The organism is Streptomyces canus, assembly GCF_030815415.1.
Taxonomy (GTDB): Bacteria; Actinomycetota; Actinomycetes; order Streptomycetales; family Streptomycetaceae; genus Streptomyces; species Streptomyces canus_F.
The window spans coordinates 9053918-9165900 of the sequence record NZ_JAUSWW010000001.1; the positions used below are offsets into that span (position 1 = coordinate 9053918).

The 111983-nt window shown below is 71.1% G+C and carries 106 protein-coding genes and 7 pseudogenes (2 of these 113 running past the window's edge); 57 read left to right on the forward strand and 56 right to left on the reverse strand.

The window, feature by feature from the left end:
- Both QF037_RS41905 and QF037_RS41910 read right to left on the reverse strand, forming a co-directional pair.
- A protein-coding gene (locus QF037_RS41905) for an N-acetylmuramoyl-L-alanine amidase (protein ID WP_307034562.1) crosses the window boundary here: on the reverse strand, positions 1–1203 show its 5' portion. 753 nt of this gene lie to the left of the window's left edge; only the first 1203 of its 1956 coding nucleotides appear in the window; its start codon is at positions 1201–1203; its stop codon lies off the left edge, out of view.
- A gap of 274 nt (positions 1204–1477) precedes the next feature.
- Positions 1478–2617 (reverse strand): aminoglycoside phosphotransferase family protein, encoded by a 1140-nt coding sequence (locus tag QF037_RS41910; RefSeq protein WP_307034564.1) that lies wholly within the window; start codon positions 2615–2617, stop codon positions 1478–1480.
- A 253-nt stretch (positions 2618–2870) separates the two neighbouring features.
- On the opposite strand from QF037_RS41910, the gene QF037_RS41915 reads away from it, so the two are divergent.
- Entirely contained in the window at positions 2871–4361 is a 1491-nt protein-coding gene (locus QF037_RS41915) for a DNA-binding protein NsdB (RefSeq protein WP_307034566.1), read from the forward strand.
- 42 nt (positions 4362–4403) lie between these two features.
- Here QF037_RS41915 and QF037_RS41920 read toward each other — a convergent pair whose 3' ends face one another.
- On the reverse strand, positions 4404–5831 hold the full coding sequence (locus QF037_RS41920; RefSeq protein WP_307034568.1) for a PP2C family protein-serine/threonine phosphatase: 1428 nt from the start codon (positions 5829–5831) through the stop codon (positions 4404–4406).
- Positions 5832–6310: 479 nt separating this feature from the next.
- On the opposite strand from QF037_RS41920, the gene QF037_RS41925 reads away from it, so the two are divergent.
- Positions 6311–6724: an SsgA family sporulation/cell division regulator gene (locus tag QF037_RS41925; protein WP_307034569.1), complete on the forward strand. Its 414-nt coding sequence runs from the start codon at positions 6311–6313 to the stop codon at positions 6722–6724.
- 14 nt (positions 6725–6738) lie between these two features.
- Here the strand turns inward: QF037_RS41925 and QF037_RS41930 are convergent, their stop codons facing one another.
- The gene (locus QF037_RS41930; RefSeq protein WP_307034571.1) at positions 6739–7836 is read right to left on the reverse strand and encodes a baeRF3 domain-containing protein; all 1098 of its coding nucleotides are present in this window, start codon (positions 7834–7836) and stop codon (positions 6739–6741) included.
- Between the two features lie 147 nt (positions 7837–7983).
- Between QF037_RS41930 and QF037_RS51135 the strand changes: the two are divergent.
- Positions 7984–8069 (forward strand): annotated as a pseudogene (locus tag QF037_RS51135) (arginine deiminase family protein); the annotation flags it as partial.
- A 1-nt stretch (position 8070) separates the two neighbouring features.
- On the opposite strand, the gene QF037_RS41935 reads toward QF037_RS51135, so the two are convergent.
- Complete coding sequence (locus QF037_RS41935) at positions 8071–8484, reverse strand: PaaI family thioesterase (RefSeq protein WP_307034574.1); 414 nt, start codon at positions 8482–8484, stop codon at positions 8071–8073.
- Between the two features lie 79 nt (positions 8485–8563).
- On the opposite strand from QF037_RS41935, the gene QF037_RS41940 reads away from it, so the two are divergent.
- On the forward strand, positions 8564–8989 hold the full coding sequence (locus tag QF037_RS41940; protein ID WP_307034576.1) for a MarR family winged helix-turn-helix transcriptional regulator: 426 nt from the start codon (positions 8564–8566) through the stop codon (positions 8987–8989).
- Between the two features lie 37 nt (positions 8990–9026).
- Here QF037_RS41940 and QF037_RS41945 read toward each other — a convergent pair whose 3' ends face one another.
- On the reverse strand, positions 9027–10583 hold the full coding sequence (locus QF037_RS41945; protein WP_307034578.1) for an alpha/beta hydrolase: 1557 nt from the start codon (positions 10581–10583) through the stop codon (positions 9027–9029).
- Between the two features lie 274 nt (positions 10584–10857).
- Here QF037_RS41945 and QF037_RS41950 point away from each other — a divergent pair, with 274 nt between their 5' ends.
- A complete protein-coding gene (locus tag QF037_RS41950) occupies positions 10858–11508 on the forward strand; it encodes a chaplin (protein ID WP_307034580.1) in 651 nt (216 codons plus the stop codon).
- A gap of 181 nt (positions 11509–11689) precedes the next feature.
- Here the strand turns inward: QF037_RS41950 and QF037_RS41955 are convergent.
- Positions 11690–11908 (reverse strand): annotated as a pseudogene (locus tag QF037_RS41955) (nucleoside deaminase); the annotation flags it as partial.
- Positions 11909–11962: 54 nt separating this feature from the next.
- Between QF037_RS41955 and QF037_RS41960 the strand changes: the two are divergent.
- Complete coding sequence (locus QF037_RS41960; protein WP_307034582.1) at positions 11963–13240, forward strand: IS701 family transposase; 1278 nt, start codon at positions 11963–11965, stop codon at positions 13238–13240.
- 86 nt (positions 13241–13326) lie between these two features.
- Here QF037_RS41960 and QF037_RS41965 read toward each other — a convergent pair.
- A pseudogene (locus QF037_RS41965) lies at positions 13327–13590 on the reverse strand (nucleoside deaminase); the annotation flags it as partial.
- A gap of 144 nt (positions 13591–13734) precedes the next feature.
- Here QF037_RS41965 and QF037_RS41970 point away from each other — a divergent pair.
- A complete protein-coding gene (locus tag QF037_RS41970; protein WP_307034584.1) occupies positions 13735–14511 on the forward strand; it encodes a GNAT family N-acetyltransferase in 777 nt (258 codons plus the stop codon).
- Between the two features lie 213 nt (positions 14512–14724).
- Here the strand turns inward: QF037_RS41970 and QF037_RS41975 are convergent, their stop codons facing one another.
- The 3 genes and pseudogenes from QF037_RS41975 to QF037_RS41985 all read right to left on the reverse strand — a co-directional run bounded on the left by QF037_RS41975 (position 14725) and on the right by QF037_RS41985 (position 16508).
- Positions 14725–15597, reverse strand: coding sequence for a GNAT family N-acetyltransferase (locus QF037_RS41975; protein WP_307034586.1), 873 nt, complete (start codon positions 15595–15597; stop codon positions 14725–14727).
- Between the two features lie 161 nt (positions 15598–15758).
- Positions 15759–16028, reverse strand: coding sequence for a GlsB/YeaQ/YmgE family stress response membrane protein (locus QF037_RS41980; protein ID WP_307034588.1), 270 nt, complete (start codon positions 16026–16028; stop codon positions 15759–15761).
- A gap of 95 nt (positions 16029–16123) precedes the next feature.
- Positions 16124–16508 (reverse strand): annotated as a pseudogene (locus QF037_RS41985) (hypothetical protein).
- 86 nt (positions 16509–16594) lie between these two features.
- On the opposite strand from QF037_RS41985, the gene QF037_RS41990 reads away from it, so the two are divergent.
- Positions 16595–17356: an ArsR/SmtB family transcription factor gene (locus QF037_RS41990; RefSeq protein ID WP_307034590.1), complete on the forward strand. Its 762-nt coding sequence runs from the start codon at positions 16595–16597 to the stop codon at positions 17354–17356.
- A 56-nt stretch (positions 17357–17412) separates the two neighbouring features.
- Here the strand turns inward: QF037_RS41990 and QF037_RS41995 are convergent, their stop codons facing one another.
- On the reverse strand, positions 17413–17853 hold the full coding sequence (locus tag QF037_RS41995; RefSeq protein WP_307034592.1) for an SPW repeat protein: 441 nt from the start codon (positions 17851–17853) through the stop codon (positions 17413–17415).
- Positions 17854–18200: 347 nt separating this feature from the next.
- On the opposite strand from QF037_RS41995, the gene QF037_RS42000 reads away from it, so the two are divergent.
- Entirely contained in the window at positions 18201–19205 is a 1005-nt protein-coding gene (locus tag QF037_RS42000; RefSeq protein WP_307034594.1) for a MerR family transcriptional regulator, read from the forward strand.
- Between the two features lie 26 nt (positions 19206–19231).
- On the opposite strand, the gene QF037_RS42005 is transcribed toward QF037_RS42000, so the two are convergent.
- Positions 19232–20605: a cryptochrome/photolyase family protein gene (locus tag QF037_RS42005; protein WP_307034597.1), complete on the reverse strand. Its 1374-nt coding sequence runs from the start codon at positions 20603–20605 to the stop codon at positions 19232–19234.
- A gap of 49 nt (positions 20606–20654) precedes the next feature.
- Positions 20655–22184: an SDR family oxidoreductase gene (locus tag QF037_RS42010; RefSeq protein ID WP_307034599.1), complete on the reverse strand. Its 1530-nt coding sequence runs from the start codon at positions 22182–22184 to the stop codon at positions 20655–20657.
- A gap of 91 nt (positions 22185–22275) precedes the next feature.
- Between QF037_RS42010 and QF037_RS42015 the strand changes: the two genes are divergently transcribed.
- From QF037_RS42015 to QF037_RS42055, 9 genes and pseudogenes are all read left to right on the forward strand, one after another.
- On the forward strand, positions 22276–22485 hold the full coding sequence (locus QF037_RS42015; protein ID WP_373464006.1) for a hypothetical protein: 210 nt from the start codon (positions 22276–22278) through the stop codon (positions 22483–22485).
- Positions 22434–22694 (forward strand): annotated as a pseudogene (locus QF037_RS42020) (MMPL family transporter); the annotation flags it as partial. The gene QF037_RS42015 and the pseudogene QF037_RS42020, both read left to right, overlap by 52 nt.
- A gap of 101 nt (positions 22695–22795) precedes the next feature.
- The gene (locus QF037_RS42025) at positions 22796–22981 is read left to right on the forward strand and encodes a hypothetical protein (protein ID WP_307034601.1); all 186 of its coding nucleotides are present in this window, start codon (positions 22796–22798) and stop codon (positions 22979–22981) included.
- A 22-nt stretch (positions 22982–23003) separates the two neighbouring features.
- Positions 23004–23306 (forward strand): annotated as a pseudogene (locus tag QF037_RS42030) (HAD family hydrolase); the annotation flags it as partial.
- A 145-nt stretch (positions 23307–23451) separates the two neighbouring features.
- Positions 23452–24117: a hypothetical protein gene (locus tag QF037_RS42035; RefSeq protein ID WP_307034603.1), complete on the forward strand. Its 666-nt coding sequence runs from the start codon at positions 23452–23454 to the stop codon at positions 24115–24117.
- A 155-nt stretch (positions 24118–24272) separates the two neighbouring features.
- Positions 24273–24887: a sigma-70 family RNA polymerase sigma factor gene (locus tag QF037_RS42040; protein WP_373463881.1), complete on the forward strand. Its 615-nt coding sequence runs from the start codon at positions 24273–24275 to the stop codon at positions 24885–24887.
- 212 nt (positions 24888–25099) lie between these two features.
- Positions 25100–26140, forward strand: coding sequence for an ABC transporter substrate-binding protein (locus QF037_RS42045; protein ID WP_307034605.1), 1041 nt, complete (start codon positions 25100–25102; stop codon positions 26138–26140).
- Positions 26141–26196: 56 nt separating this feature from the next.
- Entirely contained in the window at positions 26197–27171 is a 975-nt protein-coding gene (locus QF037_RS42050; RefSeq protein WP_307037642.1) for a FecCD family ABC transporter permease, read from the forward strand.
- Entirely contained in the window at positions 27168–27965 is a 798-nt protein-coding gene (locus tag QF037_RS42055) for an ABC transporter ATP-binding protein (RefSeq protein ID WP_307034607.1), read from the forward strand. Before QF037_RS42050 ends, QF037_RS42055 begins: the two co-directional genes overlap by 4 nt.
- Before the next feature lie 23 nt (positions 27966–27988).
- On the opposite strand, the gene QF037_RS42060 is transcribed toward QF037_RS42055, so the two are convergent.
- Complete coding sequence (locus QF037_RS42060) at positions 27989–28897, reverse strand: LysR family transcriptional regulator (RefSeq protein WP_307034609.1); 909 nt, start codon at positions 28895–28897, stop codon at positions 27989–27991.
- A 144-nt stretch (positions 28898–29041) separates the two neighbouring features.
- Here QF037_RS42060 and QF037_RS51140 point away from each other — a divergent pair, with 144 nt between their 5' ends.
- The 6 genes from QF037_RS51140 (at position 29042) to QF037_RS42085 (ending at position 34567) form a co-directional block, all read left to right on the forward strand.
- On the forward strand, positions 29042–29119 hold the full coding sequence (locus tag QF037_RS51140; RefSeq protein ID WP_353962852.1) for a putative leader peptide: 78 nt from the start codon (positions 29042–29044) through the stop codon (positions 29117–29119).
- 122 nt (positions 29120–29241) lie between these two features.
- Positions 29242–30351, forward strand: a complete 1110-nt coding sequence (gene sfnG, locus QF037_RS42065; RefSeq protein WP_307034610.1) for a dimethylsulfone monooxygenase SfnG — start codon at positions 29242–29244, stop codon at positions 30349–30351.
- Positions 30352–30363: 12 nt separating this feature from the next.
- A complete protein-coding gene (locus QF037_RS42070; protein ID WP_307034612.1) occupies positions 30364–31581 on the forward strand; it encodes an acyl-CoA dehydrogenase family protein in 1218 nt (405 codons plus the stop codon).
- A 58-nt stretch (positions 31582–31639) separates the two neighbouring features.
- Positions 31640–32194, forward strand: a complete 555-nt coding sequence (gene ssuE / locus QF037_RS42075; RefSeq protein ID WP_307034614.1) for an NADPH-dependent FMN reductase — start codon at positions 31640–31642, stop codon at positions 32192–32194.
- A 5-nt stretch (positions 32195–32199) separates the two neighbouring features.
- Positions 32200–33384 carry an SfnB family sulfur acquisition oxidoreductase gene (locus tag QF037_RS42080; protein WP_307034617.1) on the forward strand — a complete coding sequence of 395 codons (1185 nt, stop codon included), beginning with the start codon at positions 32200–32202 and terminating at the stop codon, positions 33382–33384.
- 37 nt (positions 33385–33421) lie between these two features.
- A complete protein-coding gene (locus tag QF037_RS42085) occupies positions 33422–34567 on the forward strand; it encodes an LLM class flavin-dependent oxidoreductase (protein WP_307034619.1) in 1146 nt (381 codons plus the stop codon).
- Here the strand turns inward: QF037_RS42085 and QF037_RS42090 are convergent.
- Complete coding sequence (locus QF037_RS42090; RefSeq protein ID WP_307034621.1) at positions 34564–34914, reverse strand: nuclear transport factor 2 family protein; 351 nt, start codon at positions 34912–34914, stop codon at positions 34564–34566. The genes QF037_RS42085 and QF037_RS42090 overlap by 4 nt on opposite strands.
- Positions 34911–35969 carry an acyl-CoA dehydrogenase family protein gene (locus tag QF037_RS42095; protein WP_307034624.1) on the reverse strand — a complete coding sequence of 353 codons (1059 nt, stop codon included), beginning with the start codon at positions 35967–35969 and terminating at the stop codon, positions 34911–34913. The genes QF037_RS42090 and QF037_RS42095 overlap by 4 nt, the downstream gene beginning before the upstream one ends.
- A gap of 98 nt (positions 35970–36067) precedes the next feature.
- On the opposite strand from QF037_RS42095, the gene QF037_RS42100 reads away from it, so the two are divergent.
- Positions 36068–36424 carry a YciI family protein gene (locus QF037_RS42100; protein ID WP_307034626.1) on the forward strand — a complete coding sequence of 119 codons (357 nt, stop codon included), beginning with the start codon at positions 36068–36070 and terminating at the stop codon, positions 36422–36424.
- Positions 36424–37590 carry an RNA polymerase sigma factor gene (locus tag QF037_RS42105; protein ID WP_307034628.1) on the forward strand — a complete coding sequence of 389 codons (1167 nt, stop codon included), beginning with the start codon at positions 36424–36426 and terminating at the stop codon, positions 37588–37590. The genes QF037_RS42100 and QF037_RS42105 overlap by 1 nt, the downstream gene beginning before the upstream one ends.
- Here QF037_RS42105 and urtE read toward each other — a convergent pair.
- The 6 genes from urtE to QF037_RS42135 form a co-directional block, all read right to left on the reverse strand.
- Positions 37580–38272, reverse strand: coding sequence for an urea ABC transporter ATP-binding subunit UrtE (urtE, locus tag QF037_RS42110; RefSeq protein WP_307034631.1), 693 nt, complete (start codon positions 38270–38272; stop codon positions 37580–37582). The genes QF037_RS42105 and urtE overlap by 11 nt on opposite strands.
- Positions 38272–39033, reverse strand: coding sequence for an urea ABC transporter ATP-binding protein UrtD (gene urtD, locus QF037_RS42115; protein WP_307034633.1), 762 nt, complete (start codon positions 39031–39033; stop codon positions 38272–38274). The genes urtE and urtD overlap by 1 nt, the downstream gene beginning before the upstream one ends.
- A complete protein-coding gene (gene urtC, locus QF037_RS42120; protein ID WP_307034635.1) occupies positions 39030–40118 on the reverse strand; it encodes an urea ABC transporter permease subunit UrtC in 1089 nt (362 codons plus the stop codon). The genes urtD and urtC overlap by 4 nt, the downstream gene beginning before the upstream one ends.
- The gene (urtB, locus tag QF037_RS42125) at positions 40115–41011 is read right to left on the reverse strand and encodes an urea ABC transporter permease subunit UrtB (protein WP_266896753.1); all 897 of its coding nucleotides are present in this window, start codon (positions 41009–41011) and stop codon (positions 40115–40117) included. The genes urtC and urtB overlap by 4 nt, the downstream gene beginning before the upstream one ends.
- A 63-nt stretch (positions 41012–41074) precedes the next feature.
- The gene (gene urtA, locus QF037_RS42130; RefSeq protein ID WP_373463882.1) at positions 41075–42343 is read right to left on the reverse strand and encodes an urea ABC transporter substrate-binding protein; all 1269 of its coding nucleotides are present in this window, start codon (positions 42341–42343) and stop codon (positions 41075–41077) included.
- A gap of 206 nt (positions 42344–42549) precedes the next feature.
- Positions 42550–43662: a substrate-binding domain-containing protein gene (locus QF037_RS42135; protein WP_307034639.1), complete on the reverse strand. Its 1113-nt coding sequence runs from the start codon at positions 43660–43662 to the stop codon at positions 42550–42552.
- A gap of 78 nt (positions 43663–43740) precedes the next feature.
- Here QF037_RS42135 and QF037_RS42140 point away from each other — a divergent pair, with 78 nt between their 5' ends.
- From QF037_RS42140 to QF037_RS42160, 5 genes are all read left to right on the forward strand, one after another.
- On the forward strand, positions 43741–44178 hold the full coding sequence (locus QF037_RS42140; RefSeq protein WP_307034641.1) for a MarR family winged helix-turn-helix transcriptional regulator: 438 nt from the start codon (positions 43741–43743) through the stop codon (positions 44176–44178).
- A 65-nt stretch (positions 44179–44243) separates the two neighbouring features.
- Positions 44244–45623, forward strand: coding sequence for an aldehyde dehydrogenase family protein (locus QF037_RS42145; protein WP_307037646.1), 1380 nt, complete (start codon positions 44244–44246; stop codon positions 45621–45623).
- Between the two features lie 235 nt (positions 45624–45858).
- Entirely contained in the window at positions 45859–46380 is a 522-nt protein-coding gene (locus QF037_RS42150; protein WP_307034643.1) for a hypothetical protein, read from the forward strand.
- A 155-nt stretch (positions 46381–46535) separates the two neighbouring features.
- Positions 46536–48884: a phosphoketolase family protein gene (locus QF037_RS42155; protein ID WP_307034645.1), complete on the forward strand. Its 2349-nt coding sequence runs from the start codon at positions 46536–46538 to the stop codon at positions 48882–48884.
- 57 nt (positions 48885–48941) lie between these two features.
- The gene (locus QF037_RS42160; protein WP_307034647.1) at positions 48942–49835 is read left to right on the forward strand and encodes an aldo/keto reductase; all 894 of its coding nucleotides are present in this window, start codon (positions 48942–48944) and stop codon (positions 49833–49835) included.
- A gap of 17 nt (positions 49836–49852) precedes the next feature.
- Here QF037_RS42160 and QF037_RS42165 read toward each other — a convergent pair whose 3' ends face one another.
- Positions 49853–50344 (reverse strand): pyridoxamine 5'-phosphate oxidase family protein, encoded by a 492-nt coding sequence (locus QF037_RS42165; protein WP_307034649.1) that lies wholly within the window; start codon positions 50342–50344, stop codon positions 49853–49855.
- Between the two features lie 174 nt (positions 50345–50518).
- Between QF037_RS42165 and QF037_RS42170 the strand changes: the two genes are divergently transcribed.
- Together QF037_RS42170 and QF037_RS42175 are read left to right on the forward strand one after the other, a co-directional pair.
- Entirely contained in the window at positions 50519–50914 is a 396-nt protein-coding gene (locus tag QF037_RS42170) for a VOC family protein (protein ID WP_307034651.1), read from the forward strand.
- A 66-nt stretch (positions 50915–50980) separates the two neighbouring features.
- Positions 50981–52054: an adenosine deaminase gene (locus QF037_RS42175; RefSeq protein ID WP_307034652.1), complete on the forward strand. Its 1074-nt coding sequence runs from the start codon at positions 50981–50983 to the stop codon at positions 52052–52054.
- Here QF037_RS42175 and QF037_RS42180 read toward each other — a convergent pair.
- From QF037_RS42180 to QF037_RS42190, 3 genes are all read right to left on the reverse strand, one after another.
- Positions 52042–52551 carry a mycothiol transferase gene (locus QF037_RS42180; RefSeq protein WP_307034654.1) on the reverse strand — a complete coding sequence of 170 codons (510 nt, stop codon included), beginning with the start codon at positions 52549–52551 and terminating at the stop codon, positions 52042–52044. The genes QF037_RS42175 and QF037_RS42180 overlap by 13 nt on opposite strands.
- 27 nt (positions 52552–52578) lie before the next feature.
- Positions 52579–54078, reverse strand: a complete 1500-nt coding sequence (locus tag QF037_RS42185; protein WP_307034656.1) for a carotenoid oxygenase family protein — start codon at positions 54076–54078, stop codon at positions 52579–52581.
- 68 nt (positions 54079–54146) lie between these two features.
- On the reverse strand, positions 54147–55064 hold the full coding sequence (locus QF037_RS42190) for a LysR family transcriptional regulator (protein WP_307034658.1): 918 nt from the start codon (positions 55062–55064) through the stop codon (positions 54147–54149).
- A gap of 123 nt (positions 55065–55187) precedes the next feature.
- Here QF037_RS42190 and mgrA point away from each other — a divergent pair, with 123 nt between their 5' ends.
- The gene (mgrA, locus tag QF037_RS42195; RefSeq protein ID WP_307034660.1) at positions 55188–56183 is read left to right on the forward strand and encodes an L-glyceraldehyde 3-phosphate reductase; all 996 of its coding nucleotides are present in this window, start codon (positions 55188–55190) and stop codon (positions 56181–56183) included.
- On the opposite strand, the gene QF037_RS42200 is transcribed toward mgrA, so the two are convergent.
- Together QF037_RS42200 and QF037_RS42205 are read right to left on the reverse strand one after the other, a co-directional pair.
- Entirely contained in the window at positions 56173–56460 is a 288-nt protein-coding gene (locus QF037_RS42200) for a DUF1905 domain-containing protein (protein ID WP_307034662.1), read from the reverse strand. The genes mgrA and QF037_RS42200 overlap by 11 nt on opposite strands.
- A gap of 78 nt (positions 56461–56538) precedes the next feature.
- On the reverse strand, positions 56539–56922 hold the full coding sequence (locus QF037_RS42205; RefSeq protein WP_307034664.1) for a nuclear transport factor 2 family protein: 384 nt from the start codon (positions 56920–56922) through the stop codon (positions 56539–56541).
- Between the two features lie 348 nt (positions 56923–57270).
- Here QF037_RS42205 and QF037_RS42210 point away from each other — a divergent pair, with 348 nt between their 5' ends.
- The 4 genes from QF037_RS42210 to QF037_RS42225 are packed head-to-tail and all read left to right on the forward strand — an operon-like array spanning position 57271 to position 61602.
- Positions 57271–57681, forward strand: coding sequence for a hypothetical protein (locus QF037_RS42210; protein WP_307034666.1), 411 nt, complete (start codon positions 57271–57273; stop codon positions 57679–57681).
- A gap of 53 nt (positions 57682–57734) precedes the next feature.
- Positions 57735–60074, forward strand: a complete 2340-nt coding sequence (locus tag QF037_RS42215; RefSeq protein ID WP_307034668.1) for an ABC transporter ATP-binding protein/permease — start codon at positions 57735–57737, stop codon at positions 60072–60074.
- Between the two features lie 9 nt (positions 60075–60083).
- The gene (locus QF037_RS42220) at positions 60084–60623 is read left to right on the forward strand and encodes a hypothetical protein (protein WP_307034670.1); all 540 of its coding nucleotides are present in this window, start codon (positions 60084–60086) and stop codon (positions 60621–60623) included.
- Entirely contained in the window at positions 60613–61602 is a 990-nt protein-coding gene (locus tag QF037_RS42225; RefSeq protein ID WP_307034672.1) for a serine/threonine-protein kinase, read from the forward strand. Before QF037_RS42220 ends, QF037_RS42225 begins: the two co-directional genes overlap by 11 nt.
- Here QF037_RS42225 and QF037_RS42230 read toward each other — a convergent pair.
- On the reverse strand, positions 61589–62002 hold the full coding sequence (locus QF037_RS42230; protein WP_307034674.1) for a nuclear transport factor 2 family protein: 414 nt from the start codon (positions 62000–62002) through the stop codon (positions 61589–61591). The two genes, QF037_RS42225 and QF037_RS42230, sit on opposite strands and share 14 nt — an antisense overlap.
- Positions 61999–63303, reverse strand: a complete 1305-nt coding sequence (locus QF037_RS42235; RefSeq protein WP_307034676.1) for a streptophobe family protein — start codon at positions 63301–63303, stop codon at positions 61999–62001. Before QF037_RS42235 ends, QF037_RS42230 begins: the two co-directional genes overlap by 4 nt.
- A 161-nt stretch (positions 63304–63464) precedes the next feature.
- On the opposite strand from QF037_RS42235, the gene QF037_RS42240 reads away from it, so the two are divergent.
- Positions 63465–64526: a DUF6777 domain-containing protein gene (locus tag QF037_RS42240; protein WP_373463883.1), complete on the forward strand. Its 1062-nt coding sequence runs from the start codon at positions 63465–63467 to the stop codon at positions 64524–64526.
- A gap of 168 nt (positions 64527–64694) precedes the next feature.
- Positions 64695–65150, forward strand: coding sequence for an ATP-binding protein (locus QF037_RS42245; protein ID WP_307034678.1), 456 nt, complete (start codon positions 64695–64697; stop codon positions 65148–65150).
- A 49-nt stretch (positions 65151–65199) separates the two neighbouring features.
- On the opposite strand, the gene QF037_RS42250 is transcribed toward QF037_RS42245, so the two are convergent.
- Positions 65200–66087, reverse strand: a complete 888-nt coding sequence (locus QF037_RS42250) for an RNA polymerase sigma factor SigF (RefSeq protein WP_307034680.1) — start codon at positions 66085–66087, stop codon at positions 65200–65202.
- Between the two features lie 342 nt (positions 66088–66429).
- Here QF037_RS42250 and QF037_RS42255 point away from each other — a divergent pair, with 342 nt between their 5' ends.
- Entirely contained in the window at positions 66430–66819 is a 390-nt protein-coding gene (locus tag QF037_RS42255; protein WP_266896806.1) for a helix-turn-helix domain-containing protein, read from the forward strand.
- 15 nt (positions 66820–66834) lie between these two features.
- On the opposite strand, the gene QF037_RS42260 is transcribed toward QF037_RS42255, so the two are convergent.
- The 3 genes from QF037_RS42260 to QF037_RS42270 all read right to left on the reverse strand — a co-directional run bounded on the left by QF037_RS42260 (position 66835) and on the right by QF037_RS42270 (position 69406).
- On the reverse strand, positions 66835–67437 hold the full coding sequence (locus QF037_RS42260) for a ClpP family protease (protein WP_307034683.1): 603 nt from the start codon (positions 67435–67437) through the stop codon (positions 66835–66837).
- A gap of 1 nt (position 67438) precedes the next feature.
- Entirely contained in the window at positions 67439–68077 is a 639-nt protein-coding gene (locus QF037_RS42265) for a ClpP family protease (protein ID WP_307034685.1), read from the reverse strand.
- A gap of 123 nt (positions 68078–68200) precedes the next feature.
- Positions 68201–69406: an epoxide hydrolase family protein gene (locus QF037_RS42270; protein WP_307034687.1), complete on the reverse strand. Its 1206-nt coding sequence runs from the start codon at positions 69404–69406 to the stop codon at positions 68201–68203.
- A 370-nt stretch (positions 69407–69776) separates the two neighbouring features.
- On the opposite strand from QF037_RS42270, the gene QF037_RS42275 reads away from it, so the two are divergent.
- A complete protein-coding gene (locus QF037_RS42275; protein ID WP_307034689.1) occupies positions 69777–70259 on the forward strand; it encodes a VOC family protein in 483 nt (160 codons plus the stop codon).
- 3 nt (positions 70260–70262) lie between these two features.
- Here the strand turns inward: QF037_RS42275 and QF037_RS42280 are convergent, their stop codons facing one another.
- Both QF037_RS42280 and QF037_RS42285 read right to left on the reverse strand, forming a co-directional pair.
- Positions 70263–71168, reverse strand: coding sequence for an SGNH/GDSL hydrolase family protein (locus tag QF037_RS42280; RefSeq protein WP_307034690.1), 906 nt, complete (start codon positions 71166–71168; stop codon positions 70263–70265).
- An 80-nt stretch (positions 71169–71248) separates the two neighbouring features.
- A complete protein-coding gene (locus tag QF037_RS42285; protein WP_307034692.1) occupies positions 71249–72448 on the reverse strand; it encodes a hybrid sensor histidine kinase/response regulator in 1200 nt (399 codons plus the stop codon).
- 162 nt (positions 72449–72610) lie between these two features.
- Here QF037_RS42285 and QF037_RS42290 point away from each other — a divergent pair, with 162 nt between their 5' ends.
- Genes QF037_RS42290 through QF037_RS42300 form a run of 3 tightly spaced genes read left to right on the forward strand, consistent with a single transcriptional unit; the run spans position 72611 to position 74654 of the window.
- Positions 72611–73066 (forward strand): STAS domain-containing protein, encoded by a 456-nt coding sequence (locus QF037_RS42290; RefSeq protein WP_307034693.1) that lies wholly within the window; start codon positions 72611–72613, stop codon positions 73064–73066.
- 48 nt (positions 73067–73114) lie between these two features.
- The gene (locus tag QF037_RS42295) at positions 73115–73909 is read left to right on the forward strand and encodes a VOC family protein (protein ID WP_307034695.1); all 795 of its coding nucleotides are present in this window, start codon (positions 73115–73117) and stop codon (positions 73907–73909) included.
- 34 nt (positions 73910–73943) lie between these two features.
- Entirely contained in the window at positions 73944–74654 is a 711-nt protein-coding gene (locus tag QF037_RS42300) for a ribonuclease H family protein (protein ID WP_307034696.1), read from the forward strand.
- Here the strand turns inward: QF037_RS42300 and melC2 are convergent, their stop codons facing one another.
- Both melC2 and melC1 read right to left on the reverse strand, forming a co-directional pair.
- Positions 74655–75479, reverse strand: a complete 825-nt coding sequence (melC2, locus tag QF037_RS42305) for a tyrosinase MelC2 (RefSeq protein ID WP_307034699.1) — start codon at positions 75477–75479, stop codon at positions 74655–74657.
- Positions 75480–75510: 31 nt separating this feature from the next.
- A complete protein-coding gene (melC1, locus tag QF037_RS42310) occupies positions 75511–75858 on the reverse strand; it encodes an apotyrosinase chaperone MelC1 (protein ID WP_307034700.1) in 348 nt (115 codons plus the stop codon).
- Between the two features lie 313 nt (positions 75859–76171).
- Here melC1 and QF037_RS42315 point away from each other — a divergent pair, with 313 nt between their 5' ends.
- From QF037_RS42315 to QF037_RS42325, 3 genes are all read left to right on the forward strand, one after another.
- On the forward strand, positions 76172–77383 hold the full coding sequence (locus tag QF037_RS42315) for an FAD-dependent monooxygenase (protein WP_307037649.1): 1212 nt from the start codon (positions 76172–76174) through the stop codon (positions 77381–77383).
- A gap of 81 nt (positions 77384–77464) precedes the next feature.
- Entirely contained in the window at positions 77465–78919 is a 1455-nt protein-coding gene (locus QF037_RS42320; RefSeq protein ID WP_307034702.1) for an MFS transporter, read from the forward strand.
- Complete coding sequence (locus tag QF037_RS42325) at positions 78916–79500, forward strand: TetR/AcrR family transcriptional regulator (protein ID WP_307034704.1); 585 nt, start codon at positions 78916–78918, stop codon at positions 79498–79500. The genes QF037_RS42320 and QF037_RS42325 overlap by 4 nt, the downstream gene beginning before the upstream one ends.
- Here QF037_RS42325 and QF037_RS42330 read toward each other — a convergent pair.
- Positions 79497–81176: a cholesterol oxidase substrate-binding domain-containing protein gene (locus QF037_RS42330; RefSeq protein WP_307034706.1), complete on the reverse strand. Its 1680-nt coding sequence runs from the start codon at positions 81174–81176 to the stop codon at positions 79497–79499. The genes QF037_RS42325 and QF037_RS42330 overlap by 4 nt on opposite strands.
- 138 nt (positions 81177–81314) lie before the next feature.
- Here QF037_RS42330 and QF037_RS42335 point away from each other — a divergent pair, with 138 nt between their 5' ends.
- On the forward strand, positions 81315–82298 hold the full coding sequence (locus QF037_RS42335; protein WP_307034708.1) for an aldo/keto reductase: 984 nt from the start codon (positions 81315–81317) through the stop codon (positions 82296–82298).
- A gap of 59 nt (positions 82299–82357) precedes the next feature.
- Positions 82358–82846, forward strand: a complete 489-nt coding sequence (locus QF037_RS42340; protein ID WP_307034710.1) for a DUF6328 family protein — start codon at positions 82358–82360, stop codon at positions 82844–82846.
- A 25-nt stretch (positions 82847–82871) separates the two neighbouring features.
- Here QF037_RS42340 and QF037_RS42345 read toward each other — a convergent pair whose 3' ends face one another.
- The 3 genes from QF037_RS42345 to QF037_RS42355 all read right to left on the reverse strand — a co-directional run bounded on the left by QF037_RS42345 (position 82872) and on the right by QF037_RS42355 (position 85466).
- Positions 82872–83297 carry an SsgA family sporulation/cell division regulator gene (locus QF037_RS42345; RefSeq protein WP_307034712.1) on the reverse strand — a complete coding sequence of 142 codons (426 nt, stop codon included), beginning with the start codon at positions 83295–83297 and terminating at the stop codon, positions 82872–82874.
- Between the two features lie 65 nt (positions 83298–83362).
- The gene (locus QF037_RS42350; RefSeq protein WP_307034714.1) at positions 83363–84394 is read right to left on the reverse strand and encodes a hypothetical protein; all 1032 of its coding nucleotides are present in this window, start codon (positions 84392–84394) and stop codon (positions 83363–83365) included.
- 97 nt (positions 84395–84491) lie between these two features.
- Entirely contained in the window at positions 84492–85466 is a 975-nt protein-coding gene (locus QF037_RS42355) for an LLM class F420-dependent oxidoreductase (RefSeq protein WP_307034716.1), read from the reverse strand.
- An 84-nt stretch (positions 85467–85550) separates the two neighbouring features.
- Here QF037_RS42355 and QF037_RS42360 point away from each other — a divergent pair, with 84 nt between their 5' ends.
- On the forward strand, positions 85551–86963 hold the full coding sequence (locus QF037_RS42360) for a serine hydrolase domain-containing protein (RefSeq protein WP_307034718.1): 1413 nt from the start codon (positions 85551–85553) through the stop codon (positions 86961–86963).
- Here QF037_RS42360 and QF037_RS42365 read toward each other — a convergent pair.
- The 5 genes from QF037_RS42365 to QF037_RS42385 all read right to left on the reverse strand — a co-directional run bounded on the left by QF037_RS42365 (position 86955) and on the right by QF037_RS42385 (position 93161).
- Positions 86955–88556 (reverse strand): serine/threonine protein kinase, encoded by a 1602-nt coding sequence (locus QF037_RS42365; protein ID WP_307037652.1) that lies wholly within the window; start codon positions 88554–88556, stop codon positions 86955–86957. The two genes, QF037_RS42360 and QF037_RS42365, sit on opposite strands and share 9 nt — an antisense overlap.
- A gap of 125 nt (positions 88557–88681) precedes the next feature.
- Entirely contained in the window at positions 88682–89641 is a 960-nt protein-coding gene (locus tag QF037_RS42370) for a threonine/serine dehydratase (RefSeq protein WP_307034719.1), read from the reverse strand.
- A 97-nt stretch (positions 89642–89738) separates the two neighbouring features.
- On the reverse strand, positions 89739–90416 hold the full coding sequence (locus tag QF037_RS42375; protein ID WP_307034721.1) for an AIM24 family protein: 678 nt from the start codon (positions 90414–90416) through the stop codon (positions 89739–89741).
- A 57-nt stretch (positions 90417–90473) separates the two neighbouring features.
- Positions 90474–91853 carry a CAP domain-containing protein gene (locus QF037_RS42380; protein WP_307034723.1) on the reverse strand — a complete coding sequence of 460 codons (1380 nt, stop codon included), beginning with the start codon at positions 91851–91853 and terminating at the stop codon, positions 90474–90476.
- An 81-nt stretch (positions 91854–91934) separates the two neighbouring features.
- Positions 91935–93161, reverse strand: coding sequence for a serine hydrolase domain-containing protein (locus QF037_RS42385; protein ID WP_307034725.1), 1227 nt, complete (start codon positions 93159–93161; stop codon positions 91935–91937).
- A gap of 302 nt (positions 93162–93463) precedes the next feature.
- Here QF037_RS42385 and QF037_RS42390 point away from each other — a divergent pair, with 302 nt between their 5' ends.
- Positions 93464–95221, forward strand: coding sequence for a M4 family metallopeptidase (locus QF037_RS42390; protein WP_307034727.1), 1758 nt, complete (start codon positions 93464–93466; stop codon positions 95219–95221).
- A gap of 15 nt (positions 95222–95236) precedes the next feature.
- On the opposite strand, the gene QF037_RS42395 is transcribed toward QF037_RS42390, so the two are convergent.
- Complete coding sequence (locus QF037_RS42395; protein WP_307034728.1) at positions 95237–95977, reverse strand: hypothetical protein; 741 nt, start codon at positions 95975–95977, stop codon at positions 95237–95239.
- A 95-nt stretch (positions 95978–96072) separates the two neighbouring features.
- Between QF037_RS42395 and QF037_RS42400 the strand changes: the two genes are divergently transcribed.
- The 4 genes from QF037_RS42400 to QF037_RS42415 are packed head-to-tail and all read left to right on the forward strand — an operon-like array spanning position 96073 to position 102624.
- Positions 96073–97239 (forward strand): ROK family transcriptional regulator, encoded by a 1167-nt coding sequence (locus tag QF037_RS42400; RefSeq protein ID WP_307034730.1) that lies wholly within the window; start codon positions 96073–96075, stop codon positions 97237–97239.
- Positions 97240–97265: 26 nt separating this feature from the next.
- Positions 97266–99062 carry an alpha-galactosidase D gene (locus QF037_RS42405; RefSeq protein ID WP_307034731.1) on the forward strand — a complete coding sequence of 599 codons (1797 nt, stop codon included), beginning with the start codon at positions 97266–97268 and terminating at the stop codon, positions 99060–99062.
- A gap of 20 nt (positions 99063–99082) precedes the next feature.
- Entirely contained in the window at positions 99083–101428 is a 2346-nt protein-coding gene (locus QF037_RS42410; protein ID WP_307034732.1) for a glycosyl hydrolase family 95 catalytic domain-containing protein, read from the forward strand.
- The gene (locus QF037_RS42415; RefSeq protein ID WP_307034734.1) at positions 101425–102624 is read left to right on the forward strand and encodes an SGNH/GDSL hydrolase family protein; all 1200 of its coding nucleotides are present in this window, start codon (positions 101425–101427) and stop codon (positions 102622–102624) included. The genes QF037_RS42410 and QF037_RS42415 overlap by 4 nt, the downstream gene beginning before the upstream one ends.
- Here the strand turns inward: QF037_RS42415 and QF037_RS42420 are convergent, their stop codons facing one another.
- The 5 genes and pseudogenes from QF037_RS42420 to QF037_RS42440 form a co-directional block, all read right to left on the reverse strand.
- Positions 102625–105543, reverse strand: a complete 2919-nt coding sequence (locus QF037_RS42420; RefSeq protein WP_307034736.1) for a helix-turn-helix transcriptional regulator — start codon at positions 105541–105543, stop codon at positions 102625–102627. It lies immediately after the preceding gene.
- 41 nt (positions 105544–105584) lie between these two features.
- Positions 105585–105938: a UBP-type zinc finger domain-containing protein gene (locus tag QF037_RS42425; protein WP_307034738.1), complete on the reverse strand. Its 354-nt coding sequence runs from the start codon at positions 105936–105938 to the stop codon at positions 105585–105587.
- Positions 105935–107393, reverse strand: a pseudogene (locus QF037_RS42430) (ATP-binding protein). Before QF037_RS42430 ends, QF037_RS42425 begins: the two are co-directional and overlap by 4 nt.
- Positions 107390–109066 carry an FAD-dependent oxidoreductase gene (locus tag QF037_RS42435; protein WP_307034740.1) on the reverse strand — a complete coding sequence of 559 codons (1677 nt, stop codon included), beginning with the start codon at positions 109064–109066 and terminating at the stop codon, positions 107390–107392. The pseudogene QF037_RS42430 and the gene QF037_RS42435 overlap by 4 nt, the downstream one beginning before the upstream one ends.
- 66 nt (positions 109067–109132) lie before the next feature.
- Positions 109133–109492: a VOC family protein gene (locus tag QF037_RS42440; protein WP_307034742.1), complete on the reverse strand. Its 360-nt coding sequence runs from the start codon at positions 109490–109492 to the stop codon at positions 109133–109135.
- Positions 109493–109553: 61 nt separating this feature from the next.
- Between QF037_RS42440 and QF037_RS42445 the strand changes: the two genes are divergently transcribed.
- Positions 109554–110426, forward strand: a complete 873-nt coding sequence (locus QF037_RS42445) for a universal stress protein (protein ID WP_307034744.1) — start codon at positions 109554–109556, stop codon at positions 110424–110426.
- A gap of 1 nt (position 110427) precedes the next feature.
- On the opposite strand, the gene QF037_RS42450 is transcribed toward QF037_RS42445, so the two are convergent.
- Together QF037_RS42450 and QF037_RS42455 are read right to left on the reverse strand one after the other, a co-directional pair.
- Positions 110428–111663 (reverse strand): DUF4032 domain-containing protein, encoded by a 1236-nt coding sequence (locus QF037_RS42450; protein WP_307034746.1) that lies wholly within the window; start codon positions 111661–111663, stop codon positions 110428–110430.
- Between the two features lie 41 nt (positions 111664–111704).
- Positions 111705–111983 carry the 3' end of an MBL fold metallo-hydrolase gene (locus QF037_RS42455; RefSeq protein ID WP_307034749.1) on the reverse strand. 468 nt of this gene lie beyond the right edge of the window, so only the last 279 of its 747 coding nucleotides appear in the window; the start codon falls outside the window, past its right edge; it ends in the stop codon at positions 111705–111707.

Here is a 111983-nt window from a genome sequence, read left to right on the forward strand (position 1 = left end):
GTCGTGGCCGAGGATGTGCTGCCGGTCCAGCGGGATGTCGTACTTCTTGGCGAGGTACTTCACCAGCCGCGCCGAGGAGCGGTACATCGCCTCCGTGTACCAGGCGTCCGGATTGGCCAGGAAGCCCTCGTGCTCCAGACCGATCGACTTGGCGTTGACGTACCAGTTGCCCGCGTGCCAGGCCACGTCCTTGGCCTTCACATGCTGGGCGATATGCCCGTCGGTGGAGCGCAGTGTGTACTGCCAGGAGACGTAGGTGGGGTCCTGGACGAGGTTGAGGACGCCTTCCCAGGCGCCTTCGGTGTCGTGGATGACGATGTACTTGATGCTCTGTGACGTCGGCCGGTCGCCCAGGTCGTGGTTGCCGTAGTCGTTGTCGCCGAACTCCTCGTACGGTGCCGGGATCCACTCGCAGGACACCGACTTCGGGCACTCCGTGGCCCCGCTGCCGAGCGTCCGGAGACCGGCCCGCTTCAGGGCGGAGGGGTCCGGGGTGACGTCCGGCTGGGCCGCCAGGGCGACCAGCTGGCCGGCGTCCGTGGCGCGTTCCTCGCCGGCGCGGATCACGTCGTACACGTCGTCGGCGTATGCCGTCGCCGTCGCGGTGTCGTCGGCGCCCGAGAAGCGGGACACCGCCGCGTACCAGTCCGCGGGGTCATCGCTGAGCGGTTCGCCCAGGTCCTTCTGCGCGTGGGCCAGGAGTGCGGCGCCGCCGGCGATGTTCGCCGCGGGATCGGTCCGCAGTTCCTCGGCGCTGAGTCCGGTCAGTTCCGCCGCCTTCGGCAACGTCGTGAGCCGGGCCGGGAACTCCGTCGGCGCCGGCACCTCCGTCTCGGGCAGCAGGGCCGCCCGGGCGCTGTCGCCGCGCGCGTCCTCCGTGCCCTCGCTGTGGTGCGGGGCCTCGGCGAGCGCGGTCCGGGCGTCGGTCAGGTGCATCGGGCCGTAGCCGCCGGTCACACTCGGCGCCCCGGCGTGCGCGTCCCAGCGGGACTGAAGGTAGGAGACGCCGAGGAGGACGCTCTGCGGGACCTCGTACCGGGCGGCCGCCGAGGCGAACGCCAGCTGAAGGCTGTTCGCCGAGCTCTGTGCGCCGGAGGGGGTCGCGCCGAGCAGGGGCAGCAGCAGTGCCGCGGTGGCGACCGCGCCGACAGCGGCTCGCGTATGTCTGTGCCCGGAGGCGCTGGTCGGGTCGGATCCTCGCATTGCAGCCTCCTGGGACGGTCGGTCGCGATGAGCCGTGCGGGGCCGGGCGTGCGTCAGTGGTACCGGCTGGCCGACGATCCGTCAATCATGCCCAGGGAAAGACGAATTCCCTTGTCAAGCGGGGGTCCCGGGAGTTTCGTGGCGGCACCTTTCGGGCCTGCGGGGCGTCAGTGGCTTACACCAATGGGCCGTTTGCGGGCAGCCGTGCGAGGGCGGACATACGAAGGTCCGCGGTGCGCCGCTGTCTCGGGCGCACCGCGGACCTTCGTCCCCGTCAGCGAGTGCCGACCGCCGCGCGTACGGCCCGTCGGGCCAGCTGGCAGTCGTCGTGCAGCCGCCTCAGCAGTAGGCGCTGCTCCTCGCCGGACGGCGCAGCACCCGGGTGGGCCACTCCCGGTGCCGCCGGGGTCGTGTCGTGCATCGAACGCTGCACGGCCGTTTCATAGGTACGGATCTCACGGGTCAGCACGAGCATCAGGTTCACCAGGAACGCGTCGCGCGAGGCCGGGCCCGCCGACTGCGCGATCTGGCTGATCTGACGACGGGCCACCGGCGCGTCCCCGAGCACCGACCACAGCGTCGCCAGGTCGTACCCCGGCAGATACCAGCCCGCGTGCTCCCAGTCCACCAGCACTGGACCGGCCGGTGACAGAAGGATGTTCGAGAGCAGTGCGTCGCCGTGGCAGAACTGTCCCATGCCGTGCCGGCCCGCGGTCGTCGCGATGCCGTGCAGCAGCTTCTGCAGGTCACCCATGTCCCGGTCGGTGAGCAGCCCCAGCTCGTGGTAGCGGGAGATACGGGCCGCGTAGTCCAGCGGAGCGTCGAAGGTGCCCGCCGACGGCCGCCAGGCGTTCAGCCGGCAGATCGCGCCGAGCGCCGCCCGGATGTCCGCCCGCGGCGGGGACTCCGCCGGGTGCCGGTGCAGCGCCGCCACGCGTCCCGGCATCCGCTCGATCACCAGGGTGCAGTTGTCCGGGTCCGCCGCGATCAACCGGGGCACCCGCACGGGCGGGCGGTGCCGGACGAACGAGCGGTATGCCGCTATCTCGTGGCGGATCCGCTCGGCCCACGCGGGGGAGTGGTCCAGTAAGCACTTCGCAACGGCCGTGCTGCGCCCGGTCGTCCCCACCAGGAGGACGGAGCGACCGCTGCGGCGCAGCACCTGGACCGGAGCGAACTCCGGACAGATCCGGTGCACCGACGCGATCGCCGTACGCAGCTGCGCGCCCTGAGGGCCGGACAAGTCGAGTCTCCCGCTGAGCGGTTGGGTGCCGAGCCCCGGAGCGCGCCGCGTCCTGCCGGCACCGAGCACGGGGGCCGCCGGGCGAGCGGGGTCGAGGTAAGGGCCGCTGCCCGCCGGGCGGGGGTGCAGCGGCCGGGGCGGGGCGGACACGGAGGACGATGCTGCGTACATGGGCGAAACAGATCCCTTCGTGTGCCTGCAGTGCATGTCTGCGCAGTGCGCTGACCCGGCCCGACCGCCCGAGGTGCACCCTGGGGAGTGCTCCCGTCATATGGCAGCGGCCGGGTCGGGGTGGCGCGTTCCTACCTGACACCCATGGCCCAGTGGCACACCATCTGGCGCACCCTGGCGAACCCTGGCGAATAGTCGCTCGGCACCTCCCACCGGGCTACTGTCAACTCAGCCGAGAACCTGGGGGCTTGACGTGAGCGGACAACCCAACACCCGACTTTCGGACCTGTTCGGCCTGGCCGGCTGGTCCAAGGGTGAACTCGCGAGGCTGGTCAACCGGCAGGCGGCGGCCATGGGCCACCCCCAGCTGTCGACCGACACCTCACGGGTGCGGCGTTGGATCGACACGGGAGAGATCCCGCGCGATCCGGTGCCCCGTGTGTTGGCTGCCCTGTTCACCGAGCGTCTCGGCCGTGTCGTGACCATCGAGGACCTCGGTCTGGTCCGGCACGGGCGTACGGGGAAACGGCAGGACGCCGGGAGTGTGGAACATCCCGACGGTGTGCCGTGGGCGCCCGAGCGGACCGCGGCGGTCCTCACCGAATTCACGGGAATGGACCTCATGCTCAACCGACGCGGCTTGGTGGGTGCGGGCGTCGCGCTCACCGCAGGATCCGCACTCAGCAGCGCCATGCACGACTGGCTGCACTCCGATCCGTCCCTGACGGCCGACGCTCCCAGAATCGACGATCCCCTGCACGCCGACCCCGCTGGGTTCGACCGCTACGAGGCCGCCCCCATCGGATCGCAGGAGATCGAGGAACTGGAGCGTTCCGTCGAGGTGTTCCGGGCGTGGGACGCGGCTCGCGGCGGCGGGCTGCAGCGCAAGGCGGTCGTAGGCCAGCTCAACGAGGTGGGCGGCATGCTCGCCTACCGACACCCCGATCATCTGCAGCGGCGCCTGTGGGGCGTCGCCGCCAACCTCGCCGTGCTCGCGGGCTGGATGTCGCACGACGTCGGCCTGGAGCCCACGGCCCAGAAGTACTTCGTCATCGCCGCCCATGCGGCCCGTGAGGGCGGCGACCGGCCCCGCGCCGGGGAGGCGCTCTCCCGAGCGGCTCGCCAGATGGTGCACCTGGGCCGGCCCGACGACGCACTCGACCTGATGAAGCTCGCCCAGTCCGGCTCCGGAGAACAGGTGCTGCCGCGCACCAGGGCGATGCTCTACACCATCGAGGCCTGGGCACAGGCGTCCATGGGCAAGGGGCAGGCGATGCGCCGCACCCTCGGACAGGCGGAGGACCTCTTCGTCTCGGACCAGGGCGACGTGCCACCGCCGAGCTGGATGCAGACCTTCAAGGAGGAGGATCTGTACGGCATGCAGGCCCTGGCCTACCGCACGCTGGCGGAGCACGAGCCGACCGCGGCCGTACACGCCCAGCACTACGCGGAGAAGGCCCTGGCCCTGCGGGTCGACGGACGGCAGCGGTCGAAGATCTTCGACTTCCTGTCGATGGCCTCGGCCTGCTTCATCGCGGACGACCCGGAACAGGCGGACCGGTACGCCCGGCTGGCCCTGGTGTCGATGGGATCCAACTCCTCGCACCGCACCTGGGACCGGCTGCGGCAGATGTACCGGCTCACCGCCGAGTACTCCAGCTACCCGAAGATCTACGAGCTGAGGGAGGAGATCAAGCTGGCCCTGCCGAGGGTGGCCAAGGGCGGCAACAGCGCACGGGCATAGGGGGTTTGTGCGCTGGAACCCCGATTATCAGGCGGCCGATTCTCAGCCGGTCACCTTGGCGATGAGCACGCAGGCGTCGTCCTCGCGCTCGGTCCCGCCGAACTCCTCCACGACCATCCGTACACAGTCCTGTGCGGTGCGCGCCTCGTCGAAGCGCGGGGCCAGGTCGAGGAGAAGGTTCACGGCCGCCATGCTGTCGTGCCCGGGCACCAGCCCGTCGGTGTGCAGCACGAGCAGGTCGCCGGCTTCGAGTGGCTCTTCGGCCTGCTCGTAGGAGGCGCCCGAGGTCGCGCCGAGCAGGACGCCGTCCGGTGCGCTCAGCCTGCGCCCCGTCCCGTCGCGGAACAGCAGCGGGGCGGGGTGTCCGGCCTGCGCCCAGGCGAGTGTGCGGGTCTCGGGCCGGTAGCGGCAGCAGATCGCGCTGCCGAGCGCGGGCTGCACGGTGGCGTCGAGTAACTGGTTGAGCCAGGACAGCAGTTGTCCCGGCTGGGTGCCCGCCATGGCCATGCCGCGCACGGCACCCAGCAGGGTCGCCATGCCCGAGGTCACGGCGACGCCGTGGCCGGTGAGGTCGCCGACGCTGAGCAGCATGTCGCCGTCGGCGAGTTCGAGTGCGTCGTACCAGTCGCCGCCGATCATCGCGCTCGTCGAGGACGGCAGATAGCGCGCCGCCAGATCGAGGATCTCGGGGCTGCGTCGCGGGAGCCGCAGGGAGCCGCGCCACGGCGGTAGCACAGCCTCCTGCAGCTCGACCGCGAGCCGGTGCTCGGTCTGCGCGCGGTGCTGGTGGTGCTGCAGCGAGTCACGGGTCTCGCTCACCACCCGTTGGCTGCGGCGCAGTTCGCTGACGTCCCGCAGCACGGCCCACATGGACGCGGTGCTGCCGTCGGCGTCGAGCACGGGCTCGCCCATCATGTGCACGGTGCGCACGGCACCGTCCGCGCGCAGGACGCGGAACTCCCCGTCGATGGGCTTGGCGTCGACGAGGCAGTCCGTGACCATCGACGTCAGCTTCGGCCGGTCCTCGTCGAGCACCAGGGACGGCAGTTCGTCGAGGGTGAGCGGGGGAGTCTCCGGATCGCGGCCCAGGATCTGGTAGAGCTCGCCGGACCAACTGGCTTCGTCCGTCAGCAGGTTCCACTCCGCGCTGCCCACCCTGCTGAGCAGGGAGTCGCGCCGGGGAGCGGTCGGCGCGGTTCCGGTGGCGGGGGCCGGCTCGACCACCGCGGGTGCGGGTGGGCCCTCCCGCAGCTGGGCCAAGTGCTCGTCCAGGTCGTTGAGTTGGTGCAGCGCCAGGTCGTACAGCGCGCGCTGCCAGCGTCCCTGCGGGTCCGATCCGTCGTCCTGGGCGTCCCGTCGTACGGCGTGCACGTCGCCCTTGAGCCGTCGCGTCTGCGATATGAGCGCGTCGACCGAGCCGCCGCCCGGCGGCTGGGCGGCTGGGCGGTCCGCAGAGAGATGGGACGGCATGACGCGCTCCGATGCGGGGAGATACGACCAAGGCTGGCGGAGGGGCCGTTACGACTGTGGCACAGCCCGCGACGCCCTGTAAGGGATTCGGCAACACACGATACGGTGGTGCTTCTGGCATATGCCACAGTCTTCACGGAGGGGTTTCCCCGTGCGATTGGCGTACGGCACCCGATGGGGCAAGTTGTAGTCAGGGTACGTGAGTTGACGGATCCTGCGGGTCTCCGGGTCGGCATTCATTTATGTGTTCGACGGCCCTCTGTTCTATGCGGGCGGCAGGCGGGGACCGGACGGTGCCGGGGCGTCGCGCGCAGGGGTCTCGACGGCGGGTTCGGCGGGCGAGGAACCGCTCAAACCGCTTGGTGAGTGATGTAGGTCACATCAATTGATGCGGGCTTCGGCGTAATGCAAACGGCATCTGCGAGGTCGTAAAGACATCGGCAATACGGCCGACCTCCGACCCGTAGTGGAGACCGACCATGGACATCGATCTCGAGCAGTCCGCCCACGGCCGCCTGATCACCGGCGACGAGCAGGAACTGCCCGTCCCCACGACGCTCCGCTACGCCTCCGCGGACCCGCTCGCGGTGCACCTCGACTTCCCGCCCGAGGTCGCGCTCGACGGTGAGGTGGTCAGCTGGACCTTCGCCCGCTCCCTGCTGGAGGCGGGGCTGCGCGGCCCGGCGGGCGCCGGGGACGTGCACCTGTGGCCGTGCGGACGCGCCCGTACGGTCGTGGAGCTCCACTCGCCGTACGGGCTGGCCCTGCTGCAGTTCGACAGCTCGGCGCTGCGCCGCTTCCTGCTGCGGACGTACGCCGTGGTCGCGGCCGGTGAGGAGGATCTGAGTGCGGAGGTGGACCGGGGTCTGAGCGCCCTCTTCGGAAGTGTCTGAGGGCGCTCCGGTGTTCAGTACCGCAGAACCCCCGCGATCCCGCTCGCGTCGCCCAGCGTGCCGTCCGGTACGAAGCGGACCTCGGCGCCGGTCTCCAGACACTGCTCGACGATCTCGTCCACGATGTCCTCGCGGGCGTCGAGATCGCCGCTCAGGGCGGGGACCAGATGGTCGCCGCCCTCGTCGCGGACCGTCACCCGGTAGTTCTCCTCGACGGCCAGCAATCGGACGCGGCCCTCCCGGGCGCTCTGCCATACCTCGTCGACGCCGGCCGCGAACGCCCGGCGACCGCGTGCCGTCTCCAGCTCCCGGGCCACGGCGGCGGTGTTCTTGCGGGCCTCGGCCTCCTGCAGAGGTCGTACGGCCTGCCACACCGCGTCCGGGGTGCCGTGCGCGAGGCCGCCGTGCGGGACGTGGACGGCGTCCTTGGTGGCGCCTCCGACCTCGTCCAGCGCGGACAGCGCCGCGGTCTCGCCCGTGATGTAGAGCGGCCGCGGATCCTCTCGCAGGAGTCTGCCCATCGCGGTGTCGGCATCCCGCAGGAAGTGACGGGTGTCCTCGTCGCGGAAGGTGCTCGGCAGATCGCCGATCCGCTCCTGGCGCTCGGCGTCGAAGTTCTCCCGGCTCCTGGTCAGCGGGAAGCCGCCGGCGCGGTGCTCGGTGACCCGGTCCGTGCCGCCGTTCCACAGCGTGACCTGGTCGGCGGAGACCGAGAGCACCCAGAACGGCCGCTCGGAGGCCTGCGCGGAGACGAGATTGCGGGTCAGGAAGGTGTCCGAGAGGACCACGCGTTCGGGTACGGCGCGGGCCAGCGACCACACCTGGTGCTCACCCGGAGCGGCGAAGATCACCAGGCCGTCCTCGGCATGGGCCAGGTCCACCTCGGAGAGGGCCTGGTCGAGCTGTCGTTCGACATCGGCGCGCCGTTCCCGGCTGACCGCGGGATCGGCCTCCAACTGCTTCTTGGCCGCGGCCACGACATTGCGCAACCGGACCGGGTCCTGGGTGTTCTCGGGCTCCCGGCGATGTGTCGGCGTCAGCACGGACACGGCCGGATAGGGGCGCGGGCGCCGCAGCTCTGTGAGGGTCGTGGGACTGAGTGCGTGCTCCATATCAGCACGATAGGACTGATTGCCGGATAGGGCATTAGGGGCAGCCAAGTCGGGCATTCAGGGTGATTCGCTGTTAGCGTCGCCTGAGTCGCCGGATGACGCTCTCCGCATCACGCAGGGACGGCGTACTGGGTGCTGATCATGTCGACCATCGTCGGCGCCGAGTGGGGCGCGGGCGCGGCGGCGGGCACTGCATGACGTGCCCGATCGTGCGGGACCCGGTGGAGTTCTGATCTAGTTCTTCGCGTCGATCACCGCGATGTTCCCCTGGGCCACCGCGCACAGCGTCCGCTGTCCGTCGGCGTCGACCGTGCTCACGTCGCAGCGGCTCACGACACGAGTGCGGCCGGCCCGCACCACCTGGGCGTGCGCGCGCAGGATCTCGCCCGTCGCCGGGCGCAGGTAGTCGATGGTGAAGCCGGAGGTGATCAGGCCCGGCCCCACCACGGTGGCCGCGGCGAGCGTCAGCGTGTTGTCGGCCGCGTAGGAGACCACTCCGCCGTGGACGAAGCCGTACTGCTGGAACAGGTCCTGCCGGATGTCCAGTTCGAGGGTCGCCTCACCGTCCCCGAACGCCGTCACTCGGGCGCCCAGCAGTCTGCTGAAGGGCTGCTCCGCCAGGACCTTCTGTGCGAGGTCCAGATCCATGGTCAGGCCCACCTCTCACTGTCACTTCACTAGTGAAGTGAGGGTGGCGCGGTTCGATGTCCTCTGTCAAGATCGGCCCATGGTCGAGCCGGATCAGCGCCTGTACTACCTGATGCAGCGGGCGGCACACCGTCTGCGCACCACGCTGGACCGGCGCTGCCTCGCCGTCGCCGGCGTCACCACCCCACAGCTCGGTGCGCTGTTCGCCGTACAGGAAGAGCCGGGCATCACCCAGCAGGGGCTCGCCCACGCGCTCGGTCTGCGAGAGTCCGCAGTCACCGGGCTCGTCGGACGCCTCACCGCGGCGGGGCTGCTCTCGCGGCAGGCGCACCCGAGGCAACACCGGGCCGTGGTGCTGGAGTTGACGGAGGACGGCGAGGCGGCACTGGAGGCGGCCCGGCCCGAGATCGACCGCTTCAACGCCGAAGTGCGCGCCCTGCTCGGCGACGACGGCTTCGAGCGGACCGCGGCCGCCATGAACCGCCTCGCGCACTGGGAAGAGTGAGTCCCGGACACCCGATGCCCTGTCCGCGGCGGCGGTCTCACTCGTCGTCCGTCTCCGAACCACAGGAGCTGCCGCTGGGGGGCAGGGTCCCGTACAGGAGGAAGTTGTCGACCTTGCGCTGGACGCACCGGGAGGAGGCGTACCCGGTGTGGCCGTCGCCCTTGTTGTCGAGCACGACCGCCGAGCCGCCGAGCCGCTTCGCCGTCTCCACGGTCCAGCGGTACGGCGTCGCCGGGTCGCCGCGGGTGCCCACGAGGAGCATCTTCGGGGTGTCGACGTCCCGGATCTCGTCGCGGATGAAGTCGGTGCCCTTGGGGCGGCCGTAGCACGTCAGCACCTCGGTGAGACGGTAGCGGCCGAAGACGGGGGAGGCGTCCTCGTACGCGGCGCGCAGCCGGCCGAGGTCGCGGGTGATCTCGTCGGCGGTGGGCCGGTCGGGGTCGTCCGCGCAGTTGATCGCCATCAGCGCCGCCGGCAGGTTGTCCAGCGGGACCTCGTCCCCGTCGGCCAGCTCGCCGTCGCCTTTCGCGCGGCCGGGGAGCGTGATCCCGCCCGAGGCGAACGCCTCGATGCCCCGGGTGTCCCCGTCCTCGACGAGCTGGGCGAGGGCCCGCTCCAGCAAGGGCCACAGTTCCCGGCTGTAGAGGGCCTGTGCGAGGGCGCCCACGAGGTCCTGGCCGGTGAAGTCGTAGCCCCAGTCGGACGGCACCGGATCCTGGTCGAGCGAGTCGACGAGCCGGACGACCTGCTCCCGGGCCGTGCGCGGATCCTGGCCGAAGGGGCAGGCGATGTCCTCGGTGCACCAGTCGATGAAGTCCTCCAGCGCGATCTGCTGGCCCTCCGCACCCACCCTGCTCTGCTCGGTGAGCGGCTCCGTCAGTGTGTCCACACCGTCGAGCACCAACCGGCCGACCTTCTTCGGGAATTGAGCGGCGTAGACCGCGCCGAGCCGGGTTCCGTAGGAGAAGCCCAGGTAGTTGAGCTTCTTGTCGTCGAGGGCCGCGCGCATCACGTCCATGTCGCGGGAGGCGTTGACCGTGCCGATGTGCCGGAGGACCGGGCCGGAGTGCTCGGCGCAGGCGGCGGCGACCCGCTTCAACTGCCGCAGCAGCGCCCGCGGGTCGTCACCGCCCTCCGTCGCCGCGAGCGCCTCGTCGGTGCCGTCCCCGCAGCTGACCGGGGAGGACCGGCCGACGCCGCGCGGATCGAAGGACACGACGTCGTACCCCTTGGCCAGACCCATGAACTCGTTGCCGCTCGAGGCGAGTTCACTCACGCCGGCGCCACCGGGACCGCCGAAGTTCAGCAGCACCGAACCCCTCGGCTTCCCGGTCGCCCGATAGCGGGCCAGGGCCAGTTGGAGGGTTCCCGACGTGGGCTTGGCGTAGTCGAGGGGAACCGTGACCTTGCCGCACTGGAGATCCTTGGGGGCCTCCATGCCCTCGCACTTCGACCACCTGACCTTCTGGTCGTAGAACCGTGAGAGGTCGGGCCCGTCGCGGTGGGTGGTCGCCGTCGGCAGCCCCGCGCTCAGCAGGGCGAGGCCCACCGCTCCGGTCATCACACAGCGCCGCGTGGACAGCTTGGCCAGCATCGATGCCTCCATGGGCGCCCGCTGCGGACCGCGAGAACAGCGCCCTCGATCACCATAAGCGGCCCCCGGAGGCGCCGCCTCCGGACGGGCGGGCCCGTGCGGAGTGCCTTATCCTGCGCCCCTCCATGAGCATTCGACGGTTTTACGACTAGTTCGACAACCGTGTCGCTCGATGGGGTGAAAGGCCGATAAGCCATAACTCGGATGGTTTCACCTGCGTTTTATGGCATGCGGGTGAGTGCCCGCGAACCATGTTCTGGAAGGCAGGGAACCTATGAAACGGGTTACCCGAAACGGTGTGATCGCCGTCGCCGCCGTGTCCGGCGCGATGGCTGTGGTGATGCCCGCTTACGCCGACTCCGCGGCGGACGGCGAGACGGCCGGCTCGCCCGGGGTCGTCTCCGGCAACACGATCCAGCTCCCGGTGCATGTCCCGGTGAACGTCTGCGGCAACACCGTGAACGTGGTGGGGCTTCTCAACCCCGCCGCGGGCAACACCTGTGTGAACGAGGGCGGCGAGAACGGCCCGGCGCCCGCGGGCGCCGCCGCGCAGAGCAGCGGAAAGGATTCGCCGGGGGTGGTCTCCGGCAACGGTGTCCAGCTTCCGGTCCACCTCCCGGTGAACGTCAGCGGGAACGGTGTGAGCGTGGCCGGGGTCGGCAACGCGGCCGCTGGCAACGAGTCCGGCAACAGCTCCGGCGAACAGCCCGCCGAGACCCCCGTGAAGCCGGCACCCGAGCCGGAGGTCGCCCCTCCGAAGCCGCGCCCGGGTCCGAAGGCCGACGAGCCCGGGCCGGGGCAGCCCGTGTCCTCGCTCGCCCACACGGGAGCGGACCAGACCCTCCCCGCCGTCGCGGGCAGCGCCGCGCTGATGCTGGGCGGAGCCGCCCTGTACCGCCGCTTCCGCCCGCGGTCGGAGCGCTGACGGTTCCTTCACGGAGACGGAAGGCCCCACCGGGCGGTGACCGGTGGGGCCTCCGCCGACACCGGCCAAGCACACACGGGCCCTTCTCGTCAGGACGCCGGAGCTTTCCCGTCGGACACCACGCCGAGCGGGACCGTCCCGTCCGGTGCCATATGCCGGTACAAGGGCGAGATCGTAGGCGTCACCCCTGGTGGAAGCGCCGGTGGAGTGCGTGCACCTCCTCGGCGAGCGCCGGCACCGGGCCCTCCACGGCCACCCCGGGCGCCACCTCGTGCACCGGCAGGGTCCGCACCGGTGGCGAGGGAACCCCCAACTGGCTCAACCACTGGGCCAGTTGTTCCGAGGAGGCGACATACACGATGCGGCCGAGGCCCACCCAGGCGTGGGCGGCCGCGCACATAGTAGGGCTCCGTTAGGTCTTTCCGTTGGGCCTGATCAAGAGCATGTTGGGTGTGTGGACGCACATGAAGTGAACCGAGCTCGGGCGAAGTTGGCGTTATTCGTCGCTGATGTGTTTGCGTCGGTGTCGCGCAAGGATCAGCGGGCGAAGGGTGACTGCTATCTGCGGGGGCTGATGCTGGACGGGCGGCGCAAGTCGATCCAGCCGATGGCGGAGCGGCTGCCGGATGGCAACGAGCAGAACCTGCAGCAGTTCGTGAACCAGTCGACCTGGGATCCGGTGCCGGTGCGGCGCCGGATCGCGCAGCGGATGGTGCCGAGAATCGGGCCGGATGCCTGGGTGGTCGATGACGTGTCGTTTCCCAAGGACGGGAAGATGTCGGTGGCGGTCGCCCGCCAGTACTGCGGGGCGCTGGGCAAGCGGGCCAATTGTCAGGTCGCGGTGAGTGTGCACGCGGTCTCCGATGCTGCGTCCTGTCCGCTGCAGTGGCGGTTGTTCGTGCCCCAGGAGTGGGCGGACGATGCCGGACGGCGGCAGAAGACCGGGATACCGCAGGAGGTCGGGCACCGGGAGAAGTGGCGCCTGGCCCTGGACAGCATCGACGAGTTGGCCACGTGGAATCTGGTGCCGCCGGTGGTGGTGGCGGATGCCGGCTACGGGCAGAACGCCGACTTCCGCGACGGCCTGGAGGGCCGGGGCATCGGCTATGTCGTGGCGATCCGTTCGGATGTGAGCGTCCACCCGCACGATGCGCGGCCCGCCGCCCCGGCATGGTCCGGCAACGGCCCCAGGCCGCAGTCTCGTTACCGGGACAAGCCGTCCTCGGTGGCCGCGCTGGCGGCCGGCCGCGGGCGGCAGGCCTTCTCCGAGGTGACCTGGCGGGAAGGCTCCCGCGGACCGATGCGTTCGCGCTTTTCGGCACTGCGGGTGCGGCCGGCCGGGGTGCGGGCCCGCCGTCTGGCCCAGGCCGCCGCCATGGCCGAACACGGCCACTGGGACGGCGTCCTGCCCGAGGTGACGCTGCTGGCCGAATGGCCCGAAGGCGCCGAAGCACCCACCGACTACTGGCTGTCCAACCTGCCCGCCGACACCCCGATCGCCGAACTCGTCCGTCTGGCCAAGATCCGCTGGCGCATCGAGCACGACTACCGCGAACTCAAGCACGGCCTGGGCCTGGACCATTTCGAGGGACGTTCCTGGAACGGCTGGCATCACCACGTCACCCTGGTCACCGCCGCCCACGCCTTCCTCACCGAACAGCGCCTGGCCCCAAAAGCCGATACAGCGGACTCACCCTCTATCAGATCCTCGACGCCATCCAGGACCTGCTGAACTGCTGGACCGGCACCTGCACCACCTGCCACCGGCCGCTGCCCAGCAGGACCACACCAAGATCCAGAACGACCTAACGGAGTCCTAATAGGACAGTGCTCGCCGGAGGTGTAGACGGTCGCCGCCGCCCGCGCCTCGGGCGACATGTGGGCCGCGGACCAGCGCGCCAGCTCGAACTCGGGGTGGCGGGTGCGGTCCCCGGAGGCCACCCGGTTGTGGTCCTCGGCGAGCACCTCGCCGTCCGCTCCCACCAGCACCGAACCGAACGGCTCGTCCCCCGCCTCCAGGGCCTCGGCGGCCAGCTCCACACAGCGGCGCAGATACGGCAGCTCGGCGTCCTTCACGACCATGACGTGCAACCCTTCCGGCGGTGTGATCTTCGATCAGGCACCCTACGTCCGCCCGCACGCGAGCGGGAGGCGTGGCGCCCGCGCCTCCTGGTGATGGCCCGTAAACGTGTTGCCGCCCGGGCTCCCTGATGCTGGAGTGAATCCATGGATCACACCGCGGTACTCGCCCTGTACGACCGGGACATGCGCGAAGGCGCACAGCCGGACAGCCCCGAGTCCCGGATCGAGCGGGTCGGCAAGGTGGTCCGCCAGGTCTCCTCCGAGCAGGGATGGAACGGCGTGGTCTGGTCCGACCTGGACGCCGGCGGAGCGGACGCGGCGATCGCCGAGCAGATCTCGTACTTCTCCGGACTCGGTCGCGAGTTCGAGTGGAAGCTCTACGGGCACGACCTGCCGGTCGACCTCGGACAGCGGCTCAGGACGGCCGGGTTCACCGCGCAGCCCGAGGAGACCCTGATGATCGGCGAGGTCGCCGACCTGACCCTCGACGCCGAGCCGCCCGAGGGTGTGCGCATCCTGCCCGTCACCGACCGGGCGGGCGTCGACCTCGTCGCGGACGTGCACGAGGCGGCCTTCGGCACCGACAGCACCCGGCTGCGCCACCAGCTGCTCGCCCAGCTCACCGCCGACCCGGACTCCGTGGTCGCCGTCGTCGCCCTGGCCGGGGACACCCCGGTCAGCGCGGCCCGGATGGAGCTGGTGCCGGGCACCCGGTTCGCCGGTCTGTGGGGCGGCGGCACCGTCGAGGCCTGGCGCGGCCGTGGCATCTACCGCGCCCTGGTCGCCGTGCGCGCCCGCGAGGCGGTGGAGCGCGGCTACCGCTATCTCCAGGTGGATGCCATGCCGGCCAGCCGCCCCATCCTGGAACGGCTCGGCTTCGAGCCGCTGACCACGACCACTCCGTACCTGCACACACCGTGACGCGGACCACGCTCCGGGGGCCGCCAGATCAGCCGAGCCCTCACCGAGGCGGGCCACAAGGTCACCGGCGCGGGCCGCGCCATGGCCGCCGCCGTCGGATGTGGCTGATGGGGCCGATGTCCTACGCGCAGGTGGTGGTGGCGACGCTGCGGGTGTCCATCGCCGAGGCCGAGCGGGAACTGGGCTGGTCGCCGGTGTACCCCGCTGCGTGCCTCACAGGTCCAGCTGGTACTCCACCGCCTTGTGGGTGGGCACGTAGCCGAGGGCCTCGTTGACGGCGAGCATGGGCGCGTTGCTGTTCGCGGTGTCGGTGAGCAACCCGGCGAGTTCCGGGTGCCGTTCACGGGCCCGGCGGATCGACGCCGCCTTCATCCAGCGGGCGAGGCCACGGCCGCGGTGCTCCGGCAGCACGGCCGTACCGTAGTGCTGTCCGTCGCCCCGGCCGTCGCCCGGCACGACGAGTTCGGAGAAGCCGACGACCGATCCGTTCGCCGTGTCCACCGCGGCGACGGTGTGCAGCAGCTCACCGCGCCGCGCGACCGCCTCGGCCGCGGCGACCACCCGTTTCACGTCCCAGACGACCGTGCCGTAGTCGGTGCCCTCCATCGGCATGTCGTCCATGGCGCGGCGTGAGTCGGCGTACGACTGGGCGAGTTCGTCCGGCACGATGCCGTCCCACTCGGTCAACTCATAACCGGGGCAAGGCTGTTCACCTACTGCGGTGACGTCCGCTTCGGTCAGCGCGAGCCTGGCGTAGGTCAGGGAGAGCACCGGGCGGAAGCCCCGGGCCGCCAGGAACCGGTCGGCGGGGGAGCCCTGTTCGGCCTGCGCGACGACGGTCCGCCGTCCCTCGGCCCGCGCCGTGGCCACGGCGGCCTCCAACAGGCGGGTGCCGATGCCCTGCCGCCGCTCGGCGCCGTGCACGGCGATCTCCAGTTCCGCGAGATGCTCCTGCCCCGCCTTCGTGAACAGCCGAAGGAAGGCGGACCCGGCCGGTGCTCCGTCTGCCGCCGCGGCCAGCCAGGCCAGACGGTGGCTGGAAGCGCCGGGTTCGGGGTCGGCCAGCGGGATGATGCGCAGGGTCAACGGGGCTCCGTCAGAGTCGTGTCCGGCGATGGGCCGCAGAAGCAAACCATCGCCGGACCACGACCGCAACGGGATTTTGGTGCCGCGGATCGCACCCGCCGAACCAGTCGGACTTGTCGCGCCCGCCTGCTCCGTCCACTCGTCGAACCCGCCACACACGGTCAGCGGCGCGCCCTCGGCCTCGACCGGTCCAGAGCGGCGACGCCGAGAGCGGCGAGACCGATCTGGATGAGCCATTCGACCCAGTCGATGCCCTTGGTGTCGGCCACGTCGAACCCCGCGGCGATCGCCGAACCGAGCAGTGCGGCCACGATGCCGACGCCGATGGTCAGCAGGATCCCGATGCGCTGCCGGCCCGGGATCACGAGTCGGCCCAGCACACCGATGACGATGCCGATCACGATCGCGCTGATGATGCCCGAGATCTCCATCTCCGCCCCTCTTCTCAAGGCCCCCGCAGTAGTCCGGATGCCCCCGGGCGGCCCGTACAGTCCGTCCGGTATCCCCCCCGCCGGTCAACAGGGCGTCAAGCTCTGGCCCCTCCAGAAACCCACCCGGTGGCGGCCATCACTTCGGCCGCGATGTCGATCACGGTGCGCCCGTCGGTCCCTACCCGCAGGGTGCCGGCGGGCGCACGCTCGTCCAGCAGCCGTGCCTTGCGTGCGCTGTTGCGGAGTTCCGCGTCCAGCTCGGAGCCCAACTCCCGTCCGCTCAGCCGTCGTTCCGTTGTCTCGTCGGTCGCGGTGAGCAGGACCCTGACGATCCGGACACCGTCACCCATCGCCCGGCGGAAGACAGCCGTCGCCTCGTCCAGAACGCTCACCGTGTTCACGTACACTCCGCAGCCGCGCCGAGACCTCCCAGCCCACCCTCGTCTTGCCGACGCCGGCGCGACCGCCGATGAGCAACACCTAGCAGTGATCTCTTTTCGTGCCGCGTTGACATGCAGGTAAATACCTGCATAACGTGGAGTGTGCGATCAGAGGGCGACTCGGGAATGGACAAGGTCTTCAAGGCGCTGGCCGACGACACGCGCAGACGGCTGCTGGACCGGCTGCACGAGCACAACGGCCAGACGCTCGGCGAGCTGTGCGAGCGCATCGCCATGACGCGTCAGTCGGTGACCCAGCACCTGGCCCTCCTGGAGGCGGCCAACCTGGTCAGCACGGTGCGGCGGGGGCGGGAGAAGCTGCACTACCTCAATCCGGTCCCGCTCCATGAGATCCAGGAGCGGTGGATCGACAAGTTCGAGCGCCCGCGCCTGAGCGCGCTCGGTGCCGTGAAGCGACGAGCCGAGGAAGCCATGACCGACAAGCCCACGTTCGTGTACGTCACCTACATCGAGAGCACACCGGAAAAGGTCTGGGACGCCCTCACCGACGCCGACCTCACCGCGGCCTACTGGGGACACAGCAATGTCTCCGACTGGAAGCAGGGGTCCCGCTGGGAGCATGTACGGACCGACGGTTCCGGCGTGGCCGACGTCGTCGGCACCGTCGTGGAGAGTGAGCGTCCCACCCGCCTCGTCACCAGCTGGGCCGCGCCCGAGGACGAGGGCCGGGACGACGCGTACTCCCGGGTCACCTTCGACATCCGGCAGCACGGCGACATCGTCCGTCTCACCGTCACCCACGAGAACCTGGCCGACGACAGCGAGCGCGCCGCGGCGGCCTCCGGCTGGGCGGCGGTGCTGTCCAACCTCAAATCGCTGCTGGAGACCGGCAGCCCGCTTCCGCAGGAGCCGTGGCTGGTGCCGTGACACGGAGGGGCCGGCCCGCGGGGCGCGGACCGGGGTCGCTTCCTCTCCGGGTGTTCCTAGGCCCTGGGGACGCTCTTCGCCGCGGTGACGGTGCACATCAGCCCCAGGATGACGGCCAGGGCGCCGATGATGACGTTGTTCAGGATGACGCCCGCATCCGGGCTGTCGCCGACGATCCACGGCGACACGATCATCCACAGACCGACCGCGCAGAAGGCCCAGCTGAGGCCGTACATACGTTCCGGGGTCTGGGTGAACCCGAGGGCCAGCAGGCCGATCGCGATGCCCACGATCAGGTTGTGGGGGACGAGGGCGGGCTGGCTCGTCGTGTAGTGGAGTATCCAGGGGGATACGGCGCAGTACAGACCGAGCAGGAACACCGGTCCGTCCACGAGTGCCACATCGCGGCCGCCGAGCATACGGGCGTACCGTGCCCGCATTTCGGAAGCGTCAGGGTGGCTGGTGATGTCACCTCGGGTGGGCGAGACGTTGGCCATGACTCGTCTCCTTTGACTCACAGGCCGAACCGCGTCTTGTGCGGTGTGCGGTAAGTGCCGCGCAAATACATCATGCGCTTATTTCTCCCTTATGTGTAGAGGTCAGCCGATCCGCCATGACATGCGGGAATATGTCATGGCGGAGAGGTGGTGGCCTCCGGGGGGCACCGACTCTCCCCGGAGGCTGTCGAGGAACCGGAGGAGGCGGTCCGGCCGGTGCGACCCGGTCGGCCGATTCCACGACATGTTCCTTCTTCTGGAGCGGTCCCGGCGGTGGATGCAGGGTCGGGTCCGGAGATGTCGACTGCCGTGTGCTTCATGCACGCAACGTTTCTCGTCGAAAGGGTGTGCGCCCCGGCCGCGGAGCACCTAGCCGAACGCCTCGTCGCGCAGGCGCCGGTGCAGCAGGTGAAGTCCGCGCCGCGCGTGGCTCTTGCACCACGCTGCGTTCCTGGGACCGCCGGTACGGCATCGGGCCCGCCGTGCGCGCCGACGGACGTCACCGTCGCTGGAGTCCCGCAGACGTCGAGGTGCTGGAGAGGATGTGCCGACTGACCTCGTCCGGGGTGCCGCCGGCCGAGGCCGCCCGCCTCGCCCGGCGGGCGACGGGCACCCCACCGTCCGTCGTCGGCGTCCCCGAACAGCCCCGTCCGCGTTCGCGGGCGGCGGGCACACTGCCGCTCGGCGATGTACGCCAGGAGTACCGGGGGCTCGCGCGAGCCGCCGTGCGCCTCGACGCCCCCGCCGTCGAGCGACAGCTCGAGGCCGCCGTGGAGCAGTACAGCATCACCGGCGCCTGGCAGGAGGTGATGGTGCCCGCGCTGCACGCGGTGGGACGCAAGTGGGCGTCCTCCGGCGACCGTTACGTGGAGGTCGAGCATCTGCTGTCCTGGCATGTGTCGACCGCGCTGCGCCGGTACACACCGTCCGCCGCACCGCAGGGCGCGGCCTCCGCCGCCGGGCCGGTCGTCCTGGCCTGCGTGCCTGGTGAACAGCACACCCTGGCGATCGAGGCGCTCAACGCCGCGCTGTGCGAACTCGGCCTGCCCACCAGGATGTTCGGTGCGGCGGTGCCCGGAGAGGCACTCACCACCGCCGTACAGCGCCTGGGTCCCGTGGCGGTGTTCCTTTGGGCGCAGGCACGGTCCACCGCCAGCCTGGCCCTGGCCCGGCATGTCGCCGACACCTCATGGGGGGTCAAGGGCGCCCGGCGGCAGCCCCTGGTGGTGGTGGGCGGACCCGGCTGGTCAGGACCGGCGGCGCGGGAACTGCCACGGCCACCGACCCTGCGGGACGCCGTCGCGATCCTGTCCGGAGCGATCGCGACCGCGGGCACCGGCGAACAGCGCTGACGCACACAGGGCGGTGCGGGCTCGGTTCAGTCCAGTCCGCGGGCCCGCTTGAACCGGGCCAGGCCGTCGGACAGGCCGACCACCGGGTCCGGATAGTCGTCGATCGCCGCCCGGTCCAGGCCGCGCAGCTTCCACGGCTCGTGCACCGAAGGGGCGGCCAGGCCCGCCAGTTCGGGCACCCAGCGCCGGACGTACGCGCCGTCCGGGTCGTACCTCTTGGCCTGGGTGACTGGGTTGAGTACCCGGTTGGGACGGGAATCGGTGCCGGTGCCCGCCATCCACTGCCAGTTGAGCTGGTTGTTCGCCACGTCACCGTCGACCAGGAGCTCCAGGAAGTGCCGGGCGCCGACGCGCCAGTCGACGTACAGCGTCTTGGCGAGGAAGCTCGCGGTGAGCAGCCGGCCGCGGTTGTGCATCCAGCCCTCGTACCGCAGCTGACGCATGGCCGCGTCGACGACCGGGAAGCCGGTGCGCCCGTTCCGCCAGGCCTCGATGTCCTCGCGTGCCGACTCCTCGGACCGCCAACGGTCGTGCTTGGTGCGGTAGTCGGCGGTGGCGGCGGCCGGGCGCGCCGCGAGGACCTGCCGGTGGAAGTCCCGCCAGGCGAGCTGCCGTACGAAGGCCTCGGCGCCCGGTCCGCCCGCCTTGCGCGCCCGGTGGACCAGTTCGACCGGGGACAGGGTGCCGAAGTGCAGATGCGGCGAGAAGCGCGAGGTGGCATCACCGGCCAGGTCGTCGTGACGGTCCTCGTACGAGGCGATGCCGGTGCGCAGCCAGGACGTCATGCGGGCCCGGCCCGCCTCCTCTCCGCCGGTCGCCAGACCCTCCGAGAGGCCCGACAGCCCGCCGCGGTCGGGCAGCCGCTCCGAGCCGATGCCGTCCAGGACCCGTACCGCGCGCGGGGCCGGGACGGGCTCGCGCAGCCGTACGCCGGTCCAGTGGCGGAAGTACGGGGTGAAGACGGCGAAGTGGTCCGAGGAGGCCGGGGCCACCGCGCCCGGCGGGACCGCCGAGATGACCGTCTCGTGCACGTGGAGCCGTCGGCCCTCCGCTTCCAGCGCGCGTCTGAGCCGCTGTTCGCGGCGGTGCGCGTAGCCGCTGACGTCGGCCGCCATGTGCACCTCGTCGGCGTCCGTCTCGGTGGCCACCCTGCACACCTCCTCGACGACGTCACCGGAGCGGATCACCAAACGGCCGCCCCGCCGGCGCAAGCCCGCGTCGAGGTCCCGCAGACAGTCGGCGAGGAAGGCCAGCCGGTTCGGCGCGGCGAACCCGGCGCCGGTCACTCCCCGGTCGCGCACGAACAGGGGGATCACCTGAGCGGCCTCGTGCGCGGCCCGCAGCGGCGGATGGTCGTGGAGGCGCAGGTCGGCGGTGAACAGGACGATCGAGACGGTCATGGTGCGAGCTCCGGGAGGGAGGGGTGAAGGTCGGTGCGGTGCGGGGCGGTCAGCCGGTGGGGGAGGGGCGGTGCGCGGCGGCGGCCGGAGTGCGGGCCGCGGTCCGTGCGATGTTGCGGGCCATCCCGCCGAACACCGCTGCGTGGAAGGGCGAGACGCTCCACCAGTACGCGTGTCCGAGCAGACCGTGCGGATGGAACAGCGCCCGCTGGCGGTAGCGGGTGCGGCCGTCGTCGTCGGTCTCCGCGCACATCTCCAGCCAGGCGAGGCCGGGCAGCCGCATCTCGGCCCGCAGCCGCAGCAGATGTCCGGGCTCGATCTCCTCCACCCGCCAGAAGTCCAGGGAGTCGCCGACCCGCAGCCGCGCCGCGTCACGGCGTCCCCGGCGCAGACCGACGCCGCCCACCAGCCGGTCCAGGCGCCCGCGCACGGCCCAGGCCAGCGGGAAGGAGTACCAGCCGTTGTCCCCGCCGATCCCCTCGATGACCCGCCACAGGTCCGGGCGCGAGGCGTCCACGGGCAGCTCCCGCACATCCGTGTAGAGGCTGCCGCCGGCCCAGTCGGGGTCGGTGGGCAGCGGGTCGCTGGGGGCACCCGGGAACGACGCCGAGGACCAGCGCGTCGTCACCTGTGCGTCGCGGACCCGCTGGAGGGCCAGCCGCACCGCCTCGTCGAAGCCGAGGGGGTGACCGGGTGGATCGGGCACGTACCGGGCGATGTCGTGCTCGTGGCAGACGACCTCGTGACGCAGGGACTCGGCGAGCGGTCGCGCGATGGCGGCCGGTACGGGTGTCACCAGTCCGACCCAGTGACTGGACAGGCCAGGGCTGAGCACGGGCACGGGGAGGATGATCCGCCGCGGAAGCTCCGCGACGGCCGCGTACCCGGTCATCATCTCCCGGTACGTGAGGACGTCCGGCCCGCCGATGTCGAACGCGCGGTTGACCTCGGCCGGCATACGGGCGCTCCCGACGAGAGCGCGCAGCACGTCCCGCACCGCCACGGGCTGGATCCGGGTCCGCACCCAGCTCGGCGTCACCATCACCGGCAGCCGCTCGGTCAGATAGCGCAGCATCTCGAAGGACGCCGAGCCCGAGCCGATGACGACCGCCGCCCGCAGGACGGTGGTGGGCACCCCGGAGGCCAGCAGGATGCGGCCCACCTCGGCCCGCGACCGCAGATGCGGCGACAGCTCCCGCTCCGGCACGCCCTTCGGGGTGAGCCCGCCCAGGTAGACGATCCGCCGTACTCCCGCGGCGCGGGCCTGCTCGCCGAAGATCCGGGCCGCGCGCCGGTCGGTCTCCTCGAAGGTGGCGCCCGTGCCGAGCGCGTGGACCAGGTAGTAGGCGACGTCGATCCCGCGCATGGCCTCGGCGACCGCGGCCTCGTCCAGGACGTCTCCGCGCACCACGTCCGTCTGGCCCACCCAGGGATGGTCGCGCAGTTTGCCGGGGGACCGGGCCAGGCAGCGCACCCGGTGCCCCTCGGTCAGCAGCTCGGGGACGAGCCGGCCTCCGATGTATCCCGTAGCGCCGGTCACCAGGCAGCGCAGCCCGGGTCCGGTGTCCTCGGCGTTCATCTGTCCTCGGTCCTCCGTGTCGACGTCCCCCCTGTGATCACTTCCACCGGCGGAGCCGTAACGGATGCGGTCGTTTCTCTAGGCTGCTCGCGTGGCGACAGCAGACGACCCGGACCAGCGCGCGACGACGGCCGGACCTCCCACGGTTCCCCCGGGGACCGATCTTCAATCGCTCGCCGTGCAGCTGCGGCGGATGAACGGCGAGATCAACCGTCTGGTCCACGGGTTCGCCGGGGAGCACGGACTGCACGCCACCGACGCCAGGGGGTGCTGCGCGGTCTGGTCGGCACCGGCGGCGTGATCACCTCGGCCGGGGTGGTGCTCGCGGCCACGTTCGCCGCGCTCGGGGTGATCCCGCTGGCGTTCCTGGCGCAGATCGCCTTCATCGTCGCCTTCGGGGTGCTCCTCGACACCCTGGTGGTGCGCTCGCTGCTCGTACCCGCCCTGGCGCGCGATCTCGGGGCCGTCGCGTGGTGGCCCGGGGCCGACGCCTTCCCTGCCTCCAAGTGACCGGCTCCGTCATACGGGTTCGGTTCGGCGGGGCATGGACACGTCGGTTACGGGCAGGTGAATTGGCACGACGCTCAGTCGTCGTTCAGATTCGAAGACCGATGCTGGAGGTGGCTGCCGCTATGGGCGCGAAGGTGTTGGAGCGGTTTCCTGCGGGGGCTCCGCGCGGATCGTGGCCGGCGGAGGAGTACGCGGCCGAGCGCCGCGAGGAGGGTGAACCGGCGACAGTCGTCATGGACTTGAAGTCGGACGCGTTCCTGGTCGTGGTCCCGGCGGAGGGGGACTGACCCCGGCGTATCGCCCAACTCGCGGGCCTCGGGTGCGGTGTTCCTGTCGCCCGTACAACTGAACATGCCCGGCGTGCCCGGCCGGGAGGTCCTCGGGCCCGTCCCGGTCGAGGTCGGGGACGTCGTACGGCCGGGCAGTCACCGAGCCGTCGACCGGCCGCGGCGTCTCGGCCTGCGGCCCCTGATCGCCACCGGCGACCGCGGCGCGCCCGCCCACCGCGTCGCGCGGGAGCTGGGCATCGACGAGGTGCACGCCCGCTGTACCCCCGAGGACAAGGCCGCTCTCGTCAAGGACCTTCAGGAGCGGGGCTGTCGGGTCGTCGTCGAGACCCTCGCGGTGGTGGCCCGGCCGGGTTCGTGAGCGGGCGTAACGCATGCCCGTGGGTGGTAGCCATCCCGTGTGAGCGAAGCGGGGGCGATTTCCGTACCCCTGTCCGACGACCCGGGCCCGGATGCGAGGATGAGGCGCCATGACTGCAGGGTGGTGTTCTCGCACAGTACGGGCCGCGGTGTTCGCGGCCGTCTGTGTGCTGCTCGCCGCCCTGGGCCACGCGATGATGTCCGGCAGTGACGTCCCGGTGTGGGCACTGGCGGCCGGAACGGTCGTGACCGGCGGCGCGGGGTGGTGCCTGGCGGGCCGTGAGCGCGGGCTGCCGTTGATCGTGGCCGTTGTGGTCGCCGCACAGACCGGGCTGCACTCCGCCTTCTCGCTCGCCCAGTCGGCGACCGGGGGCGCGGGTTCCACGGGGCACGACATGGGGTCGATGGACATGGGCGCCATGCACATGGGCTCGATGCACATGCACTCCATGGACCCCATGGATTCGAGGCACATGGATCACACGGGCGACTCCATGACCGGCTCGACATCCCTCGGCATGCTCGCCGCCCACCTGCTGGCCGCGTCGCTGTGCGGGCTGTGGCTGGCGTACGGCGAGCGGGCCGCGTTCCGCATCCTGCGGGCGGTGGCCGGCTGGCTGGCCGCACCGCTGCGGCTGCTGCTCGCCGCTCTGCCCCTTCCTCCGGAGCGGCCACGCGTCCGTGCGCACCGGCCTTCCTCGGACCGGGTGCCGCGGCTCCTCCTCGTCCATGCGATCACTTCTCGGGGTCCGCCCGTGGGGACCGCTGTCGCCTGACGACAGCCGGTATCCCCGAGGCCGCCCCTCAAGGCGCCTCGGGCCTTGGTCGTACGCCCTCGCAGGGTGCCGTACGACCGTCTCCCCACGCACCGGACCGCCCGCGCTCCCCATGCGCCCCGGTCCGGATCACGGATGACCGAGAAGGACACCAAGTGATCACTTCTGCCCTGTCGGCCGCGCGCGAGAACCACGACGCGGCGATGTCGATGGACGAGTCGATAACCGCGTGGGCGCTGGCGGCCCGCGGAGGTGACGCGGACGCGGTCGAGCACTTCGTACGCGCCCTGCACCTCGACGTGACGCGCTATGTCGCCCACCTCTGCGGCGACCCGCAGGCCGCCGACGACCTCGCCCAGGACACGTTCCTGCGCGCGCTCGGCAGCCTGCACCGGTTCGAGGGCCGCTCATCGGCCCGCGCCTGGCTGCTGTCCATCGCACGCCGCGCGGTGATCGACAGCTACCGGTACGCCTCCGCCCGGCCCCGCCTGTCCGACGTACCGGACTGGCAGTTGGCCGTCGAGAACGCGCAGCCGCGGGACCTGCCCGGCTTCGACGACGGCATCGCGCTGCTCGACCTGCTGGAGTCGCTGCCGGACGAACGCCGTGAGGCGTTCATCCTGACCCAGCTGGTGGGCCTGCCTTACGGGGAGGCGGCCGAGGTCAGCGACTGCCCCGTCGGCACCGTCCGCTCCCGCGTCGCTCGGGCCCGGTCGGCCTTGATGGACCTGCTGGACGAGTCGGAGCGGCTTGCCCTGCAGGCGGCCTGAGCGACGGAAGAAGGCGCCGGTGCCGAGCGGTGAACCCCGGCACCGGCGCCCTGCCCGGGTGACGAAGAACCTGCCCGCTCCGGCCGGGAAGCGGGGCCCGCTCTCAACTCCGGTGAAGTAGTGCGGAGTTCCCGGGAACTCAGGGGCTCGGCCCCCCGACTACTGCAACAGAACCCGTCGTGTCACGAGCCCCCCCGCACCAAGGAGCCCGCATGCCGAAGAAACGGCCCGCCGCGATCGCCCTGGCCGGCGCCCTCTGTCTGGTCACCGCGGCCTGCGGCTCCTCGGCGGACACCGCGGACGGCGACGGAGGCGAGGCGGTCGCGGGCGCCGCGAACTCCGGCTATCCGGTGACCCTGGAGAACTGCGGAGTCTCCGAGACGTTCACCGAGGAACCCGGCCGTGTCGTCGTCATGAACGGCGCCTCGGTCGCCGAGGTCTCCACCCTGCTCGCCCTCGGCGTCGGCGACCGCATCGTCGCCAACCAGCAGACCTACGGGATGTCCGAGGTCGCGGGCCGCGCCGACGCCATCGAGAAGCTGCCCACCGGTGACGTCGAGCTCAACGACGCCTACGACATCCCGCGCGAGGCGATGATCGGGCTCCGCCCGGACCTGGTGCTGTCGACGACGTCGTACGGCTTCGACGAGAAGAACGGCTTCGCCACCCGCGAGCAGCTGAAACAGGTCGGTGCCCACACCTACGTCTCCCCGCAGGGCTGCGACCAGGACACCTCCAAGATGACCATCGCCGACAGCCACAACCTGCTGCGCGACCTGGGCAAGGTCTTCGGCAGGAGCGCCCGGGCCGAGAAGATCGTCGCCGCCTCCGAGAAGCACATCGACGAGGTCTCCGCCAAGGTCGAGGGCGAGAAGCGGCCCGAGGTCATGGTGCTGTTCTCCCGCATGGCCATGGGCGGCAACGACTTCAGCTCGGTCGTCGCCAAGGGGATCTGCAACGACATCCTCGCCGAGGCCGGCGGCTCCAACGCTTTCGAGAACGCCTCCGCGACCTCCTTCGCCGACCTCAGCAAGGAGAAGGTGGCCGCCACCGACGTCGACGCGCTGGTCGTCATCGGCTACAACGACCCGGACCCGGCGGCCTACGCCGAGAAACTGCTGAAGGAGTTCCCCCAGTGGCCGGCCGCGAAGAACAACAAGTACGTGGCTCTGTCGGACTCGATGTACCTCGGCCCGAGCAACGACCTGGCGGTGGAGAAGATCGCGAAGGTGCTGCACCCCGACAGGTTCTGAGCCGTCCGCGGTTGCCTTTGGGGGTTCTCGGGCTCCTCGTCGTCCTCGTCGCGGTGATGGTGGTGGCGGTGAGCATCGGCGCGGTGAACATCCCGGTGGGTGAGGTGTGGAGAATCCTCCTGCACCACCTCACCGGCCGCGGAGCCACCGGCGATCCAGCCCTCGACCAGATCGTGTGGACCTTCCGGGCCCCCCGCGTCGCCCTGGCCGCCCTGGTCGGCGCGGGCCTGGCCGTGGCCGGGGCGGTGTTGCAGACCCTGGTCTCCAACCCGCTCGCCGACCCGATCGTCCTCGGCTTCTCCTACGGCGCCTCCCTGGGCGCCGTCCTGGTCATCACCCTCGGCGGTGTCGCGCTCGCCGGACTGGGCGGACCAGGCGTCTCGGGAGCGGCCTTCGTCGGTGCCCTGGCGGCCGGGGCACTGGTCTTCGCGCTGGGGCAGCGGCGGGGCCGGCTGGCGCCGGCCCGTCTGGTCCTGGCCGGGGTCGCCGTCGGGTACGTCCTGCTGTCGGTCACCAGCTTCGTCCAGCTGATGGCGACCCCGACCGAGCTGCGGACGGTCATGTTCTGGATGCTCGGGAGTGTCGCCGGCGCACAGTGGAGCCAACTGCCCACCGTCACCGTGGTGGTCCTCACGAGCACGGTCCTGCTGACCCTGTTCGGGCGTCGGCTCAACGCCCTGCTGGCCGGCGACGAGTCCGCGACCGCGCTCGGTGTCGACGTCAACCGGCTGCGGGCCGCCCTGCTGGTGATCAGCGCCCTGCTCACCGGCACCGTCATCGCCGTCGCGGGCGGCGTCGGCTTCGTCGGCCTGATGATCCCGCACCTGGTCCGCATGACCATGGGTGCCGACCACCGACGCCTGCTGCCCCTGACGGCACTCCTGGGCGCCACTTACCTGGTCCTCGTGGACCTGCTCTCCCGCACCCTCACCCGCCCCAACGAACTGCCGCTGGGCATCCTCACCGCCCTGCTCGGCGCCCCCTTCTTCCTGTGGCTCCTGCGCCGCGACAAGGGCCTGGACACCGTATGAAACTGACCGTGGACCAGCTCCACATCACCCTGGACCGCACACCGATCCTCCGCGCCGTGAATCTGGAGGCAGACAAGGGGGACATCGTCGGCCTCGTGGGCCCCAACGGCAGCGGCAAGTCCACCCTGCTGCGCACCGTCTACCGCTCCCTGCGGCCGGCCGACGGCGTGGTCAGGGTGGGCGGCGACGACGTATGGCAGCTCTCCGCGCGGACCGCCGCCCGTCGCACCGCGGCCGTCCTCCAGGGCGCCGGCACCACGACCGGACTGAGCGTCACCGAGATCGTCGCCCTCGGCCGCACGCCCCACCACGGTCTGATGGGCCGGGACGGCGCCGACGACCGCGAGGCCGTGGCCGAGGCCGTCGCGCGCTGCGGCGTCGGCCCGTTCGCGGACCGCGACTACGCCACCCTGTCCGGCGGCGAACGCCAACGCGTCCTGCTGGCCCGCGCACTCGCCCAGCGACCCCGGCTCCTGGTCCTGGACGAACTCACCAACCACCTCGACATCCGCGCCCGCTTCGAGCTCCTGGACCTGATCCGCAGCACCGGCGTCACCACCCTGGCCGTCCTGCACGACCTCGACCTGGCCGCCCGTCTCTGCGACCACCTGGTCGTCCTCCACGAGGGCGCGGTGGTGGCGGCGGGACCCGTCCTGGACGTCCTGACCCCGGACCTCCTACGGGACGTCTTCGGCGTACGGGGCGGCACGGAACGCCACGCGGACGGCGTCGTCCGCATCACCTACGCCGCTCAGCCCCTCGCCCACGAGCAGCACGCCGCACGACACCCGTGATCGTCATCCCACTCCCCGGACGTTCAGTTCCCTGAGCCGAGCTCCCGGGCCCGCGCCACGAACGCGTCGTGCAGGTCCTGGACCGCGCGCGGTACCGGGTCCGCGCGGCGGCGCTGGAGCATCAGCAGGACCCGGGTCGAGTCGTCGGTGAGCGGGCGGTGGGTGAGCGCGCCGCCGCGCACCAGCGGATCGTCCACGACGCTGAAGTCCGGCAGCACCGTCACACCGAGCCCCTCCGCGACCATCAGCTTGCCCATCTCGGCGCCGTCGGTGGAGTACGAGAACGAGGGCGCCCTGCCGTCCAGCAGCCGATGCACATAGCGGTGCATGACATAGCCCGAGCGCATCGCGATCAGCGGCGTGTCCAGGAGGTCGGTCACCGACAGCGCGGTACGTGAGGCCAGCGGACTGTCCGGGCGCAGGCACACCACGGGGCGGCCGCGCAGCAGCTCCGTGCTCTCCAGCTCGGCGGGCACGTCGTCGCCCTCCAGATGGTTGACCAGGCCGAGATCGAAACCGCCCTCGGACAGCGCCCGGTGGATGTCGGTCTGCTGGGCGCCGACCACCTCGACCTGGGTCACCGGATGGCCGGCGCGGAACTCCCGCACCGCCGGGATCAGCAGCGGCACGGTCGCCGCGTTCACCGTCCCCACCCGCACCATCCGGCTGATGCGGTGCTGCTCACCCGCCGCCGACCGCAGCCGGTCCACCGCGTCCAGCACATTGATGATGTGCGGCAGCAGCTCCCGGCCCTCCGCGCTCATCGTCGCGCCCGAGCGCTTGCGCTCCAGGAGATCCACGCCCAGCTCACGTTCCAGATTCCGCACCGTCTCGCTCAACGCGGGCTGGGAAAGGCGCAGTTCCTCCGCGGCCCGGCGCAGGGAACCGAGCCGGGTCACCGCGGCGATGTATTCGAGCTGTTCGGTCCGCATGGCAGGAAGAATGCGGCGCATTTCCCGGCGCGTTCAAGGGTTTCCCTGTCACACCTTCGTGAAATTCAATGGTCCGCGATACGAGACCGGTCGGGTTTACCTTGACGGCCCGGACCGGCGGCTGTCACGATCGAGAACATGATGATGCGACTGGACCTCACGCGGCGACGCCATGTCGACCTCGCGCGCGTCTCCAGTGCCTCCTGTTGCCCCGCGGCCTGATCACTCCTCCGAGATCCGCCGCGCTTTTCGCTCTTCACGCCTGAATTCAACGCGTCCGCGTTCCCTTTGACGACCTCCTTGAATTCGGCGTGCTCGAAAACATTCCGCAACTGGAGTTCCGCATGCCCGCAGAGCCCGTGAAATTCGCCTACTGGGTGCCCAACGTCAGCGGGGGCCTCGTCACCAGCAAGATCGAGCAGCGCACCGACTGGGGCTACGACTACAACCGCGAACTCGCCGTCCTCGCCGAGAACAACGGCTTCGACTACGCGCTCAGCCAGGTCCGCTACATGGCCAGCTACGGCGCCGAGTACCAGCACGAGTCGACCAGCTTCAGCCTCGCCCTCCTCCTCGCCACCCAGCGTCTGAAGGTCATCGCCGCCGTCCACCCCGGCCTGTGGCACCCCGGCGTGCTGGCCAAGCTCGGTGCCACCGCCGACCACCTGTCCAACGGCCGCTTCGCCGTGAACGTCGTGTCCGGCTGGTTCAAGGGCGAGTTCACCGCCCTCGGCGAGCCCTGGCTGGAGCACGACGAGCGCTACCGCCGCTCCGAGGAGTTCATCCGCGCCCTGCGCCAGATCTGGACCGAGGACCACACCGAACTCGCCGGCGACTTCTATCGGCTGCGCGACTTCTCCCTCAAGCCCAAGCCGCTCAACACCCCCGAGCGCCCGCACCCGGAGATCTTCCAGGGCGGCAACTCCAGCGCCGCACGGCGGATGGCCGGCCGGGTCTCCGACTGGTACTTCTCCAACGGCAAGGACTTCGACGGGGTCGTCGAACAGATCGAGGACGTCCGCAAGTCCGCCGCCGAAGCAGGCCGCACCGCACCGAAGTTCGGCCTCAACGGCTTCCTCATCGCCCGTGACACCGAGGCCGAGGCCCGCGACACCCTCCGGGAGATCGTCGCCAAGGCGGACACCGAGGCCGTCGAGGGCTTCGGCAACGCCGTGAAGCAGGCCGGCCAGTCCACCGCCGACAGGAAGGGCATGTGGCAGGACTCCTCCTTCGAGGACCTCGTCCAGTACAACGACGGGTTCCGCACCGGGCTCATCGGCACCCCCGAGCAGATCGCCGAACGGATCGTCGCCTACAAGAAGCTCGGCGTCGACCTGCTCCTCCTCGGCTTCCTCCACTACCACGAGGAGGTCGAGTACTTCGGCAAGCGCGTCCTGCCGCTGGTGCGCGAACTGGAGGCCCAGCTGCCCGAGTCCGTCCCCGCCCAGGTCTGAGGAGTCACCGACATGAGCACCGTCACGAACACCGACTGGCACAACCGTCCCGCGCCCGAGAGCGCCCAGGACTGGATCGCCCGCGCGGCCGACGTCGCCGCCGTCCTCGCCACCGACGCCGCCGCACGCGACCGTGCCGGCGCCACCCCCCACGCCGAGGTCCAGCTCCTCAAGGACTCCGGCCTCGTCACCCTGCTCGGCCCCACGGAGCACGGCGGCGCAGGCCAGGACTGGCCGACCGCGTACCGCGTCGTCCGCGAGGTCGCCAAGGCCGACGGCTCCATCGGCCAGCTCCTCGGCTACCACTACCTGTGGAACTGGGCCGCCCGCTTGGTCGGCACCCGCGAACAGTGGGAGCACGTGGAGGCCGAGGCCGCACGCAACCGCTGGTTCTTCGGCGGCGCCGTCAACCCGCGCGACAAGGACGTGACCGTCACCGAGGACGGCGACGACCTCGTCTTCACCGGCCGCAAGACCTTCTCCACCGGCAGCAAGGTCTCCGACGTCACCGTCCTGGAAGGCGTACTCGAAGGCACCGACGATCACGTCTTCGCCATCGTGCCCTCCGACTCGCCGGGCCTGACCTTCCACGAGGACTGGGACAACATCGGCCAGCGGCTCACCGAGAGCGGCGGCGTCACCCTCGACAGTGTGCGCACACCGTGGTCGTCGGCGGCCGGATACGTCGACAAGGTGTTCCAGCCGCGCGTCTACAACACCCTGAACGTCCCCACCATCCAGCTGGTCTTCGTCAACTTCTACCTGGGCATCGCGGGCGGCGCCCTGGAGACGGCCGCCGCCTACACCCGGGAGAAGTCCCGCTCCTGGCTGCACGGCGGCCACGAGCGCGCGGTCGACGAGCCGTATGTCATCGACATCTACGGCGACCTCACAGCGAAGCTCTGGGCGGTCGAGGCGCTCGCCGACACCGTGGCCGCCGAGGGGCAGAAGCTGCACGACGACCCCGACGCGGTCACCGAGCAGACCCGCGGCGACTTCGAGGTGCGGGTCGCGGCCGTGAAGGCGCGCGCCACCGACGTCGCCCTGGAGATCTCGAACCGGATCTTCGAGGTCACCGGAGCCCGCTCCACGGCCACCGCCGAGGGCCTCGACCGGTTCTGGCGCAACGTCCGCACCCACACCCTGCACGATCCGGTCGCCTACAAGCGGCGCGAGGTCGGCCGCTGGGTCCTCGAGGGCGAACTGCCCGAACCCACCTGGTACTCCTGACCGCTTCCCCGAGGGCGCCCGCCGTGTGCGGGCGCCCCGCTTCCCGAAAGAGGACCGCATGGCCACCGTCCTGTCCGTCTCAGGCAGCCCCTCCGCCTCGTCCCGCACCAACCGGCTGCTGCGCCACCTCGACCAGCGGTTGGCCGCCCAGGGCCACCAGGTGATCCCGCTCGACGTCCGCACCATCCCCGCCGAGGCCCTCCTCGGCGCCGACTTCCAGCACCCCGCGATCGTCGAGGCCACCGAGCTCTTCGCCCGCGCCGACGGGGTCGTCGTCGCCACCCCCGTCTACAAGGCGTCCTACTCCGGAGTCCTCAAGGCCCTGCTGGACCTGCTCCCGCAGTACGCGCTCACCGGCAAGACCGTGCTCCCGCTCGCCACGGGCGGCACCACCGCCCACGTCCTCGCCATCGACTACGCGCTGCGCCCGGTCCTCAACTCCATGGGCGCCGCCCACATCGTCCAGGGCTGGTTCACCCTCGACAAGGACATCACCGTGCACGAGGACGGCACCCTCAGCGTCGTCGCGACCAGCACCGAGGCCCTGACCCAGGTCGTCGACCAGTTCTCGGCGGCCCTGGGCCGCACCCCGGTCCTGGCCGCGGCGAGCTGACCCGGATGACCGCCCATGTGATCGCCGACGACGCGGAGGCCCTCGCCGTCGCGGCCGCCCTGGCCGAGGAGTTCCGCGCGGGAGCCTCCGCACGGGACACCGAACGCAGGCTGCCGCGCGCCGAGTTGGACCGGCTCTCCGCGTCCGGCCTGCTGGCCGTCACCGTCCCCGCGGAGCACGGGGGAGCGGACGTCGGCCCGCGGACCCTCGCCGAGATCTTCCGGCTGCTGGCCTCGGCCGACGGCAGCCTCGCGCAGATCCCGCAGAGCCACTTCGCCTATGTCAACGTGATCCGTCGTCAGGGCACCGAGGAGCAACGGAAGTTCTTCTTCGCCGAACTGGTCTCCGGCCGCCGCCTCGGCAACGCCCAGTCGGAAGCGGGCACCCGCCACGTCCAGGACATCCGCACCCGCCTCGCACCGCGACGCGACGGTTCCTACGTCCTCGACGGCGTCAAGCACTACTCCACCGGCGCCCTCTTCGCGGACTGGATCCCCGTGCTCGCCCGCGCCGAGGACGACAAGCTCCACGTCGCGTACGTGCCCCGGGACGCGCCGGGCCTGACCGTGATCGACGACTGGGACGGCCTCGGCCAGCGCACCACCGCCAGCGGCACGGTCCGCCTCGAAGGCGTCGAGGTCCCGGCCGACCGGGTCCTGCCCCATCACCTCACCTTCGAGGGCCCTCAACTCCACGGTGCTGTCGCCCAGTTGCTGCACGCCGCCATCGACACCGGGATCGCCGGGGGAGCGCTGGCGGAGGCGGCGGAGTTCGTACGGACGAAGAGCAGGCCGTGGTTCGAGAGCGGCCTCGAAACGGCTGCCGAGGACCCGCTGCTGATCCAGCGGTTCGGTGAACTCGCCCTCCAGGTAAGGGCGGCGGACGCGCTGCTGCGGGAAGCCGCGCGTGCCGTCGGAGCGGCGCAGGCCGACCTGACCGACGACTCGGCGGCCGAGGCGTCGATCGCCGTGGCCGCCGCCAAGGTGCGGGCCGCCGAGGCGGCTGTCGAGGTGGCGAGCGCGCTCTTCGAGGTCTCAGGCACTCGCTCGGCCCTCAACTCCCTGAACCTGCACCGTCATTGGCGTGACGCCCGCACGCACACCCTGCACGACCCGACCCGCTGGAAGATCCAGCACATCGGCCGGTATGTGCTCAACGGCACCAGGCCGCCCCGCCACGGTCTGCTCTGACCCCGAAGATCCCGAAGCCCTGATCGGAGACCCCCACGTGTCCCTCACCTTCCACTGGTTCCTGCCCACCAACGGGGACAGCCGTCATGTCGTCGGCGGCGGCCACGGCACCCCGGCCACCGTCTCCGGGCGCGACCGGCCGCCGACGGTGGCCTATCTGAGCCAGATCGCCCGCGCCGCCGAGGACCTCGGTTTCGTCGGCGCGCTCACGCCGACCGGCGCCTGGTGCGAGGACGCGTGGCTGACCACCGCCATGGTCAGTCAGCACACCGAGCGGCTGAAGTTCCTGGTCGCCTTCCGCCCCGGATTCGTCTCACCGACCCTCGCCGCACAGATGGCCTCCACCTTCCAGCGGCAGAGCGGCGGACGGCTCCTGCTCAACGTCGTCACCGGCGGCGAGAGCCATGAGCAGCGGGCCTACGGCGACTTCCTCGACAAGGACGACCGCTACCGCCGTACCGGCGAATTCCTCGAAGTCGTACGCGGGTTGTGGGAGGGCAAGACGGTCGACCTGAAGGGCGAACACCTCCAGGTCGAGGACGCCAAGCTCGCCCGGGTGCCCGACCCCGTCCCCGAGGTGTACTTCGGCGGCTCCTCGCCGATCGCCGGCGAGATCGCCGCACAGCACGTCGACGTGTACCTGACCTGGGGCGAGCCCCCGGCCGCGGTCGCCGAGAAAATCGCCTGGATCCGGGGGCTCGCCGCGAAGCACGGCCGCACCCTGCGCTTCGGCATCCGGCTGCACGTCATCACCCGTGACACCTCCGAGCAGGCGTGGGCCGAGGCGAACCGGCTCCTTGCGGGCTTCGACCCGGACACCGTGAAGTCGGTCCAGGCCGGACTCGCCCGCAGCGAGTCCGAGGGACAGCAGCGGATGCTCGCCCTGCACAGCGGAGGCAACGGCGACGGACTGGAGATCCACCCCAATCTCTGGGCCGGGATCGGCCTGGTCCGCGGCGGCGCGGGCACAGCCCTGGTCGGCAGCCACGACGAGGTCGCCGAGCGGATCAAGGAGTACCACGCCCTCGGCATCGACGAGTTCGTCCTCTCCGGCTATCCGCACCTGGAGGAGGCGTACTGGTTCGGTGAGGGCGTCCTGCCGCGGCTCGCCGCCCAGGGGCTGTGGCGGCACCCGTTCGAGAAGGCGGCCGCTCCCTCGGCGCAGGTGCCGTTCGCGAGCTAGCGGCTGCCGCCGACCTCGCCGCCGAAGAAGACCTGCACCTCCCGAACGAGTCCGTCCCGGACGGTGATCGCCTCGACATTGCGGTACCGGCCGCCGGTCGTGAGCTCGTACTCGTAGTGGACGAATACGAGTTCCGCGTCGGCGGGGACGACGTGCAGCAGCCGCTGCTCGGCGAACCGGTCCGCGGTCGGGAAGCACCGCTCGAAGAAGGCCGCCTTGTCGATGTGGTCGTCCCGCGGGCTGGTGAAGGTGAAGTCTTCCGCGTAGAGCGCGAAGGCGGCCTCGCGGTCCTGTGACCGGTAGTGGCGGAACGCCGCTTCGACGATGGCGGTCGGGCTGTTGTTCATTCGGCCTCCCGGATCTGGGTGAGTGCGTCGAGGTGCGCCCCGCGCACCGGCGACGTCTGCCCCTGCACCAGCAGGAACAGCCCCTCCCGAGCCAGCCGCTGGGCGGGATGGCGTACGTCCATGGTGCGGCCGCCCCCGGCCACGATCGCGGCGGTCGTGGCAGCGCGCATCAGGTCGTACGAGCGGGTCTTGAGTGCCAGGCGTTCCTCGACGTGCTCGTGCGCGACGGGGTGATCGGCCAGCTCGTACGCCCGCCGCCGTACCTCGTCGACCTGCCCGCGCAGCTCACGGGCAGTCTCCGCCTCCCCGGCGTCCTCCAGCACACGCAGCGCGGCATACGCCACCCCGAAGACCGCCGGGGACGTGTTGGTGCTCCGGGGCAGGTCGACGAGGGCGAACTTCTCCCGCGGAGTGCGCAGCACCACGCTCTCCTCGGGCAGCCACAGGCCGTCCAGCTCCAGGGAGACCGTACGGGCGGCCGTGAGCGCCGCCAGCCGCATCGGCTCCGAGGCACGCAGGCCCGGCTGATCGCGGGCGTCGGCGAAGGCGAACACGATCTCGTCGGAGTCGGTCACGCCCGCGAGCAGCATCACGTCGTTCAGCCCCCAGCCCGTGTACCAGGGCACGGTTCCGTCGAACCGCCAGCCGTCCCGCTCCGCCCTCGCCCGCACGGGGACCCGGGGGAACGCGCGGACATGGGCGTACGCGATCCCGGCCAGCAGCTCGCCGGACGCCAGCGGGCGCAACAGCCGCTCCCGGAGCGGGCGTTCGGACTTCGCGAGCATCCGCACCGGAGTGTGGTGCTGGGTCTGCACGAACCAGGTCGAGCAGCACGCCCCGGCCAGGATCTCCTGGATCTCCCGCGCCACCGAGTCGGGGGCGCCCGCCCCGCCGTACTCCCGCGGCGCGCTCACCCCGAGCAGCCCTGACTGTCTGATCTCCGCGACATGACTCACGGGCACCTCCGCCAGGTCGACCCGCGCCGCCTGCGGGGCGAGGAGGCGGTCGGCGAGCTCCTGGGTGCGGACGACGAGCGGGTGCGGTGCCATGGTCATGGAAAAGATTCTCCCGATGTCGTCGTGCGCGGTGTCGATCCGGGGGTGAGCCGTTCGTGTAGGAGCTGAGAGAACGACACGCCACCAAGGAGGACGTCATGCAGTACTACCTGCTCAGCGTGATCACCCCGACCGACGGAACGCCGCCCGGACCCGAGGCCATGGCGGAGATCGTCCGCAACCTCGACACCTTCCACGCGGAACTGCGCGAGGCCGGCGCCTGGGTCTTCGCCGGGGGACTGCACGGCCCCGACACGGCCACCGTCCTGCGTCCCGGGGACGGAGACGTCCTGATCACCGACGGACCGTACGCCGAGGGCAAGGAGTACCTGGGCGGCATCTGCCTCATCAAGGCCCCCGACCTGGACGCGGCCCTGGAATGGGGCAAGAAGGCGACCCGGGCCACCACCCTGGCCATCGAGGTGCGCCCGTTCATGCACCAGGCCGAGGACTGATGCCGGCGCCCGTCGACGTCGAGGCCGTCTTCCGAACCGAGTACGGCCGGGCCGTCGCCGTCCTCGTCCGCTTCCTCGGCGACATCGACCTCGCCGAGGAAGCGGTCCAGGACGCCTTCACCACGGCCGTCGGGCGCTGGCCGGAGACCGGAGTGCCGCCGAGCCCGGCCGGCTGGATCATCACCACCGCCCGCAACCGCGCGATCGACCGGCTGCGCCGCGAGGCCAAACGGGACGGCCGACACGCCGAGGCCGCCCTCCTGCACACCCCTGACGCGCCGCCCGAGGAGGGCCCCGTGCGCGACGAACGCCTCCGTCTGATCTTCACCTGCTGCCATCCCGCCCTCGCGCCGCAGGCCCGGGTCGCCCTGACCCTGCGCCTGCTCGGCGGGCTCACCACACCCCAGATCGCCCGCGCCTTCCTCGTCCCCGAGCCGACCATGGCGCAGCGCCTGGTCCGCGCCAAGGCGAAGATCCGCGACGCCCGGATCCCCTACCGCGTGCCCCGCGACGCCGACCTCCCGGACCGGCTGCGCGGGGTCCTCGCCGTCGTCTACCTGATCTTCAACGAGGGCTCGGCCGACCTGTGCGCCGAGGCGATCCGCCTCGGCCGGCTGCTGACCGACCTGATGCCGGACGAGCCCGAGGCCACGGGCCTGCTCGCCCTGATGCTCCTCGTCGAGTCCCGCCGGGCGGCGCGGCAGGACGGCGAGGGCGTGCTCGTGCCGCTGCCCGAGCAGGACCGCGGGCGCTGGGACCACGACCTCGTCACCGAGGGGCAGGACCTCGTACGTCGGTGTCTGCGTCGCAACCAGCCCGGCCAGTACCAGATCCAGGCCGCCATCCAGGCCGTCCACAGCGACGGGCCGCCGACGGACTGGACGCAGGTCCTCCAGCTGTACGACCAGCTGACGGCCCTGGCCCCCGGCCCGGTCGTGGCCCTGAACCGGGCGGTCGCCGTGGCCGAGGTCGAGGGACCGCGCCCGGCCCTCGACCTCGTGGACACCCTCGACCTCGACGGCTACCACGTCTTCCACGCGGTCCGCGCCGACCTGCTGCGGCGCCTGGGCCGGGACGCGGAGGCGGCGCGGGCCTACGAGGCCGCCGTCGCCCGGGCCGAGAACCCGGCGGAACGCGCCTGGCTCGAACGCCGCCTCACACGCTGAGCGCCTCCCGCACCGCGAGCTCCGACTCCTTGCCGCCCTCGCCGAAGGACGTGACCCGCCCGGCCTCCAGGACGTAGTACTTCTGCGCCGCCCGCATCGCGAAACCGACGTGCTGCTCGACCATCAGCACCGACAGCCCGCCCCGGGCGGCCAGCGCGAGGATCGTCTCCTCGATCTCGGCCACCACCGACGGCTGGATGCCCTCGGTCGGCTCGTCCAGCAGGAGGATCCGGGGCTCCGTCACCAGGGCGCGGGCGATGGCGAGTTGCTGCCGCTGACCGCCGGAGAGCAGTCCCGCCCGTCGGCCCGAGAGGGTCCGCAGCGCGGGGAACAGGTCCAGCGCCTCGGCGATCGCCTCCTTGCCGCGTCGGCGGCCGTCCGCGACGAGCTGGAGGTTCTCCGCGGTGGTCAGGTGCGGGAACGACTGCTGCCCCTGCGGGACGTACGCCATCCCGCGCGCGACCCGCTCGTGCGGCTTGCGACGGGTGATGTCCTCACCGTCGAGACGGATCGTCCCGCTGCTCGGGGTGAGCAGACCGACGGCGGCACGCAGCAGCGTGCTCTTGCCGGCGCCGTTGTGCCCGAGCACCGCGGCCACGCCGTCCTTCGGTACCTCGACCGACACCCCGTGCAGGACCGTGCTGCGGTGGTAGCCGACGCGGACGTCCTCGATCTGCAGCATCACGCCTCCTGTACGACGGCAGGGGCGTTCTCGGTCACCGCGTGCCCGAGGTACACCTCCTGCACCTTCGGGTCCGCCTGCACCTGGGCCACCGTGCCCTCGCTGAGCACCTTGCCGGCGTGCAGCACGCTGACGCTGCGCGCGAAGGAGCGCATGAAGTCCATGTCGTGCTCGATGACGACGACGGTGCGCTCCTCGCTGATGCGCTGCAACAGCTCCCCGGTCGCCTGCCGTTCGTCGTGACTCATACCGGCCACCGGCTCGTCGAGGAGCAGCAGCTTCACGTCCTGCACGAGCAGCATGCCGATCTCCAGCCACTGCTTCTGGCCGTGGGCGAGGATTCCGGCGGGGGAGTCGGCGAGGTCCGTGAGCCCGACGGTCGCCAGCGCCCTCGCGACGGGCCCCGGGATGTCCTTGCGGCGCCGCAGCATGGTCCACATGCTCCGGCCGGCGCCCGCCGCGATGTCCAGGTTCTGAAGGACCGTCAACTCCTCGAAGACGGTGGCCGTCTGGAAGGTCCGCCCGATCCCGGACCGCGCGATCCGGTGCACGGCACGCCCCAGCAGCTCCTGGCCGTCGAACCGCACCGAGCCCTCCGCCCTCACCAGACCGGTGACCGCGTCGACGAGTGTCGTCTTGCCCGCGCCGTTGGGCCCGATGAGGAAGCGCAGATCACCCGGGCTGACGTCGAGATCGACCCCGTCGACGGCGGTGAACCCGTCGAAGGACACCCGCAGTCCGCGTATCTTCAGCTCGCTCATGCTGCCTCTCCCACGGGAATGACGGTCGGCTTCTTCTCGGTGGTCGCCTTGCGTCGCCGTACGAGGACCGCCAGGGAGGCGAGTCCGCCCGGCAGGAAGGCCAGCGCCACGATGAACAACAACCCCTGGAAGTACGTCCAGGCCGCCGGGAACTCCTCCGACAGCGCGGTCTTGGCCCACGCGACCGCGACCGCGCCCAGGACCGCGCCCACCAGGCTCGCCCGGCCGCCCACCGCCGCGCCGATCACGAACTCGATGGACGGCACGATGCCGATCAGCGCCGGCGAGATGATGCCGACCGCCGGCACGAACAGCGCCCCCGCGAGGCCCGCCATACCGGCGGCGACGACGTACGCGACGAGCTTGACGTTCGCCGGGTCGTACCCCAGGAAGCGCACCCGCTCCTCGGAGTCCCTTACGGCGACGAGGAGTTCGCCGTACCGGCTGTTGATCAGCTGGCGGGCGATCACGATCAGGAGCAGCAGGGCCGCGGCGATGACGAAGTACACCATCCGCTGGTTGACCGGGTCGTCGAGGCTGTAGCCGAAGAAGCCCTGGATGTCGGTGAGCCCGTTGGTGCCGCCGGTGGTGGCCTGCTGGCCGATCAGCCAGATGGCCAGCGCCGCGGCGAGAGCCTGGCTGAGGATCGCGAAGTAGGCGCCCTTGACCCGGCGCCGGAAGATGAACAGACCGAGCAGCGCGGCGACGGCCATCGGGAGCAGTACGGTCGCCGCGAGGGCGAACAGCGGGTTCTCGAACGGCTTCCACCACCAGGGGAGTTCGGTGGCCGTGCCGTACAGCTGCATGAAGTCGGGCAGGTTGCCCGGCCCGGCATCGGCGATCTTGAGATGCATCGCCATGGCGTAGCCGCCGAGCCCGAAGAACACCCCCTGTCCGAGCGTCAGCAGCCCGCCGCGGCCCCAGGCCAGACAGACGCCGACGGCGACCATGGCCGTGCACAGGTACTTGGCGAGCAGCCCGAGCCGGAAGTCGGACAGCGCGAGCGGAGCGACGGCGAAGAGGAGGACGGAGGCCCCGCCGAAACCCGCCCACACCCGTGCCGAGCGGCCTGTCAGGAGGTTCATACGAGACTCCTCGTACGCAGCGTGTACAGCCCCTGGGGCCGCCACTGGAGGAACGCGACGATGGCGACGAGCACCAGCACCTTGGCGACGCTGACGGTCGTGGAGTACTCCAGGACCGACTGGAGCACGCCCAGCACGAAGGCGACGATGACCGTGCCCTTGAGCTGTCCGATGCCGCCGACCACGATCACCAGGAAGGCGTCGATGATGACGTTGGTGCCCATCGTGGGCCCGATCGGACCGACCAGCGTGAGCGCGACCCCGGCGACGCCCGCGAGTCCGGAGCCGATGAAGAAGGCCGTACGGTCCACGGTCGAGGTCGAGATGCCGGACACCTCGGCCAGATCCCGGTTCTGCACCACGGCCCTGATCCGGCGTCCCAGCGAGGTCAGCCGCAGCGTCAGCGACAGCGCGACCACGGCCGCCACCGCCAGTCCCAGAATGAACAGGCGGCTGTTGGCGAAGGTGAGCGGGTCGTCCCCGCCGATGACGGTGATGTTCCCGGTGAGGACGTCCGGTGCGCGGGTCTGGACATTGGGCGCGCCGAAAATGTCCCGGGCGAGCTGCTGGAGCATCAGCGAGACGCCCCAGGTGACGAGAAGAGTGTCAAGTGGTCGCAGATACAAGCGCCGTATCAACAGCCATTCCAGCAACGCGCCCAGCGCGCCCGAGACGAGAAATGCGACGGGAAGTGCGACCAGCAGTGAAATTCCCGCGCTGGAAATGGACTTCTGCAGGACGTATGTCGTGTAGGCGCCCGCCATGATGAACTCGCCGTGGGCCATGTTGATGACGTTCATCTGGCCGAAGGTGAGCGAGAGGCCGAGCGCGATGAGCAGCAGGACGGCACCGATGCTGATGCCGGTGAAGGTCTGACCGAGGATCACGGTCATACGGCGGCTCCGGAGAGGCGTGAGACGGCGGCCCCGCGGGCGGGGCCGCCGTGTGACGGTCGGTCAGGACAGGCCGGAGGCCCAGGAGTAGCCCTTGAGGAACGGGTCCGGCTTGATGGGCTTGCCGGAGTTCCAGACCTCCTTGATCTGGCCGTCGGTGCCGATCTCGCCGATCCGGGCGGTCTTGTAGACGTGCTGCGAGGCGCCGTCGACGGTGACCTTGCCCTCGGGGGCGTCGAAGGTGATGCCGTCGGAGGCGGCCTTCACCTTCTCCGGGTCGAAGGACTTCGCCTTCTCGACCATCGCCTTCCACAGGTAGACCGAGGTGTACGCGGCCTCCATCGGGTCACTGGTCGGCTTGTCCTGGCCGTACTTGGCCTTGTACGCCTTCACGAACTTCGCGTTCGCCGCGCCCGGGGTGGTCTGGTAGTAGTTCCAGGCCGTCAACTGGCCCGCCAGATACTGCGTCCCGATCGACTTGACCTCCTCCTCGGCGATCGACACCGAGACGACCGGCATGGTCTTGGAGGTGAGCCCCGCGGACTTGTACTCCTTGAAGAAGGCCACGTTGGAGTCGCCGTTGAGGGTGTTGAAGACGGCGTCCGCCTTCGACGCCTTCACCTTGTTGGCGATCGTGGAGAACTCCGTGGAGCCCAGCGGCGCGTAGTCCTCGCCGGCGATCGTCATGCCGTTGGCCTTGGCGTACGCCTTGATCTCCTTGTTGGCGGTACGCGGGAAGACGTAGTCGCTGCCGACCAGGTAGATCTTCTTCAGACCCTTGCTCTTGAGGTAGTCGAGGCCCGGGACGATCTGCTGGTTGGTGGTCGCGCCCGTGTAGAAGATGTACGGGGACTCCTCGAGGCCCTCGTACTGCACCGGGTAGAACAGCAGCGACTTGTTCTTCTCGAAGACCGGCTTGACGGCCTTGCGACTGGCGGAGGTCCAGCAGCCGAAGGTGGCCGCGACCCCGTCCTCCCTGATGAGTTTCTGCGCCTTCTCGGCGAATGTCGGCCAGTCGGAGGCGCCGTCCTCGCTGATGGGCTTGATCTGCTTGCCGAGCACGCCGCCGGAGGCGTTGATCTCGTCGATCGCCAGCTTCAGCGAGTCGCGTACGGTCACCTCGCTGATCGCCATGGTGCCGGAGAGCGAGTTGAGCAGACCGACCTTGACCGTGTCACCGCTGACGTCGATCTTCGCGGCCTTGTCGGACGACGTGCCGGCCGCGTCGGTCTTCGCGCCGCACGCGGAGAGGGCCACCACCGCGGTGAGCGCGGCGCCGCCGGCCAGGAAACGTCGGCGGAGAATACGGGAACTGCTGGAACCGCTGGACAAACCAACCCCCTCGGGTGACTGCCTGCTGAAGTGCGGTCCACAGACTCAAGTCCAGCTGTTTCCGGGGTGTTTCGCTCGACTTTCCCGGAGGCAACAAAAAACGCCCCTTGCGGCATGTGATCTGCATTCAGAAACAGAAATCACAATTCGCCCGAGGCATTCTAATTACTTTCTGTGGGAAGTATCTTGGTGGTGCCGGGTTCCTGTCAAGAGTGGGAACCGTGCAGATCGAGTTCCGTGAGGACGTCGAAGTCCAGCCCGTCGGCGCGAGCCAGGTAGATCCGCTGGCGCACATGCCGGCCCCGCAGATGCATGAGCCCGCGCGGCCCTTCGTAGGACACCGTCCCGGCCGCCGCCCCGATCGCCGTGACGTCCAGCGTCCCGGCTCGCCTGAGCAGCGCGGCGAGCAGCAGCACGCCCTCGTAGCAGGATTCGCCGAGACTGCCCAGCGCGGGTGCCTCGACGCCGTAGCGTCCGGCGTACTGCCCATGGAAGTCGAGGGTGTCCTGGTTGGCGAGCGAGGCGAAGAAGCCGGCGGTGCTGTAGAGGTCCTCGGTGGCCGAAGGGCCGCTCGCCATCAGCATGTTCTCGTCCATGAGAGTGCTGAGCCGCAGACAGCGCGCGGGCAGCCCGTAGGCGGCGAACGCCCGGTTGAAGCGCACCGCGTCGCTGCCCACCAGCAGCATCAGCACGGCGTCCGCCTCCGACCGCTCGATGCGCCGCAGCACCGGCTCGAAGTCATGGGTGCCCAGCGGAAGATAGACCTCCCCGTCCACGGCTCCACCGGACTCGCGCGCGTACCCGTGCGCGGCCCGTGCCGTACGCCGGGGCCACACATAGTCGTTGCCGACGACGAACCACCGGCGCGCCCCCCGCTCGTGCGCCAGCAGCCCCATCGCGGGCCGGAGTTGGTCGCGCGGCGTCTCGCTCGTCAGGAACACCCCGGCGGTGTGCTCGCCGCCCTCGTACAGGGCGGTGTAGACGTAGGGCACCCGATGGGCGATCCTCGGCGCCAGCGCCTGCCGCACCGAGGAGATGTGCCAGCCCGTGACGCCTTGCACGACCCCCAGGTCCACCAGCGCCTCGACATGGTCGGCGATCTCCCGCGGTGAACCACCGCCGTCCACGGGCAGCAGCCGCAGCTCCCGCCCCAGGACCCCGCCCGCCCGGTTGACCTCCTCGGCCGCCAGTTGCGCGCACAGCTCGCAGGTCGGCCCGAAGATCCCCGCCGGCCCCTGCATCGGGACCACGAGGGCCACGCCGAGCACGGAGGCGTCGGCCGTGAACCACTCGGGTGCGGGGGGATCGTGGCGGAACATGGCGTCATGATTTCGGGTCCGCCCGGTGAACTCCAGCCTGTCTCATACGATGTACGCACCCCGTGACCTAGGAGCGCGATGCCCACCTCATCCCCGCGTCAGCCCCGCGACCTGGTGCAGCTCCTGACGCGGGCCGAGCGACTGGCGGCGCGCCGCCTCCAGACGGTCCTGGACGAGGAGGGCTGCTCGCTCGACGCCTGGCGGGTGCTCGGGCTGCTCTGCGACGGGCAGGGGCATCACATGACGGCGATAGCCGAGGCCGCGTTCCTGCCGCCGCCGACGCTGACCAAGCTCGTCGACCAGCTCGTCGACCAGAACCTGGTCCACCGCCGCGTCGACCCGCTGGACCGGCGCCGCATCCTGGCCCACCTCACCCCGCGCGGCGAGGAGTACTGGCGGCGCGTCGACCGCGCGGTCCGCGCCGACTGGCCCGCCCTCGGGGACAGCGAGGAGGAGCTCCTGCGCGCCCTGCTCGACCGTCTGGCGGGCGCGCTGGACAGCTCCACCCGAGTGTGATTGCGGCGTAGCGGAAAGTTACTTACGTGGTCAGGGAATGTATCTGGGTGGAGAAAAGGTTGGCAATTACATCCAACCGTTCGAGGCCGTGCCCAGCGGCCGCGCAGCATCAGCGAGGCATCGTGAACCAGCCCACCCCCGAGCAGCCCGCCGACATCGTGGCCCGGCTGCGCGCCACCTTCCGCACCGGCCGCACCAAGCCCGTCGAATGGCGCACCACGCAGCTGCGCCGACTGCGCGAGATGCTCACCGAGCACGGCACCGACCTGGCCGCCGCCCTCCACGCCGACCTGGGCAAGAGCTCCACCGAGGCCTACCGCACCGAGATCGACTTCGTGATCCGCGAGATCGACCACACCCTCGACCACCTCGAGGACTGGCTGCGCGTCGAGTCCGCCCCGGTCCCCGCGCACCTCGGCGCCGACGCCACCGCCTGGACGCAGTACGACCCGCTCGGCGTCGTCCTCGTCATCGCCCCCTGGAACTACCCGGCCCAGCTCCTGCTCGCCCCCGTGGTCGGCGCCCTGGCGTCCGGCAACGCGGTTGTCGTCAAGCCGAGCGAGATGGCCCCGGCCACCTCCGCCGTACTGGCCCGGCTCCTGCCGGCGTTCCTCGACACCGAGGCCTTCGCCGTCGTCGAGGGCGGCATCCCGGAGACCACGGCCCTGCTGGCCGAGCGCTTCGACCACATCTTCTACACCGGCAACGGCACCGTCGGCCGTATCGTCATGCGCGCCGCCGCCGAGCACCTCACCCCGGTCACCCTCGAACTCGGCGGCAAGTCCCCGGCGTTCGTCGACCGGGACGCCGACCTCCCCGTCGTCGCCGACCGACTGGCCCGCGGAAAGTTCCTCAACGCGGGGCAGACCTGCGTCGCCCCCGACTACGTCCTCACCGACCCGGAGACCGCCGCCGCCCTGGAACCCCTGTTCCGCAAGGCGGTCGAGGCCGTCTACGGCAGTGACGCCTCGGCCTCCGGCGAGTTCGGCCGGATCGTCAACGAACGGCACTTCGACCGGCTGAGCGGACTGCTCGACTCGGGCCGTGTCGTCGTGGGCGGTGCGAGCGACCGTGCCACGAAGTACATCGCGCCCACCGTCCTCGCCGACGTCGACCCCGCCTCGCCCGTCATGCAGGAGGAGATCTTCGGCCCGATCCTCCCGATCGTCACCGTGCCGGACCTCGACGCGGCGATCGACTTCATCAACGACCGCGACAAGCCCCTCGCCCTGTACGTCTTCACCGCGTCGCAGGACACCCGGGACCGCCTCGCCGCCGAGACGTCCTCCGGCGGCCTCGGCTACGGCCTCCCGCTGGCCCACCTCACCGTCTCCGACCTGCCGTTCGGCGGTGTGGGAGCGAGCGGCATGGGCAACTACCACGGGCGGTACTCCATCGAGACGTTCAGCCACCGCAAGGCGGTGCTGGACAAGCCGCTGGGCTGAGGCGCGTTGTGCTGAACCAGGGCCATGCGTAAGCGTGTTGCAGGAGTGGGCGTCGGTTCGGTGGCCCTGGGCCGATTCGCCTGGGCCGTCGTCGACGTACCCTCGTGGACCCTCGCGGCTCAGGGGAGCGCCGCTCGGGCACGCGCGGGGGAGGGGGTCGGAACCGCCTCCCGAGCCGTGCGCTGACGTACCGTCGAACCATGACGCACCCCATACGATCCCGCCCGGCGGCCCCATGAGCGGCTGGTGGTCCTACCTGGAGGAACGGACCCGGCAGGAGGTCGACGCGGACGTGCTGCGCGACCGCCGGATCGCGGCGGTGAAGTCCGTGTGGGAAGCCTTGCGGCCCCTGGGGCTGGGGCTGCACGACGCCGAGCGGGTGGTCCGAACGCGGTACGAGGCGCTCGGCGACCGGGTGCGGATCCGGCCGCCCGATCCGCTCGACGTCCCGTCTCTCGCGGCCCGTGCGGCGGCTCTGCCCGGTCGTGTCGCCGCCGTCGAGGCTGTGTGGGACGGCGACACCGTCCACGACTGGTTCGTGGAGTTGCTCGCGGTCCTGGACGACCCGGCCGGGGAAGGGCACCTGGCGACCTTGCACCACCGCCGTGGCGGGGCCCCGCCGAACGCGGTCGCCGCCGAGGCCGGCCGAGCCCTGGCCGACCACCTCGGGGTGCCGTTCCACTTCGGCTCCCCGGACGTCCCCGATGACGAGGCCCCCCGTTGGCGGACCGCCCGGGGCCGTGGCGACCGGCCCTGAACGCAAGAGATTCCGCAGAAGGAATCCACGGCTTTCCTCCCGAAGACTTTGGCCCATGAGGCCCATCCCGGGTACCCGGGTACCCGGGAACGCGACGAAGGTGGACGGCAGACACCGTCGACCCGCACCGCGACACCCGACCGGAAGGGAACCCCATGTCCGTCGACCCCCGCCACCCGCCCGGCGCACTCACGGACGAGGAACTGACCTCCCTGGACGCCCACTGGCGCGCCGCCAACTACCTCGCCGTCGGCCAGATCTACCTGATGGCGAACCCCCTGCTGACCGAGCCCCTGCGCCCCGAGCACATCAAGCCACGGCTGCTCGGCCACTGGGGCACCTCACCCGGGCTGAACCTCGTCCACACCCACCTCAACCGCGCCGTCAAGGCCCGCGACCTGGACGCCCTGTGCATCTGGGGCCCTGGTCACGGCGGCCCCGCCGTGCTCGCCAACGCCTGGCTGGAGGGCTCGTACAGCGAGACCTATCCGGACATCACGCGGGACACGCAGGGCATGACCCGCCTCTTCAAACAGTTCTCGTTCCCCGGCGGTGTGCCGAGCCATGTCGCCCCCGAGACCCCCGGCTCCATCCACGAGGGCGGTGAGCTCGGCTACTCCCTCTCGCACGCCTACGGAGCCGCGCTCGACAACCCCGGTCTGGTGGTCGCCTGCGTCATCGGCGACGGTGAGGCCGAGACGGGCCCGCTGGCCGCGTCCTGGCACTCCAACAAGTTCCTCGACCCCGAACACGACGGTGCCGTCCTGCCGATTCTCCACCTCAACGGCTACAAGATCGCCAACCCGACGGTGCTGGCCCGTATCCCCGAGGACGAACTCGACGCCCTCCTGCGGGGATACGGCCACGAACCCCTCCACGTCACCGGCGACGACCCGGCCACCGTCCACCGCGCCATGGCCCACGCCCTGGACACCGCGCTCGACCGCATCGCCGAGCGCGGCCGGCCACCGATGATCGTGCTGCGCACCCCCAAGGGCTGGACCGGCCCCGCCGAGGTCGACGGCCTCCCGGTGGAAGGCACATGGCGCGCCCACCAAGTCCCCCTCGCCGCCGTCCGCGACAACCCCGACCACCTGCGGCAGCTGGAGCAGTGGCTGCGCTCGTACCGCCCCGAGGACCTGTTCGACGAGAACGGCGGCCCGAAGCCTCACGTCCTGGCCTGCGTCCCCGAAGGAAAGCGCCGACTCGGCGCCACCCCCCACGCCAACGGCGGCCTGCTCCTTCGCTCCCTGCCCCTGCCGCCCCTCGAACGGTTCGCCGTCCCCGTCGACAAACCCGGCGCCACCCTCCACGAACCCACCCGCATCCTGGGCGAGTTGCTCGAGGACGTCATGCGCGCCACCGCCGACCGGCGGGACTTCCGCATCGTCGGCCCCGACGAGACCGAGTCCAACCGCCTCCAAGCCGTCTACGCCGCCACCGGCAAGGCCTGGCAGGCCGCCATCCTGGACGTCGACGAACACCTCGACCGGCACGGCCGGGTGATGGAGATCCTCTCCGAACACACCTGCCAGGGCTGGCTGGAGGGCTACCTCCTCACGGGCCGGCACGGACTCTTCTCCTGCTACGAAGCCTTCGCCCACATCGTCGACTCGATGGTCAACCAGCACATCAAATGGCTGCGGGTCACCCGCCGACTGCCCTGGCGCGCCCCCATCGCCTCCCTCAACTACCTGCTGACCTCGCACGTCTGGCGCCAGGACCACAACGGCTTCTCCCACCAGGACCCCGGCTTCGTCGACCACATCCTCAACAAGAGCCCCGAAGTCGTACGGGTGTACTTCCCGCCGGACGCCAACACCCTGCTGTCGGTGGCGGATCACGCGCTGCGCAGCCGCGACTACGTCAATGTGATCGTCGCCGGGAAACAGCCCAGTTACGACTGGCTGTCGATGGAGCAGGCCAAGGCGCACTGCGCCCGCGGCGCCGGGATCTGGGAGTGGGCCGGTACCGAGGACAGCACCCGGGATCCGGACGTCGTCCTGGCCTGCGCGGGCGACGTGCCGACCCTGGAGGTGCTGGCCGCCGCCCAGTTGCTCCGCCGCCACCTGCCACGGCTCGCCGTACGCGTTGTCAACGTCGTGGACATCGCACGGCTCATGCCGAGCGACGAACACCCGCACGGGATGAGCGACTACGAGTACGACGGCCTGTTCACCACCGACCGGCCGGTGATCTTCGCGTACCACGGCTATCCCTGGCTCATCCACCGGCTGGCGTACCGCCGCGACGGCCACCCGCATCTCCATGTCCGCGGCTACAAGGAGATCGGCACCACGACCACGCCCTTCGACATGGTCGTGCGCAACGACCTCGACCGCTACCGGCTGGTCATGGACGTCATCGACCGCGTCCCCGGCCTCGCCGTGCGCGCCGCTCCCGTACGACAGCGGATGGAGGACGCGCGCCTGCGCCACCACGCATGGATCCGCGAACACGGCACGGATCTGCCGGAGGTGGCGGACTGGAGCTGGGACGGATGATTCATATGTCCGTAAAGGGATCGCGTCCCTCGGCGGTCCCTGTGTGACACTCCGCTGATGACCTCCGAAACGATCACCGCGGATGCCGCGGGCACCTGGAAACTGGGCGACCTGAGCGTCAACCGCCTCGGCCTCGGCGCGATGCGGCTGACGGGCAGCGCCGCCTTCCACCACGGGACGCCGAGCGACCGGCAGCGCTCGATCGCCGTACTGCGCAAGGCGGTCGAGCTCGGCGTCGACCACATCGACACGGCGGCCTTCTACTTCTCGTCCCTGCGTTCCGCCAACGAACTGATCAACACCGCGCTGGCCCCGTACTCGGACGACCTGGTCATCGCCGCCAAGGTCGGCCCCTTCCGCGACTACACGGGGGAGTGGGGCACCTCGGCCCGCCCCGAGGACCTCCGCGGCCATGTCGAGGAGAACCTGCGCCAGCTGGGCCGGGACCACCTGGACCTGGTGTACCTGCGGCGCATGGAACAGGACTCGATCGCCGAGCACTTCGGAGCACTGGCCGAACTGCGCGAGGCCGGACTGGTCCGCCACCTGGGCATCTCGTCCGTCAAACCCCGCCACCTCGCCGAGGCACAGGCCATCGCCCCCGTGGTGAGCGTCCAGAACCGCTACGCCCTGGACCACCCCGACGAACTGCTGCGCATCTGCGGCGAGCAGGGCATCGCGTACGTCCCGTTCTACGCGGTGGCCGGCACGGTGGGCGAACAGGGCGCGACCACGAACCACGACGACGAGGTGCTCTCCATCGCCCGGGCGCACGGTGCGAGCCCCGCGCAGGTCCGTATCGCCTGGACTCTGCACCAGGGCCCGCACGTGCTGGCCATTCCCGGCACCGGCAACCCCGACCACCTCGTCGACAACGTGGCCGCCGGTGCGATCCGGCTGACCGACGACGAGCTGACCCGCCTCGACTCGTCGCACACCAAGGCAGGTTGATCAGCCGGCGTCACCGATCACGGGGTGGTGGCCGGACCGGGGGGCGGGTCCTGGACGACCCACTCCCCGTCCCGCATGATGTGCCGTTTCGGCAGCTCCCGCACCTCGTGCCAGGCCTGCACCGCGTACGGCCGCACCTCGAAGAAGGCGTACGACGGGTTGTCCTCCCGCGGATCCCAGCCGTGCTTGGCGAGGAACGCGGCCGCCGCCGCGGGCGGCACCTCCTGGAGGGTGTGGGTCTGCACGGAACCGTCCACCAGGACCACGTCCCGGGTGTCCGCGAGCGCCAGCCGCGCCCGGCGGCCGTTCCGCAGATTGCGGCCGGTCGGGTTCGTCAGGCGCGTCGCCAGCCATACGGCCCCGGCGTGCCAGACGAACCAGAGCGGGACCATGCACGGGAGCCCGTCGTCGTCCGCCGAGGCGACCCAGATGTCGCTCTCCCGGTCGAGTCGGTCCAGGACGTGTCGCTTGCGCTCTTCGGCATCGCGCGGAGGCTCGTCGATCTTCATGAACCGGACGGTAGTGAATCGGCGGGCGACCCCGCCTCGGTCCAGGGGCCCGCTCCGGCTCGGGCGTGCGTCCTAGGCCCGGGCGAGGCGGAGACCGGCGGTCCGGGTGCGACTGGCGTCCGCGACGTTTTACGTATAACCTCTTCCGCTAACCCCGCCCTCCGAAAGGCCCCGATGAGACGCGTCGCCCTGGTCACCCTCGTCGTCGACGACTACGACGAGGCGATCCGCTTCTACACCGAGGCCCTCGGCTTCCGGCTCGCCGAGGACGCCCCGCGCCCCGACGGCTCCCGCTGGGTCGTCGTGGAGCCGGGGTCCGGACAGGCCGGGGGCACGGGCCTGCTCCTCGCCCGCGCCAAGAGCGAGGCCCAGCGCGGCCGGGTCGGCGACCAGACCGGCGGACGCGTCGGCTTCTTCCTGCACACCGACGACTTCGCCCGTGACCACGCCCGGATGACCGCCGCCGGCGTGACCTTCCTGGAGGAGCCGCGCCACGAGCCCTACGGCTCGGTCGCCGTCTTCCAGGACCTGTACGGCAACCGCTGGGACCTGCTCCAGCCCGCCGACTGAAGACCGCACCGCATCTGTCGCACCGCCCGAACACCGCCCCGCCGCACTGCCAAGGAAAGATCCACCATGACTGCTACGCGCGTAGACTCCGACGCCATCCGCCGGCTGCCCAAGGCCGTGCTGCACGACCACCTCGACGGCGGCCTGCGCCCTGCCACCGTGGTGGAACTCGCGGACGCGGTCGGCCACACCCTGCCCACCACCGACCCGGACGAGCTGGCCGCCTGGTACTACGACGCCGCGAACTCCGGCGACCTGGTGCGTTACATAGCCACCTTCGAGCACACCCTCGCCGTGATGCAGACCCGCGAGGGCCTGCTGCGCACCGCCGAGGAGTACGTCCTCGACCTGGCCGCGGACGGTGTCGTGTACGGCGAGGTGCGTTACGCCCCCGAGCTGAACACCCAGGGCGGGCTCGCCATGAGCGAGGTCGTGGAGACCGTTCAGGAGGGGCTCGCGGCCGGTATGGCCAAGGCGGCCGCCGCCGGCACCCCGGTCCGGGTCGGCACCCTGCTGTGCGGCATGCGGATGTTCGACCGTGTCCGCGAGGCGGCCGACCTGGCCGTCGCCTTCCGCGACGCGGGTGTCGTCGGCTTCGACATCGCCGGCGCCGAGGACGGCTTCCCGCCCGCCGACCACCTCGCCGCCTTCGAGCACCTGCGCCGCGAGAACGTCCCGTTCACCATCCACGCCGGCGAGGCCCACGGCCTGCCCAGCATCCACCAGGCCCTCCAGGTCTGCGGCGCCCAGCGCATCGGCCACGGCGTCCGTATCACCGACGACATCCCCGACCTCGCGGACGGCAAGCTCGGCCGTCTCGCGGGCTGGGTGCGCGACCGTCGTATCGCCCTGGAGATGTGCCCCACCTCCAACCTCCAGACCGGTGCCGCCACCTCGATCGCCGAGCACCCGATCACGGCCCTGAAGGACCTCGGCTTCCGCGTCACCCTGAACACCGACAACCGTCTGGTGTCCGGCACGACGATGACCCGCGAGATGTCCCTGCTGGTCGAGGAGGCGGGCTGGAGTGTCGAGGACCTGCGCACGGTCACGGTGAACGCCCTCAAGAGCGCGTTCATCCCGTTCGACGAGCGCAAGGCCCTCATCGACGACGTCGTCCTGCCGGGCTACGCGCTCTGACGCAGTCCCCGGAGGTAGGCGGCCTGTCCGACGTGCTGCAGATCGTCGGACAGGACGCTGACCAGCCGGACGCCCAGGGTGACCGGCGGATCCCAGTTCTCGTCCACGACGCGTTCCAGGTCCTTGGCTGCCAGCTCACGCAGGACGCCGAGGCTCTGCGCGTGGACGGCGTCGTAGTAACCGGTCAGCAGCTCCGCCGAGTCGACCCGCACCTTGGCCACCTTCGCGGCGCTGTGGCCGTACCCGGTGTCGCGGGTCGGCAGATCGAGGGCGAAGCGCTTCTCCCAGTCCTGGGTCAGCCAGACCTGGTCGAGCCCGAAGGCGTCGGCCATGTGGTCGTCCTGGACGCGGGTGAGATGCCAGATCAGCCAGGAGATGGAGTTGGCGCCGGGCGCGGGCTGGTGGTTGAGGTCGTCGGGGCCGAGCCCTTCGACGGCGGCATGGACTTCTTCTTGGATGCGGCTGTAGCCGTCGATGAGGATGTCCTTCGCATGCATACGTCCACCATCGCGCACCCGGGCGCCTCATGCGTCCGGAATCCAGCTCCCGTGGAACCCCAGCGGCACCCGGCCCGGCAGCTGGATCCGGGCGACCGGCTCGCCGGTGAAGTCCTGTGCGGCGAGGATCAGCAGGTCGGAGGCTCCGCGGTCGGGATTGTGGACGTAGGCGATCGCGTACCCGTCGTCCTCGGCCGCACTGTGTTCGCGCGGGACGAACACGGCCTCGCTCGCGGCCGCTCCGCGCGGCAGCCGGTGGACCTGGGTCGTGCCGCGCAACAGGTCCTGCTTGATGAGCGCGTTGCTGAACGCCCGGTCGGGCGGGTTGCCGTCCACCGCCATGTAGGCCACCGCCATCTCCGCGGACGCCGCCGAGTAGCCGTAGCGGTGCCTGCGGGAGACCAACGCCTCGTTCACGCGCGGGAATTCCTGCGGGCGGTCGTCGAGAGTACGGGTCCGCACCCGGCCGTGGCGCAGGTCGATCGTCCAGCGGTCGAGCCTGGGGGTGCCCGCGTTGTAGGGGCCGCCCGAGCCGTTGCCGGCGACGAGGAAGGGGGCGTCGAAGTTGGTCGTGTCGATGACGATGTCCGTGCCCTCCTCGTAGGCGTTGAGGGTGTGCGAGTAGTAGACCGGGTCGACCTCGAACCAGCGGACCGCACCGCCCTTGCGCGGCAGTACTCCGACCCGGGCCGGGTGCTCGTCGTTCCAGACGTACGGGACGATGTCTCCGCGCTCGGCTGCCGCGGGGTCGAAGGTGACCGGCATGTCGAGGATGATCACGTAGTGCTCGGTGAGCGCGAAGTCGTGGATCATCGGCGCGTCCGCCACCGGGATCCTGGTGGTGCGTGCGACGCGGCCCGTCGGGCCGACCACCAGGTGCCGGACATGGTCCCAGGTCGGGTAGTAGGCGATGGCGTGCAGTTCACCGGCGTGGACGTCGAACTTGGTGTGCGCGGTGAGCGGGCCCTTCAGGGTGCCCCGGAAGTCGTAGGTGCCCACGGTGTTGAGCTCGTCGTCGAGTTCGTACGGCAGCGGCCCGCTCTCCTGGAGCGTGAGGATCCGCCCCCGGTAGGGGATCACATGGGTGTTGCACGGGAAGTCGTCCGGCGGCACCGGACGCGGGTAGGGCTCGCCCAGCTTCTTCGCCACCTGGGAGGAGCGCACCCAGCGGTTGCGGTACCACTCGGCGCGGCCGTCGCGCAGCCGGACACCGTGCACCATGCCGTCGCCCAGCATCCAGTGATGCGCGCGCGGGTCCTCCAGACCCAGGACGTTGGGGCCGTTGCGCAGATAACGGCCGTTCAGGTCGCAGGGGATGCGACCGGTGACCGGCAGGTCGAAGGCCGTCAGTTCCTCCGTGACGGGCTCGAACGCGCCCTCCAGGAAGGGGAAGCGCCGCGCGGTGGACGCCTGGGGAGCCGCGGCGGCCGCACGCGGTCCCGCCCCCGCGCCCGTGCCCACCAGTCCGCCCGCCGCCGCGATCGCCGCCGCGCCGCGCAGTACGTTCCGTCGTGTGTGATCCGTCATTTCCCGTACTCCTGACCGCAGTTGCCGTGAGGGACGGTCACGAGTCTGCGGTGAGGGACGGGGCCGGGTCAGGAGGGGTGGGCCCCGTCCGGGGGTGTACCTACGCCCCCTGTTTCCAGCAGCTCCATCAGTGCCCGGGCCGCCGGGCTGGTGGCCTGCTCGGGCGGCAGCAGGGCGACCGTCTCGTACACGGTCTCCCCGGTGCCCTTCACGGGCAGCGCGGTCAGCGACGGGCGCTTGTGACGGAAGTGGCGCGGTACGACGGCGACGCCCAGGTTCTCGTCCACCAGGTCCAGGAGGCTGTGCACGTCGTTCACCTCCAGCGCGACCGCCCGCCGTACGCCCGCGGCGGCGAACGCGGCGTCGGTGGTGCGGCGCGGGCCCCAGTCCGGGTGGAAGTCGACGAAGACCTCGCCGCCCAGATCCTCCGGGGTCACGGCCGCGCCGGCGCGCGCGAGCCGGTGGTCGGGGTGGCACAGGACGGTCATCGGCTCCCCGGCCAGCGGGACGACCCGCAGCTGGTCGGTGTCCTCCTGCGCCGTCCGCACCGCGAAGGCCATGTCGAGACGCCCGGCCGCGACCTCCTCCGCGAGCGCGCCCGAGCCCGCCTGCCGCAGACAGATCTCCACATCCGGGTGCCGTCGCCGGAACGCGGCGAGCAGGCCGGCCACATGCACCCCGGCGATGCACTGCTCGGACCCGAGCGCGAGCATCCCGCGCAGCACCCCCTGCACCGCGGCGACCGCCTCATGGGCCGCCCGCACCTGCGCGAGGATGCGCTCGGCCTCACCCAGCAGCGCCCGGCCCGCGGGGGTGAGCGTCACCCGTCGGGTGGTCCGCACGAACAACGGCGTCTGCAGCTCCCGCTCCAGTGCCCGGATGGAGGCAGACAGACCCGACTGGGACACCAGCAGTCGCTCGGCCGCCCGGGTGAAGTGCTGGTCCTCGGCGACCGCGACGAAGTGCTGGAGATGTCGGAGTTCCATGACTGAGAAGCGTATCCGCTCAATTCCATCGGATTCTTCTGTTGGACCAATGCCCCCAGGTCGCGAAAGAGTGGACGACGGTTCTCAGGAAACCGAAACCGTGCCAACCCCTCTGGAGTCGCGTTGTACACCGCACACCCCGACCGCTACTCGGACATGCCGTACCGGCGCACCGGCCGCAGCGGCCTGAAGCTTCCCGCGATCTCGCTGGGCCTGTGGCACAACTTCGGCCCGGCGGACCGCACCGTCGAGACACAGCGCGCGATCCTGCGCCGCGCCTTCGACCTCGGAGTCACCCACTTCGACCTGGCCAACAACTACGGCCCCCCGCCCGGTGCCGCCGAGTCCGCCTTCGGCGAGGCCCTGAAGTCCGATCTCGCCGCCTACCGCGACGAGCTGATCATCTCCACCAAGGCCGGCTATCTGATGTGGCCCGGCCCGTACGGCGAGTGGGGCTCCCGCAAGTACCTGCTGTCCTCGCTGGACCAGAGCCTGACGCGGATGGGCCTGGACTACGTCGACGTCTTCTACTCGCACCGCCCCGACCCGGAGACTCCGCTGGAGGAGACGATGGGCGCCCTGCACTCGGCCGTGCAGCAGGGCAAGGCGCTCTACGTCGGCGTCTCCAACTACTCCGCGGAGCAGACCCGCGAGGCCGCCCGTATCCTCGGCGAGCTCGGCACCCCGCTCCTCATCCACCAGCCGCGCTACTCGATGCTCGACCGGCGCCCCGAGGACGAGGGCCTCCTGGACGCCCTGGACGAGCTCCAGGTCGGTTCGATCGTCTTCTCCCCGCTGGAGCAGGGCATGCTCACCGGGCGTTACCTCGACGGCATCCCGGAGGACTCGCGCGCCGCGAGCGACAGCCCGTTCCTGAACTCGGACGCGCTCACCGAGGACCTGGTCGCCCAGCTGCGCGAACTGAACGACATCGCCGAGTCCCGCGGCCAGACCCTGGCCCAGATGGCCCTGGCCTGGGTCCTGCGCGGCGGCCGGGTGACCTCCGCCCTGGTCGGCGCGAGCAGCCCGCAGCAGATCGAGGACAGTGTCGGCACCATCCGCAACCTCGACTTCGACGCGGACGAGCTGGCCCGGATCGACGCCGTGATCAAGAAGTAAGCCGCTCCTGGAGGCGGACGGTCACCGTGTCGCCCGCCTCCTTCCCGATGGCCCTGCGCACCTCGGCCTTCACGGGCAGCTTGTGCCTGTCGTCGCCCAGGGCCATGAAGGAGCTCCGGAACGGGTGCCCGTCGATCGTGCCGCGCACCTTGACCAGCCCGCGCGTGCCGAAGAACGCGACGGACTCGGGCCACACGAGATAGGTCCAGCCCCCTTCGGCGGGGCTCTTGACCAGCTCGGCCGTGAAGTGCCGGTCCAGTTTCTCGGTCGTGCCCATGGCGCCGCCTTTCGCTCGCGGTGGTCTCCCGTTCAGGAGTCCTCCCGTTCAAGAGACCCTCGCGAGCGCGGAAACTCATCACGCCCCGGCGGGCACCCGGTCCAGAAATCCGAGCACCGACCGGATACGGCCCTTCTCGTCCAGCGTGATTACGTCGAAGCCGGCGACGGGTGCGCTTCCGTCGGCCTCGTTCACCAGCTCCCAGGAAAAGCGCGCGGTGTCGTGATGGCCGTCCACGACCGCGGTGGGACGGAAGGCGAACCCCGGGAACTGCTCGTGCGCCGCCGCGATCACCGCGGCGATCTGCTCATGGCCGCCCACGTCGGCCAGCGGGTCGGTGTAGGTGCCGTCCGGGGCCCAGGCGGCGGCCACCGCTTTGGCCAGCGTCTCCTGATCGACGGCGTTCCAGGCCTCGAAGTAACGGGCGACGGCACTCTCGTAACGGTCGGTGTCGGCGGGCATGCGGAATCAGCCTCCATTGAGGTGTATTTGCTGGTCAGGAACCGGATCCCGGTCGTGGTGACCCGGTACCGCAACCTTGCCCGCATCGCCGCGGAGCGTCGATTACCCCTGGGGTAATGGCGACAGTCGCCGGATTTCGGCCAACTCCCCCGGTGAATATGCCAGGAGACTGGCCGGAAAGTCATGGTGACAGTGTTTCAGTAGTGAACATACTCAAACTGACAGGGTATTCACATCCAGCGAGGATGCCATCACGCACCGCACATGAGCCCTGGGTACCCGCAAGCACAAGAGCCGCACCGAAAGCGAGGCAAGCCGAGAGGCGCACTACGCACCGGGGGAGTGAACGTGCACGACGAATTCCTGTGCCATGTCACCGCGTACGGAACGTGCGAGGGGAAACGTATCGGCGTGCCCCTGGGCAGCTACCGGGCCCCGACCCTCGCCCTGGCGCTCTGGTGGCTGCGCGACCGGGCCGCCTGGATCGCCGAGCGACTCGACCCGCAGCCCGACGCCGAGCACTTACCGGCGGGCGCCCTCGTCCCGGTTGCCGATACCGTCCCCGATGTGCCCGCCGTGCTGCGCGCCTGGTGCGGGAACGACGCCCAACAGGATCTGGTCGCCGAGGAGTTGGCGGCCGGACGGCTGATCCGGATCGCCACCTGCGACGAAACCACCGAGTACGAGCTGCTCGCCGAGTCGGTGGACGCCCTGCGGATGCAGCGGACGATCCCGGCTCTGGTGGTGTCGGTGGGCTGAGCTTCCCGAGGCCGCGCCAGGCGCACATCTGGGCGAATCGGTAGAATTTCGGCATGGCAGAGCGGCCGAACACGCCGACCGCGCCTGAACTCGTCCTGGAGACCGACACGGGATCCACGGTGATGAGTCCGGGCCGCGACTACCACGTCGGGCGCGATCCACTGAGCGACATCTTTATCGACGACGCCCGGGTCTCGTGGCACCACGCGGTCCTGCGCCCCGAGGCCGACCACTGGACGCTGGAGGACGAGCACAGCACGAACGGCACCTACGCCGACGGCCGCCGTGTCGGCGAGTGGAGCGTCGGCCCCGGCAGCGTGATCCGCTTCGGCAGCCCCGCCGACGGCCCCAGGGCGGTGCTGACCAGTACCGCACCCGCCCCCCGGGAACGCCCCTCGGCGGTGTCCATGCCCGCACTCACCGGCACCTTCCGACAGCCCACCACCGTCCGTCCGCTGCCCTCCCGTACCGTCCGCATCGGCCGCGCCGCCGACAACGACCTCGTCATCGACGACCTGGTCGTCTCCCGCCGGCACGCCGAGCTGCGCGCCCACCCCGACGGGACGTACGAGATCGCCGACCTGGGCAGCCACAACGGCACCTACCTCAACGGCAGCCCCGTCACCAGCGCCCAGCTCGGCCCCGGCGATGTCGTCGGTATCGGCCACTCGGCGTTCTGCCTGGTCGGCGACGAGCTCCAGGAGTACGTCGACACCGGTGAGGTCTCCCTCGACGTCCAGGATCTGAGCGTCGCCGTGGACCACGGCCGCAAGACGCTCCTCGAGCATGTGTCGTTCCCGGTGGGGGAGAAGTGCCTGCTCGCGGTCGTCGGCCCGAGCGGCGCGGGCAAGTCCACCCTCTTGGGCGCCCTCACCGGACAGCGCCCCGCCGACCACGGCACGGTCCTGTACGACGGCCGCGACCTGTACCGCGACTACGCCGAGCTGCGCCAGCGCATCGGCCTCGTCCCGCAGGACGACATCCTGCACGCCCAGCTCACCGTCCGCGCCGCCCTGACCTACGCCGCCGAACTGCGCTTCCCGCAGGACACCGCCAAGGCCGAGCGGCAGGCCAGGGTCGAGGAGGTCATCCGCGAACTGGGCCTGGAACAGCGCGCCGACCAGGCCGTGCACAGCCTCTCCGGCGGTCAGCGCAAGCGCGTCAGCGTCGCCCTGGAGCTGCTGACCAAGCCCTCACTCCTCTTCCTCGACGAGCCGACCTCCGGCCTCGACCCCGGCATGGACCGCTCGGTGATGCACATGCTGCGCGGCCTCGCCGACGACGGCCGCACCGTCATCGTCGTCACCCACAGCGTCCTCAGCCTCGACGTCTGCGACCGGCTCCTCGTCCTCGCCCCCGGCGGGAAGATCGCCTACTACGGCCCGCCCGAGGACACCCTCGCCTACTTCGGCTACGCGCAGTGGCCGGAGGCCTTCGAGGCCTTCGAGCGGGACCAGGACCGGGACTGGGCCGGAGAGTTCCGCGCCTCGTCCTTCCACCGGCAGTACGTCTCCGACGCGACCGGGCAGCCCCGGGTGTCCCGGTCCGGACCGGTCGTCATCGCCCCACCGCCCAGGCCCCGCAGCCGGGGCGCTCAGCTCGGCACCCTGATCCGCCGCTACGCCACGGCACTGGTCGCCGACCGCACCTTCCTCGTCATCATGATCGCCCTGCCGTTCGTGATGGGCGCGATGACCCGCGCCCTGGCCGGCAGCAAGCTGACGCAGGAGACGGCGATGAACGCGCTGCTGATCCTTTGCGTCGGCGGTGTGCTCACGGGGGCGGCCAACGCCGTGCGCGAGCTGGTCAAGGAACGCGTGATCTATCAGCGGGAGCGGGCCGTGGGGCTGTCCAGATCGGCGTACCTGCTCTCCAAGGTCGTCGTCCTCGGCACGATCACCGTGCTCCAGGCGGTCGTGCTGACCCTGGTCGGCCTGTTCGGCGTCGACCTCAACGCGCCGGGCGGTGAGGGCGTGCTGATGCCGCCCCTTGTCGAAATCACCGTCGCGGTCGCCCTGCTGGCGTTCACGGCGATGATGCTCGGCCTGCTGGTCTCCGCGCTGGTGCGCAAGGAGGAGGTGACGATGCCGCTGCTCGTGCTGCTCGCCATCGTCCAGGTGGTCTTCTGCGGCGCCCTGCTGAAACTCGACGGTGTACCCGGCCTGGAGCAGCTGTCCTGGCTGGTGCCCTCGCGATGGGCGCTCGGCGCGATGGCCGGCACCGTCGGCCTCGCCCGGATCGTGCCCGGCGAGCTGACCGGAGACCCGCTGTTCCGGCACTCGGCGGGGGTGTGGCTGCTCAACGTGGCCATGCTCGTCGTGCTGTCGGCCGTCTTCGGCTACGTCGTGTCCCGGCTGCTGCGTCGGCACGAGCCGGCCGTCCTGCGGAAGTAGGCGCGCGCGATGGCCACCCCCGGCTTCCGGCCCACTCACGTCGTCCCCCAGCACGGCATGCCCGCCTGGGAGGCCCCCGACCCCGCCCGGCCCACCGTTGCCCTCGACCCGCTGCTGCCGGTCCAGCTGGTGGAGCGGCGCGGCGACTGGGGACACGTCCGGTGCGCCAACGGCTGGTCGGCCTGGGTCGACGGCCGCTTCCTGGTCGCCGTCCCCCCGGATCCGCCCGCCGCGGACGGCCCGCTCGCCCGCACCGCGGACCCACGGCCCCTGCTGGCCCGCGCCGAGCAGACCCTGGGCGACTACCGGGCCGCGGTCGAGGCGCTCGCCTCGGGCGGCCTCGACGGCGAGGCATTCCAGGCGCGTACCCGCGGCCGGCGCGTCGGAGTCGTGGTCGACGGCGAGTCCGTATGGCTCTACGACGCCCAGCACGGCCGCTGGGTGTACGCCGACGGCACCCGTCTGAGCACCTTCGCGACGGACGAGGCACCCCCGGCCGCCGCCGCGGACCACGCCCCCACACAGGTCGTGACCCCCGATGGCCCGTGACACGAGCCTCTTCTCCGGCCGGCCCTCCGAGCTGATCGGGCGCCAGGTCGCCGGCTACCGCATCGAGCGCGAGATCGGCCGCGGCGGCATGGCCGTCGTCTACCGCGCCCGCGACCTGCGACTGGAGCGCACGGTGGCGCTCAAGCTCCTCGCCCCCGAACTCGCCCGCAACGACACCTTCCGCCGCCGCTTCACCCACGAGTCCCGGGCAGCCGCCGCGATCGACCACCCGCACATCGTGCCCGTCTTCGAGGCGGGCGAGACGGACGGTGTCCTGTACATCGCGATGCGCTACGTCGAGGGCAGCGACCTGCGTCATCTCCTGGACCGCCGGGGCCCGTTGGTGCCCGCCGTCGCCCTGCGCATCGCCGCCCAGATCGCCTCGGCGCTGGACGCCGCCCACGAGCACGGGCTCGTCCACCGGGACGTGAAGCCCGGGAACATCCTGGTCGCCCGCGGCACCGACAGCGACCACCCCGAACACTCCTACCTCACCGATTTCGGCCTGACCAAGAAGTCGCTGTCCCTGACCGGCTTCACGACGGTCGGCCAGTTCGTGGGCACCCTGGACTACGTGGCACCGGAACAGATCTCCGGCAAGCCGGTCGACGGACGCTGCGACGTGTACGGCTTCGCCTGCGTCGTCTACGAAGCCCTCGCCGGCCACCCGCCCTTCCGCCGCGACGACGACATGGCCCTGCTGTGGGCCCACCAGTACGACGATCCGCCCCCGCTGACCGCGTCCCGCCCCGACCTCGCCCCGGACGTCGACGCCGTGTTCGCGCGCGGCCTCGCCAAGAGCCCCGACGCCCGCTACGACACCTGCCTCGCCTTCGTTGCGGCCCTGCGCGCCGCCACGACCGGTGCCCGTTTCGGTACTCACGCGCCGACGGAGGTCGACCTGAAGGTGGTGGAGACGTCGGCGGAGGGCCCGAAGCGACCGCCGCCGTGGGCCCGGCCGGTGTTCAGGGGCGGCTAGCTCCGCTCAGCGGCACCCGCCGCGGCGACACCTTGCGGTGCGACACCCGCCAGCCGGTACCGGCCCGGACGACCGTGTCGTCGTACGTCACCGACCCGCACGAGCCGTCGGTCATGATGCCCAGTCCCTTGGACCGGACCCGCACCCGGCCGTCCGGCGCCTCGCCGATCACCACGTTGGTCACGTGGTGCGCGACGGGATTGGCCGAGCCCAGGGCCAGTGCGGCCTCCCGCAGCGCGGCGACGCCGGTCACCTCGCCCTGTCCGTAGTCGGAGAGGTCGTAGACGACGTCGGAGGTGAACACCTCCTCGAAGCGGTCGAGTTGCCCGTCGTCGACCAGATGGCCGTGCAGGGAGATCAACTCGGTGATGGCCAGGCGGTCTTCGAGCGGCAGCGTCATGGCCGCACACTGTCACGCCCGGCGTCGGCCGTCCCAGCCGTTTTCGTCTCGCCGGTCCGCCGCACCGGACGGGCCAGGAGCGCGCCCAGGAAGCCGGTGACGAGCCCCCACAGCGCGGCCAGACCGACGGCGGACCACACTTCGGGCTCGAGGAGGAGCTCCCCGTTGAGATCGCCGCCGAGGTCGCCGATGCCGAGGACGGACAGGCCGTAGTGCGCGGAGATGCGGCCGACGAGGCAGATCATCAGCACCGTGAGCGCGAGCGCGACCGCCATGTGCAGGGCATGCTGCCAGGCGCGCATGCGGGCAGGGGAGCGCGCCGCCATCACGAACGCGGCGGCCGGCAGCAGCACCGCGTCCACGGCGACGAGCCACCACACCCGGCCGTCGTACTCGGCCAGCGTGCGCAGATTCAGCGTGGCGGTGTCCGAACCGCGCAGCACCTCGTCGAGGACATGCGGCATCGGCAGTCCGAAGGGCCCCTCCACCCGGCCGTTCCAGGTGGCCCCCAGGCCGATCGTGAGCGTCAGCCACACCAGGTTCGGCATGCCGAGCAGGATCACGGCGAGGGTCGCCGCCGCCTGCCCGCGCGTGAACGCCACGACGACGGCGATGACGATGCCCAGGGCCACGTAGGCCAGGAGCAGGACCACCATCGCGTACGCAGCCGGCCGTACCGTCTCCTGGAAGCGCAGCAGCCGGGCCGGGAGCGGCGCTCCGCGCGAGACCAGCAGGGCCAGCACCAGGACACCTGCCAGCCACAGCAGACCGAAGAAGAGTGTCGGGGGCAGGTCCGTCTCGAAACCGACCTCCGGCGAGACACCGAACGTGTCGCCCAGGTCGGAGAGCGTGCCGTCGCCGAGCGAGAGCTGGAAGGTCTGGCGGGCGCCGAGGGCCAGCGCGAGCAGTGCGAGCAGCCACAGCACGGCGATCCTGGCGGCCCACCCGGCCAGTTCCCCGGCGCCCGCCACCGCCCGGTGCCGCAGCGGCCGCAGGAAGCCCGCGGCGATCACCAGTGCCCCGGTGAGCGTGACGGACAACGGGATCACGGTGAGGTCCGCCTGGGTGTCGGCCAGTCCACCGGCGTTTCCGGAGAGCTCGATCGTGCCGCCGACCGCGGTGACCACCGTCGCCGCCACGACCCGGGGGAACGCGCCGTCGGGGAGGTCGGTCGCCCCGGCCGCCCACAGTCCCAGGGCCGCGGCGGCGCCCATGGCGATCAGTGCGGACAGGACCGCGAGGAGGGCCTGTACCCAGCCGTGCGGGGCGATGGCCTGGTCGGAGCGGGTTCGCGGGCGCACCCTCCCACGCTAAGCAGGGCTCCGGGGCCCCGCCCGGCGAGAGGGCCGTCCGCGTCGGCTTGCGAGCGGCACGGCACGGGAGCACACAATGAAAGGGGCGTGGATAAAAGTGCGGTAAATGCACAAAAGCCGCAGAAGTTCCACGTCGGGAAGAAGGGCTCGTGAGCGTCGAACCGCCGTCCCCCGGCCGGCCCACAGGACCGCCCTCCGGTCCGCTGTCGGGCCCCTCCCAGCCGCCTTCGGGGCCACCGTCACAGCCCCCGGGCAGCAGCGGGGGAGCGCCCCCGCCGGAACCGCACCGCCCCTGGTGGCGTTCCGTGCCCCGTATCGCGCTGCTCGCCACCGCGGTCGTGGCCGCCGTGATTCTGGGCCTCGTCTTCAGCCGCTCCGACGGCGGTTCCGGCAGCAAGAGCGGGAACGGCGAGGTCTTCCTCCAGGCCGCCGCCAAGACAGGCCCCGACCCCTTCACCGAGTCGACGGCGACCGACAGCTCCGCCGCGCCCGCCTCCGCCTCCCCGGCCACCGAGTCGCCCTCCGGAAACGCGGTACGCGGCGTCGACGGCAGCGCCACCGGTCTCTACGGCGGCACCCGCAACGTCGCCAGCTGCGACGTGGAGCGCCAGATCAAGGCGCTCCAGGCGAACCCGCCGGTCAACCAGGCCTTCGCCTCGGTCGCCGGGGTCCAGCCGTCCGGCGTCCCCGCCTACCTGCGCTCGCTCACCCCGGTCCAGCTGCGCATGGACACCCGCGTCACCAACCACGGCTACCGGGACGGACACGCCACCGGCTACCAGGCCGTCCTCCAGTCCGGCACCGCCGTCCTGGTCGACGACCGCGGCGTGCCCCGGGTGCGCTGCGCCTGCGGAAACCCCCTGACCCCGCCGGTCGCTCAGCAGAGCACCCCGAAGCGGACCGGCGACACCTGGTCGTCCTACCGCTCCTCGAACGTCGTGGTGGTCGCGCCCTCGGTGACCGTCATCAACGTCTTCGTGATCTACGACCATGACTCCGACGACTGGATCGCCCGTCACCGCGGCGACACGGGCCACAAGGACAAGCCGACCGAGCCGCCGGCGAACCTGGTCTCCCCGTCCGCGAGTGTGACCACGCCGACCGCCCCGTCCTCGTTGCCACCGAGCCCCGAGCCGTCCGCGCCGGACTCCGGGACGACCGAAGACGAAGGACCGTCCGCGGACACTTCCGGGTCTCAGCCCTCACTGTGATTCGACACGCCGACAGAATCGGGGCCCACGTAAAGTACCCCGAGTCCGCGGTGACGTCACCAGCGATGTGACCGACACGACCCGTTATGGGGACTGCGGAGCCGCGCTCGGGGTACGAGCACTGGTGCAGCAGGCGTCCGGCCAGTCCGGCCTTCCGAGAGAGAACGCATGATCGAGCACCTGGACGGGGCAGTGATACCGACTGGTTTCGACGTGCCCGTGGATCCACTACGGCGGGCGGCTCACTTCACCGGCGAGCCGGGATGCATCGCCGAGGCGCGTAACTTCGCCGCGCACTTCCTCGAGCAGCTCAGGACCGAGTGGTGCGCCGAGATCGGTGACCGGGCCGACGGCGAGGTGCTTTTGGTGGTGAGCGAGCTGGTCACCAACGCGGACCGGCACAGCAACGGGCCGTACATCCTCGATCTGGAGGGCACGGACGCGGTCGTCACCGTGTCCGTCTACGACAGCAGCGCGGCGCTGCCCCTGCGCTTCCCCAAGGACCCCCAGCGGGTCGGCCGGCACGGCCTGGAGATCGTGCACGCGCTGGCGGCCGAGGTCAGCGCGGAACGGGTGCCGGTCGGGAAGAGAGTGAGCGCCGTTCTTCGACTCGAGACGGAATGACCGCCGAAGACACCTTCGGCGGTCACCCTTTCTCTGCTCAGGTCCCTTCTCAGGCGCAGCCCAGCTCGCCCAGCATGCCCGTGCGCAGGCGGGTGATGATCCGCTTGATCAGCCGGGACACATGCATCTGCGAGCAGCCCAGCTGTTCACCGATCTCCGCCTGGGTGGCTTCCTCCACGAACCGCAGATGAAGGATCTGCCGGTCGCGCTCGCTGAGTTCGGCCATCAGAGGGGCGAGTGACTGGAAGTCCTCGACGAGGCGCAGTCCGTCCTCCTCCACGCCGATGAAGTCGGCCAGGACCGATTCGCCGTTCTCCGGCCCGTCGCCGGTGAGGGCGGCGTCGAGCGACGAGGAGTTGTAGCCGTTCGAGGCGATCTGCGCCTCGATCACCTCGGATTCGCCGATGTTCATCAAGGTGGCGAGCTCGGCCACCGTCGGTTCCCGGTCCAGCCTGCTGGACAGCTCCTCGCGTGCCTTGGCCAGCTCGACCCGCAGCTCCTGGAGCCTGCGCGGCACGTGCACCGCCCAGGTGGTGTCACGGAAGAACCGCTTGATCTCACCGACGATGTACGGCAGGGCGAAGGAGGTGAACTCGACCTCCCGCGTCAGGTCGAACCGGTCGATGGCCTTGATCAGGCCGATCATGCCGGTCTGGACGATGTCCTCCATGTCGTCGCCGCGACCGCGGAACCGGCCGGCGGCGAAGCGCACGAGGGACATGTTCATCTCGATGAGCGTGTTGCGCGCGTACTGGTATTCGTGCGTGCCTTCCTCGAGCTCGGTCAGGCGCTGGAAGAACTGGCGCGACAGTTCCCGCGCGTCGCGCGGAGCCACGCTCCGGGGGTCCACGACTCCTGGCAGTGATGTCTCACCCGTGCTGGCCACGGCGGTCTTCTCCACGACCTGTGCCTCCGACCGGATCACGGCGGTGTCCATGTACCTCTCCCACGCAAGTCACGGCTTGACGTCAGCCTCTTCAGCCTCGGTTGTTTTCCGAAACTGTGCTTCGCGGTCCCTCGGGTACCCGGATCGCGACGACATAGGCATGTGTCCGCCGCCGACCAGCGGGTAGCCCGCGGGCAGTCTCCTTTGCGCCTACCCGGTGAGTGACGGCGCATGCCCGTGGCGTGTCCGGAATCGGGGAAGGAAGGGGTGGCGGGCCGTGTGGCGTGCGACGGACACTTGCGGCTGTGGCCTACGTCACACGCCTCCGTCCATTCCACCCAGAGCGGAATGCTGATCCCTTCCGCTGTGGTCCACGGCTTCTAGGCTGAAGAGGTGAGCGAAGAAGCGACGAACCAAGCCCGCGTCATCCCCCTGCGCCCGGGGACCGCCCGCCCTGCCGCCGCACCGCCTCCCAAGGAGCCTTTGCTGCGTGACCTGGTCGGCGACGTCCTGCGCCGTGAACGGCTCGCCCAGGAGCGCACGTTGAAGGACGTGGCCGACGAGGCGCGTATCTCCATGCCGTACCTCTCCGAGGTGGAGCGGGGCCGCAAGGAGGCCTCGTCGGAGGTCCTCGCGGCCGCCGCCCACGCCCTCGGACTGGGTCTCGGCGACCTGCTCGGACGGGCCCAGGGCGAACTCGTCCGGATCACCAGCCGGCACTCGGTCGGCAGCCGCAGGGCGGCGCCCGGTTCGTCGTACGACGGGCTCTGCCTGGCCGCCTGAGCGGAACCCGGCGCCTCACACCCCCACGAGGCGCCGGCTCACCACCTCGTCGGCCAGCCCGTACGCCACTGCCTCCTCGGCGGTGAACACCTTGTCGCGGTCCATGTCCGCGCGCAGTGTCGCCACGTCGTGGTGGGTGTGGCGGGCCAGTACCTCCTCGACCTGGCCGCGGATCCGGACCATCTCCTTGGCCTGGAGGGCGAGATCGGAGATCGAGCCCCGGCTGCCGCCGTTGGCCGGCTGCCCGAGCAGCACCCGCGCGTGCTCCAGCGCGAACCGCCGCCCGGGATCTCCGCCGGCCAGCAGCACAGCCGCGGTGGAGGCCGCCTGTCCGACGCAGAACGTCGAGATCGGCGCCTGTACGAACGTCATCGTGTCGTAGATCGCCATGAGCGAGGTGAACGAGCCGCCGGGGGAGTTGATGTAGATCGCGATCTCGTTGTCGGGCGCCGACGACTCCAGATGGAGGAGTTGCGCGATGACGACGTTGGCCACCCCGTCGTCGATCTCGGTGCCGAGGAAGATGATCCGCTCCGACAGCAACCGGCTGAAGACGTCCGAGGACCGCTCACCGTTCGCGGTCCGCTCGACGACGTACGGAATCGTGTAGTTCCCCATGTCACAGCCCCATCCGTCGCTTCGAGGCGGCCGGGCGGACGTCGGCGAGCGACTCCACGACCTGGTCCACCATTCCGTACTGCCTGGCCTGCTCGGCCGTGTACCAGCGGTCGCGGTCGCCGTCCCGGGCGATGGTCTCCGGCGTCTGGCCGGTGTTCTCGGCGAGCAGCCGTTCCATGGTCCGCTTGCTGTGGTCCAGGTTCTCCGCCTGGATCTCGATGTCGGCCGTGGTCCCGCCGATGCCCGCCGACCCCTGGTGCATCATGATCCGCGCGTTCGGCAGGGCGTACCGCTTGCCGGGCGTGCCGCCGCAGAGCAGGAACTGGCCCATGCTCGCCGCGAAACCCATGGCGAGTGTCGATACGTCGTTGGGGATGAGCCGCATCGTGTCGTAGATGGCGAGGCCCGCGTACACCGAGCCGCCCGGGCTGTTGATGTACAGGCTGATGTCGGTGCGCGGGTCCTCCGCGGACAGGATCAGCAGCTGGGAGCAGACCCGGTTCGCGGAGACCTCGTCGACCTGGGTGCCGAGCAGGACGATCCGCTGTCCGAGCAGCTGGGCGGCCAGCTGGTCGTCGAAGCGGGAGGGCGCGGTGTCGCCCTCCTCCGCCCGTGGGGCGAGCGTGGTGAGTGGAGTCATCGGTTCTCCTCGTGGTGGCGGGGATGCCGTCGACTCCACTCTTGACCTCGGGCGACGCCCTTCAGCCCGTTCTCTGCCCGCGGCAGATTCGCCGAGGGCAGAGCGCCGCTCTCACCGCGGGTCTCAGCCCTTCTCGCGCAGCTGCCGGAAGAAGGCCCGTACGTCGTCCACCAGCAGGTCGGGCTCTTCCATCGCGGCGAAGTGACCGCCCCGGTCGAGCTCGGTCCAGCGCACGATGTTCTCAGTGCGCTCGGCCTTGTGGCGCAGCGGGATCTGCGGGTCGCCGGGGAAGGAGGCCACCGCGGTCGGGGCGGTCGAAGGCTTGTGCGGGGCGGCGATCCGGTCGCCCTCGGCGTGGGCGCGCTCGTAGTAGACCCGGGCGGAGGAGCCCGCGGTGCCGGTCAGCCAGTACAGCATCACGTTGGTGAGCATCAGGCCCCGGTCGACGGCCTCCTCGGGCAACTCCTCGGAGTCCGTCCACTCCTGGAACTTCTCGACGATCCAGGCGAGCTGGCCGACCGGCGAGTCGGTGAGCGCGTACGAGAGGGTCTGCGGCCGGGTGGACTGGAGGTGGAAGTAGCCCACCCCGTCGCGGAACCACGCGTCCCACTTGCGCCACGAGAGCAGGGTCCGCTCCCGCTCCTCGGGGCTCAGTGCCTTCAGCTCCTCCTCGGTCGGTTCCGTGGCCGCCTGTGCGCCGGGCAGCAGATTGAGGTGGATGCCGATCACCCGGTCGGTGTGGACACGGCCCAGCTCGCGGGAGATGCCGGCGCCCCAGTCGCCGCCCTGGGCTGCGAACCGGTCGTAGCCGAGGCGGGTCATCAGCTCGGCCCACGCGTCGGCGATCCGGCGCGCCTCCCAGCCGGTCTCCCGGGTCGGCCCGGAGAACCCGAAGCCGGGAATGCTCGGCAGCACGAGGTGGAAGGCGTCGGCGGGATCGCCGCCGTGCGCGGCCGGATCCGTCAACGGGCCGACGACGTCGAGGAATTCGACGATCGACCCCGGCCAGCCATGGGTGATGATCAGCGGGGTGGCATCGGGCTCGGGGGAGCGGATGTGCGCGAAGTGCACATGGGCGCCGTCGATCTCGGTCGTGAACTGCGGCCACTCGTTCAGCCGCGCCTCGGCCGCCCGCCAGTCGTACTCGTGCCGCCAGTACCGCACCAGCTCACGCAGATACCCCGCCGGCACGCCGTACGACCAGCCCACCCCGGGCAGCTCGTCGGGCCACCGGACCCGGTCGAGGCGGTCCTGGAGATCGTCGAGGTCGGCCTGCGGTATGTCGATGCGGAAGGGGTGAAGGCCGCTGTCGGCGGGCGAAGACGTCATGACCCGGATGCTAGTGCCGCGGCAGGCAACGTTTGCCCCGTCGCGACGCCCGGCACGCTCCCCCACTGCCTTGAGGGCGTGGGAGGGGCCCCCACTCGCCGCACCGGCCGAAAGCCCAAGTACGTCCAGTACGAGGGCTTCCGGCCGGCACGCCGAGAGCACGCTCCCCCACCCTCGAACCGCGCTTCGCACGGCTCGGGCGGGAGGGACCCCCACGACGCCGCTCCTTGACGGGCAAACGTTGCCTGCCGCGGCACTAGTTCCGAACGGTGTACCGGCCACCTGGATTAACCGGCCACGCGACCGATGAGTTTCGCGGCGAGGATCGGTCGACACAGGTGACATCGATCCGCACGCCCAGGAGGTACCCATGGCAACCGACGGTTTCACCACGTGTCTCTGGTTCGACGGCCAGGCCGAGGAAGCCGCCCACTTCTACGTCTCGGTCTTCAAGAACTCCAGTGTCGGCAAGGTCGCGCGCTACCCCGAGGGGGCGATGCAGCCAGCCGGCAGCGTCATGACCGTCGAGTTCACGGCCAACGGCCACACATTCCTCGCACTCAACGGCGGCCCTCAGTTCAAGTTCACCGAGGCGACCTCCTTCATGATCTTCTGCGAGAACCAGGAGGAGATCGACCGCTACTGGACCAAGCTCCTCGAAGGCGGTGGCGAGCCCGGCCCCTGTGGCTGGCTCAAGGACCAGTACGGACTGTCCTGGCAGGTCGTCCCCGACACGCTGGACGCCATGGTCACCGACCCGGACCCGGCGAAGGCGGCCCGCGTGACCGCGGCGTTCATGGCGATGGGCAAGTTCGACATCGCGGCCCTGGAGAGGGCCTACGCGGGCGAGTGAGGGTCAGCCGACGGGCGTCCCGCCGATCACCCGGGCGATCTCCCGGGCGATCCGCAGAATGCCGGGGGAGCGGACCGGGCAGGGCTTCGGTGTGGACGTGGTGGGCGCCAGACAGAAGTGCAGATAGTCCTTGTCGAGGTGCAGGGCGGTCCGGTCCCGGCCCGGCTGGGTGCAGTACGCGGAGTGCTCGCGCTCGTAGGCGGTGCACGGCAGGTACTGGACCCAGGTGTAGCGGGCCCCGGCCGCACTCACCTTGGCTCCCGCGTCGGCGACGAGGTCGCCCGAGGCGGCGGCCTGCCGCGCGTAGAGCTCGTTCACGCGCCGGACCCGGTCGGGGGTGATCGGGTCCGGGCCCTGCGCCACCCACACGATCCGTGGCCGATGGGTGCCGCCCGCCGCCGCGATCTGCTCGGTCAGCCGGGCCATGTCGGCCCGGTACCGCTTGAAGTACGTCGTCGGCGCCTCGGCGTGGGTGATGCCGTCCATGCACCACGTGTAGCCCCACGCGTTGCCCCAGAACTGGAGCACCACGAAGTCCGGCCGCAGCGAGCGCACCAGGGCGGCCGCCTTGTCCCGGTCCGGTACGAGGGACTTGGCGCCGGTGCCCTCCAGGTAGTCGCAGACCGTCGTCCCGGAGTACGGCTTGCCCGTGTATTCGGCACGCAGGTCCCGGCGGAGCTCCTGCCCGACCACCTTCTGGGCCTCCATCGCCAGCGAGTCCCCGAGATAGAGCACCACCGGAGCCTTCGCCGGGGCAGCGGGACTACCGGCGGCCTGCTGTTGCGTCGTGCCGGCCGGCTTCGGCGGCGCGACGGACGACGGGGCCGCCTCGGGCCCGGACGCCGGGTCCGAGCACGCTCCGAGCAGCACTCCGGCCAGCAGCATCCCCACGATCCACGGCTTCCGCATGCAGCAACTCCCGCCCCGGGCACCGAAAAACGGCTCCCCAGGCAAGCACAGCGGGGCACAGGGCGGAAGACGTGTGCCGGTCATGGCGCGTCGAAACGCTCCAGGAGGTCGATGAGGTCGTTCAACGGCAACGGCTTGGCCAGATGCGCGTCGAAACCCGCTGCCCGGGATCTGGTGCGGTCGCTGCCCTGGCTGAAACCGGAGACCGCGATCAGCCGCAACTGCTCGCCGTGCGGCCGGGTCCTGATCGTGCGGGCGACCGTGTAGCCGTCGATGTCGGGCAGACCGAGGTCGCAGAGCACGACGTCGAAGGGGCAGTCCTCGGGGGCGGTGAGCGCGTCGGTGCCCGTGTGCACCGCCGTCACGTGGTGGCCCTGCCGCTGGAGCAGGGTGCGGTAGGTGAGGGCGAGATCCGCGTTGTCCTCCACGATCAGGACGGACAGCTGCCGCCTGGCCGGACGGACCACCACCGCTCGGGCCGGTTCGGGCGCGCCGGAGTCGGCGATCGGCAGCGTCACGGTGAACTCGGCGCCCCGTCCCGGTCCTTCGCTGTGCGCGGAGACGCGGCCCCCGTGCAGCTCCACCACGGTGCGGGCGACCGCGAGGCCCAGCCCCAGCCCCTCCGGTGTGTCGGGCCCGGCAGGGGCCGCGCGCATGAACACCCCGAACAGGTCCTCGGCCTGACCGGGCCGAAAACCGATCCCGTCGTCCCGCACGGTGAGCCGGGCCCGGTCGCCCTCGATACCCAGGGCGACCTCGGTGTGCCCGCCCGGTGAGGTGTACTTGAGCGCGTTCGACAGCAGGTTGGTCAGCACCTGCGCCAGCCGCAGCCGGTCGCCGTCCACGATCACCGGCTCGCCCGGCACACCGACGTCGAGCGTGCGTCCCTCGTGCCCGAACAGATGGCGGATGTCGGCACACGCGCCCTCGACGACGGACCGGACGTCGACCCGCTCCCGCACCAGCTCCAGCCGCCCCGTCACCGCTCGCGTGCCGTCCAGCAGGTCGTTGCTCATCCGCACCAGCGTGCCCAGCTGCCGTTCCAGCACGGACAGCGCCGGATGGCCCTCGGGCATGTCGCATGCCAGCAGCTCGGTGGCCGCGGTGGCCGCCGCGAGCGGGTTGCGCAGCTCGTGCGAGAGCGTCGCGATGAACCGGTCCTTGGCCTCCTGCTCCTCCCGCGACCGCCGCCCCGCCGCGTCCAGTTCGGCGTTGGCGCGCTGGAGCTGCTCGTTGACCTCGCGGATCTCCCGGGCCCGGACGAACAGGTCGATCTCCATGCCCTCCGCGTTGATGCCCTGACCATGTGGTGAAGGGAGAACAGTGCATGCACACGGTTCAAGGGGGAGTTCCGGCGCGGGTGCCTGCGGTGCGGGGATGACGAAGTCACCGCACGCGCCCGTGCCGGAACGCGCGGCAGGTACGGAACGGGGACGGACGGCTTGCACGACACCATTCTGGAACCCGTCGGCGCGGCCTCCTGGCCCCCGGCCGGCGAGCACGCGCTGCTGCGTACGGAGACCGGACTGCTGGTCGCCGAACTGCACGGCGACATCGACCTGGCCACCGCCGCCCACCTGAGCCTCTGGTTCGACCCCCTGGCGGCGGTGGCCGCCCAGGGCTACGTCGTCGACCTGCGCCCGGTCTCCTTCATCGACTCCGCCGGCCTCAACGTGGTGCTGCGCCTGCGGCGCCGCGTCACCGGGACGGGGAGCGGGTTCGCCCTTGTGTGTGACACCGCTCAGCTGCGGTTGCTGCGCGCGAACGGCACAGCGGACGTGCTGAATCCTTCCGCCACCCTGGCCGAGGCGGTGTCCGGGCTCCTCCCTCTCCGTGACGGCCCCCTCCCCGCACGAAACGGACCGAACCGTTCGGCGCGCGGCCCGGCGGCGGGGTGACTAGCGTGAGAAACCGGACGGACCACCGAACCGGAGAGGGCCGCAGTCATGGCCGTACAACCTGAGGGAACCCCCTGTTGGGCCGATGCGATGTTCAGTGACGTCGAGGGAGCCAAGAGCTTCTACGGTGACGTCCTGGGCTGGACCTTCGGCGAGGCGTCGTCGGAGTACGGCAACTACACCCAGGCCTACGCGGACGGCAAGGCCGTCGCCGCAGTCGTCCCGCCCATGCCGGGCCAGGAGGGCCAGTCGCAGTGGTGCCTGTACCTCGCGAGCCCGGACGCCGCGGCCACCGCCGGCAAGATCCGTGACAACGGCGGCGACGTACTGATGGAGCCCATGGCGGTCGGCGACTTCGGCACCATGTGCCTGGCCCGCGACCCGAGCGGCGCCGTCTTCGGCGTCTGGCAGGCCGGACAGCACGAGGGCTTCGAGGCGATCGGCGAGCCGGGGGCGTACGCCTGGGCGGAGGTCTTCACCCGGGAGCCCGCGAAGACGGACGACTTCCTCACGGCCGTCTTCCCGTACCGCGCGAAGCGGATGGAGGACGATGCGGTCGACTTCCGGATCTTCGACATCGGCGAGAACACCGTTCTCGGCCGGATGAGGATGACGGACGACTTCCCGCCCGAGGTCCCGTCGTACGTCAACGTCTACTTCGCCGTGTCCGACTGCGACGACGCCGTCGCCAAGGCCACCAAGCTCGGTGGCGTCCTGCGCTTCGGGCCGATGTCCAGCCCCTTCGGCCGGTTCGCCGCGCTGAGCGACCCGCAGGGCGCGAGCTTCTCGGTGATCGACCTGAGCACGACCGAGGGCGAGATGCCGAAGATCTCGGAGGTCTGAGGACCGGTGGCCGGGCGCCCCGCCCCTCCGTGGCATGATCGGGCCCATGCGTGAACGTGTGGTGGCCGCTTGCGACGGCGCTTCGAAGGGAAACCCCGGACCGGCCGGCTGGGCCTGGGTCGTCGCGGACGACACGGAGACCCCGGCCCGCTGGGAGGCGGGACCGCTCGGCAAGGCCACCAACAACGTCGCGGAACTGACCGCGCTGGAACGCCTGTTGACGGCGGTCGAGCCGGACGTGCCGCTGGAGATCCGGATGGACTCCCAGTACGCCATGAAGGCCGTCACCACCTGGCTGCCCGGCTGGAAGCGCAACGGCTGGAAGACGGCAGCCGGCAAGCCGGTCGCCAACCAGGACCTGGTCGTCCGTATCGACGAACTGCTCGACGGCCGCAAGGTCGACTTCCGCTATGTCCCCGCCCACCAGGTCGACGGCGACCGCCTCAACGACTTCGCGGACCGCGCCGCCAGTCAGGCCGCCGTGGTCCAGGAGCCCGCGGGCACCGACCTCGGCTCGCCCGAGCCGCCGCCCTCGCCCGACACCCCGAAGGCCTCCCGCCCCGCCAAGGCCAAGTCGCCCCGGCGGAACGGCGGTTCGGCCTCCTCGGCGTCCTCGGGGTCTCGCACTATCAAGGCCAAGTTCCCCGGCCGCTGTCTGTGCGGCCGCCCCTACGCGGCCGGCGCGGACATCGCGAAGAACGCGCAGGGCTGGGGCCACCCGGAGTGCCGTACGGCGGACGCCTGATCAGTCCGTGTCGAACGTGTAGTGCGCCCGGTGGTCCAGCAGATCCGCCGGGCGTACGTCGTTCCACGGCTTCATCGTCTCGTCCAGGTCGACCACGTCCCGCGTCCCGGCGGCGGGCAGATACCCCGAGTCCGGGTGCCTGCGCTGCCACTCGGCCCACAGCTTGTCGACATAGGCGTGGTGCAGCCAGAACACCGGGTCGTTGGGGGAGACCCCGGTCGCCATCTGACCGCCGACCCAGACATGGACCCGGTTGTGCAGATTGACCCCGCGCCACCCTTCCAGGTGGTTGCGGAAGCCGTCCGAGGCGCTGTTCCAGGGAGCCATGTCGTACGTCGGCATGGCCAGCACGGAGTCGACCTCCGCCCGTGTCGGCAGTTCGCGCACGGATCCGCCGAGCGAGCGGCGCAGGAACGTACGGGCGTCCACCCGCACGGATATGGGCCAGTTGCCGGCCGACGCGGCGAACGGCCCGTCCGTCACCTGGCCGTCCCGGCTGCGGCCGGTGCCGCCGAGGAAGTCCGGCGCCCACAGCGAGGCGCGCGGGGAGCGGTCGGCGGACCAGTCCCAGTACGGGAGCGCCACCGACGCGTCCACCGACTGCAGGGCCCGCTCGAACTCGAGGAGATATCTGCGGTGCCAGGGCAGGAACGACGGTGAACGGTGGCCCGTACGCTCGCTGTTGTCGGTGTCGGACATGATGAAGGCGTTGTGCGTGGTGACGAAGGCGTCGTAGCGGCCGCTGCGCTTCAGCTCCAGGACGGCGGCGACGAAGCGTCGCTTCTCGTCGGCGCTCAGGTTCGCCTGGTTCTTGCGGACGGTCATGTGCGGTACTCCAAGGTGCGGGCGGGGCAGGTCAGTTGGCGGGGAACGGGACGAGTCGTGCGCCCCGCAGCTCGTCGACGGCGGCCCGTGCGGCGGCCCTCGGTGTCGGTACCGGGTCGTAGTGGCTGACGACGCTGATCCAGGTGCCGTCGGCGTTCCGCATCACGTGGAGTTCCGCGTCGTCGACGAACACGGCGTATCCGGTGCCGTGGTGGTGACCGCCCGCGGCGGCGGGGCGGCCCTGGATGCGGCGGCCCTTGTAGACCTCGTCGAAGGCCTCGGGGGAGTGGTCGTGGGCGGCCGCTCGGGGCGCGACGGCGACCGTGGTGGCGAGGGCGGCCGCGGCGGTGAGTGCGCGGCGCCGGGTCAGTTCGGGCATGGGAGTCCTTCCGGTGGTGGGCGACTCCGCATGCCTATCGGCCCCGCCGAGAGCGGGAGAAATCCCCTGGGACCGGTTGGCTGCGATCCGGACAATTACCAACATGTCGTGCAACGTTGAACGAAGATGATCTTGCTTCGACGGGGCCCGCGGGGCGCCGGAACGGGGAATTCCTTCTGTCGGGGCCCCTGTTTCGGGTGGTCCTTGGCGGACAGGTGTGTCGTCGGTGGCCTGGCTCACCTGGAGAAACTGGCGCAATCGCCTGCTACTCTGCGTCGTCAACTGACCGCTTTGAGTAATTCCTGGGGTGCGCGTGAAGGTCGCCTGCGTCGGTGGCGGGCCCGCCGGCCTGTATCTGTCGATCCTGCTGAAACGGCAGGACCCGTCCCACGACATCGCCGTCTACGAACGCGATCCGGAGGGCTCGACCTACGGCTGGGGCGTCACCTACTGGCGTGGTCTGCTCGACAAGCTCCACGAGCACGACCCCGAGACCGTGCGGGCCGTCGAGGAGCACTCGGTCCGCTGGAACGACGGCGTCGCCCATGTGCGGGACCTGACGACCCGCCACCGCGGCGACGAAGGGCACGGCATCGGCCGCCATCGCTTCCTGGAGCTCCTCGCCACCCGCGCCCGGGAGCTCGGTGTACGACTGGAGTTCGAGCGCGCGATCACCCCGGAGAACCTGCCCGAGGCCGACCTGATCGTGGCCGGCGACGGCGTCCACAGCGCGCTGCGCACCGCCCACGCCGACCACTTCGGCACCGAGGCCAGGGAGGGCCGCAACCACTACGCCTGGCTCGGCACCACCAAGGTCTTCGACGCCTTCACCTTCGGTTTCGTCGAGACCGACCACGGCTGGATCTGGTGCTACGGCTACGGCTTCGGCCCCGACCGCAGCACCTGCGTCATCGAATGCGCCCCGGAGGCCTGGTCAGGCCTCGGCCTCGACCGCGCGGACGAGGCCGAGGGACTGCCCCTGCTGGAGAAGCTCTTCGCCGACGTCCTGGACGGCCACTCCCTCATCGGCCGCTCCGGTGCCGACGGCAGCGCCCAGTGGCTCAACTTCCGCACCCTCACCAACCGCACCTGGTCCCGCGGCAACCTCGTCCTCATCGGCGACGCCGCCCACACCACCCACTACTCCATCGGCGCCGGCACCACCCTCGCCCTCGAGGACGCCATCGCCCTGGCCGCAGCGCTCCGCGAGCACACCGAGCTCCCGCAGGCACTCGACCGCTACGAGCGGCAGCGCAAGGCCGAGCTCCTCTCCGTCCAGAGCGCCGCCCGCTACAGCGCCCAGTGGTACGAGAACCTCCCGCGCTACATCCACCTGCCCCCGCAGCAGATGTTCGCCCTGCTCGGCCAGCGCCACTCGCCCCTGCTGCCCTATGTCCCGCCCCAGCTGTACTACCGGCTCGACAAGGCCGCGGGGCAGCTCGAAGCGCTGCGGCGGCTCAAGCGCTGGCTGGGTCCGAAGATCGCGCGCAGCGCGCACACCCGGGCCCTGAGCGAGCGGAAGTAGCGGCCCTTCTCCCTTGGGTGAATGGCAATTCACCAGCTATGGTGAATTGCCATTCACTCATATTTTTTTGCTGGAGTGCCGATGGACGAGCCCGCCGCGACACCCCGGCCCCTGCGGGAACGGCTGACCGTCCCGGTCCTGGCGTTCGGCGGCATCCTCATGGCCGTCATGCAGACCGTGGTCGTCCCGCTGCTGCCGGACCTGCCGCGGCTGACCGGTGCCTCACCCGGCGCCGTCTCGTGGATGGTCACCGCGACCCTGCTCGCCGGCGCCGTCCTCACCCCGGTCCTCGGCCGGGCCGGCGACATGTACGGCAAGCGCAGGGTGCTCATGGCGGCGCTGGGTCTGATGACCGTCGGCTCGGTGCTGTGCGCCCTGTCCTCCGACATCCGGGTGCTCATCGCCGCCCGCGCCCTCTCGGGCGCCGCCTCCGCCGTCGTACCGCTGTCCATCAGCATCCTGCGCGACGAACTCCCGCCGGAACGCCGGGGCGGCGCGGTGGCGCTGATGAGCTCGACCGTGGGCATCGGCGCCGCGCTGGGCCTGCCGCTCGCGGCGGTCATCGTGCAGTACGCGAACTGGCACGCCATGTTCTGGGTGACCGCCGGCCTGGGCGCGGTGGGCGTCGCCTCGGTGTGGTGGGCGGTACGGGAGTCGCCGGTGCGGGAGCCCGGCCGGTTCGACGTGCCGGGCGCCCTCGGCCTGGCCGCCGGGCTCGTGAGCCTGCTGCTCGGGGTGTCGCAGGGCGGGCAGTGGGGGTGGGGCAGCGCGCGGATCCTGGGACTCTTCGGCGCCGCCGTCGTCGTACTGGCGCTGTGGTGGTGGCAGCAGTTGCGGACCGAACGGCCGCTGGTCGATCTGCGGCTGGTGTCGGAGCCGCGGGTCGGGCTCGCGCATGTGGCGGCGCTGCTGACCGGGTTCGCGTTCTACGCCAACTCCCTGGTCACCGCCCAGCTCGTGCAGGCGCCCCGGGCCACGGGGTACGGGCTCGGGCTGTCGATCGTCCAGACCGGTCTGGTGCTGCTCCCGGGCGGCTTCATCATGCTGCTGTTCTCGCCGGTCTCGGCCCGGATCTCCGCCTCCCGCGGACCGCGCGTCACGCTCGCCCTCGGGGCGCTGGTCATCGCGGCCGGTTACGCCGTGCGCATCGCCGACAGCCACGACCTGTGGATGATCATGGTCGGTGCGGCAGTCGTGGGCACCGGCACCACTCTGGCCTACTCGGCGCTGCCCACCCTCATCCTGCACGCCGTCCCGGCAGGCCAGACCGCCTCCGCCAACGGCGTCAACGTCCTGATGCGCACCATCGGGCAGGCGGTGTCGAGTGCCGCCGTCGCCGCGGTCCTGGTCCGCCACACCAGCCTGGTCGGCGGTGTTCCCGTACCCGCCCTGGACGGCTATCTGCTGGCCTTCGGCGTCGCGGGTGCGGTCGCCCTGGCGGCGTGCGCGACCGCGCTGTGCATCCCCGCCGACCCGGAGGCCGGCGGAACACGCCGGGCCCGGGGAGCCCGCAAGGAGGTGATGGAGGGAGCATGAGTGCCGTGCGCACCCCACCGACCGCCTCCACGTCCGCACGCCGGGACGCCGAGGCGACCAAGGCGGCCATCCTCAGATCGGCCCGCTACCTCCTGGCCCGCCACGCTCACGCCGACATCACCCTGAAGGCGGTCGCCGAACGCGCCGGTGTGAGCCCGCCGTTGATCCTGAAGTACTTCGGCAACAAGGACGCTCTCTTCGCCCGCGTCATGTCCTTCGAGGCCGACGCCGAAGCCCTGCTGGACGCACCCCTGCACGAGCTGGGCCGGCACATGGTCAGGCACGTCCTGGAGAGCCAGAGCGAGCGCGGCGCCGACCCCCTGCTGCGCATCGCCTTCGCCCCCCTGCACGGCGAACAGGGCGACATCCTGCGGGCCAACTTCCGCGCCCAGGTCACCGAACGCCTCGCCGAACGCCTCACCGGCCCCGACACCGGCCTGCGCGCCGAACTCGCCGTCGGCACCCTCCTCGGCCTCGGCGTGATGTACGGCATCGCCCGCGGCCCTCACATGAGGGCGAGCACGCTGGACACCCTCGTCGAGCGGTACGCGCCCGTGGTGCAGGCGCAGCTGACGCCCTAGCCGAACAGCCGGTCCAGGAAGGCGTTGCCGTAGACGCCGTGCGGGTCGAGACGGTCCAGGATGCCGGCCGCCTGCTCCCAGACGCCGTCGCCGAGGGACGCGGGCACCGCCGCGCCGAGCACCTGCTCGTCGTCCCACACCGCGTCGTCCGTATAGGCCCAGCCCTTGGACCACTCGACGCGGGTCAGGGCATCCGTGCCGTCGTGGCTGTCCAGCAGGAACCGCTCCAGCTCACGCAGGAAGGCCTCCGCGTACGGGGTCCCCGGCAGTGTCAGTACGTCCAGCCAGACGGCGGTGTCCCACTGCGGGTGCGCGCTGTCCGGCCGCAGCGCGGAGAGCAACGGGGCGTGGGCGCCGGCGAGTTCGGCGTCGGCCGGGTCGTCGAGGCCCGTGACACGGATCTCCACCGAGCCGTTGACCGGGAAGCGGCCCAGGGCCGCGTACGCCGTGAGCCGTTCGCGGTAGAAGGCGGTGAACTCGGCCACGATCCGCTGCACCTGGTCCCGGGAGGTGAGCACCGCGTAGCCGTTGGCGTTGATCCGCAGGGTGGTGGGCTTGATGTAGAGCAGCGTGTTCTTGGACGGCCCCCAGATGTCGGCGGACAGGGTCGCGACGAGCCCGAGCGCGGCCGTGTCGTACTGCGCGTTCCCGAGCACCGGTGCCAGATACCAGGCCGCGTCCGAGACCATCCGCCCGGCGAGATCCGCCACCGGCGTCGGGACGTTGTCGGAGAACGGATAGTTGTACGGCGACGTCACGCGGCGCGAGGTGAGCGGCTTCGTCGGCTCGACGCTCCACACCTTGAGCCACGGGAACTCGGTGAAGGCGAACCAGATCGCCTCGACGCGCCCGGCCTCGTCCAGGTAGCTCGCGAGGGTGCGTCCGTCGCTGCCGGGCGCGGCGAAGAGCTCACCTGCCGGGATGTCCGTACGGCTGACACAGCGCAGGTTCACGTTCGCGCCGACCCGCAGGACGACCTCCGTGACGAAGGTCCGCCCGAGATGGGTCAGCAGTGCGGCGGCGTCCGCCTCGTCCCGTGCGAAGGTCCGCAGGACATAGGCCCCGCTGTCCTCGTCCCACACGACCGCGGTCACCGACAGCACCCGGTTGCTCAGCGAGCCGTACGTCTGGCCCGGCAGCCGTCGCTCGCCCTGTGCGGGGACGGCACTGCCGTGCGCGTCGATCGCCAGGGCGCCGCCGAGGGTGAGGTCGCCGGGCGCGGGCGCGGCCGTCAGACCGAGGCGGTGTCCCTCCAGGAAGGTCAGCAACGACTCCATCGAGGCACCGGCGCCGGCTCGCACGGCGCCGGAGGACTCCAGGGCCAGACCGGTGAGGTGCGCGGTCGTGTCGACGAGGAGCACGGGCGCGTCCGGCGAGGTGCCCTCGGTGATCGTCAGCGGGGACCAGCCGTGCGAGAAGCCCCGGGCGCGTACCCGCCAGCCGTGCTGCCAGGCCCAGTTGACGACGGCGGCCACCTGCTCCCCGTCGGAAGGAGCGCAGGCCCACAGTCCGGCGGCGGTGATCTCTCCGACCCAGTTCCGGTACGCCGAGCGGTAGAGCGCCACCTCGTCCGGGAAGCCGGGCAGTTCCTGCGCGGCGACGGCCGGGTCGGCCGGCACGAGGGTCAGGGCGGCGGCGCTGAGGAGGAAGCTTCTGCGGGTCCGGTTGTGGGTCACCTGGGTCAAGCTAGGGACCTGCTTGTCAGAGAGCGCTTGCTCGTCGAGATCATTCACTCGTGTGAGTGAATGATTCACAGACGATCCTCCGGAGGAGCCCGTTCCGCGCACAGAGTGGACGGATGACAGACTGACGCCATGGACGAGCGCACTTTCGGTAGGTCGGGTCAGCACGCATCCGTCGTCGGTCTCGGTACATGGCAGCTGGGTGCCGACTGGGGAGACGTCGACGACAAGGAAGCCCTTTCGGTACTGGAGGCCGCCGCCGAGTCGGGCGTGACCTTCTTCGACACCGCCGATGTGTACGGCGACGGCCGCAGCGAGCAGACCATCGCCACCTTCCTGCGGAGCCGGCCCGACCTGCACGTCCTGGTCGCCACGAAGATGGGCCGCCGGGTCGACCAGATCCCGGAGAACTACGTCCTCGACAACTTCCGTGCCTGGAACGACCGTTCCCGCCGCAACCTCGGCGTCGACCGCCTCGACCTCGTCCAGCTGCACTGCCCGCCCACGCCGGTCTACTCGACGGACGCGGTGTACGACGCGCTGGACACCCTCGTCGAGGAGGAGCGCGTCGCCGCGTACGGCGTCAGCGTGGAGACCTGCGAGGAGGCCCTGACCGCGATCGCCCGGCCGGGCGTGGCGAGCGTGCAGATCATCTTCAACGCGTTCCGCATGAAGCCGCTCCAGCGAGTGCTCCCCGCAGCGCGGGAGGCGGGCGTCGGCATCATCGTCCGGGTGCCCCTGGCCTCCGGTCTGCTGTCCGGCAAGTACACCAAGGACACCGTCTTCCCCGAGAACGACCACCGCACCTACAACCGGCACGGCGAGTCCTTCGACGTCGGCGAGACCTTCTCCGGCGTCGACTACGCGACCGGCGTGGAGGCGGCCGCCGAGTTCTCCGCCCTCGCCCCCGAGGGATACACCCCGGCCCAGCTGGCACTGCGCTGGATCATCCAGCAGCCCGGCGTGACCACCGTGATCCCCGGCGCCCGTAACCCCGAGCAGGCCCGTGCCAACGCGGCCGCCGCCGCGCTGCCGGAGCTGTCCGAGGAGACGCTCACCGCGATCCGGGACCTCTACGAGGGGCGGATCAAGGACCAGGTCGAGAACCGCTGGTAGTCCTCGGGGGCGGGAGCCCGGCTGTTTGAACGATCAGACGCCGGGTTACCCGTCCTCGCATGGTGCAGGCTGCGGAGAGACGAACGGGACGCAACGAGACCGAGGACGAGCGAGCCGACCGCATGTGGGTCGAGCTCATACAGGAGATCCGCGTCGCGCAGATGGGCGTGCAGATCCTGTTCGGCTTCCTGCTGACCGTCGTCTTCACACCGAAGTACGCCGACCTCGGCGACACCGAGAAGACGATCTACATCGTGACGGTCGTCCTCGGCGCCACCGCCACCGGCGCCCTCATCGGGCCGGTGTCCCTGCACCGCCTGGTGTCCGGGCGCCGCATCAAACCCCGCGCGGTGCAGTGGGCGGCCCGGCTGACCTTCGTCGGCCTGGTGCTGCTGCTCGCCACCACGGCCGCCTCACTCCTGCTGATCCTGCGGGTCGCCACCCACGACCCCTACGTGCCCTGGCTGGTCAGCGCGGTGGTCGCGTGGTACCTGGTGTGCTGGTTCCTGCTGCCGCTGTGGATCCGGCGCCGCTACACGACGAGGTGAGCCGGCGCCCACACCGTCACCCGGTTCAGCCCCGTGCGAGGACCTCCGCGAGGAAGTCGTCGACCTCGACCTCCTCCTGCCCCGGCAGCACCACCTCGTAGGTCCGGCTCAGGAACGCGGCGATCGTCGGAGCCCAGACGAACACCACGGCGTGATGTCTGCCGCCGCCGGGCCGGACGTCGCCGAAAAGCTCCATGCGCAGCTCTTTCCCCGCGCCCGAGGACACGGGGCACAGACGCACGTCGCCCAGTCCGACCGGTCCGGTCAGCCCCTGGGCGAGCATCTCGCGGTCCAGGCGCCACCGGGCGAGCACCCGGCCGTCGTGGCTGAACACCACGGTGACGGCGAACGGGTCGGAGGCGGCGTAGTCCAGGTGGGCGAGCACGGGGAAGCGATGCGTGTCGCCCGCCTGGAGCTGTACGACCAAGGTCTTGTGCGTCGAGAAGTTCACCTGGGGACCTCCGGAAAGTACGAACGCGGTGCTGCCCTCAAGTACCCCCCTCACGCACGAAATGCTCACTCGTAAGGCTGATTCCCCCGAGCCGTGCGCAGGGACGTGATGCACGCGCCGATGGCCTGCTGCAACTCCTCGAGCTGCTGGACCATGTCGTCCTCGTAGAAGTCCTGCGCGTCGTCGAAGGTCAGTTCCTCGAACACCTTCGTCGCCTTCTGGAGGCTGCTGTAGAACTTCGTCCGCCGTTCCTGGACACGGAGTTCGGGATCGGCCTCCACGGCCTCGACGACGAGGGTCTTCATGGTGCCGTAGGCCTCGGTGGCCCACTCGCCGGTGTCCTCGTCCTCGTCCAGCTCGTCGAGGAGGGAGAGGTGCCGCTCGGCCTCCTGGCGGAGGTCGGCGGGCGCGTCGACGGTCTGTCCGGCGGGGGTCTTGATCTGGCCCGATTCGGCGATCTGGCGGACGTAGCCGATGCGGTCGGCGGACCTGCTCTCGGTGGCGACGGCCTTCTTGAGGTCGTCGGTGCGCACGACGTCACGGGCCAACTCGGCCTGCAGGTCGGGGTCTTCGCGCACCCGGTCCAGGAGCGCCTGGCGGGCGGTCCGGGCGGTGGAGGGGTCGGCGAGGATCGCGGCGCGCAGCGCGGTGGGGTTCTCGGCGACCTCCAGGGCCTTCGTCGGCCGGATGCCCTCGGCCTCGGCGGCCTCGGTGATGGCGGTGCCGCGCTCGGAAGTGGCGCTGTTGCGGGAGACGTAGTAGGTCAGCCATACGTCGGCGTCCGGCAGCTCCACCTCCTGGCCCGGTGCGAGCGCCTCGAAGTGCGGGACGAGACCGTCGTCGGCGGCCCGGTCCCATGCCTTGTAGTAGCGCATGACACGATCGGCGGAGCAGCCGGCGAGCTCGGCGAACTCCTTCGCGGACACCTTCGGCGTCCCGTCCGCGCCCTGGCCGCCGGGCCGTACGCTGCGCGCCACCATCAGCCCGAAGGTCCAGCCTCCGGTCCGCGCGTAGGCGCCGAACTCACGAGCGTCCCGCGCCACGAGGTCGGACAGGGGCGCGGGGGACGTCGCGGTCGGGGCGATCGCTAGGGTCACAGGTGACTCTCCTGAGTGGGGGGCCGGTCGAACTGCACGAGTGCAGGGAGGCAGCCTATGTCCACCCTTTGGCGATGCGTTGGCAACCCCTGTGCGGCTAGTGGCCCAGGGCGTCGTGGAGCCCGGGCAGCAGCGTCTTGTCCGCCCAGTCCAGAAACGCCGGCTGCGACTCGCCGCCGATCTGCACCAGGGCGATCTCGGTGAACCCGGCCTCCGCGTAGGGGCGTACGGCCTCGACGAAGTCGTCCGGGTCGTCGCCGCACGGGATGGAGGCGGCGACGTCGTCCGGTGTCACGAACTGCGTGGCCCCCTCGAACGCGTCGGGATGCGGCAGCTCCGAGTTGACCTTCCAGCCGCTGCCGAACCAGCGGAACTGCGCGTGGGCGCGCTTCACGGCGGTGTCCCGGTCGGGGTCGTAGCAGACCGGCAGCTGGCCGACGCGCGGCTTGCCGGTACCGCCGTTGCGGTCGAAGGCGTCGAGGAGGCCGGCCTTGGGCTCTGTCGCGATCACCAGGTCCGCGAGCCGGCCCGCGAGGGCGCAGGACTGCTCGCCGGAGACCGCGATGCCCAGGGGCGGCGGTTCGTCGGGCAGATCCCACAGCCGGGCGGACTCCACGTCGAAGTGCGTCCCGCGATGGTTCACATGTCCGCCCCGGAAGAGCCCCCGGATGATCTCGACCGCCTCCTCCAACATCTCGTGCCGTACGTCCGCGGACGGCCAACCGCCGCCCACCACATGCTCGTTGAGATTCTCTCCCGAGCCGAGCCCCAGCCGGAACCGGCCCTCGGAGAGCAACTGCATCGTCGCCGCCTTCTGCGCCACGACAGCCGGGTGGTAGCGGAAGGTCGGGCAGGTCACGTACGTCATCAGCGGGATGCGTGAGGTCGCCTGCGCGGCGGCGCCCAGCACACTCCAGGCGTACGGCGAGTGACCCTGCGTGCGCAGCCACGGAAAGTAGTGGTCCGAGGTCACCGAGAAGTCGAAACCCACCTCCTCGGCCCGCACCACATGGTCGACGAGCTCACGGGGCCCGGCCTGTTCGGTCATCATCGTGTATCCGATTTGCACCATAAGGAGCGAGTCCCCGGGCTGCGGCACGGAAAACAGCTCGCGGGCGTCTGGATCATGGCGTGATCGCCGGGAGAGGATGGTCGTATGAGTGTTCGCCCTCTGCCCAAGAGCACCCCGTCCGCCGAAGGTGTCGAAGCGACCGGCGTGCAGGCCCTGCTCGACGCCCTCGAATCCGCCCCGGACATCGAGCCGCACAGTCTGATGGTCCTGCGGCACGGGAAGGTCGTGGCGTCCGGATGGTGGTCGCCGTACACCGCCGACCGGCCCCATCTCCTGTACTCGCTCAGCAAGAGTTTCACCGCGACGGCCGCCGCCTTCGCCGTCGCGGAGGGACTGCTCCGGCTCGACGACCCGGTGATCTCGTACTTCCCGGAGTTCGACGCAGACATCACCGACCGGCGCAGCCGTGCGATGCTCGTCCGGCACGTCACGACGATGGCCAGCGGTCATGTGGCCGAGACGCATGACCGGGCGCTGGCGACGGACCGCGAGGAGCCGGTGCGCGGCTTCCTGCTGCTGCCGCCGGACCGCGACCCGGGCACGGTCTTCGCCTACAACCAGCCCGCCACCTACGCCCTCGCTGCGATCGTCCAGCGGGTGACCGGCCGGCCGCTCACCGAGTATCTGCGCCCGCGGCTCTTCGATCCCCTCGGCATCGGCGACGTGGCGTGGCTGCGCGACCGGTCCGGTCGTGAGCTGGGCTTCAGCGGGTTGCACGCCACCACCGACGCGATCGCCCGGCTCGGCCAGTTGTACCTCCAGGACGGCGTGTGGGAGGGCGAGCGGCTGCTGTCGCGGGAGTGGGTCGCCGAGGCGACGCGGTCGCACCTCGTCAACGGGGACGGCACCTGGCCCGACTGGGCGCAGGGGTACGGCTTCCAGTTCTGGATGTCCCGGCACGGCTACCGCGGGGACGGGGCGTACGGGCAGTACTGCCTCGTGCTGCCCGAGCAGGACGCGGTGGTCGCGATCACCGGGGCCACCGCGGAGATGCAGAAGGTGCTGGACCTGGTCTGGAGCCATCTGCTGCCGGCGTTCGGCGCAGACCCGCTGCCCGGTCGTGAGAAGGACGATGTCGCGCTGGCCGAGCGGATGTCCCGGCTCGCGCTGCCGTCGGCGGCGGGCACGCCCGGACGGCACGGGCAGGCCGTCGCGTTCGCCCCGTACGGCGGAGTCTGCGAGGGACTCCCGAAGCTGACCGCGGTCGAGGTCGACGCGGAGGGCCGGCGGCTGACCCTCGTCGAGGACGGCCACCGACTGGAGTTGCGGTGCGGCGAGCCGGGCTGGAGCGTCACCGACGGACCGGTGCCCGCGGCGGTGAGCGGCGGATGGGCCGACCCGGACACCCTCGCCCTGGATGTGGCCCTCCTGGAGACCCCGCACCACGTCGACCTGACCTGCTCGCTCCCGGACCGGACGTTCACCGCGCGGTGGCGCACCCAGCCGCTGCACAGCTCCCGCATCCGCGCGATGCGCGCACCCCGCGACTCAGTCTGAGGGCACGCGGAACGTCCGCAGGATCGTGTCCAGGGTCTGCTGGTTGGCGTCGTCGTCCCAGTCCGACGCCGGGGTGGTCCAGCGCAGCGAGAAACCCTGGCCCGAGCCGAGGAGGAAGCCCCGGCCCAGCGTGCGCACGCGGGTGCCGTCGACGGTGGCGAGCCACTCCAGGTCGGCGGCCTCGCGGCCCTGGTACGTCGTCGCGCGGATCTCCCCGATCCGCTGGTAGTCGCCCGACTGCTGAAGCCTCGGCTCGACGTCGTCCCGCCAGACGGCGACCGGATCGTCGCCCACGCGCGTGCTGTAGGTGACCGCGAGCGTGCGCGGGTCGCCCTTCGCGCCGAGGACGACCCGGTACGCGAGGTCGTCCTGCTTCGTCGTGCTCAGCGCCTCCCAGCCCTCGGGGAGGGAGACGGAGAAGCCCTGCGGTGAGGTGTAGTGCTGGAACTCCGGTTGCGGAGCCGCCGGCGGGGCGCTCGTGGGCGTGGGGGTGGGTGTCGGTGTGGGCGTCGGACTCTGGGCCGTCGGCGTCGGGGCGGGTGCCTGGCTGGGCTGTGCGGCGGGCACGGAGGCCGAGGCGGACGGTCTGGGCGTGGCCGCGTCGGTCGCGGAGTCGTCCGAACCGCCGGGCAGTTCACGGGCCACGACGACGACCGCCACCGCGACGGTGACGACGGCCAGCGCGGTGCCGGCGGCCATGGTGCGGCGGCTCCAGCGCGGTCCACCGGACGTGAGGCCGCGCATCCGGGACCGGGGGGCCGAGGCCAGGGCCACGTCGGGGTCCTCGGAGACGACACGGACGAGCGCCTCGCGGACCGCCTGGCGGTTCAGCCGCTCCCTGGAGTTCTTCCGGAGCAGCCCCTGCACGGTCTGGGTGAGCGGTCCGGCCCGCACCGGGCTGCGCAGCGGCAGCCGGTCCACGCCCTTCAGCGTGGTCTCCGGGCTGTCCCGGTCCCGGAAGGGCGGGCGGCCCTCGACCATCGTGTACAGCATCGCGCCGAGCGCCCACAGGTCCGCGGCCGGCCCGATGCGCTCGTCGCGGGCCTGTTCCGGGGAGGCGTACGACGGTGCGCTGACCCGGGGGGCGAGCGTCGCGCCGGTCAGGCCGAAGCCGGTGACCACGACGGGGCCCTTGTCCCGCACGAACACCTGGCCGGGGCTGAGCTCGCCGTGGGTGATGCCCTGGCCGTGCCCGGCCTCCAGTACGTCGAGCAGTTCGAGGCCGATACGGGCCGCCCGCACGTGGCTGAACGTGCCTTCCCTTTCCAGCACTTCGCCCAGCGGGGTGCCCTCGATCCACTCGGTGACCGTCCACAGGGTGCCGTACTCCTCGACGGCGTCGACGATCGAGGCGAGCCGGCCCGGGCAGAGCCGCCCCATGGTCTCGGACATCCGGAGAACCCGGGCGATCGCGCGGCGCGAGCTCTCGCCGTCCGGATCCGGTGGCAGCCCGATCTGGGTGAGCAGACAGGGCCGGCCGGCCTCGACGTCCTCCCCGTACCAGCAGACGCGGTTCGTTTCGCGGTGGAGGACCTCCAGGAGCCGGTACCTTCCGGCCACCAACTCGTGTGTGGAGACGTGCGCCTTGACCATGGTCATCCCTTGCTGAACCTGTCTCTCACCTTTCCCACTGGTACGGGGGGCGTGACGGGATGCGTTCAGCGGAAAGCCGGGTGCTTTTCCTGACGGGCTGTCATGCGAGGGGATTTGGTGAAGGGTCAGAGCAATTCGAAACGTTCTGCCCAGGTTTTGACATCTCCGGTCGTCGCATTGCCCCCGCACACCACCAGCCCCAGCCGGGCGCCGTCGCCCACCTGATGCAGCACCCGCCGGGCCGCGGGCAGCAGACAGCCGGCGGCCGGCTCGGCCCACACCTTGGCGTGATCGGCGAGCTGCAGCGAACCCCGCACCGCCTCCCGGTCGGTGACCACGAGGACCTCGTCGACCAGGGCCGACACATGGTCGTACGTCAGTTGCGACACGGACGGCGCGCTGAGGGTGGACACGATCGACGACAGCGCGACCGGCACCGGCCCGCCCGCGGCCAGCGCCTCGGACATGGCCTGGGCGCCCTCGGTCTCCACACCCCAGATCCGCACATCCGGGCGCCGGGCGCGCAGCGCCGCCGCGACACCGGCGATCAGCCCGCCGCCCCCGATGCTGACGAGGACGTCGGTGAGGTCACCGGCGTCCTCCGCGAACTCCAGTCCCACGGTTCCCTGTCCGGCGATCACGAGCGGATCGTCGAAGGGGTGGACCAGAGTGAGACCCTCCTCCCGCAACCGTGTCACCAGCGAGAACGCGCCGTCAATGTCGTCGGTCACCCGCACCGACGCACCGGCGTCCCTGGCGATCTCCACGGCGTGCGCGGGCGCCGAGCGCGGCATGACGACCGTGGCCTTCACATCGAGCGCCGCGGCCATCACCGCGAGCGCGATGCCGTGGTTGCCGCCGCTGACCGCCACGACTCCGGCGGCCCGCTCGGCCCGGGTGAGCGAGAGCAGCTTCGCCGTCGCGCCGCGCGCCTTGAACGAACCGGTGCGCTGGAGGAGTTCGAGCTTGGCGGTGACCGGAGCGCCGAGCAATGCCGACAGCCCGGGGCTCGGCACGGTCGGGGTGCGGATCATGTGTGCGGCGATCCGCTCGGCCGCGGCTTCGATGTCGGAGATCCCGATCAAGACCCTCACCCTTCCGGCACGGACGATCCGCGCCGCTTCGACCCTGGCGCGGTGCGGGGCGCCAGTCAACACGGTTTCGGGCGGCGGGGTGACCGGCTCAGTGCTGCTGCGGCTTCTGCGGTGTCGCCTCGCTCGGCCGTACGACGACGTACCCCTGACCCTGGAGCATCAGCTGCACGGCCTCGCCCGACCCGCCGCGCAGCATCGACCCGATGGACTGCGAACGGTGCAGCGAGGTCTGCAGGCCGGCGGTCCAGCCGACGACCGCGTCCGTGTCGACGTACACCGGGTACTGCTGCGAGACCGGGATCACCAGCGGGTTGCCCTCACACACCAGCCCCAGCCTGCCACTGCCCGTGAAGACGCTGTTGAACAGACCGCCGCCCGAGATACCCGCGCCCTTCACCGTGGAGATCCGGTACGACAACGAGGCGTCGAAGCACAGGACGTTGCGGCCGTTGACGGTGAACTCGTCGCCAGGGTCGACCTCGACGACGAAGCAGTTCTGCGCCTCGTGCGCGAACCAGGCCTCGCCCTGGCCGCGCACGGTCATCAGCGGCAGCCCCTCACCGGTGACCGCGCGCTTCAGCATGCCGCCGACGCCCTGGCCCTTGCGCTCGAACTGGAGGTTGCCGCGGTAGGCGATCATCGCTCCCTGCCGGGCGAGCAGCTCGCCGTTCACCGTGTACCTGATGCACTTCGCGTTCTCGACGTTCATGCCCGGCGTCGTGGCCGGCTGGACCATGTGCTCACTGGAAAAGAGGTCACCCTTCATGGGGGCATGGTGTCCCGGACGTCTCCGTTCCGCCATGGGGCCCACCGGCGTGTCGGTTCAGGCGCCGAAGAGCTGTGTCCAGTACGTGCCCGACGAACCGCCGCCCGCGAAGCCGATCCCGATATGGGTGAAGCCGGGTTTGAGGATGTTGGCGCGGTGGCCGGGGCTGTTCATCCAGCCCTCCACGACTTCGGCGGGGGACCGCTGTCCGCAGGCGATGTTCTCGCCGATCGAGCGCCGCCCCGACCCCGCGGCGGCCGCCCGGTCCCAGGGTTGGCTGCCGTCCGGCGAGGTGTGGGAGTAGAAGGCGCGAGCGATCATGTCGGCGCTGTGGGCCTGTGCGGCGGTGGTGAGGAACGGGTCGACGGCCAGGGGAGGCAGACCGTGCCGGGCGCGCTCGCGGTTGGTGAGGTCGACGACCTCGGACGCCGTACGGCTCAGGTCGCCCGGGGTGAGGGGCCTGACCCACAGCGCCGTCCAGTAGGTGTCGCCGGTGCGGCCGTCGGAGGCGTGGGCCAGACCTGCGTGGGTGAAGGCCGGGTCGCCGAGGGTCTGGCGGGGCTGGGCGGTGCGCAGACAGTAGTCGACGAACTCGGCGGGGGTGCGCGGGCCGGAGACGAGGTGTTCGCCGACGGTGACGTACGCGTATCCGGTGGCGGTGAGCCGCTGGTAGACGGAGAGGCCGTCCGCGCCCTGGACGCCGAGGCGTTGGGCCGCGGCCATCGCGGAGGCGTGGGCCTGGGCGGCGGAGGTGAGGCGGGTGTCGGGGGAGACGGGCGGGGAACCGGCGGCGGCGCGGGCGGAGTTGACCAGGGCGAGGAAGGCGTCGGGGGTGGGGGAGGGCCTGTGCGGCCAGACGTGGCTCGGGGGTGGGCGGGGGGCCACGGGCGGCCGTGAGGGCATCGGCGGGGGCACCGGCGTCGGTGCGGCCACGGGGGGCGTGGAGGCCGGGCCCGGCTCCTCGGCGACGTCCACCCCGAAGTCCCGCGCCAGTCCCGCCAGGCCGTCGGCGTACCCCTGTCCCAGCGCGCGCAGCTTCCAGCCGGTGTCGCGCCGGTAGATCTCCGCGAGCAGCAGCACCGTCTCCTGGCGGGGGCGTGGCGGGGCGAACCGGGCGAGCGCGCGGCCGCCCGGGCCGGTGAGGTGGAGGGTGGGCGCGGGCAGGCGGCCCAGGGGAGTGCCGGGGTCGGCGGGGGTGACGGCGACCGTGATCCGCGTGGCGCCGACGCGCAGTCGCGCCGGGTCGAGGGTCAGGGTGTCGCCGGAGAGCCGGGCTCCCGGGGCGGCCGGCTGGTTGTAGAACACGAAGTCGCCGTCGCCCCGGACCCTGCCGCTGTCGTCGGTGATGAGCGCGGACACATCGAAGGGACCGGACACCCGGACGGTCACGGCACCGCCCGGGAGGGGCAGATTGCCCCCGGGGACCAACTCGGTCATCGCGCCGTCCTGGAGTCGTCGTACGGAACCCGGTGGGGGTGTCCGAAGAACGTGCGCCCGGTCACCGGGGTTCCCGCCCGGTCAGTCCAGCGCGACACCCGGGGCGACGTCCTCGTGTCGCTCGACGTGCGCCGATCCTCGGACCGTCGCCGCCCGCTTGCCGCAGAAGGCCGACTCCAGGGTGCCCATCATCGTGTTGAGCACGGCCCCGTTGTTGGAGGTGTTGGCGAGTGCGCTGAGGCTCCGCCTGCCGTCCTTCGACGTGAACGCGTACGTGTAGTAGCCCTGGACGGCGCCCGTGTGGCCGTACACCGACGTCCCGCACGACAGGGTGCGGCGGCGCAGACCCAGGCCGTACGCCGTGGTGCTGTTGACCTTCCACCACCGCTGCATCTGCTCCAGGCTCCCGGCGGAGGTCAGCTTTCCGCCGAGCAGCGCCGACAGGAAGGTGTTGAGGTCCCCGGCGGTGGAGATGAGCGCGCCCGCGCTCTGTGCCCAGGACGTCGTCTGCCGCGTCGCGTCGATCGGCGCCGCACCGGCCGTGTCCGACGTCATGTAGCCGCGGGTGTGGCGGCCGGGGATCGTCGTGGCGGGGTGCACGTACAGCGTGTCGCGCAGGTGGAGCGGTTCGATGATGCGGCTCTGGTAGGCGGTCCCCACGGAGTGGCCGGTCAGCTTCTCGATGAGCATGCCGGCGACCACGAAGTTGGTGTTGGAGTACGCGTAGGCGGCGCCGGGGCTGTTGGTGCGGGCGTGCCGCAGCGAGCGGTCCACCAGCTGGCGGTAGGTGAAGACCTTGGTGCGGACGGCCTCGAAGCCCGGGACCGCCCTCGCGAACATGTCGTTGGTGTAGTCGTACAGACCGCTGCGATGGCTCAGGATGTGCCGCACGGTGATGCGGTCGTCGGGCAGCAGGCCCGGCAGATAGCGGTTGACCGAGGCGTTGAGCTTGAGCTTCTTCTCGTCGCGCAGTTGCAGCAGCACCACGGCGGAGAAGGTCTTGGTGACGCTGCCGATGCGGAACCGGTCGCGGGTGCTGATGGTCCGTCGGGTCTTGCGGTCGGCGAGGCCGGTGACCATCCGGTGGACAGTGGTGCCGTCGTCGATCCGTGCCATCGCGCCGGGCGCGCCCTGCCGCAGGGCGGTGCGCAGCACGCCGCGCAGCCCTGTGATGTCGGGCTGGGGCAGGGCCGCGGCGCTCGTCGGGGCCGTGCCGCTCTCGTCGGCCGTGGCGTGGGCCGGGACCGCGAGCAGGGACAGCAGGACCGCGCCCGAGACCGTAGCCCTGCGCAGCGTTGCTGATGTCATCCGAGTGTTCTCCCGTTTCTCCTCGATGCGAGATCGATCACACATACGCCGGGCAACCTCCTCGCACCCCGTCACATCTCCACAGTCGACGCACAGTTGGTCACTCGTTGCTCACTGAGCGCTGCGGATTCGCAAAGTATTGCCATGAACTGTTGGAAAAGCGACTATTCAGGCTTTACATGGACATGACTCATCCGTAAGGGTTTCGTCCGGGGGCCCGACCAGCCCCCATGGCGCGCAACCGCGCCATGACCCAGGGCGGTTGGTGATCCCGGCCGCCTTCGCTCGAAGGAACCCTCATAGTGCGTAGACCCCATATACGCAGCCTGGCCGTCGCCGTCGCGGTGACGACGGCCACCACGGGGCTCGCGGGCACGGCCTTCGCCGACCCGTCCACGGGGCAGCCGGGGAAGTCCCCGGCCGTCACGGCCACGTCCGTCGTCGACGCGGCCCGCGCCGCCGCGTTCGCCCACACCTCGGCCACCGGTGTCGCCCCGGGCGACGAACTCCGGGCCCAGGATGTGCTGATCGACCCGGAGGGCGCCCGGCACGTCCGGTTCGTCCGGGCCCATCGCGGCATGCCGGTCCTCGGCGGCGACCTCGTCGTCCACCTCACCGAGCAGCTGGGCTACGCGGGCGTCACCCGCGCGGCCGACCACGCCGTCCAGCCCGAGGCCGCCCGCGCCCGGCTGACGGCCCGGCAGGCCCAGGAGCGTGCCGCCGCGGTCGCCAAGGGCGACGCCGGACCGGCGGAACTCGTCGTCGACGCCCGTGACGGCGCCTCGGCCCTCGCCTACCAGGTGCGGGTCACCGGCAGTGCCACCGCAGAGGCGGGCGGCTCCCGCACCGTCGTCGTCGACGCCGTCACCGGCAAGGTGCGCAGCAACACGCCGGACAGCGACGAGTTCCTCTCGCCCCAGCTCATCGACACCCTGCGCGAGCGCGGCGAGAAGCTGGACCCGGCCACCGGCACCGCCCCGCAGGCCGACGCCCTCGCGGCGACCGCCTCGGGCACCGGCAACTCCCTCTTCGCCGGCAAGGTCACGCTGACCACCACGAAGACGGCCAGCCGCAGCTACGTCCTCAAGGACCCCAACCGCTGGGGCACCGAGACCAGGGACGCGCAGGGCCGGGAACTGGAGAACTTCGCCCGCGGCAAGAAGTTCACCAGCACCACCAACAAGTGGGGCAACGGCACCGTCTCCAACCGTGCCAGCGCCGCCGTCGACGCCCAGTACGGCATCACCAAGACCCTGGACTTCTACAAGAAGACCTTCGGCCGCAAGGGCATCGCCAACAACTCCAAGGGCGCCAAGGCGATGGTCCACTTCGGCAACAAGGTGGCCAACGCGTTCTGGGACCCGGCGTGCGGCTGCATGCTGTACGGCGACGGTGACGGCGACATGTTCAAGAAGCCGCTCGTCGTCCTCGACGTCACCGGCCACGAACTCACCCACGGTGTCGTGGACGCCACCGCCCGCCTGGAGCCCACCCGCGTGGACGCGGACGGCAACCAGTACGGCGAGGCCGGCTCCCTCAACGAGTCGCTGGCCGACATCTTCGGCTCGAACGTCGAGTTCAGCGCCAACAACCCGAAGAACCCGCCGAACTACCTGCTCGGCGAGAAGCTCGGCCTGGACCAGAAGTTCCTGCGCCGCCTCGACAAGCCCTCCCTGGACGTGCTCGAAGGCGCCATCGACTACTGGTCGCCGGCCGTCTACGACGCCGAGGTCCACGCCGGCTCCGGCGTCTCCTCGCACGCGTACTACCTGCTCGCCGAGGGCAGTGGCCGCAAGAAGATCGGCAGCGTCACCTACGACTCGCCGACCGTCGACGGCCTGCCCGCGAAGGGCATCGGACGCGCCAAGGCCACGGCGGTCTACTACCGCGCCCTGACCCGCTACATGGTCTCCACCACCGACTTCCACGACGCCCGCACGGCGACCCTGAAAGCGGCGAAGGACCTCTACGGGGCGGGCAGCGCCGAGTACAAGGCGGTGAACCGGTCCTGGGCCGCCGTCAACGTGACCGCGGCCAACACCCCGGCCGCCCGGCACTGACGGCACACCGCACGGTCAGGCCCACTGTCTCTCCACCTCGTCGGACACACCGAACCCGGCGTCGCAGGAGGGGCAGTGGGCCCTGCCGAAGACATACGTCAGGGCGAGCGCGACCTCGTCCCGGCCCGCCTCCACGGCCTCCCGGTGCAGCCGGGCGCCGATCCCCTCGAGCCGTTCCGGAGCCGTGGGCAGGAGCCGCGCCCGGCCCTCCTCGCCCTCGGCTCCCGGGCCGGTGACATAGTCGCCCGCCACGGAGAAGTGGCCGTACGAACCGAAGGCGACGAAGAGGCCGTCCTCGCACGCGGGGCATTCCAGCTCGTACTCCTCGTTGAGCAGTCCCTCCAGCGCCGAGGCCCACACGCCGGCGTCCTCGAAGGCCAGGACGGCCATCTGGAGGTAGACGAAGTCGCCCATCTCGAGATCCCTCGCGGCGAACAGCCCGCGTGCGACGCCGAGCAGTTCCTCGATCTCGTGGGCGCAGCGCTCGCGGCGGGCCGGGTCCGGGTCCGTCGTGATCAGCCCGGCCATCAGCACCGCCTGGAGCGGCTCGCCGGGCGCCCGGCCCCGCGCGATGTCCGCGAGGACCGGCATCGCCGCCCAGCTCGCCTCGTACACCGAGCCCTGATGGCACAGCGCGGACCACAGGTCGTTCCACACCTTGTCGTCGTCAGGGCCGCCGAGCTGCGCGAAGAGCCCCGGGATGTCCTCCGCGCTGCCGTAGGCGTGGGTCAGCCCGGCCCAATTGATCGTCGTCATGGGGCGATTGTGCCGCCCGGCACTGACAGCCCGGTCACCGACGAATCCTGCTTCTTTTATTGACGACGGAAAAGAACCCCTCTAAGTTCCCGGCCATGCGCCCGATCCCCCGCGCCGAGACGTTCCCCGTGAACACCCCCGCCGCCTCACAGGTGTTCACCACCGTCCTGTCCCAAGGCCCGCTCGCCCGACTGGAGGTGGCCCGCAGGGTGGGCCTGTCCGCGGCCGCCGTCACCAAGGCGGTCCGGCCCCTCATCGAGGCCGGCTACCTGGTGGAGGGCGCGGACGACGAGGCCCGCCCCGCACTCGGGCGGCCCGCGAACCTGGTGCGGGTCGACGGCGGACGTGCCCTGTTCATCGGCGTCAAGGTGACCGGCGACGAGATCATCGGCGTCCTCACCGACCTGTGCTGCCGCATCCGCGTCGCCCGCCATGTGCCGCTGCCCGACCGTGCGGCCAAGGCGGTGCTGGCGTCCGTCGCGGACCTGGTCCAGGACCTGCTGACCGAGGCGGACGGCGTCCCGGTACCGGGCCTCGGCGTCGCCGTCTCCGGAGACGTGGACCGGGCCGAAGGCGCCGTCCGCTACTCGCCGTTCCTCGACTGGCGCGACGTACCCCTCGCCGAACTCATCGCTCTGACCACCGGGTTGCCGGTCACCGTCGACAACGACGTGCGCGCCCTGACCGTCGCCGAGCAGTGGTTCGGCGCCGGCGCGGGCCTGTCCGACTTCGCCGTGGTGACCGTCGGCGCGGGCATCGGCTGCGGCCTCGTGGTGCACGGCCGCGTGGTCTCCGGAGCCCACGGCGTGGCCGGCGAGATCGGCCATGTGGCCGTCGACCCGAACGGCCCCCTGTGCCACTGCGGCAACCGCGGCTGCGTGGAGGCGATCGCGGGAGAGGCGGCGATCGTCCGCCGGATCCGGGAGATCACCGGAGCCGAACTCGCCGACGCGGCCGAGGCGTTGGCCCTGGCCCGCCGAGGCGTCGCCGGAGCCCGCGAGGTGTACGCACGGGCCGGGGAGGCGATCGGCCGCGGCATCGCCACCGTCGCCAACCTCCTCGGTCCCGAACGCGTGATCATCTCCGGGGAGGGGCTCGCCGCCTACGACCTGTTCGCCGAACAGATCCGCGACGCGTTCGTCGCGGCCGCCTTCGGATCCGCCGCCCAGTGCGATGTCCTCACCCGCCCGCTGCCCTTCGAGGAGTGGGCCCGCGGGGCCGCGGCCACCGCGATCCAGTCCTTCGTCCGAGCCGACGTATAACTCCCACGACCCAGGAGGTACGACCCATGCGGTCATCCTCGTACTCCGTCATGCCCGCACGCACCCTCAGAGCCCTCGTGGTCCTGGCCCTCGCCGCCGGTGCCGTCACCGTCGCACCGACGGCCGGCGCCGAGACCGCCGCTCCCGCCCTCGCCGCCAAGCCCTACATGGGCTGGACCAGTTGGAGCATGCAGTCGTCCAAGTACCCCGGCCTCAACCCGGACGGCGACTACAGCTACCTCACCGAGGCCAACGTCCTCGAGCAGAGCGACGCGATGGCCGCCAAGCTCAAGAAGTTCGGCTACGAGTACGTCAACATCGACGCCGGCTGGTGGATGGACAAGACCTGGAAGTCAGGGTTCGACCGGTACGGCCGCCAGAAGGCCGACCCGGTCCGCTTCCCCAGCGGCATGAAGGCCGTCGCCGACCGCATCCACGCCAAAGGCCTCAAGGCCGGCATCTACCTGCCGGCCGGCCTGGAGAAGGGGGCCTACGGCGAGGGCAGGACGCCGATCTGGAACGCCGACGGCTGCACCACCGCCGACATCGTCTACGGCGACCTGCGCACCACCAACGGCTGGGACAGCTCCTACAAACTCGACTTCTCCCGCCCCTGCACCGCGAAGTACATCGACTCCCAGGCCCAGTTGATCGCCGACTGGGGCTACGACTTCCTCAAACTCGATGGCGTGGGCCCCGGCTCAGGCAAGAGCGGCGACCAGTACGACAACGTTGCCGACGTGGCCGCGTGGCACAAGGCGATCGCCGCCACCGGCCGCCCGATCCACCTCGAACTCTCCTGGTCCCTCGACATCGGCCACGCCGCGGACTGGAAGAAGTACTCCCAGGGCTGGCGCGTCGACACCGACGTCGAGTGCTACTGCAACACCCTCGTCAGCTGGGAGAACTCCGTCGACGACCGCTGGGACGACACCCCCGCCTGGACCCGGCACGCCGGCCCGGGAGGCTGGAACGACCTCGACTCCCTCGACGTCGGCAACGGCGAGATGGACGGCCTCACCAGGGCGGAACGGCAGAGCTACGCCACCCTGTGGGCCATCGCCAAGTCACCCCTCTACACCGGCGACGACCTCACCCGCCTCGACTCCTACGGCTTGTCCCTGCTGACCAACCGCGAGGTCATCGCCCTCAACCAGGGCGCCGCACCGCCCGCGCACCCGGTCACTCCGTCCGACCCCCAGCAGGTGTGGGCCGCGAAGAACCCCGACGGCACCTACACCGTCGCCCTGTTCAACCTCGCCGACGCCCCCGCCGCCGTGACCGCCGACTGGACGACCCTCGGCTTCACCGGGAAGGCGACGGTCCGTGACCTCTGGAACCACGAGAACCTCGGCACGTACAAGAACAGGATCACCCAGGCCCTGCCCGCCCACGGCTCACGCCTGTTCACGGTCACCCCGCGCGGAGACCGGCTCACCTGGACGGGCATCGAGGCCGAGTCCGCCACGAACACCCTCGCCGGCAACGCCTCCGTCGCCGACTGCTCCGCCTGCTCCGACGGAAAGAAGGTCGGCAACGTGTACCTCGGCTCCAAGCTGACCTTCAACGACGTCGTCGTCGCCCGGGCCGACACCTACCAGATCAAGGTCTCGTACATCAGCGGCGACGCCCGCTCGGTGGACGTCTCGGCGAACGGTGGCGGCGCCACCCGCCACAAGCTCCCCGCCACCGGCGACTGGGGGACCGTGTCCAGCGTGTACGTGCCCGTGACGCTCAAGGCCGGCTCCAACACGATCACCTTCGACAGCGGCACCGGCTACGCACCGGACATCGACCGGATCGACATACCGACGTCGTCCTGAACGACCCTCCAGGAGCCGCCATGACCCCCGAACCGTCCAGACGCAACCTCCTCGCCCTCGCCACCGCGACCGGAGCCCTCGCCACGCTCCCCGCCTTCACCGCCTCGGCCGCACCTCAGCGGCCCGACGCCTCGTACGACACCACCGCACACGACGAGCTCTGGTGGCAGGCCCCCGCCGACGAGCACTCGATGATCGAACAGGGCCTGCCCCTCGGTAACGGCCGTCTCGGCGCCCTCGCGAGCAACGACCCCGGCCGCGAACTCCTTCTCGTCACCGACGCCACGATGTGGACCGGCGGCCTCAACGACACGCTCGACGCGGACGGCCAATTCCCGTACGGCCGAGAGGACTTCGGCTCCTTCACGCTGCTCGCCCGGCTCGCCGTCGACATCCCCGACCATGACCTGTCCGCCGTCTCCGGCTACCGCCGCACCCTGGACCTCGACCGAGGCGTGATCACCACGTCGTACGTCCGCTCCGGAGTGACGTACCGGCGGCAGATCTTCGCCAGCCGGCCCGACGACGTGATCGTCCTGCACTTCTCCCAGAGCGGAGGCGGCCGGTACTCCGGCACGGTGACGCTGGAGGGGACGCACGGCGAGGGGAGCGCGGTGTCGTTCGGGGCGGCCTTCGCCAACGGGCTGCGCTACGGGGCCGCCGTGACGGCGTACGGCACCGGTGGCACGGTCACCGCCGGCGGCTCGGGCATCTCCTTCACCCGCTGCAAGGACCTCACCGTGGTACTCAGCGGCGGCACCAACTACGCGCCCGACGCCGCCACCCACTACCGGGACCCCTCCCTCCACCCCGAGCAGCTGGCCCGCACCAAGGTCCGGGCCGCCGCCCGCCACACGGCGCAGACCCTGCTGCGCACCCATGTCGCCGACCACCGTGCACTGTTCGGGCAGTTCGACCTCTCCCTCGGCGCATCGTCCGAGGAGCAGCGCTCCCTCGACACCTGGGAGCGGATCCGGGCGCGCGCCCGGGACGGCGTGCCCGATCCCGAACTGGAGGCCCAGTACCTGCAGTTCGGCCGGTACCTGATGATCGCGGGCTCACGCGGCAGCCTCCCCCTCAACCTCCAGGGGCTGTGGCTCGACGGCAACGCCCCGGACTGGATGGGCGACTACCACACCGACATCAACCTCCAGATGAACTACTGGATGGGCGACCGGGCCGGACTGTCCCAGTGCTTCGACGCGTTCACCGACTACTGCGTCGACCAACTCCCCTCCTGGACCGAACTGACCCGGACTCACTTCAACGACGCGCGCAACCGCTACCGCAACTCCACCGGAAAGGTGGCCGGCTGGACCGTCGCCGTCTCGACCAACATCCACGGCGGGATGGGCTGGTGGTGGCATCCGGCGGGCAACGCCTGGCTGTGCAACTCCCTCTGGGAGCACTACGAGTTCACCGGGCGCCGCTCCCATCTGGAGAAGATCTACCCGCTGCTCAAGGGCGCCTGCGAGTTCTGGGAGGCCCGGCTGCTCACCCTCACCCTCCCGGGCACCTCCGAGGAAGTGCTTGTCGCGGACAGCGACTGGTCGCCCGAGCACGGGCCGCTCGACGCCAAGGGCATCACCTACGCCCAGGAACTCGTCCGGTCGCTCTTCGGCAACTACTGCGCCGCGGCGGCGGAGTTGAAGAAGGACACCGGCCTCGCCGGCAGGATCGCGGGCCTGCGCAAACGGTTGTATCTGCCGCGGGTCAGCCCCACCACGGGCTGGCTGGAGGAGTGGATGTCGCCCGACAACCTCGGCGAGACCACCCACCGGCACCTCTCCCCGCTCGTCGGCCTCTTCCCCGGCGACCGCATCCGGCCCGACGGCTCCACCCCCGCCGCCCTCGTGGAGGGCGCCACCGCCCTGCTCACCGCGCGCGGCATGGAGAGCTTCGGCTGGGCGAACGCCTGGCGGAGCCTGTGCTGGGCCCGGCTCAAGAACGCGGACAACGCCTACCAGCTCGTCGTCAACAACCTCCGCCCCTCGACCGACGGCAGCAACGGCACCGCCTTCAACCTCTTCGACATCTACGAGGTGGAACAGGGCCGGGGCATCTTCCAGATCGACGGCAACTTCGGCACCCCGGCCGCGATGATCGAGATGCTGCTGTACTCGCGCCCGGGCCACCTCGAACTCCTCCCCGCCCTCCCGGACGCGTGGGCCGAGTCCGGCTCCCTCACCGGGGCCGGTGCGCGCGGCGGTTTCGTCGTCGATCTACGGTGGAGGGATGGGAAACCGACCGAGGCACGCATCCGCAGCATCGGCGGCCGCACCACGACGGTCGCGTACGCCGGGACCTCCCGGACCGTGGCACTGGAGCCCGGTGCGTCCGTGACGCTCAAGGACCTCGACCGATGACGGGCCGCCCCGCCCGGGCCGGCCGCCTGCTGGTCGTCACACTCATGGCCGCCGTCCTCCAGGCCGCACCGGCGCGAGCCGCCGTCCAGAGCCCGCCCGACGGGGTCGTCATATGGGGCGCGAGCGCCGACCGCATCGGTGAGGCGGTCGCCGACCGCGGCTACCGCATGGTCGTGCACACCAGCGTCGCCGGTCGTGACCCGCGCATCCGCCTCTCCAACGCCTTCGGTGACCGACCGGTGACCTTCGACAGCGTCTACGCGGGCATCCAGAAGGAGGGCCCCGAACTCGTCCGCCGCACCAACCGCCGGCTCAGCTTCGACGGCTCGACGTCCGTCACCGTCCCGCCCGGCGCCACGGCGTACAGCGACCCGCTGCCGGGCAGACTCCCCGCCGGGACCGACCTGGTGGTCAGCGTCCACACGCCGGACGCGGCGGGCCCGCTCACCGGCCACTGGATGGCCATGCAGACGTCGTACGCCACCCAGGGCGACCACACCGCCGAGGAGGGCGGCGCGCACTGGACCGAGGCCGTCGGATCCTGGTTCTACCTGGACGCGGTGTCGGTGCGCGCCGACGCCGGTGCCGTGGTCGCTCTCGGTGACTCCATCACCGACGGCTGGCAGTCCACCACCGACGTCAACCGCCGCTGGCCCGACTACCTGGCCCGTCGGCTCCAGAAGTCGCAGAACGTGGTCAAGGGCGTGGCCAACGAGGGGATCTCCGGCAACAAGGTACTGGCGGACGGCGCCGGGCAGAGCGCCCTGAACCGGCTGGACCGGGACGTGCTCTCCCAGCCCGGTGTGCGGACCGTGTTCCTCTTCGAGGGCGTCAACGACATCAAGGCCCGCACCGGCGTCACCGCCCAGGACCTGATCGACGGCTACCGGGAGATCCTCGACCGGGCGCACGCGGCCGGCACCTGCGTGGTCGGCGCCACGGTCGCGCCCTTCAAGGGCTGGTCGGAGTGGGACCCGGCCGCCGAGGCCGTACGTCAGGAGGTCAACGCGTTCATCAGGAACAGCGGCGAGTTCGACGCGGTCACCGACTTCGACCGGATCCTGCGCAGCCCCTACGACCAGGAGCGGATGCTCCCCGCCCTGGACGGCGGGGACCACATCCACCCCAACGACAAGGGAATGCAGGCCATGGCGGACGCCGTCGACCTGCGGAGCCTCGACTGCCCGGACCGTTGATCACTCCGGGGCGATCAGGCCTTCCCGATAGGCGACGGCCACCGCCTCGGTACGGCTCGCGGCGCCCAGCTTGGCCAGGATGTTGGAGACGTGCACGCTCGCCGTCTTGCCGCTGATGAACAACTCCTCGCCGATCTGCCGGTTGCTGCGGCCCAGAGCCAGGAGGCGCAGCACGTCCTGCTCGCGGGCGGTCAGGGGCGAGGGGCCGCCCGCGTTCTTCGGTGCCGCCGACAGCCGGCCCCGGCGTATCAGCGTGTCCGCCTCCTCCAGCAGGAGGGTGGCCCCGAGCCGTACGGCCGTCTCCCGTGCCGCACCGGCCTCGACGGCCGCCTCCTCGCGGCGCTCGGCCACCAACAGGGCCTCGGCGTACCCGAGTCGGCAGCGCGCGTGCTCGTAGGTGTCACCGAAGTCGAACGCGGCGACCGTCTTCTCCCAGGCCGCCACGTCCGGCCCGGTCACCGCCCGGAGCCATTCCGCCTCGGCGCGCGCCAGCCACGCCTGTCCCTCCGGCCCCTGCGGAGTGCCGTCCTCCCCGCGCGCGGCCGTGTGCCGGGCCAGTTCCACCAGTTCGTCCGCCGTGGCCTTCCACCGTCCCGCGCCCGCCTCGTCGCCGGTGAGGCGCAGCCCGGCAGCCGTGTCGGCAACCGCGGACAGCGCGCGGGCGGCGAGCCGGACCGTGACGTCGGGACGCGTTCCCGCGTCGTCGGTGAGGGCCTTGACCGTCGACCACAGCTGCTCCACCGCGGCCTCGGCGTCACCGCGCAGTGCCGCCGCCTCGGTCAGCGCGATGCCCGCGACGAGCGTGGCCATCCAGTCGAAGGGCCCCTGGAGGAGGGCACGGACCCGGTCGGCGGCCGTGAAGTCACCGCGCGCGAGGGCGACATAGAGCGCGGGCCCGGCCGCGTACCCACTGAGCACGGGCAGCTCTGCCCTGCCGGACACCGCGCGCAGGCACTCGTCCCAGCGGCCCAGCGTGTAGAGCACCACGAGCTGGAGATGGCGCATCGCCCGGGGGTAGGCCGAGGACAGCAGCCCGGCCCGGCGGGCCCGGTCGAGGCCCTCGGCCAACAGGGGCAGCGACTCCTCGAGGTCTCCGGTCTCGTAGGAGCCGATGGCGAGATTGAACAGCGCGCGCATCTCCACGGGCGCGTTGCCCGCGGCGTGGGCCAACTCCCTGGCCTCGCTGATGAGTCCGCGGCCCTCCGGGGTGCCGCGGCCGCCGCTTTCGAGGGCGGCGAGCGAAATGATCAGATCCGCCCGGGCGTCCTTCGCATCCAGGTGCTCGGCCACGCGCAGGGCCTCACGGGCGACCCGGAGCGCGGTCTCGTTCTCGCCGACATGGCGGGCCGCCATGACATGGGTGGCGGCCGCCCACACCCAGGTCCGCGACGGCGGATCGGCCGGGATGAGGGCGAGCGCCTCGCTGCTGTACCGGAACGCCGCGGTGAGGTTGTCGACGTCGATCAGGTTCCCGGCGAGCGTGTAGCGGACGCGGGCGGCGAGTTCGGAGTCGGCGTCCTGGTCGGTCCCGGCCAGCGCGGCCCGGGTGAGGGAGACCGCGCGGTGCAGCTCACCTGCGTGCGCGGCCGCCGCGGAGGCACGCAGGGTGAGCGTGACCCGCTCGTCCGAGGGGCGTGCGGCCGGTTCCACCGCCGACCACAGGTCCAGGGCCGTCTCGAGGTGCCGCAGCTCCTCGGCGGGTGCGCCGACCCGCTGGGCGTGGTCGGCTGCCTCCAGCGAGGCGGCCAGCGCCTCGGCCAGGTCATGGCTCTCGCGGTAGTGGTGGGCACGCTCGGCGGCGGACTCGGCCCGGTGCCCATGGCCGGCCAGCAGGCGGGCGAACGCGCCGTGCAGCCGGGCCCGTTCACCCGGGAGCAGATCGGCGTAGACGGCCTCCCGGGCCAGTGCGTGCCGGAAGGAGTACGTGTCCCCGTCCCCGGGCACCAGGAGCTGCCGCCCGACGGCCTCCCGCAGCGCCGACTCCAGCTCGTCCTCGGGAAGCCGGACCGCGTCCCGCAGCAGTGCGTGCTCGACACGGCGCCCGGCGACGGCGGCGGTACGCAGCACCTGCTGGGCGGTCTCCGAGAGCTGCTCGAACCGGATGAGCAGCACGTCGGCCAGCCCGCTGGGCACCCCGCCCGCCTCGGTGTCCGTGGCCGCGACCAGTTCCTCCGCGTAGAAGGCGTTGCCCTCGGCCCGCGCCACGATGCCCCGGACCGTGGCGTCCGGCAGCGGCCGGTCCTGCAGCGCCTGGACGAGCCGTGTCACCTCGGCATCACCCAGCGGCCGCAGTTCCAGCCGCTCCACAGCGGGCAGCCGTACGAGCTCGGCGAGCAGCGGCCGCAGCGGATGACGCCGATGCAGATCGTCCGCCCGGTAGGAGGCGAGGACCGCCAGCCGATGGGTGGGCGCCCCGCCCGCCGACCGCTGCAGGATGCCCCGGCTGAGCAGGAACCTCAGCAGGTCCCGTGAGGACTGGTCGGCCCAGTGCAGATCCTCCAGCACGAGCAACAGCGGTGCGACATCGGCTAGATCGGCCAGCAGCCCCGCCATGCCCTCGAACAGCTGCAACCGTCCGCCGTCGCCCTCGCCCCCCAGCAGCCGCCCGGCCACCGGATGCCCCGACAGCACGGGAGCGAACCGCTCGTCGGAGGCGAGGATCCCCAGGATCTCGGTGAACGGCAGATAGGGCAGCCCGACGTCACCGAGGTCCACACAGTGCCCGGTGAGCACGGTCATCCCGGCACGGGCGGCCCGCTCGGCGGCTTCGCCCAGGAGCCGCGTCTTGCCGACTCCGGCGTCCCCGGCGATCAGAACCGCACGTGCTTCACCACCGCGGGCACGCGCGAGCACACCGTCGAGCCGGGCGAGTTCGTCGGCACGGCCGATGAGCGGAGAAGAAAAGGAGGTCGGAGGCACAAGGACATCCTGTCACCAAAGCACAGACGCCCCCGAGCCGATCAGCCCCGCAACGTCTTCGCCCAGTCCGCCGGAACCCGTCCCTCGGGGCCGGGCGCCGGCTGATCCACCGGATGACTGTCCGGTGCCGCGAGCGAGGGCCCGGACTCGAACATCTCCTTGGTCGCGAAGTTCCAGTACCACTGCTCACCCGGCTCGAAGCTCTGCACCAACGGATGCCCGGTCTCCTGGAAATGTGCCGTGGCGTGCTTCGCGGGCGAGGAGTCGCAGCACCCCACATGCCCGCACTGCGCGCACCGACGCAGATGGAACCACCACCCACCCGCGGCATCGCACTCGACGCACCCGTTCCCGCTCGGCGGCACGTCGGCGTCGAGTCCCTGGATCTCGGTCATTCCAACTCCTCGCTCGTCTCACTCTCCGCGGCGGTGAGCGGAAGCAGCACCTGGAACCGCGTGTCCCCGGGCCGGGACTCCACCTGAAGCGTCCCGTGATGCTTGTTCACCACGATCCGCCACGAGATGTCGAGGCCGAGTCCCGTCCCCTCGCCCACCGGCTTCGTGGTGAAGAACGGATCGAAGATCCGGCTGCGGATCTCCTTCGGCACCCCCGGCCCGGTGTCCCGGAACTCCACCAGCAGCCGCTCGTGATCGAGCGCCGTCCGCACCGTCAAGGTGCCTTCCCCGCCCGCACTGTTCATCGCGGCGACCGCGTTGTCGATCAGGTTGGTCCACACCTGGTTGAGTTCCGCGGGGTACGCCGGGATCTTCGGGAGCGTCCGGTCGTACTCCTTGACGATCTTGATCCGCTGTCCGATCTTGCCGGACAGCATCAGCAGGGTGCTGTCCAGGAGTTCGTGCACATCGGCGTTCTGGAAGGGCGCCCGGTCGAGCTGCGAGTACTGCTTGGCGGCGTCGACGAGGTGGGAGATGCGGTTGGTGGAGTCGTTGATCTCGTCCATCAACAGCTCGGTCTCGACGGTGTAGTTGAGCCAGCCGATCGCGTTGGGCAGGAGTTCCTCGTCCACGGCCGCGGCGACCTGGTCCAGGCCAGTCCACGTCGAGACCGGCCTGGACGAAGGTGGGGGCGAGCCGCCAGCCGTTCTGGATGTCGTGGTCGTCCAGCCAGTCGGTGACCGCGTCCTCGCGGTCCGAGGCCTCCAGCGGGCTCAACGTCGGTGCCTTGGCGACGCGTTCGGCCGTGCGGTCCTGGATGTCGATGAGGTTCGCCATGACCTCGGGGGCGTAGTTCCCCTGGGCGATGACGGCGAGCTTGTGCCGCATCTTGCCCACGCGCTCCCGCAGGGTCGCGGTGGCCCGTACGGCGGCGGCCGCCGGGTTGTTGAGCTCGTGGGTGAGACCGGCGGACAACGAGCCGAGTGCCAGCAGCCGTTCACGCTGGCCGATGGCCCGCTGGGTGCTCTGCGAGCCGAAGAACAGCCCCTCCAGCAGGTGGACCGCCATCGGGAACCACTCCTGCATGAAGTCCGAGAACTTCTCACTGGGCAGCACGAAGAACCGGGTCGGCTCCGTGACCCGCATGGAGTTCTTGTAGACCTGCTGCACCCGGTCCCCGAGGTAGGCCTGCATGGACCCCGCGTACACCCCGCGCTGTGAGGTCCGCGTGACCTCCACGTCGTCGCCGCCGACCCGGCGGGAGAGCACGACGGTGCCCTCGATCATCACGTAGAAGCAGGTGGCGGGCTCGCCCTCGGTGTAGACGGGCCCGGGTTCGAACTTCTCCACCCGTCCGGAACTGCACAACTGCCCCAGTTGTTCGGGGGACAGCTTCTCGAACAGGAACAGCGCCCCGATCTCCGCGGGGCTGCACGGCACGAGCTGCCCGCTCATGACTGCTCCAGATAGCGGTGGACGAGCATCACGGCCATGGCTCCCTCTCCGACGGCGGACGCGACCCGCTTGGCGGACTCGGCGCGGGCGTCGCCCGCCACGAACACGCCGGGGACGTTGGTCTCCAGGTGGTACGGCGGCCGGTCCAGCTCCCAGCCCGCCGGGGGCCGTCCGTCGGCGGTCAGGTCGGGGCCGGACAGGATGAAGCCGTGGTCGTCGCGGAGCACCGTGCCGTCCAGCCAGCCGGTCAGCGGGGCCGCGCCGATGAACACGAACATCCACTGCGCGTCGACGAGTTCGGTCTCCCCGGTGTCCACATCGCGCAGGGTGAGCTGCTCCAGATGGCCGGAGCCGTGGGCGGACTCGACGACGGTACGCGCGCGTACCGAGATGTTGGGGGCCTCGCTGATCTGCTGGATCAGGTAGTGCGACATCGACGCCGACAGGTCGGGGCCGCGCACCAGCAGGGTCACCGACTTGGCGCCCCGGGACAGGTACATCGCCGCCTGTCCCGCGGAGTTGGCGCCGCCGACGATGTAGATGTCCTGTCCCTGGCAGGAGGACGCCTCGGTCAGCGCCGAGCCGTAGTACACCCCGCACCCGGTCAGGTCGGTGCAGCCCGGGGCCTCCAGCTGCCGGTACGACACACCGGTCGCCAGGATCACGCTGTGCGCGGCTACCGCGGAGCCGTCCGAGAACCGCACGGTACGGGCCGCCCCGTTCACCTCCAGCCCGGCCACTTCACGGGCGGTGAGGATCTCGGCGCCGAACTTGGCCGCCTGCCGCCGGGCCCGGTCGGTGAGCTGGGCGCCCGACACACCGTCGGGGAAGCCCAGGTAGTTCTCGATGCGTGAGCTCTGCCCCGCCTGCCCGCCGGTCGCGGACCGCTCCACGAGGACGGTCCGCAGCCCCTCCGAGGCGCCGTACACCGCGGCCCCGAGCCCGGCCGGGCCGCCGCCGATGACGACGAGGTCGTAGAAGTCCGCGGTGGGTGTTGTGGCCAGGCCCACGTGCGCGGCCAGATCGGGTGCCTCGGGCTCGACCAGGGGAGTGCCGTCCGGGGTGATGACCACCGGCAGCCGCTGTCCGTCCTGGCCCGCGGCGGCCAGCAGCCGCTGGCCCTCGGGCTCCTCGGTCGAGTACCAGCGGTACGGCACCTGGTTGCGGGCCAGGAACTCCCGCACGTCCGAGGAGCGCGCCGACCAGCGGTGCCCGACGACCTTGGTGGCGGGCACCGGACGGTACTCGCTGCTGCGCCAGGCCTCCAGGAGGTCGTCCAGGACCGGGTAGAGCTTCTCCTCCGGCGGGTCCCACGGTTTGAGCAGATAGTGGTCCAGATCCACGACATTGATCGCGTCGATCGCCGCGTTGGTGTCCGCGTACGCCGTCAGCAGCACGCGGCGCGCGCCCGGATACACGTCGAGGGCCTGCTCCAGGAACTCGATGCCGTTCATCTGCGGCATCCGGTAGTCGGCCAGGATCACCGCCACCAGGTCCCCGCGCAGCTTCAGCTCGCGCAGCGCCTCCAGCGCGGACTCACCGGACTCCGCGCGCACGATCCGGTACGACTCGCCGTAGCGCCGCCGCAGGTCCCGGGCGACGGCACGGGAGACCCCCGGGTCGTCGTCCACGGTCAGGATGACGGTCCGCGCTGATTCGGCGGCCTGTGCCATACGTCTCCCACCCCGAAGGTTCGGCTGCGACTGCGGCCCATCGTATGTTCGAAAGTCCCGCTCCGCTCAGGTTCGCGGTCGGTGATCGCCGAGTACGCAGAACTCGTTCCCCTCGGGGTCCTCGAGCACCACCCAGGACTGCTCGCCCTGCCCGACGTCCGCGTGCCGGGCGCCGAGCGCCAGGAGGCGGGCGACCTCGGCGGCCTGGTCGTCGGGGCGGAAGTCGAGGTGAAGGCGGTTCTTGACGGTCTTGCCCTCCGGGACCGGGCTGAAGAGCAGGCCGGGCAGGCGGTCCTTCTCCGGGCGGATCTCGTACTCGTCAGGGGCGTCGTTCACGACCACCCAGCCGAGCGCCTCGGCCCACCAGCGGCCCAGGGCCTCCGCGTCGTGGGCATCCACGTTCACTTGCTCCCACACCAGGCTCATACAGTCAGCGTAGTGAAGACCCGGCCCGACGGACGTGGCCACGACACAGGGAGACAGCCGTATGACGCGCCCGATCACCGCAGGAGTGGACGGATCCGAGGAGAGCCTCGCCGCGCTGGACTGGGCGGCCCGGGAGGCGGTCCGCCGCGACCTGGCGTTGCGGGTGGTGCAGGCCTGGCGGTTCGAGGCGTACGACGCCGTCGAGGTGGCCACCCCGGACACCCAGGCCGGGTGGGTGCGGGAGACGGTGTCCGAGGCGGCCCGGGCCGTCACCGGGCGCTACCCGGGACTCACCGTGACCACCGACGTCCTGGAGGGCGCCGCCGTCGAGACGCTGGTCGACGCGGCGGCGGACGCCGAGATGCTGGTGCTCGGCTCGCGCGGCCACGGGCCGGTCGTGGGGTTCCTGCTCGGCTCCGTCGGACAGCAGGTGATCGCCGAGACCACGCGGCCCGTCGTCCTCGTACGCGCCGGGGACCGGCCCGCCGCCGAGGCCGCGGGTCGCGAGGTCGTCGTGGGCCAGCAGGGCGAGCCGGAGGACAGCGCCGCCGCCCTGCGGTTCGCGTTCGAGACCGCCGCGTCGCGCGGGGCGACCGTGCGTGCCGTACGGGCCTGGACCCTGCCGCCGGTGTTCGCCTACAGCCCCGGCTCGCTGAAGCTGCTCGACGAGGCCGGGGGTCTGGAGCCGCGTGAGCAGCAGGCGCTGGGCGCGGCCCTGGAGCCGTTGCGGGAACAGTTCCCCGACGTCCCGGTGGTGGAGCACGTCGAGATGGGCAGTGCGGGACAGGTGCTGCTGTCGGTGACGGGGCGGGCCCAGCTGATGGTCGTCGGCCGGCGCGCCCACCGCACCGCCGTGGGCGCCCGGATCGGCTCGGTCGCGTATGGCGTCCTGCACCACGCGGAGTGCCCGGTGGCGGTCGTCCCGCCCGTCTGAGTCAGGCCTCGACGGTGGGCTGGAGCGTCTCCCGCGCCGTGGGCAGGACGTTCTTGATGTAGTCCTCGACCGCCGTGTCCAGGCCGATGTCGTGCTGCGCCCGCTCCGACAGGTACCAGCGGTGTTCGAGCAGCTCGTGGTAGATCTCGGCCGGGTCCATCGACCCGCGCTGTTCGAGTGGCACCGCGCGCACGGTCGGGCGGAAGACGTCCCGCACCCAGCGGTGGGCGAGGACCTCGGGGCGGGCGCCGAGGGGGTCGCCCGGGGCGTAGTCGTCCTGGGTGGCCATCCAGCTCTCCAGGTCGTTCAGCAGCCGACGGGCCTGGTTCTCCTCGGTGTCCAGGCCCGTCAGCCGCAGCAGCTGGCGCTGGTGGTGGCCGGCGTCCACGACCTTGGGCACGAAGGTGACCGTGTCACCGTTGGCCGCGTGCTCGATCTGCATCTCGGCCACGTCGAAACCGAGCTCGTTGAGACGGCGGATCCGGCGCTCGATGTAGTGGTACTTGCCCGCCGGGTAGACGGACGTGCGGGTCAGCTCCTCCCACAGGCCGCGGTAGCGCGCGCAGATCTCCATGCCGAACTCGATCGGGTCGACGGAGGGGTGCAGCGCTCCGGAGGCCTCCAGGTCGAGGAGCTCGCCGCTGATGTTCACGCGGGCGAGGTCGAGGTCGTACTCGCGCTGGCCGTTGCTGAGCTGGGGGTGCAGTTCGCCGGTCTCGGCGTCGACGAGATAGGCGGCGTAGGCGCCCGCGTCCCGGCGGAAGAGGGTGTTGGACAGCGAGCAGTCGCCCCACGCGAACCCGGCCAGGTGCAGTCGCACGAGCAGGACGGCCAGGGCGTCCATGAGGCGGTGCATGGTCGCCGGCCGCATCGTCGTCTCGAACATCGACCGGTACGGCATCGAGCCGCCCAGGTGGCGGGTGACCAGGACGGACTCCAGCGGGTTGCCGTCCTGGTCGGTGCGGCCGGTGACCACGGCCAGCGGATCCACGGAGGGGATGGCGAGCCGGTCGAGGTCGCGGAGCATGTCGTACTCGTTGAGGGCGGGTCGCGCGGCGAGCTCCTTGACGGCGATGACCTCGTCGCCGGCGCGGGCGTAGCGCACGATGTGCCGGGATATGCCGCGCGGCAGCGGGACCAGGACCTCTTCCGGCCACTGCTCCAGGGGCACGTCCCACGGCAGCTCCAGCAGGAGCGCGGGGTGCTCCGGGTTCGTCGCGCTGATCTGCAGTGCCATGGGCCGTTCGTCCTCGCCTCGCGGGTGATCGTCACCTCACCTTAGAGGGCGCGCTCCCTGGCCTGAAGTGCCGCTTCACGGACCGGACCGCGGTACGCCGGACCGTGGCCCGGGAGCAGGAGGTCGCCCTCCAGGGCGGCGAGGACGTCCAGCGAGGCCACGGCACGGGCGCGCTCGTGGTGGAACATGTCCGGCAGCAGCTGAGGGCCCTTGACGCGCGAGGTCGGGTGGCCGCTCACCAGGGCGTCGCCGGAGATCAGTACGCCGGTGTCCGGGAGGTGGAAGGCGGCGTGGCCGTCGGTGTGGCCCGGCGTGTGCAC

Coding starts and splice junctions, on each gene's coding strand:
- QF037_RS42295 (WP_307034695.1), top strand. CDS start 73,115: ATGGCCGTACAACCTGAGGGAACCCCCTGTTGGGCCGATGCGATGTTC.
- QF037_RS42425 (WP_307034738.1), bottom strand. CDS start 105,938: ATGACCGAGATCCAGGGACTCGACGCCGACGTGCCGCCGAGCGGGAAC.
- QF037_RS42175 (WP_307034652.1), top strand. CDS start 50,981: ATGACTGCTACGCGCGTAGACTCCGACGCCATCCGCCGGCTGCCCAAG.
- QF037_RS42230 (WP_307034674.1), bottom strand. CDS start 62,002: ATGACGCTGCCGCTCGAAGACCGCCTGGCCATCACCGAGTTGATCTCC.
- QF037_RS42160 (WP_307034647.1), top strand. CDS start 48,942: ATGACCTCCGAAACGATCACCGCGGATGCCGCGGGCACCTGGAAACTG.
- QF037_RS42260 (WP_307034683.1), bottom strand. CDS start 67,437: ATGGGGAACTACACGATTCCGTACGTCGTCGAGCGGACCGCGAACGGT.
- QF037_RS41945 (WP_307034578.1), bottom strand. CDS start 10,583: ATGCTGGCCAAGCTGTCCACGCGGCGCTGTGTGATGACCGGAGCGGTG.
- QF037_RS42300 (WP_307034696.1), top strand. CDS start 73,944: ATGATCGGGCCCATGCGTGAACGTGTGGTGGCCGCTTGCGACGGCGCT.
- QF037_RS42215 (WP_307034668.1), top strand. CDS start 57,735: ATGGCAGAGCGGCCGAACACGCCGACCGCGCCTGAACTCGTCCTGGAG.
- sfnG (WP_307034610.1), top strand. CDS start 29,242: ATGCCCGCAGAGCCCGTGAAATTCGCCTACTGGGTGCCCAACGTCAGC.
- QF037_RS42450 (WP_307034746.1), bottom strand. CDS start 111,663: ATGGCACTGCAGATCAGCGCGACGAACCCGGAGCACCCCGCGCTCCTG.
- QF037_RS42245 (WP_307034678.1), top strand. CDS start 64,695: ATGATCGAGCACCTGGACGGGGCAGTGATACCGACTGGTTTCGACGTG.
- urtC (WP_307034635.1), bottom strand. CDS start 40,118: ATGAACCTCCTGACAGGCCGCTCGGCACGGGTGTGGGCGGGTTTCGGC.
- QF037_RS42050 (WP_307037642.1), top strand. CDS start 26,197: ATGGTGGTGGCGGTGAGCATCGGCGCGGTGAACATCCCGGTGGGTGAG.
- QF037_RS42360 (WP_307034718.1), top strand. CDS start 85,551: ATGAGTGTTCGCCCTCTGCCCAAGAGCACCCCGTCCGCCGAAGGTGTC.
- QF037_RS42190 (WP_307034658.1), bottom strand. CDS start 55,064: ATGGAACTCCGACATCTCCAGCACTTCGTCGCGGTCGCCGAGGACCAG.
- QF037_RS42205 (WP_307034664.1), bottom strand. CDS start 56,922: ATGCCCGCCGACACCGACCGTTACGAGAGTGCCGTCGCCCGTTACTTC.
- QF037_RS42220 (WP_307034670.1), top strand. CDS start 60,084: ATGGCCACCCCCGGCTTCCGGCCCACTCACGTCGTCCCCCAGCACGGC.
- QF037_RS42140 (WP_307034641.1), top strand. CDS start 43,741: ATGCCCACCTCATCCCCGCGTCAGCCCCGCGACCTGGTGCAGCTCCTG.
- QF037_RS42225 (WP_307034672.1), top strand. CDS start 60,613: ATGGCCCGTGACACGAGCCTCTTCTCCGGCCGGCCCTCCGAGCTGATC.
- QF037_RS41910 (WP_307034564.1), bottom strand. CDS start 2,617: ATGTACGCAGCATCGTCCTCCGTGTCCGCCCCGCCCCGGCCGCTGCAC.
- QF037_RS41995 (WP_307034592.1), bottom strand. CDS start 17,853: ATGGCCAACGTCTCGCCCACCCGAGGTGACATCACCAGCCACCCTGAC.
- QF037_RS42440 (WP_307034742.1), bottom strand. CDS start 109,492: ATGAGCCTGGTGTGGGAGCAAGTGAACGTGGATGCCCACGACGCGGAG.
- QF037_RS42170 (WP_307034651.1), top strand. CDS start 50,519: ATGAGACGCGTCGCCCTGGTCACCCTCGTCGTCGACGACTACGACGAG.
- QF037_RS42375 (WP_307034721.1), bottom strand. CDS start 90,416: ATGAAGGGTGACCTCTTTTCCAGTGAGCACATGGTCCAGCCGGCCACG.
- QF037_RS42275 (WP_307034689.1), top strand. CDS start 69,777: ATGGCAACCGACGGTTTCACCACGTGTCTCTGGTTCGACGGCCAGGCC.
- QF037_RS41925 (WP_307034569.1), top strand. CDS start 6,311: ATGGACATCGATCTCGAGCAGTCCGCCCACGGCCGCCTGATCACCGGC.
- QF037_RS42095 (WP_307034624.1), bottom strand. CDS start 35,969: ATGACCATGGCACCGCACCCGCTCGTCGTCCGCACCCAGGAGCTCGCC.
- QF037_RS42410 (WP_307034732.1), top strand. CDS start 99,083: ATGACCCCCGAACCGTCCAGACGCAACCTCCTCGCCCTCGCCACCGCG.
- QF037_RS42385 (WP_307034725.1), bottom strand. CDS start 93,161: ATGACATCAGCAACGCTGCGCAGGGCTACGGTCTCGGGCGCGGTCCTG.
- QF037_RS42100 (WP_307034626.1), top strand. CDS start 36,068: ATGCAGTACTACCTGCTCAGCGTGATCACCCCGACCGACGGAACGCCG.
- melC1 (WP_307034700.1), bottom strand. CDS start 75,858: ATGCCCGAACTGACCCGGCGCCGCGCACTCACCGCCGCGGCCGCCCTC.
- QF037_RS42200 (WP_307034662.1), bottom strand. CDS start 56,460: ATGGGCACGACCGAGAAACTGGACCGGCACTTCACGGCCGAGCTGGTC.
- QF037_RS42035 (WP_307034603.1), top strand. CDS start 23,452: ATGACTGCAGGGTGGTGTTCTCGCACAGTACGGGCCGCGGTGTTCGCG.
- QF037_RS42070 (WP_307034612.1), top strand. CDS start 30,364: ATGAGCACCGTCACGAACACCGACTGGCACAACCGTCCCGCGCCCGAG.
- QF037_RS42180 (WP_307034654.1), bottom strand. CDS start 52,551: ATGCATGCGAAGGACATCCTCATCGACGGCTACAGCCGCATCCAAGAA.
- QF037_RS42395 (WP_307034728.1), bottom strand. CDS start 95,977: ATGACGACGATCAATTGGGCCGGGCTGACCCACGCCTACGGCAGCGCG.
- QF037_RS42165 (WP_307034649.1), bottom strand. CDS start 50,344: ATGAAGATCGACGAGCCTCCGCGCGATGCCGAAGAGCGCAAGCGACAC.
- QF037_RS42285 (WP_307034692.1), bottom strand. CDS start 72,448: ATGGAGATCGACCTGTTCGTCCGGGCCCGGGAGATCCGCGAGGTCAAC.
- QF037_RS51140 (WP_353962852.1), top strand. CDS start 29,042: ATGCGACTGGACCTCACGCGGCGACGCCATGTCGACCTCGCGCGCGTC.
- QF037_RS42055 (WP_307034607.1), top strand. CDS start 27,168: ATGAAACTGACCGTGGACCAGCTCCACATCACCCTGGACCGCACACCG.
- QF037_RS42335 (WP_307034708.1), top strand. CDS start 81,315: ATGGACGAGCGCACTTTCGGTAGGTCGGGTCAGCACGCATCCGTCGTC.
- QF037_RS41990 (WP_307034590.1), top strand. CDS start 16,595: ATGGACAAGGTCTTCAAGGCGCTGGCCGACGACACGCGCAGACGGCTG.
- QF037_RS42080 (WP_307034617.1), top strand. CDS start 32,200: ATGACCGCCCATGTGATCGCCGACGACGCGGAGGCCCTCGCCGTCGCG.
- ssuE (WP_307034614.1), top strand. CDS start 31,640: ATGGCCACCGTCCTGTCCGTCTCAGGCAGCCCCTCCGCCTCGTCCCGC.
- QF037_RS42320 (WP_307034702.1), top strand. CDS start 77,465: ATGGACGAGCCCGCCGCGACACCCCGGCCCCTGCGGGAACGGCTGACC.
- QF037_RS42405 (WP_307034731.1), top strand. CDS start 97,266: ATGCGGTCATCCTCGTACTCCGTCATGCCCGCACGCACCCTCAGAGCC.
- QF037_RS41980 (WP_307034588.1), bottom strand. CDS start 16,028: ATGGAGATCTCGGGCATCATCAGCGCGATCGTGATCGGCATCGTCATC.
- QF037_RS42400 (WP_307034730.1), top strand. CDS start 96,073: ATGCGCCCGATCCCCCGCGCCGAGACGTTCCCCGTGAACACCCCCGCC.
- QF037_RS42340 (WP_307034710.1), top strand. CDS start 82,358: ATGGTGCAGGCTGCGGAGAGACGAACGGGACGCAACGAGACCGAGGAC.
- QF037_RS42355 (WP_307034716.1), bottom strand. CDS start 85,466: ATGGTGCAAATCGGATACACGATGATGACCGAACAGGCCGGGCCCCGT.
- QF037_RS42270 (WP_307034687.1), bottom strand. CDS start 69,406: ATGACGTCTTCGCCCGCCGACAGCGGCCTTCACCCCTTCCGCATCGAC.
- QF037_RS42365 (WP_307037652.1), bottom strand. CDS start 88,556: ATGGTCAAGGCGCACGTCTCCACACACGAGTTGGTGGCCGGAAGGTAC.
- QF037_RS41970 (WP_307034584.1), top strand. CDS start 13,735: ATGGATCACACCGCGGTACTCGCCCTGTACGACCGGGACATGCGCGAA.
- QF037_RS42325 (WP_307034704.1), top strand. CDS start 78,916: ATGAGTGCCGTGCGCACCCCACCGACCGCCTCCACGTCCGCACGCCGG.
- QF037_RS42010 (WP_307034599.1), bottom strand. CDS start 22,184: ATGAACGCCGAGGACACCGGACCCGGGCTGCGCTGCCTGGTGACCGGC.
- QF037_RS41940 (WP_307034576.1), top strand. CDS start 8,564: ATGGTCGAGCCGGATCAGCGCCTGTACTACCTGATGCAGCGGGCGGCA.
- QF037_RS42250 (WP_307034680.1), bottom strand. CDS start 66,087: ATGGACACCGCCGTGATCCGGTCGGAGGCACAGGTCGTGGAGAAGACC.
- QF037_RS42105 (WP_307034628.1), top strand. CDS start 36,424: ATGCCGGCGCCCGTCGACGTCGAGGCCGTCTTCCGAACCGAGTACGGC.
- QF037_RS41950 (WP_307034580.1), top strand. CDS start 10,858: ATGAAACGGGTTACCCGAAACGGTGTGATCGCCGTCGCCGCCGTGTCC.
- QF037_RS41920 (WP_307034568.1), bottom strand. CDS start 5,831: ATGCCGTCCCATCTCTCTGCGGACCGCCCAGCCGCCCAGCCGCCGGGC.
- QF037_RS42445 (WP_307034744.1), top strand. CDS start 109,554: ATGACGCGCCCGATCACCGCAGGAGTGGACGGATCCGAGGAGAGCCTC.
- QF037_RS42185 (WP_307034656.1), bottom strand. CDS start 54,078: ATGACGGATCACACACGACGGAACGTACTGCGCGGCGCGGCGGCGATC.
- QF037_RS42150 (WP_307034643.1), top strand. CDS start 45,859: ATGAGCGGCTGGTGGTCCTACCTGGAGGAACGGACCCGGCAGGAGGTC.
- QF037_RS41935 (WP_307034574.1), bottom strand. CDS start 8,484: ATGGATCTGGACCTCGCACAGAAGGTCCTGGCGGAGCAGCCCTTCAGC.
- QF037_RS42135 (WP_307034639.1), bottom strand. CDS start 43,662: ATGTTCCGCCACGATCCCCCCGCACCCGAGTGGTTCACGGCCGACGCC.
- QF037_RS42380 (WP_307034723.1), bottom strand. CDS start 91,853: ATGACCGAGTTGGTCCCCGGGGGCAATCTGCCCCTCCCGGGCGGTGCC.
- QF037_RS42155 (WP_307034645.1), top strand. CDS start 46,536: ATGTCCGTCGACCCCCGCCACCCGCCCGGCGCACTCACGGACGAGGAA.
- QF037_RS42435 (WP_307034740.1), bottom strand. CDS start 109,066: ATGGCACAGGCCGCCGAATCAGCGCGGACCGTCATCCTGACCGTGGAC.
- QF037_RS41930 (WP_307034571.1), bottom strand. CDS start 7,836: ATGGAGCACGCACTCAGTCCCACGACCCTCACAGAGCTGCGGCGCCCG.
- QF037_RS42265 (WP_307034685.1), bottom strand. CDS start 68,077: ATGACTCCACTCACCACGCTCGCCCCACGGGCGGAGGAGGGCGACACC.
- urtD (WP_307034633.1), bottom strand. CDS start 39,033: ATGAGCGAGCTGAAGATACGCGGACTGCGGGTGTCCTTCGACGGGTTC.
- urtB (WP_266896753.1), bottom strand. CDS start 41,011: ATGACCGTGATCCTCGGTCAGACCTTCACCGGCATCAGCATCGGTGCC.
- QF037_RS42090 (WP_307034621.1), bottom strand. CDS start 34,914: ATGAACAACAGCCCGACCGCCATCGTCGAAGCGGCGTTCCGCCACTAC.
- melC2 (WP_307034699.1), bottom strand. CDS start 75,479: ATGACCGTCCGCAAGAACCAGGCGAACCTGAGCGCCGACGAGAAGCGA.
- QF037_RS42025 (WP_307034601.1), top strand. CDS start 22,796: ATGCTGGAGGTGGCTGCCGCTATGGGCGCGAAGGTGTTGGAGCGGTTT.
- QF037_RS42045 (WP_307034605.1), top strand. CDS start 25,100: ATGCCGAAGAAACGGCCCGCCGCGATCGCCCTGGCCGGCGCCCTCTGT.
- QF037_RS42415 (WP_307034734.1), top strand. CDS start 101,425: ATGACGGGCCGCCCCGCCCGGGCCGGCCGCCTGCTGGTCGTCACACTC.
- QF037_RS42005 (WP_307034597.1), bottom strand. CDS start 20,605: ATGACCGTCTCGATCGTCCTGTTCACCGCCGACCTGCGCCTCCACGAC.
- urtE (WP_307034631.1), bottom strand. CDS start 38,272: ATGCTGCAGATCGAGGACGTCCGCGTCGGCTACCACCGCAGCACGGTC.
- QF037_RS42280 (WP_307034690.1), bottom strand. CDS start 71,168: ATGCGGAAGCCGTGGATCGTGGGGATGCTGCTGGCCGGAGTGCTGCTC.
- QF037_RS42060 (WP_307034609.1), bottom strand. CDS start 28,897: ATGCGGACCGAACAGCTCGAATACATCGCCGCGGTGACCCGGCTCGGT.